General features: G+C 39.4%; 99 protein-coding genes, 1 tRNA gene and 1 pseudogene (2 of these 101 only partly in view). 49 read left to right on the top strand and 52 right to left on the bottom strand.

Going from position 1 to position 115,343, the window contains the following annotated elements; genetic code table 11:
- The 3 genes from ppk2 to A9970_RS06945 form a co-directional block, all read right to left on the bottom strand.
- Nucleotides 1-419, bottom strand: partial view of a polyphosphate kinase 2 gene (ppk2, locus tag A9970_RS06955; RefSeq protein WP_182981765.1) — the 5' portion only. 391 nt of this gene lie to the left of the window's left edge; the window shows 419 of its 810 coding nt (coding positions 1-419); the start codon lies at nt 417-419; its stop codon lies beyond the left edge, outside the window.
- A 1,145-nt stretch (nt 420-1,564) separates the two neighbouring features.
- A complete protein-coding gene (gene smc, locus A9970_RS06950) occupies nt 1,565-5,107 on the bottom strand; it encodes a chromosome segregation protein SMC (RefSeq protein WP_182981764.1) in 3,543 nt (1,180 codons plus the stop codon).
- Between the two features lie 69 nt (nt 5,108-5,176).
- Nucleotides 5,177-5,881 (bottom strand): DsbA family oxidoreductase, encoded by a 705-nt coding sequence (locus tag A9970_RS06945; RefSeq protein ID WP_182981763.1) that lies wholly within the window; start codon nt 5,879-5,881, stop codon nt 5,177-5,179.
- 110 nt (nt 5,882-5,991) lie between these two features.
- Here A9970_RS06945 and A9970_RS06940 point away from each other — a divergent pair, with 110 nt between their 5' ends.
- The gene (locus tag A9970_RS06940; RefSeq protein ID WP_153844672.1) at nt 5,992-6,807 is read left to right on the top strand and encodes a patatin-like phospholipase family protein; all 816 of its coding nucleotides are present in this window, start codon (nt 5,992-5,994) and stop codon (nt 6,805-6,807) included.
- A 105-nt stretch (nt 6,808-6,912) separates the two neighbouring features.
- On the opposite strand, the gene A9970_RS06935 is transcribed toward A9970_RS06940, so the two are convergent.
- Nucleotides 6,913-7,827, bottom strand: coding sequence for a glycerophosphodiester phosphodiesterase family protein (locus A9970_RS06935; protein WP_182981762.1), 915 nt, complete (start codon nt 7,825-7,827; stop codon nt 6,913-6,915).
- Nucleotides 7,828-8,205: 378 nt separating this feature from the next.
- Between A9970_RS06935 and topA the strand changes: the two genes are divergently transcribed.
- From topA to cmk, 3 genes are read left to right on the top strand one after another with little or no spacing between them, the layout of a single operon-like run.
- Nucleotides 8,206-10,605, top strand: a complete 2,400-nt coding sequence (topA, locus tag A9970_RS06930) for a type I DNA topoisomerase (RefSeq protein WP_182981761.1) — start codon at nt 8,206-8,208, stop codon at nt 10,603-10,605.
- Between the two features lie 2 nt (nt 10,606-10,607).
- Nucleotides 10,608-11,021 (top strand): hypothetical protein, encoded by a 414-nt coding sequence (locus A9970_RS06925; RefSeq protein WP_153844669.1) that lies wholly within the window; start codon nt 10,608-10,610, stop codon nt 11,019-11,021.
- Nucleotides 11,021-11,716 (top strand): (d)CMP kinase, encoded by a 696-nt coding sequence (gene cmk, locus A9970_RS06920; protein ID WP_182981760.1) that lies wholly within the window; start codon nt 11,021-11,023, stop codon nt 11,714-11,716. The genes A9970_RS06925 and cmk overlap by 1 nt, the downstream gene beginning before the upstream one ends.
- A gap of 42 nt (nt 11,717-11,758) precedes the next feature.
- Here cmk and A9970_RS06915 read toward each other — a convergent pair whose 3' ends face one another.
- The 4 genes from A9970_RS06915 to A9970_RS06900 form a co-directional block, all read right to left on the bottom strand.
- Nucleotides 11,759-12,052 (bottom strand): hypothetical protein, encoded by a 294-nt coding sequence (locus A9970_RS06915; RefSeq protein WP_075992843.1) that lies wholly within the window; start codon nt 12,050-12,052, stop codon nt 11,759-11,761.
- A 163-nt stretch (nt 12,053-12,215) separates the two neighbouring features.
- Nucleotides 12,216-13,415, bottom strand: a complete 1,200-nt coding sequence (locus A9970_RS06910) for a pyridoxal phosphate-dependent aminotransferase (protein ID WP_182981759.1) — start codon at nt 13,413-13,415, stop codon at nt 12,216-12,218.
- A gap of 97 nt (nt 13,416-13,512) precedes the next feature.
- Complete coding sequence (locus A9970_RS06905) at nt 13,513-13,887, bottom strand: DUF1573 domain-containing protein (protein ID WP_075992841.1); 375 nt, start codon at nt 13,885-13,887, stop codon at nt 13,513-13,515.
- 98 nt (nt 13,888-13,985) lie between these two features.
- The gene (locus A9970_RS06900; RefSeq protein WP_153844666.1) at nt 13,986-14,951 is read right to left on the bottom strand and encodes an SIS domain-containing protein; all 966 of its coding nucleotides are present in this window, start codon (nt 14,949-14,951) and stop codon (nt 13,986-13,988) included.
- A 101-nt stretch (nt 14,952-15,052) separates the two neighbouring features.
- On the opposite strand from A9970_RS06900, the gene recQ reads away from it, so the two are divergent.
- The 3 genes from recQ (at nt 15,053) to A9970_RS06885 (ending at nt 19,252) form a co-directional block, all read left to right on the top strand.
- Entirely contained in the window at nt 15,053-17,242 is a 2,190-nt protein-coding gene (gene recQ, locus A9970_RS06895; RefSeq protein ID WP_153844665.1) for a DNA helicase RecQ, read from the top strand.
- Between the two features lie 15 nt (nt 17,243-17,257).
- On the top strand, nt 17,258-18,073 hold the full coding sequence (kdsA, locus tag A9970_RS06890; protein ID WP_120334127.1) for a 3-deoxy-8-phosphooctulonate synthase: 816 nt from the start codon (nt 17,258-17,260) through the stop codon (nt 18,071-18,073).
- Between the two features lie 84 nt (nt 18,074-18,157).
- Nucleotides 18,158-19,252, top strand: a complete 1,095-nt coding sequence (locus tag A9970_RS06885; protein ID WP_182981758.1) for an SGNH/GDSL hydrolase family protein — start codon at nt 18,158-18,160, stop codon at nt 19,250-19,252.
- A 154-nt stretch (nt 19,253-19,406) separates the two neighbouring features.
- Here the strand turns inward: A9970_RS06885 and A9970_RS06880 are convergent, their stop codons facing one another.
- Nucleotides 19,407-20,708 carry a DEAD/DEAH box helicase gene (locus A9970_RS06880; protein ID WP_182981757.1) on the bottom strand — a complete coding sequence of 434 codons (1,302 nt, stop codon included), beginning with the start codon at nt 20,706-20,708 and terminating at the stop codon, nt 19,407-19,409.
- Between the two features lie 53 nt (nt 20,709-20,761).
- On the bottom strand, nt 20,762-21,091 hold the full coding sequence (locus A9970_RS06875) for a multidrug efflux SMR transporter (protein ID WP_182981756.1): 330 nt from the start codon (nt 21,089-21,091) through the stop codon (nt 20,762-20,764).
- 152 nt (nt 21,092-21,243) lie between these two features.
- Here A9970_RS06875 and A9970_RS06870 point away from each other — a divergent pair, with 152 nt between their 5' ends.
- The 6 genes from A9970_RS06870 (at nt 21,244) to A9970_RS06845 (ending at nt 28,737) form a co-directional block, all read left to right on the top strand.
- Nucleotides 21,244-23,490 (top strand): sensor histidine kinase, encoded by a 2,247-nt coding sequence (locus A9970_RS06870; RefSeq protein WP_182981755.1) that lies wholly within the window; start codon nt 21,244-21,246, stop codon nt 23,488-23,490.
- 12 nt (nt 23,491-23,502) lie between these two features.
- Complete coding sequence (locus A9970_RS06865; RefSeq protein WP_153844660.1) at nt 23,503-24,135, top strand: response regulator transcription factor; 633 nt, start codon at nt 23,503-23,505, stop codon at nt 24,133-24,135.
- 314 nt (nt 24,136-24,449) lie between these two features.
- Nucleotides 24,450-25,730: a hypothetical protein gene (locus tag A9970_RS06860; RefSeq protein WP_182981754.1), complete on the top strand. Its 1,281-nt coding sequence runs from the start codon at nt 24,450-24,452 to the stop codon at nt 25,728-25,730.
- A gap of 65 nt (nt 25,731-25,795) precedes the next feature.
- Entirely contained in the window at nt 25,796-26,800 is a 1,005-nt protein-coding gene (locus A9970_RS06855) for a YihY/virulence factor BrkB family protein (RefSeq protein WP_182331898.1), read from the top strand.
- Nucleotides 26,801-26,867: 67 nt separating this feature from the next.
- Nucleotides 26,868-27,407: a helix-turn-helix domain-containing protein gene (locus A9970_RS06850; RefSeq protein WP_182981753.1), complete on the top strand. Its 540-nt coding sequence runs from the start codon at nt 26,868-26,870 to the stop codon at nt 27,405-27,407.
- A 106-nt stretch (nt 27,408-27,513) separates the two neighbouring features.
- Complete coding sequence (locus A9970_RS06845; protein WP_182981752.1) at nt 27,514-28,737, top strand: retropepsin-like aspartic protease; 1,224 nt, start codon at nt 27,514-27,516, stop codon at nt 28,735-28,737.
- Between the two features lie 65 nt (nt 28,738-28,802).
- Here A9970_RS06845 and A9970_RS06840 read toward each other — a convergent pair whose 3' ends face one another.
- The gene (locus A9970_RS06840) at nt 28,803-29,960 is read right to left on the bottom strand and encodes a Gfo/Idh/MocA family protein (RefSeq protein ID WP_182981751.1); all 1,158 of its coding nucleotides are present in this window, start codon (nt 29,958-29,960) and stop codon (nt 28,803-28,805) included.
- 34 nt (nt 29,961-29,994) lie between these two features.
- Nucleotides 29,995-31,047, bottom strand: a complete 1,053-nt coding sequence (locus tag A9970_RS06835) for a sugar phosphate isomerase/epimerase (RefSeq protein WP_182981750.1) — start codon at nt 31,045-31,047, stop codon at nt 29,995-29,997.
- Between the two features lie 331 nt (nt 31,048-31,378).
- Between A9970_RS06835 and A9970_RS06830 the strand changes: the two genes are divergently transcribed.
- Both A9970_RS06830 and A9970_RS06825 read left to right on the top strand, forming a co-directional pair.
- Nucleotides 31,379-33,067, top strand: coding sequence for a GMC oxidoreductase (locus A9970_RS06830; protein ID WP_182981749.1), 1,689 nt, complete (start codon nt 31,379-31,381; stop codon nt 33,065-33,067).
- Nucleotides 33,068-33,087: 20 nt separating this feature from the next.
- Nucleotides 33,088-33,657, top strand: coding sequence for a gluconate 2-dehydrogenase subunit 3 family protein (locus A9970_RS06825; protein ID WP_182981748.1), 570 nt, complete (start codon nt 33,088-33,090; stop codon nt 33,655-33,657).
- A gap of 29 nt (nt 33,658-33,686) precedes the next feature.
- On the opposite strand, the gene A9970_RS06820 is transcribed toward A9970_RS06825, so the two are convergent.
- The 4 genes from A9970_RS06820 to A9970_RS06805 all read right to left on the bottom strand — a co-directional run bounded on the left by A9970_RS06820 (nt 33,687) and on the right by A9970_RS06805 (nt 38,713).
- Nucleotides 33,687-34,226 carry a hypothetical protein gene (locus A9970_RS06820; protein WP_182981747.1) on the bottom strand — a complete coding sequence of 180 codons (540 nt, stop codon included), beginning with the start codon at nt 34,224-34,226 and terminating at the stop codon, nt 33,687-33,689.
- Nucleotides 34,227-34,368: 142 nt separating this feature from the next.
- Nucleotides 34,369-35,079 carry a LytTR family DNA-binding domain-containing protein gene (locus A9970_RS06815; RefSeq protein WP_220801532.1) on the bottom strand — a complete coding sequence of 237 codons (711 nt, stop codon included), beginning with the start codon at nt 35,077-35,079 and terminating at the stop codon, nt 34,369-34,371.
- Nucleotides 35,072-36,247, bottom strand: coding sequence for a sensor histidine kinase (locus A9970_RS06810; RefSeq protein ID WP_182981746.1), 1,176 nt, complete (start codon nt 36,245-36,247; stop codon nt 35,072-35,074). Before A9970_RS06810 ends, A9970_RS06815 begins: the two co-directional genes overlap by 8 nt.
- A 63-nt stretch (nt 36,248-36,310) precedes the next feature.
- Entirely contained in the window at nt 36,311-38,713 is a 2,403-nt protein-coding gene (locus tag A9970_RS06805) for an outer membrane beta-barrel protein (protein WP_182981745.1), read from the bottom strand.
- 247 nt (nt 38,714-38,960) lie between these two features.
- Between A9970_RS06805 and A9970_RS06800 the strand changes: the two genes are divergently transcribed.
- Nucleotides 38,961-39,983: a bestrophin family protein gene (locus tag A9970_RS06800; RefSeq protein WP_153844648.1), complete on the top strand. Its 1,023-nt coding sequence runs from the start codon at nt 38,961-38,963 to the stop codon at nt 39,981-39,983.
- Nucleotides 39,984-39,989: 6 nt separating this feature from the next.
- Here the strand turns inward: A9970_RS06800 and A9970_RS06795 are convergent, their stop codons facing one another.
- Nucleotides 39,990-40,448, bottom strand: a complete 459-nt coding sequence (locus A9970_RS06795) for an Lrp/AsnC family transcriptional regulator (RefSeq protein WP_153844647.1) — start codon at nt 40,446-40,448, stop codon at nt 39,990-39,992.
- Nucleotides 40,449-40,592: 144 nt separating this feature from the next.
- On the opposite strand from A9970_RS06795, the gene A9970_RS06790 reads away from it, so the two are divergent.
- Both A9970_RS06790 and A9970_RS06785 read left to right on the top strand, forming a co-directional pair.
- Nucleotides 40,593-41,798 carry an aminotransferase class I/II-fold pyridoxal phosphate-dependent enzyme gene (locus tag A9970_RS06790; protein ID WP_182981744.1) on the top strand — a complete coding sequence of 402 codons (1,206 nt, stop codon included), beginning with the start codon at nt 40,593-40,595 and terminating at the stop codon, nt 41,796-41,798.
- 208 nt (nt 41,799-42,006) lie between these two features.
- Nucleotides 42,007-43,191, top strand: a complete 1,185-nt coding sequence (locus A9970_RS06785) for a metallophosphoesterase (RefSeq protein WP_182981743.1) — start codon at nt 42,007-42,009, stop codon at nt 43,189-43,191.
- 35 nt (nt 43,192-43,226) lie between these two features.
- On the opposite strand, the gene A9970_RS06780 is transcribed toward A9970_RS06785, so the two are convergent.
- Nucleotides 43,227-43,631, bottom strand: coding sequence for an NUDIX domain-containing protein (locus A9970_RS06780; protein WP_182981742.1), 405 nt, complete (start codon nt 43,629-43,631; stop codon nt 43,227-43,229).
- A gap of 99 nt (nt 43,632-43,730) precedes the next feature.
- Entirely contained in the window at nt 43,731-44,558 is an 828-nt protein-coding gene (locus A9970_RS06775) for an ankyrin repeat domain-containing protein (protein WP_259655338.1), read from the bottom strand.
- A 236-nt stretch (nt 44,559-44,794) separates the two neighbouring features.
- Between A9970_RS06775 and A9970_RS06770 the strand changes: the two genes are divergently transcribed.
- Together A9970_RS06770 and arr are read left to right on the top strand one after the other, a co-directional pair.
- Nucleotides 44,795-46,006, top strand: coding sequence for an amidohydrolase (locus tag A9970_RS06770; protein ID WP_182981741.1), 1,212 nt, complete (start codon nt 44,795-44,797; stop codon nt 46,004-46,006).
- Between the two features lie 225 nt (nt 46,007-46,231).
- Nucleotides 46,232-46,975 carry an NAD(+)--rifampin ADP-ribosyltransferase gene (gene arr, locus A9970_RS06765; protein ID WP_182981740.1) on the top strand — a complete coding sequence of 248 codons (744 nt, stop codon included), beginning with the start codon at nt 46,232-46,234 and terminating at the stop codon, nt 46,973-46,975.
- A gap of 32 nt (nt 46,976-47,007) precedes the next feature.
- On the opposite strand, the gene A9970_RS06760 is transcribed toward arr, so the two are convergent.
- Both A9970_RS06760 and A9970_RS06755 read right to left on the bottom strand, forming a co-directional pair.
- Nucleotides 47,008-47,592 (bottom strand): hypothetical protein, encoded by a 585-nt coding sequence (locus tag A9970_RS06760; protein ID WP_182331914.1) that lies wholly within the window; start codon nt 47,590-47,592, stop codon nt 47,008-47,010.
- 323 nt (nt 47,593-47,915) lie between these two features.
- Nucleotides 47,916-48,482 carry a YceI family protein gene (locus A9970_RS06755; protein ID WP_182981739.1) on the bottom strand — a complete coding sequence of 189 codons (567 nt, stop codon included), beginning with the start codon at nt 48,480-48,482 and terminating at the stop codon, nt 47,916-47,918.
- Between the two features lie 199 nt (nt 48,483-48,681).
- Between A9970_RS06755 and A9970_RS06750 the strand changes: the two genes are divergently transcribed.
- The gene (locus A9970_RS06750) at nt 48,682-49,737 is read left to right on the top strand and encodes an NAD(P)-dependent alcohol dehydrogenase (protein WP_075992814.1); all 1,056 of its coding nucleotides are present in this window, start codon (nt 48,682-48,684) and stop codon (nt 49,735-49,737) included.
- A gap of 38 nt (nt 49,738-49,775) precedes the next feature.
- Here A9970_RS06750 and A9970_RS06745 read toward each other — a convergent pair whose 3' ends face one another.
- Complete coding sequence (locus tag A9970_RS06745) at nt 49,776-50,222, bottom strand: N-acetyltransferase (protein ID WP_220801531.1); 447 nt, start codon at nt 50,220-50,222, stop codon at nt 49,776-49,778.
- A 323-nt stretch (nt 50,223-50,545) separates the two neighbouring features.
- Here A9970_RS06745 and A9970_RS06740 point away from each other — a divergent pair, with 323 nt between their 5' ends.
- Nucleotides 50,546-51,490 (top strand): aldo/keto reductase, encoded by a 945-nt coding sequence (locus A9970_RS06740; protein ID WP_182981738.1) that lies wholly within the window; start codon nt 50,546-50,548, stop codon nt 51,488-51,490.
- A 140-nt stretch (nt 51,491-51,630) separates the two neighbouring features.
- The gene (locus A9970_RS06735) at nt 51,631-53,346 is read left to right on the top strand and encodes a hypothetical protein (RefSeq protein WP_182981737.1); all 1,716 of its coding nucleotides are present in this window, start codon (nt 51,631-51,633) and stop codon (nt 53,344-53,346) included.
- A gap of 45 nt (nt 53,347-53,391) precedes the next feature.
- Here the strand turns inward: A9970_RS06735 and A9970_RS06730 are convergent, their stop codons facing one another.
- Nucleotides 53,392-54,123, bottom strand: coding sequence for a DUF3667 domain-containing protein (locus A9970_RS06730; RefSeq protein WP_220801530.1), 732 nt, complete (start codon nt 54,121-54,123; stop codon nt 53,392-53,394).
- An 85-nt stretch (nt 54,124-54,208) separates the two neighbouring features.
- Nucleotides 54,209-55,015 carry a DUF5694 domain-containing protein gene (locus tag A9970_RS06725; protein ID WP_220801529.1) on the bottom strand — a complete coding sequence of 269 codons (807 nt, stop codon included), beginning with the start codon at nt 55,013-55,015 and terminating at the stop codon, nt 54,209-54,211.
- A gap of 150 nt (nt 55,016-55,165) precedes the next feature.
- On the opposite strand from A9970_RS06725, the gene A9970_RS06720 reads away from it, so the two are divergent.
- Nucleotides 55,166-55,921, top strand: coding sequence for a response regulator transcription factor (locus tag A9970_RS06720; protein ID WP_153844638.1), 756 nt, complete (start codon nt 55,166-55,168; stop codon nt 55,919-55,921).
- A 59-nt stretch (nt 55,922-55,980) separates the two neighbouring features.
- Here the strand turns inward: A9970_RS06720 and msrB are convergent, their stop codons facing one another.
- The 3 genes and pseudogenes from msrB to dxs all read right to left on the bottom strand — a co-directional run bounded on the left by msrB (nt 55,981) and on the right by dxs (nt 59,332).
- The gene (msrB, locus tag A9970_RS29030) at nt 55,981-56,400 is read right to left on the bottom strand and encodes a peptide-methionine (R)-S-oxide reductase MsrB (protein WP_220801555.1); all 420 of its coding nucleotides are present in this window, start codon (nt 56,398-56,400) and stop codon (nt 55,981-55,983) included.
- A 108-nt stretch (nt 56,401-56,508) separates the two neighbouring features.
- Nucleotides 56,509-56,976 (bottom strand): annotated as a pseudogene (gene msrA / locus A9970_RS29025) (peptide-methionine (S)-S-oxide reductase MsrA); the annotation flags it as partial.
- Between the two features lie 403 nt (nt 56,977-57,379).
- Nucleotides 57,380-59,332 carry a 1-deoxy-D-xylulose-5-phosphate synthase gene (gene dxs / locus A9970_RS06710; protein WP_182981736.1) on the bottom strand — a complete coding sequence of 651 codons (1,953 nt, stop codon included), beginning with the start codon at nt 59,330-59,332 and terminating at the stop codon, nt 57,380-57,382.
- Nucleotides 59,333-59,405: 73 nt separating this feature from the next.
- Here dxs and A9970_RS06705 point away from each other — a divergent pair, with 73 nt between their 5' ends.
- From A9970_RS06705 to A9970_RS06695, 3 genes are all read left to right on the top strand, one after another.
- Nucleotides 59,406-60,824 (top strand): PLP-dependent aminotransferase family protein, encoded by a 1,419-nt coding sequence (locus A9970_RS06705; protein ID WP_182981735.1) that lies wholly within the window; start codon nt 59,406-59,408, stop codon nt 60,822-60,824.
- Nucleotides 60,825-60,900: 76 nt separating this feature from the next.
- Nucleotides 60,901-61,416: an N-acetyltransferase gene (locus A9970_RS06700; protein WP_145326837.1), complete on the top strand. Its 516-nt coding sequence runs from the start codon at nt 60,901-60,903 to the stop codon at nt 61,414-61,416.
- Nucleotides 61,417-61,627: 211 nt separating this feature from the next.
- Nucleotides 61,628-62,926 carry a hypothetical protein gene (locus A9970_RS06695; protein ID WP_182981734.1) on the top strand — a complete coding sequence of 433 codons (1,299 nt, stop codon included), beginning with the start codon at nt 61,628-61,630 and terminating at the stop codon, nt 62,924-62,926.
- Nucleotides 62,927-63,078: 152 nt separating this feature from the next.
- Here A9970_RS06695 and A9970_RS06690 read toward each other — a convergent pair whose 3' ends face one another.
- The gene (locus A9970_RS06690; protein WP_182331930.1) at nt 63,079-63,480 is read right to left on the bottom strand and encodes a helix-turn-helix domain-containing protein; all 402 of its coding nucleotides are present in this window, start codon (nt 63,478-63,480) and stop codon (nt 63,079-63,081) included.
- Nucleotides 63,481-64,410: 930 nt separating this feature from the next.
- Here A9970_RS06690 and A9970_RS06685 point away from each other — a divergent pair.
- The gene (locus tag A9970_RS06685; RefSeq protein ID WP_182981733.1) at nt 64,411-65,751 is read left to right on the top strand and encodes a M60 family metallopeptidase; all 1,341 of its coding nucleotides are present in this window, start codon (nt 64,411-64,413) and stop codon (nt 65,749-65,751) included.
- A gap of 172 nt (nt 65,752-65,923) precedes the next feature.
- Nucleotides 65,924-66,253, top strand: coding sequence for a YegP family protein (locus A9970_RS06680; protein WP_075992803.1), 330 nt, complete (start codon nt 65,924-65,926; stop codon nt 66,251-66,253).
- 108 nt (nt 66,254-66,361) lie between these two features.
- On the opposite strand, the gene A9970_RS06675 is transcribed toward A9970_RS06680, so the two are convergent.
- The 4 genes from A9970_RS06675 to A9970_RS06660 all read right to left on the bottom strand — a co-directional run bounded on the left by A9970_RS06675 (nt 66,362) and on the right by A9970_RS06660 (nt 71,820).
- Nucleotides 66,362-68,482, bottom strand: coding sequence for an ATP-binding protein (locus A9970_RS06675; RefSeq protein ID WP_182981732.1), 2,121 nt, complete (start codon nt 68,480-68,482; stop codon nt 66,362-66,364).
- 147 nt (nt 68,483-68,629) lie between these two features.
- A complete protein-coding gene (locus tag A9970_RS06670; RefSeq protein WP_182981731.1) occupies nt 68,630-69,148 on the bottom strand; it encodes a methylated-DNA--[protein]-cysteine S-methyltransferase in 519 nt (172 codons plus the stop codon).
- 119 nt (nt 69,149-69,267) lie between these two features.
- Nucleotides 69,268-70,581 (bottom strand): sensor histidine kinase KdpD, encoded by a 1,314-nt coding sequence (locus A9970_RS06665; RefSeq protein WP_182981730.1) that lies wholly within the window; start codon nt 70,579-70,581, stop codon nt 69,268-69,270.
- A 144-nt stretch (nt 70,582-70,725) separates the two neighbouring features.
- Nucleotides 70,726-71,820: a PAS domain-containing sensor histidine kinase gene (locus tag A9970_RS06660; protein WP_182981729.1), complete on the bottom strand. Its 1,095-nt coding sequence runs from the start codon at nt 71,818-71,820 to the stop codon at nt 70,726-70,728.
- 231 nt (nt 71,821-72,051) lie between these two features.
- Here A9970_RS06660 and A9970_RS06655 point away from each other — a divergent pair, with 231 nt between their 5' ends.
- Nucleotides 72,052-72,507 carry a GNAT family N-acetyltransferase gene (locus tag A9970_RS06655; RefSeq protein WP_182981728.1) on the top strand — a complete coding sequence of 152 codons (456 nt, stop codon included), beginning with the start codon at nt 72,052-72,054 and terminating at the stop codon, nt 72,505-72,507.
- A 50-nt stretch (nt 72,508-72,557) separates the two neighbouring features.
- On the opposite strand, the gene A9970_RS06650 is transcribed toward A9970_RS06655, so the two are convergent.
- Together A9970_RS06650 and A9970_RS06645 are read right to left on the bottom strand one after the other, a co-directional pair.
- Nucleotides 72,558-73,079, bottom strand: coding sequence for a DinB family protein (locus A9970_RS06650; RefSeq protein WP_182981727.1), 522 nt, complete (start codon nt 73,077-73,079; stop codon nt 72,558-72,560).
- A gap of 194 nt (nt 73,080-73,273) precedes the next feature.
- On the bottom strand, nt 73,274-74,854 hold the full coding sequence (locus tag A9970_RS06645) for a discoidin domain-containing protein (protein ID WP_220801528.1): 1,581 nt from the start codon (nt 74,852-74,854) through the stop codon (nt 73,274-73,276).
- Nucleotides 74,855-75,105: 251 nt separating this feature from the next.
- Between A9970_RS06645 and A9970_RS06640 the strand changes: the two genes are divergently transcribed.
- Nucleotides 75,106-75,597 (top strand): YdcF family protein, encoded by a 492-nt coding sequence (locus A9970_RS06640; RefSeq protein WP_182981726.1) that lies wholly within the window; start codon nt 75,106-75,108, stop codon nt 75,595-75,597.
- Nucleotides 75,598-75,662: 65 nt separating this feature from the next.
- On the opposite strand, the gene A9970_RS06635 is transcribed toward A9970_RS06640, so the two are convergent.
- On the bottom strand, nt 75,663-76,775 hold the full coding sequence (locus A9970_RS06635) for an acyltransferase (protein WP_182981725.1): 1,113 nt from the start codon (nt 76,773-76,775) through the stop codon (nt 75,663-75,665).
- Nucleotides 76,776-77,148: 373 nt separating this feature from the next.
- Here A9970_RS06635 and A9970_RS06630 point away from each other — a divergent pair, with 373 nt between their 5' ends.
- Nucleotides 77,149-77,454, top strand: coding sequence for a hypothetical protein (locus A9970_RS06630; protein WP_153844623.1), 306 nt, complete (start codon nt 77,149-77,151; stop codon nt 77,452-77,454).
- 35 nt (nt 77,455-77,489) lie between these two features.
- On the opposite strand, the gene A9970_RS06625 is transcribed toward A9970_RS06630, so the two are convergent.
- Nucleotides 77,490-77,789: a hypothetical protein gene (locus A9970_RS06625; protein ID WP_182981724.1), complete on the bottom strand. Its 300-nt coding sequence runs from the start codon at nt 77,787-77,789 to the stop codon at nt 77,490-77,492.
- A gap of 1 nt (nt 77,790) precedes the next feature.
- A complete protein-coding gene (locus tag A9970_RS06620; protein ID WP_182981723.1) occupies nt 77,791-78,303 on the bottom strand; it encodes an AAA family ATPase in 513 nt (170 codons plus the stop codon).
- A gap of 105 nt (nt 78,304-78,408) precedes the next feature.
- Between A9970_RS06620 and A9970_RS06615 the strand changes: the two genes are divergently transcribed.
- From A9970_RS06615 to A9970_RS06600, 4 genes are all read left to right on the top strand, one after another.
- Entirely contained in the window at nt 78,409-78,612 is a 204-nt protein-coding gene (locus A9970_RS06615) for a hypothetical protein (RefSeq protein ID WP_182981722.1), read from the top strand.
- 702 nt (nt 78,613-79,314) lie between these two features.
- Complete coding sequence (locus tag A9970_RS06610) at nt 79,315-80,112, top strand: hypothetical protein (RefSeq protein ID WP_182981721.1); 798 nt, start codon at nt 79,315-79,317, stop codon at nt 80,110-80,112.
- Nucleotides 80,113-80,125: 13 nt separating this feature from the next.
- Entirely contained in the window at nt 80,126-80,971 is an 846-nt protein-coding gene (locus A9970_RS06605) for a hypothetical protein (RefSeq protein WP_182981720.1), read from the top strand.
- Between the two features lie 36 nt (nt 80,972-81,007).
- The gene (locus A9970_RS06600) at nt 81,008-81,238 is read left to right on the top strand and encodes a hypothetical protein (RefSeq protein WP_182981719.1); all 231 of its coding nucleotides are present in this window, start codon (nt 81,008-81,010) and stop codon (nt 81,236-81,238) included.
- Between the two features lie 452 nt (nt 81,239-81,690).
- Here the strand turns inward: A9970_RS06600 and A9970_RS06595 are convergent, their stop codons facing one another.
- From A9970_RS06595 to A9970_RS06575, 5 genes are all read right to left on the bottom strand, one after another.
- Nucleotides 81,691-82,392 (bottom strand): hypothetical protein, encoded by a 702-nt coding sequence (locus A9970_RS06595; protein WP_182981718.1) that lies wholly within the window; start codon nt 82,390-82,392, stop codon nt 81,691-81,693.
- A 29-nt stretch (nt 82,393-82,421) separates the two neighbouring features.
- The gene (locus tag A9970_RS06590) at nt 82,422-82,595 is read right to left on the bottom strand and encodes a hypothetical protein (RefSeq protein ID WP_182981717.1); all 174 of its coding nucleotides are present in this window, start codon (nt 82,593-82,595) and stop codon (nt 82,422-82,424) included.
- Between the two features lie 10 nt (nt 82,596-82,605).
- Nucleotides 82,606-82,848, bottom strand: a complete 243-nt coding sequence (locus tag A9970_RS06585) for a winged helix-turn-helix domain-containing protein (protein WP_182981716.1) — start codon at nt 82,846-82,848, stop codon at nt 82,606-82,608.
- Nucleotides 82,849-83,283: 435 nt separating this feature from the next.
- Nucleotides 83,284-84,429: a hypothetical protein gene (locus tag A9970_RS06580; RefSeq protein WP_182981715.1), complete on the bottom strand. Its 1,146-nt coding sequence runs from the start codon at nt 84,427-84,429 to the stop codon at nt 83,284-83,286.
- 11 nt (nt 84,430-84,440) lie between these two features.
- Nucleotides 84,441-85,742 (bottom strand): hypothetical protein, encoded by a 1,302-nt coding sequence (locus tag A9970_RS06575; protein ID WP_182981714.1) that lies wholly within the window; start codon nt 85,740-85,742, stop codon nt 84,441-84,443.
- A gap of 66 nt (nt 85,743-85,808) precedes the next feature.
- Between A9970_RS06575 and A9970_RS06570 the strand changes: the two genes are divergently transcribed.
- Both A9970_RS06570 and A9970_RS06565 read left to right on the top strand, forming a co-directional pair.
- Nucleotides 85,809-86,369 (top strand): hypothetical protein, encoded by a 561-nt coding sequence (locus tag A9970_RS06570; protein WP_182981713.1) that lies wholly within the window; start codon nt 85,809-85,811, stop codon nt 86,367-86,369.
- Nucleotides 86,370-86,420: 51 nt separating this feature from the next.
- Nucleotides 86,421-89,669 (top strand): dsDNA nuclease domain-containing protein, encoded by a 3,249-nt coding sequence (locus A9970_RS06565; RefSeq protein ID WP_182981712.1) that lies wholly within the window; start codon nt 86,421-86,423, stop codon nt 89,667-89,669.
- A gap of 393 nt (nt 89,670-90,062) precedes the next feature.
- On the opposite strand, the gene A9970_RS06560 is transcribed toward A9970_RS06565, so the two are convergent.
- Nucleotides 90,063-90,422 carry a hypothetical protein gene (locus A9970_RS06560; RefSeq protein WP_182981711.1) on the bottom strand — a complete coding sequence of 120 codons (360 nt, stop codon included), beginning with the start codon at nt 90,420-90,422 and terminating at the stop codon, nt 90,063-90,065.
- A gap of 359 nt (nt 90,423-90,781) precedes the next feature.
- On the opposite strand from A9970_RS06560, the gene A9970_RS06555 reads away from it, so the two are divergent.
- From A9970_RS06555 to A9970_RS06540, 4 genes are all read left to right on the top strand, one after another.
- Entirely contained in the window at nt 90,782-93,139 is a 2,358-nt protein-coding gene (locus A9970_RS06555; protein WP_220801527.1) for a hypothetical protein, read from the top strand.
- Nucleotides 93,140-93,881: 742 nt separating this feature from the next.
- Nucleotides 93,882-94,643: a hypothetical protein gene (locus tag A9970_RS06550; protein WP_182981710.1), complete on the top strand. Its 762-nt coding sequence runs from the start codon at nt 93,882-93,884 to the stop codon at nt 94,641-94,643.
- Nucleotides 94,644-94,772: 129 nt separating this feature from the next.
- Nucleotides 94,773-95,045 carry a helix-turn-helix domain-containing protein gene (locus A9970_RS06545; protein ID WP_182981709.1) on the top strand — a complete coding sequence of 91 codons (273 nt, stop codon included), beginning with the start codon at nt 94,773-94,775 and terminating at the stop codon, nt 95,043-95,045.
- On the top strand, nt 95,042-95,347 hold the full coding sequence (locus tag A9970_RS06540; RefSeq protein WP_182981708.1) for a hypothetical protein: 306 nt from the start codon (nt 95,042-95,044) through the stop codon (nt 95,345-95,347). Before A9970_RS06545 ends, A9970_RS06540 begins: the two co-directional genes overlap by 4 nt.
- A gap of 710 nt (nt 95,348-96,057) precedes the next feature.
- On the opposite strand, the gene A9970_RS06535 is transcribed toward A9970_RS06540, so the two are convergent.
- A complete protein-coding gene (locus A9970_RS06535) occupies nt 96,058-96,333 on the bottom strand; it encodes a helix-turn-helix transcriptional regulator (RefSeq protein WP_182981707.1) in 276 nt (91 codons plus the stop codon).
- Between the two features lie 873 nt (nt 96,334-97,206).
- On the opposite strand from A9970_RS06535, the gene A9970_RS06530 reads away from it, so the two are divergent.
- From A9970_RS06530 to A9970_RS06510, 5 genes are all read left to right on the top strand, one after another.
- Nucleotides 97,207-97,842 carry a TlpA family protein disulfide reductase gene (locus A9970_RS06530; protein ID WP_182981706.1) on the top strand — a complete coding sequence of 212 codons (636 nt, stop codon included), beginning with the start codon at nt 97,207-97,209 and terminating at the stop codon, nt 97,840-97,842.
- Between the two features lie 22 nt (nt 97,843-97,864).
- Nucleotides 97,865-101,068 carry a SusC/RagA family TonB-linked outer membrane protein gene (locus tag A9970_RS06525; protein WP_182981705.1) on the top strand — a complete coding sequence of 1,068 codons (3,204 nt, stop codon included), beginning with the start codon at nt 97,865-97,867 and terminating at the stop codon, nt 101,066-101,068.
- 112 nt (nt 101,069-101,180) lie between these two features.
- Complete coding sequence (locus A9970_RS06520; RefSeq protein WP_182981704.1) at nt 101,181-102,509, top strand: RagB/SusD family nutrient uptake outer membrane protein; 1,329 nt, start codon at nt 101,181-101,183, stop codon at nt 102,507-102,509.
- 12 nt (nt 102,510-102,521) lie between these two features.
- The gene (locus A9970_RS06515) at nt 102,522-102,794 is read left to right on the top strand and encodes a hypothetical protein (protein WP_182981703.1); all 273 of its coding nucleotides are present in this window, start codon (nt 102,522-102,524) and stop codon (nt 102,792-102,794) included.
- 278 nt (nt 102,795-103,072) lie between these two features.
- Entirely contained in the window at nt 103,073-103,507 is a 435-nt protein-coding gene (locus tag A9970_RS06510) for a hypothetical protein (RefSeq protein ID WP_182981702.1), read from the top strand.
- A gap of 103 nt (nt 103,508-103,610) precedes the next feature.
- Here A9970_RS06510 and A9970_RS06505 read toward each other — a convergent pair whose 3' ends face one another.
- The 3 genes from A9970_RS06505 to A9970_RS06495 form a co-directional block, all read right to left on the bottom strand.
- On the bottom strand, nt 103,611-104,843 hold the full coding sequence (locus tag A9970_RS06505) for a site-specific integrase (RefSeq protein ID WP_182981701.1): 1,233 nt from the start codon (nt 104,841-104,843) through the stop codon (nt 103,611-103,613).
- Between the two features lie 251 nt (nt 104,844-105,094).
- Nucleotides 105,095-105,167: transfer RNA gene (locus A9970_RS06500), tRNA-Lys, on the bottom strand.
- Nucleotides 105,168-105,301: 134 nt separating this feature from the next.
- Nucleotides 105,302-107,221 carry an ABC-F family ATP-binding cassette domain-containing protein gene (locus A9970_RS06495; RefSeq protein WP_182981700.1) on the bottom strand — a complete coding sequence of 640 codons (1,920 nt, stop codon included), beginning with the start codon at nt 107,219-107,221 and terminating at the stop codon, nt 105,302-105,304.
- A gap of 60 nt (nt 107,222-107,281) precedes the next feature.
- On the opposite strand from A9970_RS06495, the gene A9970_RS06490 reads away from it, so the two are divergent.
- Nucleotides 107,282-108,316: a quinone-dependent dihydroorotate dehydrogenase gene (locus A9970_RS06490; protein WP_182981699.1), complete on the top strand. Its 1,035-nt coding sequence runs from the start codon at nt 107,282-107,284 to the stop codon at nt 108,314-108,316.
- An 8-nt stretch (nt 108,317-108,324) separates the two neighbouring features.
- On the top strand, nt 108,325-109,104 hold the full coding sequence (locus A9970_RS06485; RefSeq protein WP_182981698.1) for a TIGR02757 family protein: 780 nt from the start codon (nt 108,325-108,327) through the stop codon (nt 109,102-109,104).
- Nucleotides 109,105-109,206: 102 nt separating this feature from the next.
- Here the strand turns inward: A9970_RS06485 and gap are convergent, their stop codons facing one another.
- From gap to A9970_RS06460, 5 genes are all read right to left on the bottom strand, one after another.
- The gene (gene gap, locus A9970_RS06480; protein ID WP_153844618.1) at nt 109,207-110,214 is read right to left on the bottom strand and encodes a type I glyceraldehyde-3-phosphate dehydrogenase; all 1,008 of its coding nucleotides are present in this window, start codon (nt 110,212-110,214) and stop codon (nt 109,207-109,209) included.
- A gap of 6 nt (nt 110,215-110,220) precedes the next feature.
- Complete coding sequence (locus tag A9970_RS06475) at nt 110,221-110,838, bottom strand: redoxin domain-containing protein (RefSeq protein WP_153844617.1); 618 nt, start codon at nt 110,836-110,838, stop codon at nt 110,221-110,223.
- Between the two features lie 221 nt (nt 110,839-111,059).
- Nucleotides 111,060-112,154, bottom strand: coding sequence for an AI-2E family transporter (locus A9970_RS06470; protein ID WP_153844616.1), 1,095 nt, complete (start codon nt 112,152-112,154; stop codon nt 111,060-111,062).
- A 248-nt stretch (nt 112,155-112,402) separates the two neighbouring features.
- Nucleotides 112,403-112,600 carry a hypothetical protein gene (locus tag A9970_RS06465; protein WP_182981697.1) on the bottom strand — a complete coding sequence of 66 codons (198 nt, stop codon included), beginning with the start codon at nt 112,598-112,600 and terminating at the stop codon, nt 112,403-112,405.
- A gap of 79 nt (nt 112,601-112,679) precedes the next feature.
- Nucleotides 112,680-115,343: the 3' portion of an SbcC/MukB-like Walker B domain-containing protein gene (locus A9970_RS06460; protein WP_182981696.1), read on the bottom strand. 375 nt of this gene lie beyond the right edge of the window; only the last 2,664 of its 3,039 coding nucleotides appear in the window; its start codon lies beyond the right edge, outside the window — the gene reads right to left on this strand; it ends in the stop codon at nt 112,680-112,682.

Genomic DNA, 115,343 nt, shown 5'->3' with positions numbered 1-115,343 from the left:
AATACAGGTTCAACAACAGCTCTGTTATACCAGCTACGGTCAAAAATCACAATTTCGCCGGCATTAGGGAGCTGTTTGATATATCGTTGAAAATACCATTGCCCGGCTTCCTCTTCGGTTGGTTTGGGCAATGCAACAACGCGTACCTTTTTGGGATTTAGATATTGGGTTACACGGCCTATTGTACCACCTTTACCCGCAGCGTCCCTACCTTCAAAAATAATAAGGACCCGTTTTCCTTTTTCAATGATTTCATATTGAAGCTTTAAGAGTTTGACTTGGAGATCGTAAAGTTCTTTCTCATAATCGTAAACATCATTGAATTTTTTTATTTCCAGAATGCCATGTTGTTCCAGATAATTTAAAACATCTTTGTTTTCGTGGATCTTCTGAAGTTCATTTAAATCGTATTCTGCCATATGATATTTATTTATATGTTCGTTTTCCTAAAGTTACTTATTGAATTGTTAAAAAATGTCAAATTTCACATAAATCCGCAAGAGCTGTGTAATAATAAGCTCATGGCTTACGTTTAATATTCAAAACAGCGAAAGAGGCTGTTTGCATAAATTAGACTTTTCATAAATTTAGGTTAATAATTGGTTAGGTTAGCTCGGAGTTCCCCACTTCGAGCTTTTTTTGTGAACAGGATCGGAGGATCCCTGACAAGAACACGAAAAATTACGGTTTTGGCCACGCTCAAATAGAGTGTATCATTAATTCTTTCTAAATGTTAAAAAACGTTAAATACCTTTTATTGTTATAATGAATTCAAAAATGTAGCGTTTTCATTACAAATACTTTTCATAAAATAGGTTAATATATGGCTAACGAAAGCTCAGAGTTCCCCACTCTGGGCTTTTTATTTTTCAGGTTCCTTTTTTGACTTGCCGACTCTTTTTTTGACTTGAGTCAATGTTTAGCTTTTTGATCTGCGGCATATTTGCACTCGAAATATTTAAATAAAAAATATATGCGTGCATGATTAAAAAAAGGGCAAACAATTGGTTTTTACAATGCCATAATTCCCATTATTGTATCGGTATTTGGAGTCTATTTGACCATTGGAATTGCTTTTGCGCTATTATTGTCAATAATGAGCTGGCTTGCCACGGTAAAACTACCAGCGGTAGCCATTGATTAAGATCATATCCGTAGACCATTTTATAAGGTAATATGGGCGATTTTTGGACAAGGGTTGAGCCTGGCGTTTTCTTCCATGGCATTTGGCTGTATTGCGTCCATCATTGTCTTGTTCTTCAAGGGAATGAATTGGAGGGAGTCTTCACTGGCGTTTATGGTCTCTGCGACTGGAAGGACCACTGGCGGAAATGATCGCGGGCTCGTTTGGTTATCAGTCGGTCTATTTATTTGAGGGAATCGGCTGTCTGCTGTCCATCCTTATATTGATCTGCAACAGGAAATAAGCTTAGGGCAATTCACAGCATGTTGCAGCAAAGAATCTCATTAAAGGCAAGAGGAATTAAATTGATCTGTATAAATAAGACGGACCGGGTGTACATCCCCTGAGTCCGTCTTGTTTATTATATATTTTTGCTGCACACTAGGCAACTTCTCTTAGATCTACTGCAACTACACGGGATACACCTTGTTCAACCATGGTTACTCCATAGATGATGTCCGTACTCGCTATCGTTTTTTTATTGTGTGAGACCACGATAAATTGTGAATTCTTGGAAAAATCCCGGATAATATTATTGAATTTATCAATATTAGTATCATCCAACGGAGCGTCCACCTCATCGAATATACAAAAAGGTGCCGGTTTAGAAAGATAGAGTGAGAACAACAAGGCTGTTGAAGTCAAGGTCTTTTCACCACCCGAAAGCTGATTGATAGACAGCGGTCTTTTCCCTTTTGGCCTTGCAATAATGTCGATGTCTGAATCCAGCGGATTGCTCGGATCTGTGAGCACCAGGTCGCAGCTGTCTTCTTCGTTAAATAGCGAACGGAATACCTTGACGAAGTTATTCCTTACGGCATCGAATGTAAACATGAATTGAACTTGAGCGGTATCGTCAATTTCTTTTATTGTTGCCATCAATGAGCCTTTTGCTTCGATTAAATCAGCTTTCTCTTTGTTAATGAAATCATAGCGTTCGTTCATCTCGTCGAAAGCCTCTTTTGCCATCAGATTGATCGTTCCAAATTCATCAAGCTGTTTCTTGAGTTTGCTGCATTTCGTAGCCAATGTAACTTGATCTTCTGTGATCTCAGGCACATCTTCACGGTCAATCAGGTCTTTCAGTTCAATGTTGAATTCAACAGAAAGGCGTTCTTTCAAGGAATTGAGGTCGATCTGAAGGCCTGTTTTTTTGTCTTTGATCTCTGAAACAAGAAAGTCACTCTGTTCTTTTGAACGACGTTGCTGTGTCAGGGAATCTTCGAGGTTATTGATCTTCTGCTTATCTGCATAGTAGCCGTCTTCCAATTCTTTGAGACCATCTTCCAGGGCAATCTTCTGCTCATACATGGCAATAAGATCCTGATCTTCTTCATCTTCAAATGGAATGGTTGTTCTTAAAGCTTCTAGCACTTCAACTAATTCTGCACTGTTTCGCTCCACACGGATTTCGTGGTCATCTTTCTGCGTCTCTCTAAATTCGAGATCTTTTGTGATATTGGAAACTTTGTTTAACTGTTGATGGTAAGTGATATTCTCTTGATTGTATGCAGTCGATTTTTCGTTAAGTACTTCAGATATTTCATGGAACTGATCTTGTAAAGTCGATAGTTCGGCGATACTCTGTTCTTTTTCCAGGCGCAACTCCTGAAGCTGTGGCTCCGCAATTTTTAAATCCGATTCTATACCTTCAATTTTCTCCTGAATATCTTTTTTACGGGCCTGGGAGTTATTGATGAAGGCTTGATATTGCTCTTGCTTTGTTTTGACGGTAATTAATTCATTATTCAGTCTATTGAGCTGAAAGCGCAGCTCATCGATTAACTCTTTCTGTGAATTGCCACGCAGTGCATCCAGGCGAGCTGTTTCGGCCGTTATTTTATCTTCAAGTTTTGCTATTTCCTGATTTAAGGTTTTGATCTCTTGGGATAGCACTTCGAGGTTTTTCGCTCTTCCGATACGTTTTCCCTCAAATAATCCCACAGAACCACCAGAAAGGCCCAAATGATGTTTCGAATAACGTCCATTTTTTTGTAGAATCACCTGTCCCAGAGCAGGGAGCTTTTCATCCAGCTCCTTTTCATTTTCATGTTTAAGGATGAAGACCTGCTGGAGCAGCATCGTACATAAAGCCCTGTACTTTTCGTCTACGGTAATCACATCCAATGCAGACATCAAATTGTCATTTGGTGCAGGGGCAACGCTTGGGGAATCCGCTATGGCATCTAAAACAAAGAAATTAGCTCTCCCTTTTGCGGCATCGCTCAATAGCTGAATCGCCTGAACAGCATCTTGTTGTGTTTCGACAACATAATGGTTCATAATAGGCTCTAGGTAGTTCTCAATAGCCACACGGTAATCTTCCTGACAGAAAAGGACATCTGATAGGAGCGGAGGCTGCTTTTTCCATCCTGCATTTTTCTTGAGGAATCGAATGGAATCAGGGAAACCTTCTAAATTATCAACAAGGGATTTTGTGAGGTTGTATTCGTTTTGTTTGGCATCTACAAGACGGAGATCTTTGGCCAGCTGGGCCTTAAATTCCTCTAGGTTTGCCTGGCACTGATTAATCTGTCCTTGGAGCTCTTCTTCCTGCTGGTTTGCTGAATCGTACTGTAGCTGCTGTGCTTCCACACGGCCCTCCAATTCCATAACAGAGGAATTGAACTGCCGCAATTCGGCTTCTTTTGCTTCTGTATCTACACTATTGCGAACAGATTCTTGCAGAAGAGCTTCTTTCTGAATTGTGAATACTGCAAGATCTTTTTCTAATTTGTAAATTTTGGCCTGTAATTCAGCATTACTCTTATTAAAAATATCAAGTTTTCCCTTTGCAGACTGTTGCTGTCCTCTCAGTTCGTCGACTTCGGATTTATCCGATTCAAGATTCGTTTTTAACGAATCGAGTTTATTTTGCTCATCAAACAATTCTTCATTCAGTCGTTTGATGGTGTAGAGTACGTGATTAAGCTGTTGTTTATCGCTGTTGATATCGAGGTTCAGCCGGTTTTCCTTATCTTGAAGATTTTTAACTTTTTCGTTTTTGATCTTCTTTTCCGATTCATAACCTCGGATTTTATTGACAAATTCCTGTGTTGTTTTTTGCTGTACCGAAAGGTTTTTTTCCTGTTCCAAATTTGTCTGGCGGAGTGTTTGGAGTTCAGTTTCCGCGTTCAGGATATTTTGCTGTGCATTGACGGCATCTTTTTGAACCTTGGATTCTTGTGTCTGAAGTCTTTCTAATTCGGTCGAAAAATCAGCAATTCTATAATAAGCCAAATCTATACTGCTTTGGCGGTATTCTGCTTTAAGTGAGGTATATTTTTCAGCTTTTTTAGCTTGATTTTCTAATGATTTGAGATTCTTTGTGATTTCATAAAGCAAATCATCCACACGGCTAAGATCGGCCTCAGTATCTCTCAGCTTTGCTAAAGTTTGTTTTTTACGAACTTTATACTTAGAGATTCCCGATGCTTCTTCGAAGAGGTTGCGACGTGAATTATCTTTGTTGTTGATAATTTCATCAATCATTTTCAATTCGATAATCGAATAACTGTCGGCACCAACCCCGGTATCCAGGAACAGATCCGTAATATCTTTTAAACGACATTTGACATCATTCAATCGATATTCACTATCGCCGTTGCGAAACAGCTTACGGGTGACGGTCACTGTCGAGAATTCCGTTGGCAGAATATTATTGTTGTTGTTGAAGGTCAGCGAAACTTCTGCAAGGTTTGCCGGCTTTCTATTTTTCGTTCCATTGAAGATAATATTTTCCATTTTATCGGAGCGAAGCATCTTTGTGCTTTGTTCTCCCAGTACCCAGCGTATGGCGTCGACCACATTGGACTTCCCGCATCCATTGGGACCGACAATCGCTGTGACACCATCATTGAAGTTGATCGTGATCTTGTCTCCGAAACTCTTAAATCCTTTAATTTCTAGTTTGGTTAACTGCATTTATACCAAATTTGTTTGTCGTTATAAGCTTGCGAAAATAGTAAAATTAAACAATAATTTTTTCTTTCTTTATTCACATTTTCCTGTTTCAGGATCACATGAAGGGCCTTCTTCGCCTCTGCGTTCAAGAGGTGCAGGCTGACTGGCCAGGCATTCATTTATTGTATTGTGAAAGACTTCCATGGGCTGTGCTCCGGGGATAGCGTATTTTCTGTCAAATACAAAGAAAGGAACACCTCGGAGTCCTAAGCTGACACCTTCTTGGATATCCTGCGCAACATCATAAGCAAATTCATCTGATTCCAATAAGTTTTTTACCTCCTGAGCGGAAAGATGCTCTTCTGTTGCGATAGCGATGAGAACCTCGTTGTTATTTACATCGAGACCATTGGTGAAATGAGCCTTAAATAAGGCTTTTTTGAGCTGAGTGCCTTTTAGCTGTGCCTGGGCAAAATGGATCAGACGATGAGCTTTTTTTGTATTTACAACGATTGCTTTTTCAAAATTCAGGTCAATACCCAGCTCTTTTCCCTGCGCACTGAGTTGTGAAGTCATCGCAACCACATCGTCCATGCTCATGCCCTTCGTTTGAACGAGGTAGTCGTAGGTTGGCATTGCCGGAGCATCTTCGGGATAGTCGGGGTTAAGCTGATACGATTTCCAGATGATTTCAGCGGCTGGCTTACTTGCGGTTTGCTGAAGCGCCAATTCAAGCTTTGTCAAGCCAATATAACAAAATGGACAAATGATGTCCGACCAAATTTCTATTTTCATATTTCTTTTTTTACTGCGTATATTGTAATCAAAAATACATATAATAACGATGATTATCTGTTTACATTGTTGCTTGGATGTAAACAAGTGTTTCATGTACTTGTATACTTATGTTGGAGAAAGCTTTTTTGAATCGTAAAGTTACCCTTGTCCTGGGTGGAGGTGGTGCAAGAGGTCTTGTGCATATTGGTATTATTCGACGGCTTGAAGAGCTGGGCTTCGAAATCGATGAGGTGGTAGGTTGTTCAATAGGAGCACTTGTTGGTGGTATTTATGCGCAAGGGAAGATGGATGTTCTCGAAGATTGGATGCAGCGCCTGACGAAGAAATCGGTCTTTAATATGATGGATTTTAGCTGGAAGGGGCTAGGAATGATGAAGGGAATCAAGGTGTTTAACGCCTTGAAATCTGTGATCCCTGATGCTAATATAGAGACTTTTCCAATTTTGTTTAAAGCCATTGCGACAGACCTAAACTACGAAAAGGAGGTTGTGCTGGATTTTGGGAGTATGTATGATGCCATTCGTGCTTCGATTGCTATTCCAGCTGTATTTACAGCGGTGGAAGAGGAGAACCATGTGTACGTTGACGGTGGTGTGCTGAATCCATTGCCCATAAATCATGTAACCAAGAAAGAGAATTTAATCATTGCTGTTAATTTGGAATCTAAACCGGATAAACAATATTCTGTTATCAAAAAACTGGATCCGAAGACTTCGAATTCCTTGGATATTCTACAAGCCTCATACTATGTGATGCGCAGGAAAATGAGCCGTATGATTGTTGATTTATACCATCCCGATGTGGTGGTGGATATTCCCTATAATATATGTAACCTTTGGGATTACCACCGCTCTGAATTTTTGGTTCAAAAGGGACGTGAATATATTGACAAAGCATTAAAAAACAAAACCAAAACAAAGTAGTTTAGGGCGATTAACGAACTGCTTTGCTTTGGCTTGGTTTCTCCTGACATTAAGATGCACTGGAATTCATTTTTTTTATTCTTAACGAAACAAGCAAGGTGTTTGTTAAAACAAATTGGGGTAATCGCTAATAATTCCGTCAACCTTTACAGCCTTCAGCTGTTCTATCTCGTCTTTTGTATTGACTGTCCATGGAATAACCTTGATATCCGCTTTATGGCACTGTGAAATAAAATCGCGTGTAGCTATTTTATAGTGCGGACTTATAATAAAAGGTGTAAAGCCCAAAGCTGCAATTGTTTGCTCAACACTCTTGGTATAATTTGCATCAATAAGATAAGAAACTTTGATTTGAGGATATGCTTTGTGCAGATATTTAATAGCCCTGCTGTCAAATGATTGGATGACGGTTCGTGAAGCAATTTTCTTATCGGTGATCACCTGCACCATAAGGTCCACAAACTCTTCTACCTTTGGATGGAAAATACCATCTTTATCTTCCTTACTCTTCACTTCGATATTGTAAAACATCGGTGCTTTCCTTTTTAGACTTGCGTAGGCTTCAGTACTATCAATAAGGTCTGATAGCTTTGCTATACGTGTAACCTGTTTTTTCTGTTCTGGAAACTCTTTATAAAATTTCGATCCGATATCGTATTTAATCAGATCTTTATAAAGCATATCATAAATTCTCAGCGATTTGTCCTTGTCAGAAATTTCGGAGCCATTGGGTTTCAAGACAAATTTTGGGTTAAGATAATCGTCGTGAAAGACAACAACCTTACGGTCTTTGGTAATGTGGCAATCCATTTCCAGTGTGGTCACCTTTGCAAGATCTATTGCATTTTTCATAGCAGCGATAGACTCTTCAGGATATAGGCCGCGGCCGCCGCGATGTGCTTCCAGACTAAGTTTAGGGAAATTGCCTGAATTTGTTTTTGCTGAATCTTTCATAACTGAACAAGATACAAATGGTAATAACGTGCCCCAAAAGGCAATTCTGAGAAGACTTCTTTTCATTATTGAAATATTTAAACAAAATAGGGGAGTTGCTATATATTGCCCTTTTGAATAAGCGAATATACATATATATTTTACTTCTACGTATTTTAACTGTTTCGAATATTTGATTTAGCAACTTTATGAAGGTTGATTCGAAACCGAATAAAGTTAAATGAATTTATTTTTGTCTGAAATAGATGGAAAAAAGGTAGTTGGATCGGTGAATCTCCTTGATCTGACAGCGTTTCTGTGCCGACCTCAACTCCGTTACGCGGTCCTTTGTCCTTGGATAAATTTCTTAATTGTCGACATGAAATCTATTTTTTTTGTCTTTTTTGCAAGAAATTATTGTCATTCCTTTCAGAATTCCCTTTATTTGCACAAATCTCAAATTAGATGGCGAAAAATTTATTGATAGTTGAGTCTCCAGCGAAAGCGAAAACGATAGAAGGGTATTTAGGAAAGGATTTTTTGGTCAAGTCAAGTTATGGACATATTCGCGACTTGGTGAAAACCGATGATGCAATTGATACCGAAAAGAATTTTGAACAAAAGTATGAAGTTCCCTCCGACAAAAAGGCGGTTGTAAGTGAACTGAGGAAATTGGCTAAAGCTGCAGAAACCGTTTGGTTAGCGTCCGATGAGGACCGCGAAGGAGAGGCTATTTCATGGCACTTATTTGAGACTTTGGGATTAAAAGATGAAAATACAAAAAGGATTGTGTTTCATGAGATTACGAAGCCAGCTATCCTGAAGGCTATTGACAATCCGCGTAAAATAGATTATAACCTAGTAAATGCACAACAAGCGCGAAGGGTTCTAGATCGATTAGTCGGTTTTGAATTATCTCCGGTTCTATGGAAAAAGGTGAAGCCTTCTTTATCTGCTGGGCGGGTGCAGTCTGTTGCGGTTCGTCTGATTGTAGATCGTGAGCGTGAAATCAATAAATTTGAACCCGAAGCGGCTTTTAAGATCGTTGCTTTTTTTCATACGGGAAAAGTTAAAGATAGTTTTAAAGCCGAGCTTCCGCAGCGTTTTGCAACAGAAGCAGAGGCGACCAAATTTTTGGAAGATTGTAAAGCAGCGCTGTTTTCTGTAAAAAATCTAGAAACAAAACCTGCAAAGCGTTCACCATCGGCGCCATTTACAACATCAACATTACAGCAGGAAGCAAGTAGAAAACTTGGATTTTCGGTTGCCCGCACCATGCAGGTGGCTCAAAGGCTGTATGAATCAGGACGAATTACCTATATGCGTACCGATTCTGTTAATTTGAGTGATACGGCGATTGAGGCTGCTGAAAAGGAAATCAAATCGGCTTATGGTAACCAGTACCATAAGCTCAGAAAATATAAAACAAAAACATCGGGTGCACAAGAGGCACACGAAGCTATTCGTCCTACCTATTTCTCAGAGCACACCATTGATGGTGATGCATCCGAAAAAAGATTATATGAGCTTATTTGGAAAAGAGCAATTGCTTCCCAAATGAGTGAGGCGGAGTTTGAACGTACATTGGCAAAGATCGACGTCTCAACCCGTACTGAAGATTTGAATGCTTCAGGAGAGGTTATGAAATTTGATGGATTCTTGAAAGTTTACATGGAATCCTTGGACGACGAGCAAGACAGCGCGACGGACGAAGATAGTGACAATGCTATTCTTCCACCATTAGCCGTTGGTATGCCATTGACTTTGAAAAACATGTCGGCAACAGAGCGTTTTACACGACCTCCAGCACGTTATACGGAAGCTGCTTTGGTGAAAAAATTGGAGGAATTGGGAATCGGCCGTCCTTCAACCTACGCACCTACGATTTCAACGATTCAAAACCGCGGTTATGTTATAAAGGAAGAACGTGAAGGTAAATCGCGTGATTACCGTGTACTAACATTAAAGGATGCTGAATTAACAGCGATAACAAAAACTGAAATAACCGGTGCCGAAAAAGGAAAAATGTTTCCAACGGATATCGGTGTTGTGGTGAATGATTTTTTGGTTGAACACTTCAACGGTATTGTGGATTTTCATTTTACGGCCAACGTAGAAAAAGAATTTGACGATATTGCGCATGGACTGACCGAATGGACAAAAATGTTGCATGATTTCTATGGACCTTTTCATTCTGAGGTAGAAGATACTTTAGTAAATGCAGATCGTGCGAATAATGAGCGTGAGCTCGGTATCGATCCAGTGTCCGGTAAACCCGTTTCGGTTCGCATTGGTAAGTTCGGCCCACTGGTACAGATTGGTTCTCCTGACGATGAAGAAAAACCTCGTTTTGCTTCCTTGCGGAAGGGACAGATGATCGAAACCATTACTTTTGAGGATGCCATGGAATTATTCAAATTACCGAAAAAAGTCGGTTTATTTGAAGACAAGGAAATGACTGTCGCGGTGGGACGATTTGGACCTTATATACGTCACAATTCAGCGTTTTACTCGTTGCCTAAAGGCGTTGATCCTTTGGACGTAACAGAAGAAGAGGCGATACAGATTATCAAAGACAAACGTCAGAAAGATATCGAGAAAGTTATTCGGGTTTTTGAGGAAAATCCGGATGCTCAAATTGAGCAGGGACGCTGGGGACCATTTATTCGTTTTGGCAAGCAAAATCTGAAAATACCTAAAGGAACCGAGATTGAAAAAATCACGTATGCGGATGTGCTGAAATGGGCTGAGGCAGATGCTCCAAAAGGAAAAGCGACTAAAGCAAAAACAACAGAAAAGAAAACTGTAGCAAAAAAGGCTCCAGCAAAGAAGGCTCCAGCTAAAAAAACTACAAAGTCTAAATAAGGATGAAAGCAGATTTTCCTGAAAATATTGTCAAAGACATTATGATCGCCGTTGTTTTGGAAGGTGAGACGGTGGAGACAAAAAATTGGACTGTCTATGTTATCAACGACAAGAATATTGCCATTCAGAATGTGCTGATCAGCTCAAAAGGTTATGGCGAAAAGGATGGCCGACAAGTAACAACAACGACTTTGCGTCATTTTATTGGAAATATAGAAGCGAAATCTTTCGATCGTGTTGAAGCGATCGATGAACAGGTATTCGGGCTGACAAATGAATATTGGTTGAGTTTTTATATTGATAATATTATTTACGATAAAAAATATATCTTTTTACCCGAAAGCATTGTGGATGGTAACCTCACTAAGGTTCCTTTGGTCAATCGTCCAGGTGTAATCATAGGAGGAAACGAATAATGAGTGGACGTCACAATTTTATTATCGCCATAGATGGTTTTTCCTCCTGCGGTAAGAGTACCCTGGCAAAGGCTTTGGCAAAAAAACTGAAGTTCGCCTTTATTGACAGTGGAGCCATGTATAGGGCTGTCACACTCTATTTTATCCGGCATGAAATAGCGCTGGATGATCAAGAAGCGATAGAAAATGCACTGAACGATATCCATATTGATTTTATCCCAAACGCAATAAAGACGGAGATCCATCTAAACGATGAGGATATCTCTGAAGAGATCCGTCAGATGTATATTTCTGATAAAGTCAGCGATGTGAGTGCGATCAAAGCTGTTCGGGTTGCTATGGTTGCCCAGCAGCAAAAATTGGGTAGCAGGCGAAATATTATTATGGATGGCCGTGATATTGGTACTACCGTTTTTCCAGATGCTGATCTGAAGATTTTTATGACCGCAGATCCTAAAGTACGTGCTGCGAGGCGTTACCTAGAGTTAACGGAAAAAGGAGAGGATGTGACTTTAGAAGAAGTTGTGGAGAATCTTTCTACACGTGACCGTATCGACAGTACGCGTGCGGAAAGTCCATTACGACAAGCCGAAGATGCGATTGTTTTGGACAATTCAAATCTGACACCAGAACAACAGCTTCATTTTGTTGAAGAAGAATATTTAAAAGCTAAGGCTGCAAAAGCCCAGTCATAAAACAAAAAATAGGCCGATTATTTAATCGGCCTATTTTTTTAGCTATTTTACGCTATTGATCTGTTGTTGTTCCAATAGTTTTCCAACATTGTTTTTCTCCCCAAATTCTGCTGTCTGCTCTTGAAAAGATTCCAGAAGAGCTTTGATAGCATCTGAATTATCTGCTGTGCGCTGATAGATATCGGGAATTGTTTTTTCAATATTCTTATCGCCGAGTTCAATGTTATCAACTTCGATTTTGCCTATTTTTTCCAAAACAGCTTGTTGGCTATTTCTGACATCTTCTAATTCTCTTGCTATTTTTTCCATTAATTGGAATTTCTTCAATTTATCCATATGAAATCGCTTTGGTTACTATAATAAGAACAAGATGCTTCAAAAGTTTGTTTTGTTTTTTTTAAAATAGCAAATAGAAGAAGGGTTTATGAGGAGGGGCTATGAAAAAAGAAAAAGACGGAACATACATGTCCCGCCTTTCATAAGTGCTGTTATTTTGTTATTAATTTGTACGTCCCGGATACACTTGAAGAGCTTTCTCTAGGCAAACCAATGCTTTATTCAGATCATCTTGATTAAGCACATAGGCAAGGCGTACTTCATTTATACCGGCACCCTCCGTACTGTAAAAACCGGTAGCGGGAGCCATCATTACCGTTTCATTATTGTAAGAGAAATCTTCCAACATCCATTGACAGAATTTATCAGCATTGTCAATCGGTAGTTTGGCAACGACGTAAAATGCACCACCTGGGTTAGGAGAGTAAACTCCTTCAATGGCGTTAAGTCCTTTCACGAGGGTATCTCTTCTTGCTGTGTATTCTTTGGATACTGCTTCAAAGTAACTGTCTGGTGTATCAACAGCAGCCTCACCCGCAATTTGACCTTCCAACGAAGGGCTTAAGCGAGCTTGTGCAAATTTCAGTGCAGTCTGATATAGCTCTTTATTTTTGGTAATGATACATCCAATACGCGCACCACAAGCAGAGTAACGTTTTGATACTGTATCAAAAATAACCACATTATTTTCGAGACCTTCTAAATGCATTGGTGAGATAAACTCTCTACCATCGTAACAAAATTCACGATAGGCCTCATCTGAGAAAAGGTAAAGATCATATTTTAGACAAAGTTCACGAAGAGCTTCGAGTTCTTCTCTGGAATAAAGGTACCCTGTCGGGTTATTTGGATTACAGATGCAGATCGCTTTGGTTTTCGGGGTAATTACTTTTTCAAATTCAGCGATAGAAGGTAATGCAAATCCGCTTTCAATATAGGACATGATTGGTTTGATTACAACATCAGAGGAACAGGCAAAACCATTGTAATTTGCATAAAATGGCTCCGGAATGATAATCTCTTCTCCTTCATTTAAACAGGCTTGCATAGCGATCATAATCGCTTCCGAGCCGCCATTAGTTACTAATATATCAGTTGGCTCAATATTATAATTTAGCTTATTATAATATTCTGCTAACTTGTTCCGATAAGAGGCTGTACCTTCAGAAGCTGTGTAAGCCCACACTTTGAACTGTATATTTTTCAAAGCATTAAGCATCACTTCAGGTGTTTGGATATCAGGTTGTCCGATATTGAGGTGGTATATCTTTTTACCTTCTTTTTTTGCTTGATCAGCATATGGCGTCAACTTTCTAATAGGCGACGCAGGCATATTTAGCCCTTTTTCTGATATTACTGGCATTATAGTTTTTTTAAAATTAGTAGTGCAAAGCTAACCAAAATAAAACGAAAAAAGCCACATGATTACGTGGCTTTTTTCGTTTTATTTACAAGAATTGTTATTCTACAATACCCTTAATATATAGCGTTTTTACAGGAGTCTTGGTGTTCGACTGTACCGTGAAACTCTTTGTGAATGGAGCTTTTGCCGCCGCATTGTAAGTCACTTTGATCGTTCCGCTTTCGCCTGGCTTAATTGGCGTTTTCGTAAATTCTGCTACAGAACATCCGCAGGTAGGCACAACATTTGAAATGATAATTGGCTCACTGCCTGTGTTTGAAAACTTGAAATTATACGAAACGGGCGTACCGGCCGGAATTTTGCCAAAATCATGGGTTTCTTTTTCGAATTTAAATTCCCCTTGTCCTGTCTGCATCGAAGAAAAACCAATAAAGGAAATGATCACTGCTAAGATTGTTATATACTTTTTCATGCTTCTAAAATATTACTTTACGATTAAAATAGTACAACTGATATGCCAAATTTAATATTTATTGCCAATTTATTGTACATCTAACAACTTTATTACAGTTATATTATACCTTCTTTCAGTAAGTCCTGTATGTGGATAACACCAGCATAATTCCCTTTGTCGGAAACCAATAATTGTGTGATGTTATTTTCTCGCATAATATGGAGAGCATTGGCTGCCAATTCATTTTTGTCAATGATTTTTGGTGATTTCCCCATGATATCGGCGGCAGTAATTGTCGCTAAATCGGTGTGTTTCTCCAGCATACGACGGATATCACCGTCTGTGATGATGCCGAGTATGTGGTCAGCATCCAACACGGCTACAGCTCCTAGTCTAAACTGTGTTATGGTGATGATGATATCACTTACAGTGGCTTGCGGTTGGACACTGGGTTTGCCGTTCTGATCGGATAGATCGCCGACTCTTAAGTACAGTTTTTTGCCTAATGCTCCTCCTGGATGGTATTTTGCAAAATCTTTGTCCGTGAAATCGCGGCACTCTTGTAAAACGACAGCAAGCGCATCACCCATTGCTAACTGAGCAGTTGTACTTGAAGTCGGTGCAAGGTTGTTAGGACAAGCTTCTTTCTCAACGGTAGTATTTAAGATATAGTCTGCATTTTTAGCGAGGTAGGATTCGGTATTTCCAACCAAAGCAACCAATACATTCTTTGTCTGTTTTAAAAAGGGAACAAGCACTTTAATCTCAGGTGTATTACCACTTTTAGAGATCGCAATAATTAAATCATTTTGTTGGATAATACCAAGATCGCCGTGGATAGCATCAGCTGCATGCATAAAGATCGATGGTGTGCCTGTCGAATTTAGCGTTGCAACTATCTTTTGGGCGATAATAGCACTTTTTCCGATTCCAGTTACAATAACTCGGCCTTGCAAATTTAGAATACGATCGACAACGGTAACAAAATCATCATCAATATATTGAGCCAAAGCAGCTACTGCCTTGGCTTCTTCTTGAATAGCTTGAATAGCTATATTTTTTATTTCGTAGTTGTTTTTCACAAAAAATACTCTTACTTTTATGTATTAGAATAGATTGCAAAAATAGATTATTTTTCAAGATTATTTCTTCATTTATCTATCTTATTTTTGCCCAAGGCGCAATGGAAATAGAAAAATCACTTTTCGACAATTTACAAGATTTTTTTGGTTTTGATACTTTTAAAGGGGATCAAGAGGCAATTATAACTAGTATTCTTCAACGAAGAGATACTTTTGTAATTATGCCAACCGGAGGAGGGAAATCAATTTGCTATCAACTTCCTGCTCTCATGAGTGAGGGAACTGCAATTGTTATTTCTCCGCTGATTGCTTTAATGAAAAACCAGGTAGATCAGCTTCGTGCATTCGGTGGCGAAGATAGTATCGCTCATTTTTTAAATTCATCATTGAATAAGAGCGAAATTACAAAGGTTAAGGATGATGTACTCGCCGGGAAGACCAAATTGCTGTATGTAGCTCCAGAATCACTTGCCAAGCAAGATAATCTGGAATTCTTACATCAGATTACCGTGTCTTTCGTAGCGGTTGACGAAGCGCATTGTATTTCGGAATGGGGACACGATTTCAGACCAGAATATCGTAAAATACGCCAGGTAATTAACGAAATAGGTGCCAATATTCCTATTATAGCTCTTACTGCGACTGCGACTCCCAAAGTTCAGTCTGATATTCGTAAAAATTTGCAGATGACTGATGCTGTTTTATTTAAGTCATCATTTAATCGGAGCAATTTATATTACGAGGTAAGACCTAAAAAAGATGTTGTTAAAGAGATTGTTCGCTTTATCAAAACCAAACCGGGAAAGACTGGTATAGTTTATTGCTTAAGCCGTAAGAAAGTAGAAGAAATCAGTGAGGTTCTGAACCTAAATGGTATCAAAGCTCTACCTTATCATGCAGGTCTAGATGCGAAAACGAGAGCTGATACGCAGGATAAATTTCTGATGGAAGACGTCGAAGTTATTGTTGCTACCATCGCTTTTGGTATGGGAATAGACAAACCGGATGTTCGTTATGTCATTCACCATGATATTCCTAAATCCATGGAAGGTTACTATCAGGAAACAGGACGTGCTGGCCGTGATGGCGGAGATGGTTATTGTTTGGCTTTTTACTCGGAAAAAGATGTTGAAAAGCTGACCAAGTTTATGAAAGATAAACCTGTGGCCGAACGCGAAATCGGGACACAGATTTTAAAAGAAGTTATTGATTATTCCGAGTCTGCAGTATGTCGTCGCAAACAGATCCTCCACTATTTTGGGGAAAATTTTGACGAGCAGGGCTGCAGTAACATGTGCGATAACTGCCGCTCGGAGAAAGAATATTTTGAGGCAGAAGATTCCTTGAAAAATGTACTGGGCTTCATTCAGGAGCAGGGCGAGAAATTTGATGATCATCACGTGATCAACGTCATGATGGGTCAAAATAATCAACCAGTATCTTCCTATAAACATGATGAACACCGTCTTTTCGGAACGGGTAAAGAGAAAGGTGTTATCTATTGGAAATCTTTGCTTAGACAGGCTGTGCTTGATAACTTTATCCAAAAAGATATTGATCATTATGGCCTTTTAAAACTGACAGATATTGGCCGTCATTATTTGGATAATCCTTATCAACTAAAATTTGTTTTGAATCGTCCAATTGAAGGGGGAGATAACACAAATTCGGAAGATGCAGGGCACGGTACAGGGGCCTTAGATACCGTCTTACTGGGTATGCTTAAAGATCTACGCAAGAAAATTGCAAAAGGGAAGGCACTGCCACCGTTTGTTATCTTTCAAGATCCTTCGCTGGAAGAAATGTGTACACATTATCCAATCGCCATCGATGAGTTGAAACAGATTCAGGGAGTAGGGAATGGTAAAGCGATTAAATTTGGAGCACCATTTATTGCTTTGATCAAAGACTACGTTGAGGAAAATGAAATCGATAGACCTGTGGATCTTGTCATTAAAAGTACAGCTAATAAATCGGCATTAAAGGTATCTATTATCCAAAATATCGATCGTAAAATCGCATTGGATGATATTGCCTCAGCTAAGGGGATAACTTATGAGGAAATATTGAAGGAAATAGAGACGATTGTAAATGCGGGTACAAAAATCAATATCAATTATTTTATTGACGAGATTATTGATGAGGATCGCCAGGATGAGGTATACGACTATTTTAAGACAGCGGAGACTGATTCAATTAATGATGCGCTTAAAGAACTTGGAGGGGATGATTACAGTTATGAAGATCTCCAATTGATGCGAATCAAATTTTTATCGGAGCTTGGCAATTAATTTTTTTATAATTATATGATTAATAAATACATTCCCGAAATAAAGAATGGGACATCGCAGAATTTCTTTTTAATGGCGGGGCCCTGTGCAATTGAGGGAGAAGAAATCGCTTTGCGTATTGCTGAAAAGATTGTTACAATTACAGATAAACTTAATATTCCTTACATTTTCAAGGGATCCTACCGTAAGGCCAATAGATCCCGTCTAGATTCATTTATGGGAATAGGTGATGAAAAGGCGCTGAAGATTTTGGAAAAAGTTGGAAAAACTTTTGGTGTACCCACGGTGACAGATATCCATGAGAGCCACGAGGCAGAAATGGCAGCTGCATACGTTGACGTTCTTCAAATTCCAGCATTTTTGTGCAGACAGACTGATTTATTGGTTGCGGCGGCAAAAACGAATAAGGTGGTCAATGTAAAAAAAGGCCAGTTTTTGAGCGCTGGATCTATGAAATTTGCAGTAGATAAGATCGTGGAATCTGGAAATGAAAAGGTTTTTTTAACTGATCGTGGCAATACATTCGGCTATCAGGATCTCATTGTAGATTATCGAGGGATTCCCGAAATGCGTGCTTTTAACGTACCCACAGTGATGGACTGTACACATTCCTTGCAACAACCGAATCAGACTTCTGGCGTAACAGGAGGAAAACCAGCTTTAATTGAAACAATAGCAAAAGCTGCAATCGCCGTGGGAGCTGACGGTCTGTTTATAGAAACACATCCTGATCCGGCAAATGCGAAATCTGATGGCGCCAATATGTTACATTTGGATTTACTTGAAGGCTTGATGGAAAAACTTGTACGAGTTAGACAAGCTATTTTATAGTATAATAAATAAATCACAATAGAAAGGAGCCAATAGGCTCCTTTTTTATAATCAATTATATCAAACTTAAAGCCAAATTATTGTATGTTATCAAAAGTTGCGTTGACAGCGTTTTTTCTGTTGTCTTTTTCTGCCATCAAAGCGCAGGAGAATTATAGTTGGTTTTCTCCACTAGAAGATAAACATGTAGAAGGTCGGTTGGAGAATCAGAAGCTTTCAGCCTTCAACAGACTTCCGGATGAATTGGAAAGTCAGGTACGTAAACCTGTATGGGAGCTGGGGAAGAATAGCGCCGGATTCTATATTGACTTTCAAACTTCTTCACCTGAGATTACAGTTCAATACCAAGTTGCGGGAGGCTTAAATATGCCCCATATGCCCACGACAGGTGTTAGTGGGCTGGATCTTTATGCTTATGATACAGCAAAGAAGGAATGGAAATGGGCTTATGGTAGTTATGATTTTTCGGATACCATTTCTTATACGTGGAAGAATATTGGGCGCAATGAAAAATTTAATTACCGCTTATATCTTCCGCTCTACAATACAGTTAAGTGGTTAAAGATTGGTGTGTCAAATACGGCTAAATTAACGTATACTCATACCACAGCGGCAAAGCCTATTGTTGTCTATGGAACCTCGATTGGACAGGGGGCCTGTACAAGCCGTCCTGGTTTGGCTTGGACCAGTCAGGTAGGAAGGGCATTTAATCACGAGGTGATCAATTTATGTTTCTCTGGAAATGGTCGACTCGAACAACCTATTTTAAATATGATGAACCAAGAAGATGCCGCCTGCTATATTCTCGATTGTATTCCCAATCTGGCTATTTCGAAATCGTTAACAGAAACACAATTGGATTCTTTGTTGGTCCATGCAGTGACATTTTTAAGAAAAGAACATCCTACAACGCCTATTATTTTGACGCAGCATAGTTCGGGGAATATAGCCGAAGTCTTTAATGAAGATAAAAATGCAGAATATCAGCAAAGCAGCCGGGTACTGAAAGCGACGTTTGAAAAATTACAATCAAAAGGAATTCGTCAGCTTTTCCTATTGTCGAGCCAAGAGCTTAATCTGAATCTGAATTCAACTGTAGACTATGCCCATCCAAATGATCAAGGTATGGACAGAATCGCAAATGCGTATATTAAATTGTTGAAGAAAATTCTAAAGTAGGCTACCGCTAACGGCGCCTTCACGGTATCAGCGTCTGGAATTTACAGTATCGATAGGGCATCGTATATGAAACAGATTTATTGGATTAGCATACATCCGTCAGCACAAGAAATAAAAATAGAAAAGGGAAGTTTTAAGCTTCCCTTTTCTATTTTTATTTCTTTTTCATTTTCATCGTCATTTTTGCCTTTTCACCACCCCCATAATTAAAGGTCTTGGCATTGCTTTCTTTCTTTTGGTGAAAAGCACCGCCGCGGGAAAGATCTTCTTTATTATCTTCCTCCTTGCTGGACTTTTTCTTTTTGTCGGCGATGTGATTATAGATCGCAAGATCCTCAGGCAATTCCAAAACATCCATTCTTTTACCGACGGCCTGTTCTATTTTTTTGACCATTGGTAATTCCAGATCTGTTGTGAAAGTCAACACGACCGATTCTTCATTTTCGTCATTTTTAACAAGATGATTTAAGAATTCCTCCTTTTCATTCGGTAACTCAAATTGAAAAATAAATGGAATAGCGGAAAGGTCCACATCGTTTGTATTTTCCCGAGCAATAATCAAGACACGAGATTGACTATTTTCTTTGAAATCTTCCATGTTGTCATAGCCAAAATCATCGTAGAACAATGGATTGAGGATAGCAATTTCTTCTTTATTGCTACTGAACAAACTGCTGGCCAACTTTTGTGCAGTAAGCTTAGAGTTCACAAAGACGACTACTTTTTGAAATACTTCTTTATCCTGCAACAGAAGATTTAATAAATTGATCTTTGTTGTGAAATTAGGAACATGATATAATAGTAGATCTAGGGTATCGACAATGTCATTCTCAAGTTCATCTATTTCGACTGAGGCACAATTCTCATTCATGAAATTGTCGATCATGTCATAAAGTTTTTGGTGTTCAACAGTACTGAAAACCAAATGTTGTACTTTTCCGCAGCTTTCGGCTAATTCCCTTACTGTATTTTGCATTCCTTGCTTGATAATCTCCTCAGCATCATCAATAATTAATGTCTGAATACGGTTGAGATTCAAGGCCAATTTAAGATAGATAGCTCTTGCACGATTTGGAGTAGCTACAACGATGTCTTTTCCATCAACCAGTTCTTCGATTTCTTCTTCCATGCTGCCTGAAGACCGCAATCCAATGATGCGAAGACCTTTATTTTTGCTTAATTGGTAGAATCTCTCAACAATCTCGTCGATACGTTCTTCATTAGGCGCCAAGATCAAAAACTTCGGAGCTTCATCTGTTGTGAATTTCAACTTCATCAAGGTAGATAAAACATAAGTTGTGGTTTTGCCAGCACCTTCCGGAGCGATGGCAATCACATCCTGTCCACCAAGAATTCTGGAAATGCATCTACTTTGAATTTCCTTTGGAGCCAGATAACCGAGTTCAGTCATCGCAGCAGTCAATCTTTTGCTAAGTTTTAGTTTCTCTAACGACACGTATCCTTTTATTTATGTAAGTTACAAAAGTACAAATTTAGATCTTAGATCAGCTAATGTGTGCCCATTTTTGAAAATAGATTGATAATAATGACTCCAACGACAATCAAGACCATGCCAATAATGGCTGCTGTATCGGGGATCTGTTTGAATAAGAACATACCAATCAGTGTAATGGCTACAATACCAACGCCAGACCAAATTGCATAAGATATTCCGACGGGCAGGTATTTAAGTGTGATACTTAAAAAATAGAAGGCAATGATATAACCTGCAATACAGATAAGGGTAGGTTTTATAAGGGTAAAACCTGCAGATTTCTTTAAGAAAGTGGTTGCAAATATCTCAGCGGCTATGGCAAGAAAAAGATAGATGTACTTCATTGTTACAAAGGTACAATTTTTTGTTTGGTAAGGTTCGATTAATTAGGTCAATAACAGCGAGAAGTTAAGTTATTTTAGAGATAATGAATTGCGTATAAGGGTAAATTTATCTAAGTTTGGCCAATTCACATAGCTAGAGCAATTATTTTTTTATGGGGCATATTCAAAATTTTTGGAGATCGGTACTGATATTTTTTACCTTTTTATGTTTCTGTTGTACTGTTTTTGCCCAAGAACAACTGCAGGAGTTAAAAAAATCATATTACAGTCTTCCCTTAGGAAGCAAGGAACGTTTTGTATTAACAGGAAAATATGCACAGGCTTTATATTTTAATAATGAGAAAGCGCTGGCTAGTCAATTGCTTAATGATAATATTCAGTTGGCCAGAAATTATCCTGACAAACAATATTATGCCTACTTGAATTGTATTGCTGCCATGAATAGCTTCAACGATCATGCGTTTGAAAAATCACGCTATTATTTAGAACATGCTAAATCTGTGCTCCCCATAGTTAGCGATAATGGAATTAAGGGTTATGTCCATTATTGTGATGGATGGGTTATGACACGGCAGAATAAGGAAGATGAGGCTGTTTCCCAGTTCCATAAAGCAATTTCATTTTTGGAGAAGGCGCCACAGACTGAGGCAAATATCGCCCGAAAATTGGCGGTTTATAAGGAGCTTACAGCTATCTATGCCAATCAGCGTAACTATGATTTCCAGGAGAAGTATACATCGCTTTTGTTGGAAACGGCTAAGGAAGGGAAAAATATCAATAGTTTATTTGATGCCTACATGCAAGCTGGTTACTTATTTGAAGAGGAGTATAGATCAAATAATGCAGATCGCAATTTATTGAGAAAAGCTGAGCACCATTATCTTGAGGCATATAATTTGGTGAAAAATAATGAGAAGAATCTGGTTAATCCGACTGATCTAGCGTATGTTTCTGTTAATTTAGCGAATCTGTACCATGAGTTTTATCCTGATAATGGCGGTAAAAAAGCAATATCATATGCGAAACAGGCCTTAAATATCGCCGCCGAAACAGGCCAGTATGCGATTACAATACCTGCATATGGCGTCTTGGCAGATGAATCTTTTAAATTGGGACGTCGGGAGGAAGGTAAAAAATATTTACAGCAAGCACTGTATAATCTTCAACAAGAGCCTCATTATGACTACCAGGTAGGGTTAAGCCTGTTTAGCAGATTGGCCGAAGTAAGTGTGGAAGAGGGAAAATATGAAGAAGCTTTCAACTATCAAAAAAGCTACATTGACGTTTTTGAAAAGGCATTTAATTCGGACAAACTGGATAAGACGAAGCAGCTGGAGCTGAAGTATGAGCGCGAACTGCAAAACCAAAAATTAATGCGGCTTCGACTGGAAGGGGAGAAAAAGGAACAGCAGATCAAGTTGATGAAAGCATTGAATGATAGGCAGCATCAACTGGTGGAGAATCTGAAGTTAAATGAATTGAATCGAACCCAGCAACTTAAAGTATTACAGCTCGAACGCGATAAAAAGGAGCAGGATCTGCAATTAAGCCGACTGGAAAATGAACAGCGCTTACAAGAGCTTGATGTCTCCAAAAAACAGATTGCTTTCAAATCACGGATGAATTCGATCTATATCTGGTTATTTATCAGTTGTTTGATCGTGATCGTATTGTTATTTTACGCCCATTGGCAGCGATCAAAGGCATTGAAGCATAAGGAACATTTGCATGAACTTGAAATAGAAAAGAATAATCAGCAACATGCCATTAAAAATCTAACTGCGATGCTTGCAGGAGAGGAGAAGGAGCGGACCCGCCTTGCCCGAGATTTGCATGATGGCTTGGGTGGTTTACTTTCGAGCACCAAATTGGGATTATCAGCCATCAATAAAAATACTTTAGAACAGGAATCCATGAAAGAAGGGATCGACCGAAGTATTGATTTGCTGGACGGGGCTGTCGATGAACTTCGTCGGCTTGCACATAATCTTATGCCAGATTTAATTGTAAAATATGGTTTGAAAGAAACTTTAAGAGACTATGCGGGCCGAATGAGTCAATCTACATGTCAAGTTGAATGTGAATTTTTACAATTTGAATCAACCTTAAGTACGGAACAGGAGATTTTTTTGTATAGAATTATTCAAGAATTGGTGAATAACGCATTGAAGCATGCTAATGCGGCCAACATTTTAATACAGCTTTCTTCACATAATAAACGTTTACATATTACAATTGAAGATGATGGCAAGGGTTTTGATATGGAAAGTGTCGATTTGCAGCATTCTGCAGGAATGCACAATGTGAGATCAAGACTTTCATTTCTACAAGGAGAGATGAAGATTATGTCGGAGAATGGAGCGGGTACAACCATAGAATTGGAATTACCCATGATTTAACTTTTTGGAAAAATGATAAAAATAGCGATTACAGACGATCACCCTTTGCTACTTGAGGGATTGAAAAACATTATAAATGCGCATGAGGATTTTGAAGTAGTGGGCATGTATTCGAGTGCGACTGAACTGTTCCATCATATTGCTACTGATATGCCATTGGTATTGCTACTTGATATCAATCTACCAGATGCTAATGGTATCGATTTGGTTAAAGGCCTGAAGGAAAGCAATAAGGATTTAAAAATTATTGCGTTTAGTGTCCACAATGAATTTGCAGTGATCAACAGCATTTTAAATGAGGGTGCCAATGCCTATTTACAGAAAAATGCAAATGGTGATGAAATACTTGCTGCCATTTCCGCTGTTCTTGTTGGAAGAAGATATCTGTGTGAAAAAACTCAGACCATCTTGAACAAGAAGGTGGAAATGGGGCTTAAGCAGGTACCAAAATTGACACGTCGTGAGAAAGAAGTGCTTACTTTCGTAGCACAAGGAATGACAACAAATCAAATTGCAGATTCATTGTTTATCAGTTCACATACAGTAGAAAGCCATCGCAAAAATCTAATGGAGAAATTTCAAACCAAAAGTGTTACTGCTGCAGTAAAATCGGCTATAGAATACGGATTAATTCGGGAAACCTAATTAAATTCCCCAATTCCCTGATTTCAGGGATGAAAAGATCTCCAGGCATTTGATACTTTTGCTATCATTGATTTAAAATAGAAGGTATCAAGTGCATTGCTGAAAACCAGTATTTGATGCTATTTCAAGAGATAGCATCGTTTCAGTGTTCGATTCATTGATGTATTTTAAATAGAATATGTTTCAGAACAAAATTTCAAATCTAGGTTTTTCTTAGAGCGCCCAATATTGCGAAATCTATTTTTTTTAGCTTGAGCGATCTGTCAGACGAGCCTTTACGAGATAAACAACCAAAAATTACTGATTCAATTGATATGATTAAAAAAATAATACTTTGGACGATAGCTGTCCTCGTACTTTTGGCGATTGTCGCCTGGGGCGGATATATACTGCGACAGCAAGAATCCTACAAATCATTGGTTCATAAAAAAAGTAAGGCTTTGTTGACCGTATCTTTGGATGATATCCTTTTGAATCAGTTTTTTAATAAATGGCAGTCAGCGCCGAAAGAGGGGCAAGATTTTGGTAAAAAACTACGTAAACTCAAAGACAATGGAATTGATATCAAAGCGAATGTATTTCTTTTTGCTTTGGAGCCCCACCCCAAAAACTTTTATGCTTTTTTTCAGCTAAAGGATAAACAGCAGTTTTTGAACTTTCTAAAAGATGTGATACAGGTTGGTGCGGTGGAAAGTAATTTAGCCCCTGATGTGAGCTATGCCTATCATCAACCGAGCAAAATCGCATTTATCTGGAAAGGGGATGATCTGCTGCTAAGTCTAGGCTTTGATCTTGATACAAAGAAGGACGAAATGCTGCAGCTAATTCAATCAAAAGAAGACCGGGTTACCATTGAGCAATTTATTAGCCGTCCAAGTACATTGACAGGTAAATCACTGCGTTATAGCGATATTTCAACAGATAATTTTATTGAACTTGATTTGAAAGGAGACCATGTCGATGTATCTGGCGAATTTTTCTCAACAGATTGGAACTTTCCGAAGGAATATCTTGTTAGAGAACTCGTTTCCGCAAAATACATTGGTAAAGCTTGGATCAATATCCCCAATAGTCAACTTAAAAATCAGCTAAAACAACTATTTAGCGAACTTCCTATAGCCGCTGATTCTATTATGGCACATTTGGATGGAAATTACGTCGATATTGAAATTTTGAAAAATAAGGTCATTCAAACAGATACCATTGTTAATTATGCGGTTGACGAAAATTTCGAAACGATCGAAGAGAAAACACCCTACGAAACGAAAGTTCCCGAAGTAAGATTAGCCATGCGCGGAGATAGCGACATGCGCAGGTTCCTACCCAGTAAATTATTTTATCAATGGTTTCAAAAGCAAGATAATGGATTTAGTCTGTTGTCCACGTCAAAGGATATTGATAAACTTAATGTGGCTTACAATAAGACAGCTGAGCTATCCCATGTGGCAGTTCATTTGGCGGATTGGCCAAATGAAGCTAAAATATCACCGATTCTATTATTGAAAACTATCGCTTCAGATATTACGATGAGTCTGAAAGTTGTAGACCACAATCGCTTGGTTCTCCAGGGAACTATAGCGGACTACTCACATTAAAACACACTAATTACAAACTTTCTTCGCTTCTCAATGGTTTGTTCTTGAGTACAAAGTACAAGAACATGGATAAACGAACTAAAAGTAAAAGTATGGTGAAAACCTATTGGCGAATTTTAAAGAGTACGGTCTCGGGATTTTTGAATGAGGATTCGATGAAGTATAGTGCTTCATTATCCTATTATACTGTTTTCTCTATTGGCCCAATATTGGTTTTAATGATTGCCTTAGCCGGAATTTTTTATGGTGAGGATGCGATTGAAGGGAAAGTATTCTTGGAACTCCGTGGATTGGTGGGAAGCAGTGCTGCAAAACAGATTCAGGAAGTTATTCAGAATTTGCAACTTTCGGGAAAGTCAAACCTGGCATTGCTTGTCAGTGGTATTACATTGATTTTAGGAGCAACGACTGTTTTTGGGGATATACAGAATTCGATCAATAAGATTTGGCATGTAAGGGCGAAGCCGAAAAAAGGCTGGTTAAAATTGATTCAGGATAGATTATTGTCTTCATCTTTGGTGATTGGATTGGGGTTCTTGTTAGTTGTTACATTGATTGTAAATGGTGTAATATTAGCATTGACAGATCAGCTACAGCATTATTTCCCGGACATAACGGTGATGTTAATGGATGGGATTAACTTTGCATTGTCCTTCGGAATTATATTCTTGTTATTTAGTGTCATATTTAAAGCGCTTCCGGATGTCAATATACATTGGCGGACAGTAAGGGCGGGGGCCTTATTTACTTCAATTTTATTTGTATTGGGACGTTATTTAATTGGAGTCTATCTGGAGCATTCTGCAACCCAAGATACCTATGGAGCGGCAGGTTCATTTGTACTGATCTTACTTTGGGTCTACTACACAGCAGCCATTTTATATTTTGGTGCAATCTACACGAGGGAGTATGCTACTGTAATGGGAATCCCTATTGAACCCTCACAATATGCCGTGCATGTTGAAACGCAGGAAATTGAGCGTAATGTAACCGAAATACCTCCCGCCCCGTTAACACAAGAGGAACAGACAATTACCGAGCAGGACGCTAAGATTCCCAATAAACCATAAACCTTAGATTTACTGAATTCTTACCACCAAATTCTGTAAATTTGATGGTAAGATCGATCTATTGTTTATGAACAAATTACAATCATTACGTGAGAAACTCAATTTAACCCAAGAGGAACTAGCGCATAAATCAAGTATTTCAGTTAGAACAATTCAGCGGATTGAAGCGGGGCAGTCGCCAAAGGGCTACACCCTTCGTGCACTTGCTCAAGCGTTGAATGTGGACGAATCGGAGTTTTCTGCATATGATATGCCTCTTGAATCCGAAAATCTCACATGGATCAAGATTATCAACCTTTCTTCCTTACCCTTTTCTATATTGCCTCCATTAAATGTTTTGGTGCCCATTGCAATCATGCTGTTCAAAAAACAGCATTCGTATAAGGTCCGTCAGTTAATCTCCATTCAGATCGTATCTACCTTAATCGCGGTGTTACTGATGCTTGTTATTTTTATACTCAACGATTGGCTAGGTGTTAAAAGCAATGTGAAATTGCTTATTCCGCTATGTTGGATCCTTATGAATATAATCGTTATACTGCGAAATGCGATCGGATTAAATAAAGGTGATGATTCACGGATTTTGCCCGATATTAGTATTTTATAGCGACTATTATACAATTGTCGGGTAGCTGTCGGGACATTGTCGGGTAGCAAAAGGATGTTCATCTTTTAGTATTTTTTTTCTTTGATCTTGAAAAAAAAGCAAAATTATGAAAACACGCTATCAAAAAAGGAAAAGCCATATGGCCTTGGCTACCTTTGTTATTTTTCTTTCTCTTTTTACGATGACAAACGTCTTTCCACAAGATAAGATTCCTTTGATCAAAGCTTCATCTGAGAGAGCTGGTATTAAAGACGGCGCCTATTGCCATGTCGACTGGAAATTAGATCCTAAAGCAAACCCTGATGTCTATTTCGTGAATATTCCAACGAAAGAAAGCACAGTCGTTTTTAAAACAGATCAGGAGGAATTAACTGTTATGATTAAACCTGGAGCGATGTATGATTTCATAGTACTATTGAATGGCACGGATTCTTGTCACATTCGTATAAATGCTCAACTACCACCTGATCTACCTGTATTGGATCGAAACGAGGCGTTTCCTATGCGAATACCTTTTCGTCTTATTGGTTCACGGATTTTCCTGAATGGAACAATTAACAAGAAAAATGTTGCGATACAGTTTGATTTAGGAGCAGGGACAGGTGTTGTCAATAGAAATAACTCAAAGCAGCTAGATTTATCATTTTCATCGTTTACGACAGTTGCGAATACTGACGGGGTCAATAGCGAGCGGACAAGCCTAGGCAATCAATTGCGTATTGGGCCGATGGTTTGGAAAAATGTGTCAATGACAGAAGTCGGAAATATGAAGTCCTTTGAAGATCTTATTATTGGTAACAGTTTCTTTCGAAATCACATTATTGAAATCGATTATGACAAAATGGAATTGGTAATTCATCGCGATCTCCCCGGCAAAGCAAAGAAATATACAAAGCTTCCGGTATTCTATGAGCAAAATCGACCCAAGTTTAAAGCTGCTTTTAGACATAACCAACGACACTATGATTTTTGGTTCCTTTTTGATACAGGCCGTGATGGTACGATGCTGTTAGGGGAAGATTTTACGGGTATAGGTCATAATTGGACCGATCTAGAGCCGCTTACCATGATCAGTAACCGTAAGATTATCCGTTTGGATGCTTCAATAGCTGGTGTTGAATTTAAAGACATTGTGACGAATGCCGCTGATCCGGCCAAGCTTAATGGCAGACCAAGCTTGTTCGGAAATCAGATTCTGAACCATTTTAATGTTATTTTGGATAATCAGGAAGGATTTCTTTATCTGAAACCAAATGGTAGGATCAAGGAACCTTATTCAAACTATGAGGGATATTTGAAACAGATGTCTCAGTCAATGCAGAAAAATTAAAGTGAGCAGCCAATGTCGTTTGTTCAGGGAGCAAATGACATTGGCTACTTGTGGTAACTATATATCTAACGAATGAAATTGGTCCATTTTTGTGCTGATTTTCCCGAGGCAATCACAGTTTCTAGGAACTTCATGCCACGCAGACCATCAGCTACAGTAGGAAAATCAGTATCTTCTTCTCGCGGATCTATACCTTGCATAGATGCCAATAGTGTGGCTGCAAAATTTCTATAAATATTGGCAAATGCTTCTATATATCCTTCGGGGTGACCGGCCGGTAGACGGATGTTGTGTTTGGCGATTGGTGAAAGGTACTGTTGACCTGCACGAAATAGCTGGGTCGGCGCATCGAGCTGTTTAAAGATGAGTGTATTTGCATCCTGTTGGTTCCATTCCAATCCTCCAAGTTCACCATATACTCTAATTTTTAACGCATTTTCTTCTCCTGCAGCAACTTGGGATGCCGATAGCACACCCGTGGCTCCATTTTCAAATCCAAGTAATATGTTGCCGTCATCTTCAAGTTTTCTTCCGGTCACAAATGTTTGAAGGTCGGCACACATTTTAGTGATTTTTAAACCTGAAATATATTCTGCGAGGTGGGCAGCATGTGTTCCAATATCGCCCATACAACCACTTTTTCCACTCTTTTCGGGATCTGTACGCCAAAAGGCCAGAGAAAGACCATTTTCGATCATCTTACTGAGCCAACCCTGCGGATACTCGACCATAATCTTTCTAATCGAACCTAATTGGCCCTCTTTGACAAGATGACGAGCTTGTTTTACCATCGGATAGGCAGAGTAGGTGTATGTAACACAGAGTATTAATCCTGTTTCAGCTACTTTTTGTTGGAGCAATTCGGCCTGTTCTGTTGTCAGAGTCATCGGCTTTTCAAGCACGACATGGAAGCCATGTTCCAGAGCCATCATTGCTGGTTCAAAATGAGCAAAATTTGGCGTGACTATGCTGACAAAGTTCATGCGGTCATCCGCCGAACGTTTACTTTCCTCGACAATCATTTCCTGGTAACTTCCATAGCTCCTTTCCTTCGGAAGCCCTAAAAGCGCGGCGGATTCTTTTGCGACAAGGGGATCAGCGCTCAGTGCTCCGCAACATAATTCAATCTGACCGTCAATTCCAGCAGCCATACGATGTACCGCCCCTATGAATGCATTTTTTCCACCGCCGACCATGCCCATTTTTAGTTTTGTATTGCGCATAAAGTTGATTTTTTAATGACGATATCTTTTGTAATTACAAACCCAATAGTTTACGGTTAAGGCTATCATTGGTTTCGACGGCAGCAAAATTATCGAATGCCTTATCAGTAACACGGATAATATAGTCTTTAATATGCAGCGCGCCTTCCCGTGCACCATCTTCAGCATTTTTGAATGCACATTCCCATTCCAGTACTGCCCAGCCTTGATAATCATATTGTGTGAGTTTGGTAAATATGGCTTTGAAATCCACTTGTCCATCACCAATTGATCTGAAACGACCGGCTCTTGACTGCCAGCTTTGGAAGCCACCATAGACGCCCTGACGACCAGAAGGATTGAACTCAGCATCTTTAACATGAAACATTTTAATTCGCTCATGGTAAATGTCGATGAATTGAAGGTAGTCAAGACATTGAAGGACAAAATGGGAGGGATCATAGAGAATGTTTGCCCGCTTGTGGTAATTTACATTTTCGAGAAATAAGTCAAAAGTAGCACCGTCATGGAGATCTTCTCCGGGGTGTAATTCATAACATAGGTCGACATCGTACAAGTCACATTCATCGAGAATTGGTAACCATAATTTTGCAAGTTCAGCAAAACCTGTTTCGATCAGATTAGCTGGTCTTTGTGGCCAAGGGTATATAAATGGCCATAGAAAGGCTCCACTAAAGGTTGCTAGCGCTTTAAGTCCGAGGTTATGGGAAGCTTGTACGGCATATTTTAATTGCCGGATCGCCCACTGTTGTCGTGCTTGAGGATTACCATGTAAATGCTGTGGCGCAAAGGCATCAAATAGATCATCGAAACTTGGATTTACAGCCACTAATTGCCCTTGGAGATGGGTTGAAAGTTCGGTGATCTCCAATCCAAAAGATTGTACTTTAGCTTTTAGATCAAGTGCATAGCTTTTATCGAGCGCTGCTTTTTCTAGATCGATAAAACGGGCATCTAAGGTTGGTAGTTGTATTCCCTTATAGCCAAGCTCTGCAGCCCACTGGCAGATTGAGTCCAAGGAGTTAAATGGAGCTTCATCGCCGATAAACTGTGCGAGAAAGATAGCAGGACCTTTAATTGTTGTCATATGTATTGTGTTTTGAAAAAGACTATGTTATGTACAAAACAGATCAATATTCCAATTCGTTTGAAGAAATGGCTCAGTCTGTCGTTTATACTATTATAATTTGGTTATTCAAGCTACCTGCTTGTTTAATACAATATTACAAAAATTTGCAACCGGTTGCAATAAAATCAAAAAAAAACCTTAAACTTGTTTAGACGATCTATTCTTACGCTTTCGAAAATATAAGAATGGATCGTCTAAACAAGGTAAAACTGTCAGGCATCTTTGTGGCGCTTGATTTGAGAGGGAAATTTCCCTTCGAGTAATAACCAAATAAACCAATTATAAATAAATGGCAAATAATGTTTATGATGCAATTGTCATCGGGTCTGGGATCACAGGTGGCTGGGCAGCCAAGGAACTAACGGAGCGTGGACTTAAAACCATCATGTTAGAAAGAGGACGCAATATTGAGCATATCAAAGATTACCCATCACCAAACAAAGATCCTTGGGATTTTCCGCATCGGGGTCGGGTGCCCTTGGATCGTGCCCAGCACTACTTACCTTTTGGAATTAAAAATCAATGGATGAACGAAGGGAACATCGACTTTTGGACTAATGAGACAGAAAGTCCATATAAGGAAATAAAACCCTTTAATTGGTTCCGGGGCTATCACGTTGGTGGGCGCTCGCTTATGTGGGGGCGGCAAAGCTATCGGTGGTCGGATGTTGATTTTGAAGCAAATAGCAAAGACGGGCATGGGGTTGACTGGCCCGTACGTTATAAAGATATAGCACCTTGGTATAGTCACGTTGAAAAATTTGCGGGTATTTCGGGTAATAGAGACGGTATAGCGGTGCTGCCCGATGGCGAATTTATGCCACCAATGGACATGAATATTGTGGAGAAAGATCTTGCTGCGCGATTGAAATCGCATTATCAGGGAAAACGACACTTTATAATTGGCCGGGTAGCCAACATAACAGTGCCCCACCATGGCCGTGTTAATTGCCAATACCAGAACAAATGTTGGCTGGGTTGCAATTTCGGCGCTTATTTTAGCACACAGTCTGCAACATTGCCTGCAGCAGTGAAGACAGGGAAACTTACCCTACGACCATTTTCCATTGTAAAAAGCATTATTTACGATCGGGATACACAGAAAGCTAAAGGAGTAGAAATTGTTGATGCGGAGACGAATCAAACCTACGAGTATTTTGCTAAGATTGTTTTTGTATGTGCTTCGACTTTAAATTCTACCTGGGTGTTAATGAATTCAGCTACTGATGTATGGGAAGGTGGTCTTGGGAGCAGCAGTGGTGAATTGGGACATAATCTGATGGATCACATGTTAAATAGTGGGGCTGGGGGAAGAGTTGAAGGATTTGAGGATAAATATATTTTTGGACGACGCGCCAATGGATTATATGTACCCCGATTTGCTAATATTGCCGGCGATACCAAAAAGAGAGATTACATACGTGGTTTTGGCTATCAGGGCGGAGCTTCAAGGGGACAATGGTCAGGTAAGGTCGATAATAAGAGCGTAGGCGGGGCTTGGAAAGATGCTATCGCCGAGCCCGGAAGCTGGGGAGTAGGTTTTACTTCATTTGGCGAAATACTTCCATATCACGAAAATAAAGTCCTATTGGATTCATCTGTAAAAGATAAGTGGGGGCTTCCTGTATTGGCTATAGATGCAGAGATTAGGGATAATGAGCGGAAAATACGGCTTGATGCTAGCAATGAAATGAAGGAAATGTTGGAATCTATCGGTGTCAAAGACGTAACAACCTACGACAACGGGTTTAGTATGGGACAGGGAATTCATGAAATGGGAACAGCACGGATGGGCAATGATCCGAAAACCTCGGTATTAAACAAATTTAACCAAGTATGGGATGCTAAAAATGTTTTTGTGACAGACGGGGCCTTTATGACTTCTTCTTCCTGTGTGAATCCATCGCTTACCTATATGGCATTTACAGCAAGAGCAGTAGATTTTGCTGTAAATGAGTTAAAAAAAGGGAATCTTTAATATTTTATGATGCAATAGTTATGAATAGACGAGAAGCAATACAACGTGTAGCCATACTCATGGGAGGAACAGTTATTGGTGCTTCGTTATTTTTGGAAGGATGCCAAAGGTCTGCTTCGAAAAATATAAAAATGCTCTTTGATCCAAAATCAATCGATTTTTTGGGAGATCTCGCGGAGGCGATTCTTCCTAAAACTACTACCCCAGGGGCGAAAGAGGCTGGTGTAGGTTCTGAAATTCCCGTTATAGTGCGAGACTGCTATAAACTTGAAGAACAGCAGGTTTTTCTGACTGGAACAGCCGGAATTGACGAACGTACCAAGAAAGAATTCGGGCGTAATTTTCAGCAACTCGACAAAAAAGACCAAACTGCTTTTGTTGATATTTTGGACAAGGAAGCACAAGATTACGATGAAAAGAAAGCAGCTAATGAACTGCCCCATTTTTTCACACTCTTTAAACAGCTTACACTCCTTACATTCTTTAGCTCAAAATTAGGCGCCACGGAAGTGTTCCGTTATGTGAAAATCCCAGGGAAATATAACGGCGATTTCCCTTATCAAAAGGGTGATCATGCTTGGGCAACCTAGCTAATAAATTTTATATTGACCCCTTGTCTTTAATTGGCAGCGGGGTCAATTAAAGAGGTTGTCAAGCCTATGAACTTTAAAAGATTTTTGCTATCGAAAAGTAAAGTGGTAAAATGTGTTCCTGTTTTCATCGTCAGTCTGGTACCGCCCGGAAAAGAGCTTCCCGCATCAAGTTTTTCTTCTTTGACATTGTGTCGGCTGAATTTTGAGAGCGCCTCCTTGACTGTTGTTCTATTGATCGCTAGATCAAAAGGCAACCCTTCGACAACCAGAAACTTGTCATCAGGGATATCAAAAAATAGTTCATTGACGGATTTATCAGCCCCATAATTGCTATAGAGTTCCAAGCCGGATTTTGTGATCCATTTTGCATACTTTTCTTCGTTGGCATCTTCATAGAAGACTGTTTTTACGTTTAATGTAGCCGATATTTTATCTATTGTCTGCGGAAATACAAATTCACTGTTTTTATTTAACAGTGATTTTAACTCCGCTTTGTTCTGCGCGAAAGTCGTTGCAGCAAAAAGGAAAAGACCTATATTTAATGTAAATGCTTTTATCTTCATCATATCCTCGTTCTATGTTTGGCAGTTGTTTATGTCCGTTACATCAAAATTAATCAAACGAGTAAAAATATACAATAGTGCTTTATACTTGTTTTGATAGCGGGATCAACCGAAGTTTTCAGCATGCGTATCGTCTATAATCGATCTAGTTTAATCCTAAAAGCGCATATAAGAGATCTTTTTTATTGCTCGCAATGGGGATAGTTTTTCCATTTGAAAGCTGGACTATATTTCCATTTAGCGATTGTATGCTATCTGTATTGACAATGAATGCTCTATGAATTCGAAAGAAACTGGTGTTATGTAAAATTTCTTCCATCGCCTTAAGGGTAGATAGGGTTTGATGTGCACTGGTATGCGTGACAATATTCAAATAGTTTCCCTGAGCTTCAATATATAGAATATCACTAAGCATAATCTTTATAAATTTATTTTCACTTTTTATAAAAATTCGTTCTGTTTTTATTGGTTTGGTATTTAGCTTGTTAAGGGGGGATATTTGTTCTTTTACTCTATTTGCAGCTTTCAAAAAACGTTCAAATCGAATGGGTTTAATGAGGTAATCTACGGCACCTTTTTCAAATCCGTCAATGGCGAAATGTCGATGGGCAGTTATAAAAATAAAGTAAGGTTTTTGGGCCAGCGTTTCCAACAGATCTAAACCAGTTAAGCGGGGCATCTCAATATCGCTAAATACAATATCGATCGGATTTTCCTGCAGAAAAGCCATTGCCTCCAGTGGCTTACTGAAGGTCTTTTTTAATTCCAAAAAAGGTACTTGTTCGACGAAATCCGTAATAAGTTCAATGCCTAAAGGTTCATCATCGATGATGATGCAACTATATTTTTCAATCATGTTGTAATGCGATATTCAATGCAACGCTAAATTCATTGGAGCTATCTATGATGTGAAGGTCGCTTTGGTTTGGGTAAATTAATTGTAAACGCTTTTGTAAATTTTTAATACCGATACCCGTAAAGCTAGGCGTTTTCACGGTATTGAATACATCTTTGTCATTTTTTATTTTAAAGGTGACCTGATCTTTGCTGATGTGAATAGTAAGTATGACATAGGATGCTTCCTCGTTTTTCAGCCCATATTTAAATGCATTTTCGATAAGGGTGAAGGTCAATAACGGAGCAATCGTTAAAGCGTGAGCATGCGCTCGCCCCTCTATATTTAGTTCAATCTGATATGATTTTGGGTAACGCATTTTTTCCAATGAAAAGTAATTCTCTATAAAATCCAGCTCTTTAGCTAAGGAGACGTATTCTGCATCCGAATCGTATAGTGTATACCCCATAATTTCGGATAAATTTAATACGACCTCAGGCGCTGTGTCGTCTTTTTTTAGCGTCAAACGATAGAGGTTGTTAAGCGTGTTGAATAAAAAATGTGGATTGAGCTGTGCTTTTAAAAATGCCTTCTCTACGCTAATATTTTCCAATAATAATTTTGACTTCTGCTCTAGGATTCGCATTCGGTCTTTATTTATTCTTCTGATGTCGATTAATATTTTGGTAAAGAAAAAAGGTGACAATGAATAGATAACCGACAATGCATTTAATAGCACTGCTTTAAAGCTGAATACGGACCACAGGTTGGGAATGAAGTCCTTTTCCTTGCCCATTAATGGATACAAATTGGAAATATCAAAACCATATTTGTAAGCTAGCACATAAAACAAATTATTGATAAATAACCAAATAAAAATACATACTGGCGCAGTTAAGAGAGGTAATATCCATAAATTTAAGTTCCTCGCGTAAGGGATAACCAAGTAGAAAAATAGATAAAAGACAACAAGAGAAGACAATAAAACACGCGTTGACAAAAATAGTGACTGGTTTGAGGATATTCCAGTTACATAATAGTAGTTGCTGAACAGGAGCAGGGTAAATGTAAACCACATTCCAAAATGAAGTAGGATACGTACATTCGTTGTATAAAAAGTATCGAAATCCTGCTTCCTGAAAAATGTATCTGCTTTAGTGATGTATTGATTAAGTCGATATTGTTTCATAAATCCTTAGATAGTTCAGTTTTGCGGCTCATTGAGCCGCAAAGATAAAAAATAGTGGTACATTTATAACCTTCCTTTCTCCTCCACACTGCTTGATTCCATTCGTTTTGCTTTAAAGGTAGTGCCGGTTCTGAAGTTATATAGTAAAGAAATGGAGCATACACGCGATTGCTCCCTGTGCATTATCCAGATTTTAGTATTGTTAAAATAACTTGTCGCGCGATAATTATTGGTAAAAAAGATGTCGCTAATATTTGCCTTGGCAACCAATTGATCTTTGATTAGTTTTTTCTGGATCCCTAGATCAACGGAGCCGATGGCTTTAGTTACAATATTTCCAAGTAACATTTGGGGGGTGTAAAAAGCATTCAGATTTATACTATATCCTTTGCCAAAGGAAATTTCTTGTTCTGTCTGTAATAAAAAAGAAGCTTTCTTTAAATCAAAATAGGGGGAAGTTGAACGTGTATGAGTGAATAAAATCGTGTTCGTACTTGACCAGCAGGGTAGTAACGAAACGGGAGCGCTCAAGGTGGCTGTCCATACTCCTAGAGTTCCAACGTTGTCTTTAATAACTGTTAATAGTTCTTCTTCTGCCTGATTGCGTATAATTTGTGAGATCGCATTTCTGGTATGGGAATAGTTCAAAGCAGTATAATATTTTTCCTTCCACAATCCACTAATTTCGAGCGAATTTGTAAACTGCGGCTTCAGAAAGGGATTTCCCGTCTGTACGGAATAATTATCTATATAATATTTATAAGGATTTAAATCAAAATATGAGGGCCGTTTAATTCTTCTATTGTAGGTAAGTGATACATAATTGCTTCCCTGCGAGTTTAAATTCTTCTTTAAAAAAATACTTGGGAACAAATTGAAATAGTCCTGTGCGAGTTTGTCCCTTTGCTCGCTTAAAAGTTGTCCTTGAATATTGGATTTCTCGCCTCTTAATCCCAATTGATAATCTATTTGGGCCCATTTTCCCGTATAATTTGCATAGGTAGCATAAATTCGTTCTTCATAATCGAACTGGAAATCAAGGGCAGGCATTGGCATCCAGGCCTGATGAAAGACCTGGTATTGATTGGTATTCATGATATCCGTTGCGGTCGCTTTTACACCAATTGATAAATTGTTTCCAGATTTAGTTATCCAATTATACTTTGCATCGCCAGTAAAAATTTTTGCTTCGCTGGGATAATCCAATCTGAACAAAGTATCACTGCGTATGTTACCATTAGCATCGAAATCGGCACTATTGCTGATACTATTTCCGTTTCGTTGATTGTGTGTGTAATCGATAACAACGCTGAATTTCGAATGTAAACTGTCTGTTTCCACGACATAATTTAAACCCAGATTCTGGTAGTTGGATTTTGATTCGGACGGAAAGCTACCTTGCGAGTGGATGTTTTTTGCCGCATCGGGGTAGAAAATTGTCGAATGAGCCGTGGATGGTCCAAGGAAACTGCTGTATTGACCGGTGTAGGATAGTCCGAGAAATTGTTTTCCAGTGAAATCATATGTCGCACCAAGCCGTATACGGTCGTTTTTGTTGGTCTGAGTATTTTCCGTTTCTTGCTGATATAATCCCTGATTTGGAAAATCTCGTCGTTGTTTTAGTTCCTCGTATGACTTTGCACGGCTATGGGAATAACTTGCCATTAAACCAACTTTACCCATTCGATAATTCAAACCTGCATAAGGAGTGTACGTTACATATTTTCCAAGCCCAATTGCATAGTCATTGCCAATATAACCATTGAGGCCCTGTTTATCTTGCTTTTTTAGCACTATATTGATGATACCACCACTGCCTTCTGCGTCGAACTCTGCAGAGGGATGTGCGATAATTTCAATGGATTGGATATCGTTGGAACGCAAGGTTTGAAGGTAGTTCCTGAGATCATTTCCCGCGAGGTTAATACTTTTGCCATCGACAAGAATACGTGTTCCTACAACCCCATTAATGGAGATTTGACCATTGTTAACGAATACGCCGGGAGCCATTTTAAATAATTCCAAAGCCGATTTTCCAGAAGCATTGGCGGTTTGTGCTACATTCATAATGAGGCGGTCAATTTTTCGCTGTATTGTTGGTTTGCGCTTATTTACTGTTACTTCATCTAATTTGAGGTTGGATAGTAGTGATTTTGGGATAATGAATGTTAGCGGGATTTTAAGGTCGTTAATTTCAATTTTTTGCTGCGTTCTGAGTACATTTTCCACACGAATTGAAACGAGGTAAGTCTCTTTTTCGGTAAGCGTTAACTGAAAATTTCCATGTTCATCTGTTATTTTTTCAATGAGAGAATCTTTCTTTACATGTAAGGCGCGAAAGGATAATGAAGCATAGGGGATCGACGCGCCATATTGATCCGAGACTTTACCAACAATGGCGGTTTGGGCGAACAGGAAGTTGTTAAGGAGAAAGGTGATAAGACTGAAAGTAATTAATTTGATCATAAATTTTGAATAATTATTCAAAACTAGTTTCGCTGGTGGCTTATTTCAATTTTTTTGGATATAAGGGAACCTTTTAGGGATGGAACCAGTAAATTTAGGGATAAGCCATATAAAGCGACGAGGTTTATTGTTATAAAAATGAGCGGGATAAAATATCATCGTGCCGAAAACAATTTAGCGTATTGGACAGTTACAATTTAAATTGTACTTTCATAACGTTTTTAATAAAGGAAGATATTTAATTTTTATGATCACAACCAAGTATTTTAATCATCGACAAATATTTAATTTAGCGGGTGCACATTTAATATGGCTGACGCTTTGGTGCTCTCTGGTGGCGGTCATCTATTATTTTTTTAATTGGCAGTGGATGATAATTCCCTGGGTACCATTGGCTTTGATCGGAACCGCTGAGGCTTTTTATGTCGGGTTTAAGAATAATCAGGCCTATGATAGACTTTGGGAAGCCCGGAAAATCTGGGGTGGGATTGTCAATTCAAGTCGTTCTTTCACGGCAATGTTATATGCCTTTGATACCCAGGATGGTGATCATACCGATTTGGAGGAGCGGAGGAAAAGGATTGCCTATCGCCATATCGCTTGGCTATACACTTTTCGTGAGCAGTTGTTGATCCCGACAGAATGGGAGCACATCAGTTTGAAAAAACACTTTGGTTCAATGAATGTTAAACGGAACAGGCTGATAAAGGCTGGCTTTCCTGATTACAGTAGAACATCGATTTTTTTACGCAAATACCTTTCTACAGATGAGTTTAAGCTGCAGAGCACATATAAAAATTTTGCAACTTATTTGATTTCTAAACAAGCAAAGGAAGTTAATGCATTGAAAAATGATCAAATCATTTCGGATTTTAACCAAACGCAACTGCAGAATTGCCTGAATCAATTTTACGACTATCAAGGTCAGGCAGAAAGAATCAAAAAATTTCCTTCACCGAGACAGTTTGCCAGTACAGCATTTGTCTTTAATGTCATTCTCATCATTCTGCTCCCATTGGGCCTAGTAAATGAATTTGCGAAATTGGGCGACTGGGGGATATGGACGAGTATTCCTTTTTGTGTGGTAATTGGATGGATTTATATTGTGATGGAATTGGTCGGCGATTATACCGAAAATCCTTTTGGAGGACTCATGTTTGATGTGCCTATGCTTTCGATTTGTCGAACCATAGAAATTGATGTGTTGCAAATGGTGGGAGATGAGGATCTTCCGGAGGCAATTGCATCGAAAAATGGTGTTTTGGTTTAAATTTTCTTACAGATCTATTGCTATTGTATTTTTCACCTCAGCGATCATAAATGAGCTATGGGTGCTTGCGATATGCTGTAGGCTCGTTAACTTCGTTAACATAAAACTGCGATAGTCTGCCATATCCTGGACACAAATCTTTAGGATATAGTCGTAGTCGCCACTCACGTGGAAACACTCGGTTACCTCCTGAAGGTTCATGACCTCTTTTTCAAATTGTAAGATATACTCCTTTTTGTGCTGTGTTAATTTTACGTGGCATAATACGAGGAAATCTTTTGCTATTTTCTTTTTATCAAGTATGGCGACATAGCCTGCGATAATTCCAGTATTTTCGAGTTTACGGACTCTTTCATAGACCGCAGTTACGGACAAGCTCAGTTTGTAGGAGAGTTCTTTGGTCGTTTGTTTGGCATCTTCCTGTAGAAAACGCAATAGCTTACGGTCAATCTCGTCGAAGTGCATAGATTTTTTTTTGGTTTTTACTAGCTCGTTTTAAATCAGCTAGATGTTTTAACTAATTATTGTTTGTATAATAGATTTATATTCTAAGATAAGTAAAATTACTTGTAATATAATTTGAAATATCTCAATTTTAAAGATAAAAACATGGAAAATTTTAATGCAGCAAATGAAATTCAAGATTTGCAATACTTTGGTGAGTTTGGAGGAGTGAACCCGTCAATTTCAGATAGCTCCACCTATACTTTTCTTTCCGCTAAAAAGATGTTCGACACATTTGAAGGGAATGCGGAAGGCTGTTATCTCTATTCAAGGCATTCGTCGCCGATGAATTTGTATTTGGCACAAGCCTTAGCTAAAATGGAGGATACCGCTGCGGCCAATGTAACATCTTCTGGGATGGGAGCGATTACAACAGTTCTTTTACAACTATGTAAAAGTGGTGACCATATCATTTCCAGTAGGACAATCTACGGTGGAACTTATGCCTTTCTTAAGAATTTTCTCCCGCCTTTCCAGATTGAGACGACATTTTTGGATATTAATGATGCCGAAGAACTCGAAAGATCGATAAGACCTAATACAAAAGTGCTGTATTGTGAAAGTGTGAGCAACCCTTTATTGCATGTGGCAGATTTAAGAAAACTTTCGGCCATCTGTAAAAAATACAAGCTAAAACTGATTGTCGACAATACGTTTTCTCCATTGTCCATCTCGCCAACACTTTTGGGAGCAGACATTGTCATTCATAGTTTAACGAAATTTATCAATGGCAGCAGTGACACTGTCGGTGGGGTTTATTGTGGAAGTCAGGAGTTTATTAATGAAACAAAAAATGTGAACACAGGGGCCTGTATGTTATTGGGGCCAACGATGGACAGTTTACGTTCGGCGAGTATATTGAAAAATTTAAGAACACTTCATATACGGATGAAACAGCACAGCTATAATGCGATGTATCTTGCCGAACGGTTTGAGAAAGATGGACTAAAGGTATCTTATCCGGGCTTGCAGTCGCATCGAGGTCATGAATTAATGAAAAACATGATGCATGAGACCTATGGTTTTGGGGGCTTAATGACAGTTGATGTGGAAACAACCGAAAAAGCCAATGAATTAATGGAACTGATGCAGGCTGAAAATTTAGGGTATTTAGCCGTCAGCCTAGGATTCTATAAGACGCTATTCTCCTGTTCAGGTAGTTCTACGTCGTCAGAAATTCCTGAAGAAGATCGTTTAAAGATGGGCATTTCAGATGGATTGATCAGGTTTTCCATTGGCCTAGATCAAGATATTGAGCGTACTTATCAAAAAATGAGAGCATGCATGCAAAAGACTGGAATTTTGGAGTAATGAGCAGCATTTCGGTTGGATCATTTATGGGATAATCAGACATCTTGACATGTTTTGGAGGAAACTATGCGAGGTTTTCTGATTGATTGGAGTGCAAAAAGTTTCAATTGTCATATAGACATCACTATTTACGATGATAGGGGCTTTAACAGTCGAAAAATCTCTTTTGGCATATCATTAGCAATTTAAAATCAATATTTTAGTTAATATGGCAAAGAGACTTTTACTGATATTATTCCTATTTGTTTTGGGGGATATCTATTTTTTTCAGGCGTTCAGTACGGTTATTCATGGTTCAATTTGGCACAACATGTATTGGGGCATTGATATCCTGTTGTTTTTTGGTGTTTTTAGTTTAATTTTTTTACGGAGAGCGGGTTATGATGTCCAGGAGACAGCGACAAGTTTGATCACGGCATTTTTAATTGTTTTCATACCGAAATTGCTTGCTGTTCCCTTTTTATTTGTTGAAGATCTGATGCGTATTTTTCGTTCCTTCCCTCCACGTAGTATATTTTTGAGTGAGGTTGTATTGTTTTTGGCGGGGGCCATGTTATTGGTTATTTTTTTCGGTTTAACGAAAGGTCGTTATTTCTATAAAGTGCGGGAGGAAGTATTGAGTTTTCCTGATCTACCTATGGCGTTTGACGGTTTTAAAATTACGCAGCTGTCGGATATTCACTCTGGTAGTTTATCTGATATCAAAAGGGTACGTAAAGGTATCGAATTAGCCAATGCACAAAACAGTGATCTGGTATTGTTTACGGGTGATCTAGTCAATAATAAGGCTTCCGAAATGGAACCCTGGGTTTCGGACTTCAATCGATTAGAAGCTCCTTCGGGCAAGTTTTCAGTCCTTGGAAATCACGATTATGGAGATTATGTGCAATGGGAAAGTGTTGAATCAAAAGCCTTAAATTTGAATAGGCTCAAGGAAATTCATCATGAAATGGGATTTAAATTGTTGCTAAATGAATCGATAGCGATAGAAAAGCAAGGTGAGCATATTTCGTTAATTGGTGTTGAAAATTGGGGAAAAGGAGGGTTCCATCAATATGGTGATCTCGCTAAAGCAACCCTTGGATTGGACGGGGATACCTTCAAAATTTTGATGTCTCATGATCCTTCACATTGGGATCATGTTACTTTGGACTATAACCAACATGTCCATCTGACGCTGGCGGGACATACGCATGGTATGCAGTTTGGGATAGAATTATTTGGGTTAAAATGGAGTCCAATTCAATATTTTTATAAACAGTGGGCTGGACTCTATCAAAAACAAGGAAAATATCTTTATGTCAACCGTGGTTTTGGTTTTCACGGCCTAAAAGGTCGGATAGGTGTTTGGCCTGAAATTACGGTTATTACATTACGGAAAAGCGTTGTCTGATATTTTGGTATGAGAAACAACGCTCATCTGTTCTATCAATCGATAAGGTTCATTTCCTTTAATCGGTGAAAGATAATCTGATCTACGGCAGAAGTCCTATGTTTGTCCTTATAGGTTAACCATTCAAATGTCTCGATTTCATTCGCTGGATGCAATACTCCTTCGAAATCAGAAAAGTAGCAGATCATTCTTACGAGCGTATCTTGATTTCGTCCATCGGCGATTGCTTCAAAGGTGCCCAAAAGGCGCATTGATTCTTCGACGATGTGCACAGAAAGCTCCTCCAGTATTTCTCTTTTTAAACAGGTAATATCGGATTCATTATTCTCTCGTTTACCACCAGGAAAGTAAAATTTTGTTTTAGTCTTGGAACGTGTGCTCAGGATTTTCCTATCTTTAATGCTAATTAAAGCAACTTTGTCTATTATTTTATGCTGCATATTGCAAAACTAGCCATTGAGAATGAAAAATCAGATAGCATAGTGAGATACTGCTTGAAATTTTATTCAAATTTAAGTTATTTAAAGGAAGATGAACCTTTATATTTCTGATGTTAGTATCTTAACAATTTCTTTGAAGCCTCTTTGTTTTGCGTGTTGCAAAGGGCTTGTGCCATTGAAGTCAGGAATATCCAATTTTGCCCCAGCATCTTTTAGAATCTGAATAATTTCCTGATATTTTTTACTTCCGTCACCGAGTACAACTGCTTCCATCAAAGCAGTCCATCCTAAACGATTGACATGGTCCAAAGGGAAATTTTTGGTATTGGCCAATAATCTTACCGTTTCTACATATCCACGTTCACAAGCCGGGATTAAAGCTGTGCCATTATATCGATTAAATAAATCAAAGCGAGCGCCGTGATCTAAGAAAAGTTTGACGAGTTCAATTTGCCCACTTGCTCCTGCGTATAAAAATGGGCTATCCATATTGTCGGCCTGAAGGTTGACATCGGCACCATATTCTACCAATAACTTAGCCATTTCAATATTTCCGTTGTTTGTCGCGATAAGTAGAATAGAACGTTTATTCGTATCTTCACTATTCACGTTGGCATTATTTTCTAGCGCTTTTTTCACTCCCTGTAAGTCATTTTTGGTGACCAATTTAATAATCTCTTCCTTGGACGGATTTTCAGTATATGAGTTTTCGGTTAATGCCGATCGGCACGAATTTGTTATGCTCATCATTATCAGGAGTATTAAAGTTGTTTTCATCATTTTATTGTGCTGTAATTTTTTCGATAAAGCCGAAGAAGCTTCGCTGTTTAATACAAAAATAGTAGCTAAGGCTGTTTTTACAATGTGGTTTTCATTCCATCTGTTGGACAATTTATTACTACAGTGTATTTTAAGTGTCGTTCTCATTGGTCTCATGCTGGCTGAAAGCACATTCGTTGTAGTTTCACCTTATGCATACTGTTGAGCAAAAGTCGGCGCTGTGATAAATTGTTCAAGTATCGAGATGTATTCTGCAAAAGATCTGGGAGAATCATTGCGACCTTTGTTTTGGTGATACTGAATAATAAAAGTGGAAAAATAATACCGTTTCTATTGTCCGGTAATTTTTAGAGAAAAAGAAAAAGAATATTATCAAAATAAATATGAAAGCTAAAACATATATTTTAAAAAACGTACGGCTTGAGACAGGATTCGAGTTTGATGGAAAGGAAGTTATAAGCACAAATACGGCTTTATTCTGTGTAGAAGTTGAAGAGGGTAAGATCAAAGGAATCAAACCAAATACCGCAAATGCTAATGCGATCGATGCAAAAGGACATTTGATGTTGCCGGCTTTTAAGGATATGCATGCCCATTTGGATAAAATGTTGTTTGGTCTGCCATGGGAAGCTGTATCGCCAACACGGCATACCGTAAAAGATATGATCGCGTATGAGCAGAAGATGATCCCAGAATGGTTAAGCACCTCAGTCGAAAGAACGGGCAAAATGCTGAATTTTCTGCAGGCATACGGAACTGATTTTATTCGTTCACATTTCAATGTTGATCCAACATCTGGACTAAAATCGTTAACAAATTTGGAAAAGGCACTTGCATCGAAAAAAGACACGGTAGAAGCGGAGCTGGTTGCTTTTCCACAGCATGGCCTCTATTATACGGATACTTTACCCATTTTGAAGGATGTTGCAAAACTGGATGCTGTTAGTTTCATAGGTGGAGTAGATCCGTACTCTTTGGACGGAAGTATCGAAAAAAGTATGGAGCAGATTACACAGTTGGCGCTTGATAACAATAAGGGAATTGACATACACCTCCATGAAATGGGAGAAAGTGGTATGAAGACAATCGAGTTTTTGATCGAGCGTACATTGGAAAACCCCCAATTAAAAGGGAAAGCTTTTGTTAGCCATGCTTTTGCACTTAGTCGTCTCACAAATGTAGAAGCTGAAAAAATTGCGGCACGTCTCGCAGAGGCGGGTGTAGGAATTGTGTCCTCTGTGCCCTTTGGCAATATGATTATGCCTATTCCGACACTTCGGAAATATGGGGTGGAGGTTTTGATTGGAAATGACAATATTCAGGATCACTGGAATACGTTTGGCTCGGGAAACATGCTGCAGAAAGCGAATCTTATTGCTGAACTTTATGGTTATGGAACAGAATTCGGCTTATCTAGAACACTCGCTTTCGCGACACGTTACAAATTGCCTTTGGACAATACTGGAAATCAACAATGGCCGAAAGTGGGTGATGAAGCAAGTATGGTTTTTGTTGATGCAAGTTGTTCCGCTGAAGCAGTTTCTCGTATTTCACCGGTGACTTCCTTGATACACAAAGGCAATATTGCATTCTAAAGAGATCGACTATTGGATAATTTAGCTGCTCTCTGGAGGTCAACTGTTCTCAGGATTCCAGCGAGAAATATTGAAAATAAGAGAACAATTTTGTTGAAGAGCCGGTTATTCTTAATAACTGGCTTTTTACATACAGAGCCTTGCTTAAGTCCTGATGTTACTAAGGGTGTTCACTTATAACTACAGCGAGGATAATATTCGGTTGAATAGATAATAATTTATACGATGGAATTTTCACCATTTAACGGGGTTGTCAAACTTTGCCTAAAAGGCATACAATTGGAAGAAAACGGTAGACACGATGAAGCGCTGTTCTTTTTTGCAGAGGGTTATCGGGAGGCAAGCGATGACCATGAGAAGTTTATTGCAGCCTATTTTGTATCCCGGCAGCAGAAAACGGTGTCGGATCGTTTGAAATGGCTGCACATAGCCTTAGATCACGCATTGGTAATCGGTGATGATCGAGCTACCAGTGCGTTGCCCGGAATGTATTTGAAGATTTGTGCCTGTTACACAAGTTTAGGAGAAGAAGCAATGGCAAGTGAATATGCTAGATTGGCCTCTTCTTATAAGAACATTCCCTTTGATAAGGGACCTTTTTATCACGGTACAAAAGCAGATGCACAAATCGGCGACTTATTGGTTCCAGGCTTCAATTCTAACTATCAAGCCGACTTCAAAATGAATCATATTTATTTTACAAGTATGATGAATGGGGCCGGACTTGCAGCGGCCCTGGCAAAAGGTGAGCGCAGCGAGCGGGTATTTATTGTTGAACCTACCGGTGATTATGAGCATGACCCTAATCTGACGGACCAGAAGTTTCCCGGAAATCCGACACGTTCCTATAGATCTGAATTTCCATTAAAAATTATAGGTGAGGTTGCTGAATGGGCAAAACCAGGTGTTCAGGAACTTGAAAAATTTCGTGATAAACTAGATCAGAATGATGGCGAGATTATCAATTAAGAAACCAAGAGCGGTTGCTCCGGCAATCGGAATTATGTCTTACTGATAACAATCTTACTGATGACTTCAAAATCTGAAATTCGATAATCGTCGTCAAAAAATAACCCGTTGATATAACGTTGTATAGGATAGAACAGATCGGCCGGTGTATCACCGAAAAACGTTTTGAAATCGTTCGGAATAGAATACAGATAATTGTATTGCCCTTTACCCAAACTGATACCGCCGATCTTTTTGAGATAACCCGTTATCTTATGTTTATTTTTGTTGGAGAATGCTTCTTTCGTCTCTATAAAATAATCTTCAATGTAAAAATTACGGATATCCTGAAGATTAAGTATGCTGTTTGGAGCAGGTTTGATACGTCTTGAATAGGATACATCAACCAAAATACAACTGGCTTTATGCGCTTTCGCGAGATCAATAAAGTAGCCTTCATCGACCATAAGGTGTTTACTGTCTTTATATACACCGAGCAGCATTTCATTGATCTCCCGATCCGAATAATCGGATATATTAGAAGATCTTCCCAACTTTTCAAATGCGAGGTCACTTTCACTCCAATTTTTTCTAATTCTATTAAGCTCGTGCTGTTGAAAAGTTTTTATTTTCTCCATATATAATTTGTCTACCCTTACTTTAGCGAGTTTAAAGATAATTTTAAAACTTTACTTTTATCAATCTTATCGCTTGCTAAGTGCAATTTGAATCAAATCTAATTTAACAGAGTCTTTGTTTAATGTTGTAGTACAGCGCTAATGCGCTATTTCTGAGGAAGAATAAGTGCCGCACTGTTGGATTTTCCATGCCGGTATGAGGTGACATCACAGCCTTAAGTAGTCTGTGTGTAAAAGCAGCTCGAGTAAATTATGTCGATTCTCGGTGCGATTATTCAATGAAGGAAGAGCCGCCTGTATTAACAGAGGCTCCTACGAAGTTTTTACTTTACAGCCTTAAGCACGATATCTAAGGTGAATTCATCATCGATGGCGCGATTGCCTAGGTCGGAGAAAAAGCTTGCTGAACGATACTGTATATCAAAGTCCAGCCGATTTACCTTAACTCCTATAGCTTCAGCAGAAAGTCCATCTGCAGTTGTGGTGACTTTTGCTGGAAAGGAGATCGATTTTGTTTTATTCTTAATCGTCAGATTACCGGTTATGATTGGAGTGCCTTTGCTATTATCAACTTTACTGATGACAAATTTGCTGCTAGGGTAGGTAGGCACATTGAAGAAATCTTCATTTTTTAGGTGCCCGGTCAATTTAGATGCGTCAGTACAAGCCATGGAATTCATATCTATGGTAAAACCTCCGCCGGTAATTTTTCCTTTTTCTGTCTGTACCGTGCCTTCTTGTATATTGATTGTTCCCACATGTCCCCCGACAACTTTTTTCGCATTCCATTTGATCGTCGAATTTTGCGTGTTCACTTTGTAGCTTATCTTTTGGGCGAAGGCCATTGATGTTAAGCAAATAATTGCTAGCGTTAGACTGGTTCTTTTCATTGAAGTGATTTATATGAACTCAAATATACATGGTCTTGTGCGGATACTTCTATGTTTAAACTTGTTTTTTTGTTTGCGCAGTGTCAAGATTGTGCTTGCCTTTCTTTATTCGTCATCGATACCCGCTAACTTAGTACAACGTAAATAGGGGATCGAAGATATCTTCGTATCCAAATTGTGGTCTATAAAAAAAGATAATATGATTAAGTCGAAAGGTTATGCGGCGAAAGACAGTAGTTCTCCACTTGAATATTGGGAGTTTGAAAGGAGGGAGCTTGGTGCAAACGATGTTTTAATAGATATCTTGTACAGCGGGATCTGTCACTCCGATATTCATCAAGTACATGATGAGTGGGGTGGAACACAATACCCAATTGTTCCCGGGCACGAAATTGTTGGTCGGATAAGTGCAGTTGGTCCTGGAGTGACTAAGTTCAAAAAAGGTGACCTGGCAGGTGTCGGTTGTATGGTTGCTTCCTGTGGCGAATGCGATAACTGTAAGTCAGACCAACAACAGTTCTGTTCAGAAAAAAAGACCGTCTGGACGTACAACAGCAAAGATGTGATGCATGATCACAGCTTTACTTTTGGTGGTTATAGCAATAATATTGTTGCGGATGCAGATTTTGTGCTGCATGTGCCGGAATCTTTGGACATTAAAAAGGTGGCACCGCTACTCTGTGCTGGAATCACCACCTATTCGCCATTAAAAAGATGGAATATTAGCAAGGGGCATAAAGTTGGTGTGTTGGGCTTAGGCGGATTGGGACATATGGCTGTTAAAATTGCAGTGGCAATGGGGGCAGAAGTCACAATGATAAGCCATTCACCACGCAAAAAGGACGATGCCGCTCTACTTGGAGCACACAAATTCTTAAATACCCATGAGGCCGATGAAATAAAGGAATTCTCCTCGTATTTTGATTTTATTATTGATACCGTATCGGCACCACATGACTATAACCTCTATCTTGCATTATTGAAAACAAAAGGAGTTTATATTTGCGTGGGGATTCCAGCTGCACCCATGGAAATTAATGGACGCTCAATCATGGGGGGAAATAAGATCCTAACGGCTTCCAGCATCGGGGGAATACAGGAAACTCAGGATATGCTTGATTTTTGTGCTGAACATAATATTCTACCCGAAACAGAAATGATTGATATCGACTATGTAAATGAGGCGTATCAAAGAGTATTGGATAGTGATGTGAAATATCGTTTTGTAATCGATATGTCGTCTATTGAAAAGTAATGAAAAAAACAGGTCGGTTAAAGAGCCGGCCTGTTTTTTTAAATCTTATCCTTGTCTGAGTACTTCATATGATATGAATGCTCGTCTTCTCCGATAATTTCGAAACCCAGACTGAAGTAGAGCTTTTGCGCTTTATTGGTTTTTAACACATGTAATGAAATCGACTTCCTCTCGTAAATTGCCTCATTTATAAGATCTTTTAATATCTTTTTTCCCAGCCCTTTCCCTTGATATCGGGGGGCGATCTGTATTTGAATCAACTCGATATGATCCCGTCCTTTCTCGATTTTCAAAAGCCCGATAGGGATATGGTCATATTCAATGATAGCAGCATGTTCGAATTTGTATTTAATTCTTTGTAGATGTAAATCCATAGCAGTGGGTAAAGCGGCGGCTATTAAATGTGGGGTCATGGTTTTTGCTCTTAGATCTAAAAGAAAAGTCAAATCACTTTCCATTGCTGGTCTATATACTATTGGGATCATGGAAGATTGGGTTTTGTCAATTTAATCTGTTCAATCTATTGAAGGCTTTATCGGACATGTTCAGGACCCGTCATATTGATGTCGGCCATGAGCACTAAGATGACATTTTAGGCTATGAGCACAATCATCCGGCCGAAAGCCTGTTGCAATTTAGTATAATAAATAGTAACTGCGTACTAAATTGCAGTAAAGTACTTTACTCTTTTTGACAATTAGATGTGAAGAATGCTGGCGTGGCTCAAGATGAATACCGTAACTTTAGCTTTATAGCTGTACTTGCATAGCGATTTTTTATTTAAAGGAACAATAAACAGATAATTTCAATGAAAAAGGTAGAAATACAACACACAGATTTGCAGATAGCTCCAATTAATTTTGGCGGGAATGTTTTTGGCTGGACATTAGATGAGCAAAAATCGTTTGAAATGCTAGATAAATTTGTAGGAGCAGGATTTAATTTTATCGATACGGCAGATACCTATTCGTGGTGGGTGAATGGAACCGGCGGGCAGTCCGAAGAAATTATTGGGAAATGGTTAAAAAGCCGTGGTAACCGTCAAAATATAGTAATCGCAACAAAAGTTGGATCCGAGACTAAGGAGCATGGATATGATATCTCAAGGAAACATATTTTGAAATCTGCTGATGAATCATTGCGACGATTGGGAGTAGATCATATTGATTTATACTATACTCACTTCGACGATAACGTAACACCTGTGGAGGAGACATTGTCGGCTTATGCTGACTTAATAGAAGCGGGCAAGGTACGTTATATTGCCGCTTCTAATCTATCGCCGGCGCGGTTAACGGAAAGCTTTGATGTTGCGGAGAAAAATGGTTTTCCTAAATATGTTGCTTTGCAACCGCATTATAATTTGGTAGAGCGTACAGGTTTTGAAACAGATTATGCGGGATTGGTCGAGAAGTACGGCTTGAGTGTATTTCCATATTGGTCACTTGCTGCAGGTTTCTTGACCGGTAAATACCGTACTGAAGCTGACTTTGATAAAACGGCTAGGGGCGGTGGGATCAAAAAATATTTTGATGCTAAAGGTAAAGCTGTCCTGGAAGCGCTCGATGTTATCTCCGAGAAACATGGAACAAAACAGGCTACTGTAGCATTAGCATGGTTGTTGGCTAAACCGCTAATTACCGCTCCCATTGTGAGTGCTACAAGTGAGCGTCAATTGGATACGTTATGTGCGGCGCCGGCTCTTAAATTAGATACGGAAGATATTGAATTATTAAACGAGGTCAGCAAATAAGATCGCGATAAAGAGTAAAAACAAAATCCCCTACATTTCTTAGGGATTTTGTTTTTATCGGGAAGCCGTTCTTAATAGAAGGGCGAGATTGCTTACGTATTTTAACAAGTTTATCGTAAATTGGAGCCTAAATTGATCTTATGAAACAGTTCCTGATATTATTTTCTTTCATGCTTTTTGGTAGAAGTTATGCCCAAATACTTACACCTTATGAACGGGGTAATGGCAATCAATCGGCAACTTTTGAAGAAATGCGGGCATATTATCAGGAATTGGCACAGAAATATACAACAATTCACTATGAAACACGGGGAGAAGACGATAACAATAAACCAATAGATGTTGTTGTATTTAATCCGTTTGGAAAGACTCTGGAAGTGGCTAGGGAAGAGAGGTGCGTTTTATTGGTCAACAATGGTATTCATCCTGGAGAGCCAGACGGTATTGATGCGACTATGATGCTCATGCGCGATTTGGCGACAGGAAAGATAAAGGCACCTCAAAATGTTATTGTTGTTGCGCTGGCGAGTTACAATGTGAGTGGGATGTTAAATCGTGGGAGCTTTTCCAGAGCTAATCAAAATGGTCCTGAAGAGTATGGCTTTCGTGGAAATGCAAGACACTATGACTTAAATAGGGATTTTATCAAGACAGATACTAAAAACTCGCGGAGTTTTCAGCGGATTTTCCAATGGGTCAAACCAGATGTTTTTATAGATAATCATGTCAGCAATGGGGCCGATTATCAGTACACCTTCTCCTATATCTCAACAAACAAAGAACGTCTTGGAAACCTTTTGGGAAATTATTTTAACAGCCACATGCAAAAAAACTTACTCAAGGATCTCCAAAAGAAAGGATTTATGTCTGTTCCCTATGTTAACATCCACAACGATGTGCCCGATGGTGGTTTTCCAACCTTTATGGATTCGCCAAGATACGCAACAGGCTACACGAGTCTATTTAATGTAATCGGAACTGTTGTGGAAACACATATGTTGAAACCTTATCAAGAACGTGTCAAAGCGACTTATGACTATATGCGTTGTAACCTGGATTTTATCGAACAGAATTATAAGGTGATTAAACAAAAAAGAGCTGAAAACCTAAAGCAATATCAAATAGGGAATAAATATGCCATAGCATGGAAGCTTGATTCATCAAAATATGAATCGCTGGAATTTAAGGGCTTCGAGGCAAAATATAAACCAAGTGACGTTTCTTCGAAAGATAGGTTGTGGTATGATAGAAACGCTAAGTTTTCAAAACAAGTTAAGTTATATAATACATATGTTCCGACAAAAGAAGTGACGATTCCATCGTATTATGTCATTCCGCAGTCTGAATGGAAAGTTATTGAATTGTTGACACTCAATCAAATCAAGATGATTCCGCTTAAACAAGATTCTGTTATTGCGGTGGAACAGTATAGGATTAAGGATTTCAAGACAACTTCAAGTCCATATGAGGGGCATTATTTACATTTTGACACCAGTCTCCTTCGGGAGTCCAACAAGGTAAACTTCAATGCCGGTGATTTTTTGGTCCCTTTGAACCAGGACGGTGTGAAGTTTCTGCTGGAAACCTTGGAACCTGAAGCAATAGACTCTTATTTTAATTGGAATTTCTTTGATGCGATCTTAGGACAAAAAGAATACTATTCAGCTTATGTTTTTGAAGATACAGCAGCCAAGCTTCTAAAGGAGAATAAAGATTTAAGATCTGCCTTTGAACGCGAAAAGATGAACAACCCTAAACTAGCCGCAAGTAGTAGCGCGCAGCTGGATTGGATATACAAACATTCACCTTATTATGAAGAGTCACATCTTCTTTATCCCATTTATCGCATCAATTGATGATGGTGGCTTCTTAGATACATGTCTGCATCAGTCACAAAATTGCTATTTTATAAGTATATCCAATGTAATACCAATGAAAAGTATGACGACCAAATAGGAGAAAAAGCCTATTATTGAAGCGGCAAATGCTTTGAAATAGTTGATCTTTTTAGCTTTATCAAAAAACTGTGCCATGGCCCAGGAGTAATATATAAAAGTTACTAAAGTTGCATATAGGATTAAACTTTGGTGCGTGATACCGTCAATTATTGCAAAAAGTGCATAAATTAACATTGTCATCCCCATAATAAAACATAATAAGATGATGATTTCAAAAAGATTATAACCGTATTTTTTAAAGAATAATTTAGTCCAAAGGGCGATAAAGAACCCCATAATAATGTTAGCATAACCATAATGATCTCGTAGCCATCGAAAGATGTTGCTTGTGATGACGAGTTTACTTTCAATACCATGGCTGTCGATTGATTGCATATAGCGCTCTTCAGTATGGAAAAAGTGGGCAATAATAGAATACACTAAAGATGTGACAATAACGAAAATAATAGGTTTGACCAGCCGGCTGCGATTTTCAGAAATGTAGTTTTGCACATTCTTCCCCGGAGCTGTCACCAATTCTCGAATGGTATAGAGGATGCCGCGTTCAAAGTGAAGCACATGTTGTATTTCGTGGGTGATATAATGAGCGTCTATTCTTTTTAGCATTGCAGGTTGGCCACAATCGGGACAGAATTTTGACGTAATGCCTGTGCCACAGTTTTTACAAGTTATCATTTTGAAGTGTTTATTTAAGTAATTAAGGTTTGTTAATCTGTTTCATTCGAAAGTCGACCAAAAGAGTCTTTTCTTACCGATGGTTTTATTGAAGGTATTCGGCAACTTCTACGAGTTTGTATTTGGGGCTCCGTTGCAAAAGTTCACCAAGGAAAGCTGCGTGAGTCGCGCCCGTGATTAGCAAAATTCGATCCTGCCCAGTGACCGGGATCTGATTTAAATTGGAGAATATCCGTAGATTTCTTCGGTAGAATTTACTGGCTTCGTCTGCTCCTTCAAAATTACCTTTTGTACTGCTGTAGGTTAAGATATCAGCGTTTACATTGATAAACTTTTGCAAGGTCTCTTTTTGATTAAATACCTTTAATTTTTCTAAAATGGAGAGTTTATCAATATGGGCGAATTCCTGCATAATTTTTCCCATGTAGCTTTTATAGGTTATACTGTCTACCTGATTCTCCAACTCATTTGCAATGTTGTAATTATAAGCAGCAGTTTGCTGTTCATCAATTCCATAAATTTTTTTTACCCCTGCAAGTTTGCCAACTTCATATGCAATTATGGCTATTTCACCACCGAACTTAGCTTTATGTCCTTTATCTTTAATAAAAGAGCTGTAGTCGCCGTTCAATTCTTCGTTTTTTTCAGGAATGATTTCCACGCAGATGATAGTTGGTTTAAAGTCTGCCAACAGTTTGGCTACTTGATATGTTTCTTTTCTGTTTTTTTGATCTTTTTCGTCAAATTCTACTTTATGTGCATCAGGCGTATAGCTCATGTGAAATGTCCCAAAATTTAGAACCTCAATTTTCTGCTGTGCATAGCTGTTTCCAAAAAATAAGATCCCAATGGCGATTCCAATATTTCGAATTTGAATAGTGTTAATAAGCATTTGTTTAAGAAATGGTTTTATGTTTTTTCCGGCTTTTCGTTCAGTTAGCTATATTTTTTTAGCTGTTTTGTCCAAAAGTATTACAGTTTGTCCAAATAAAAGCTACACTTGAGTGTAGTTTTATTTAACTTCGACATTTAGAATTTCGTTATGGATTTTAACGCGCTATTTTCACAAAAAAATACTGTTGATCGTCTTTCAGAAAGGGACATCCTGCAGACCCATGGCTATATTGAGCTCGTCAAAGCTTTCTCACGGATTACCTATCAGAGTATTTATCTAATCGATTACCAGGCTAAAAGTTTTGAGTTTGTTTCAGACAACCCGCTGTTTCTCGCTGGTTTAACAGCCAAAGAGGTACTGGAAATGGGCTATGGCTTTTATCAAAAACATGTTCCATCCGATGATTTCCAGATGCTCATTACGATTAATGAAGCGGGGTTCAGCTTTTATGAAAAAATACCCATCGAGGAACGGAAGCTTTATGTTATATCGTATGATTTTCAGATACAAAATGCACACAACAAGTTTATTTTAATTAATCATAAACTGACACCTGTTTTTTTGACAGAAGAGGGGAAAATATGGAAAGCAATTTGTATCGTGTCTTTATCCACTAACGTATCTTCAGGTAACGTGACTATCGAAAAGCTGCACTCCAATCTAGTATGGGAATTGGATCTGTTGACTGGGAAATGGAACTCCCAAAAAAAGATTAATCTTACCGAACGTGAAATAGAGATTTTACGTTTTTATCATCGAGGTCTGACCATTCATGAAACTTCGGAGAAAATTTTCGTTTCCATTGATACGGTGAAATTTCATCGACGAAAATTATTTGAAAAGCTAGGGGTAAGCAACATGAATGAAGCATTGGTTTTTGCATTGAATAATAGGTTATTATAAGGGTAGCCTGAAAGATTCTGAAATGTTCAGAGCAAGCGCCTCGTTGGAGGCGCTGCAGACTATTTTTTCACCAATAACGGCAGGTACTTTTCGTAGCCCTGTGCTTTCATCTTGTCTTTTGGAATAAATCGAAGTGAAGCACTGTTTATACAATAGCGTAGACCACCTTTATCTGCCGGTCCATCGTTAAAAACGTGGCCGAGGTGTGCATCACCAGTTTTGCTGCGCACTTCCGTTCTGCGCATCCCGTACGAATTGTCGGAGTGTTCTTGAATCAGGCTATCGCTAATTGGTTTGGAAAAACTTGGCCATCCGCATCCCGATTCAAATTTATCTGTGGAAACAAATAAGGGTTCTCCGGTTGTGATATCGACATAAATACCTTCCCTAAATTCATCATTATAAGTATTGTCAAATGCGCGCTCCGTTGCACTGTTTTGTGTAACATCGTATTGCAATGGGGTCAACTCCTTTTTCAAGGTCTCCTTGTCTGCTTTTTTATACGTGTTTTTAACATCCGCTTTCTCTTTTTCGGGGTTTGCATTTCGCGCAAGCTTAAATAAATCAGGGCTTATATGGCAATAACCACCGGGGTTTTTGTCCAAGTATTTTTGATGATAAGCTTCAGCATTATAGTAATTTTGTAAAGGTTCTATTTCTACCACTATTTTGCTGTTGTATTGACTTGCTAAAGAAGCTATTTGTTCTTTGATAACGGCGGCATCATCTGCATTGGTATAATAGATGCCTGTACGATATTGCGTGCCGATATCGTTGCCTTGTTTATTCAACGAAGTTGGATCAATTGTTTTGAAGAAAAGATCTATGAGCAGCTTTAGATCGACAAGCTCTGGGTCGAAGTTTACCTTTACGGTTTCGGCAAAACCTGACGTTCCTGTCGAAACTTGTGCGTATGAAGGGTGCTGAAGGTTTCCATTGGCATAGCCAACTTCGGTTGCGGTGACCCCGCGGACTTGTTTAAAGAAGTGCTCAGTTCCCCAGAAGCATCCTCCGGCAAAATAGACAACATGATCTTTTTGATTTATAGTATTCATAGTATTTTGTATTGACGGTTTTGAATCTTTCCCTTTTTGTGAAAAGCAAACCTTGCTGATCAGAAATAAGCCAGTCGCTATAGCAAGGAGGACGAATAAGTGTTTCATGGTATGAATTGCTACATGAAAGAAACAACATTGTTTCTTTCATGTAAGCCACAAACACCGTACCTTTCTGGATGTTTGTCTTAGAAGATATAAGCAGTTTTGGCTCTTATAGATTCTTTTTACAATTGAAAGACGAAGTAAGTCTATGAAAGGCATGTCCTGACAAAAAGACCTTTTAGGAAAGCTTCGCAAGCTGAATGTCTGACAGGGTTGGTCCTATGCTGTTTACATCCTATGATCAGACCAAATGATAGTTTAATCTATATTGTTTTTAAGCACTACTATTGTGACTAAGTTAACTGTTTGGGGAAGACTCGTTCGGCTTAAGGCTACACCCTGAGCCTGCCGATTCGAGCGGACCCGTGTATAGCTGTCTCACCGTGGCGATAATAGCCTGCTTGTCGTAGTGATAAAGTTGGTGAAGCTGTTGCTGTGTACCCTGTACTGCAAAAGTATCGGGCAAGCCAAGTCGCTTCAAGGTCGCTGAGTAGCCATGTTCGGCCATAAATTCCAGCACTGCAGTTCCTACTCCACCAGCTATACATCCATCTTCAACAGTGATGATATAGGAATATGATTGGAATACTTCATGTAATAACGCTTCGTCGAGCGGTTTAAAGAACCGTAGATCATAGTGCCCAACCTGCATGCCTTCCCGGAGCAGTTCGTTGCAGGCGTCCTGTGCATATTGACCAACGGGCCCAAGAGAGAGTATGGCAATGTCTTGCCCTGAACAAAGCCTTCTTCCTTTTCCAATTTCAAGTCTTATAAATTTGTCTGATTGCTTCTCTCGACTACCTGGGCCTTTTGGGTATCGGATTGCAAGCGGTCCGTCAAGAGTGATATCCTGAGCCATGAACAACAAATTTTTAAAGTCTGTGAGCGTCATGGGCGAAGCGCATGCGATGTTGGGTATACAGCGAAGAAAAGCAATGTCGAATGCCCCCTGATGGGTGGGGCCATCGGGACCGACAACGCCGGCCCTGTCGATACAGAACACGACCGGTAATTTCTGTAAAGCGACGTCGTGGATTAGTTGATCATAGGCGCGTTGTAAGAATGTCGAATAAATCACACAGAAAGGAAGTAGCCCATCAGCAGCAAGGCCTGCGGAAAAAGTAATGGCATGCTGCTCGCAGATACCAACATCAAAAACGCGGTTAGGCATCAGCTGTTTCATTGCCGTCAGCCTGCTGCCGGAAAGCATAGCTGGGCTTATAGCGATAATACGGCTATTATGTTGGGCGAGCTGTATCAGCGTGTCGCCGAGCACTTGCTGAAAAGTCTCCTTGTAGAGTTGCGGTAGCTGGTTTTCTAACCGTATACCTGTCAGTTTGTCGAATTTCCCTGTGGCATGCCATTCCGCCTTGTTTAACATGGCTGGTGTAAAACCTTTTCCTTTTTGTGTTACACAATGCACTATTTTGGGCCCGGGGACATGCTTCAACTGCTCAAATATTTTGATAAGCTTGTGGAGGTTATGACCATCCACTGGTCCAAAATAACGTATTCCCAATGCCTCGAAAATATTGCTCGATGCAAATAGCCCTGTTTTTATCAATTTCTCTATTTTTCTAATCGCAGCAATTGACCATTGTGTCCGATCTTTATGGGGTGACAGCAGCTTTTTGATCTGTGATTTGAACTGATTATAGGCTTGCCCCGAGGTCAGGTCGGTCAGATAGTTTTGTAGGGCTCCCGTACCGGCATCAATAGACATATCGTTGTCATTTAATATAATCAATAGGTTAGGCTGTTCGAAACCTATATTATTTAAAGCTTCGAATGCCAGGCCGGCAGTCATGGCGCCGTCACCGATAACAGCGATGTGTTGACGGCTGTTATCACCCTTATACCTGGCTGCGCAGGCCATACCCAGAATTGCTGATAGGGATGTGGAAGAATGACCTGTACCAAAGGCGTCAAAGTTATTTTCTTCCATAACAGGAAATCCGCTTATACCGCCTAGAAGTCTGTTCGAATGGAAGCGAGCCGCTCTCCCCGTGAGTAATTTATGGACATAAGCCTGATGACCAACGTCCCAGATCAATTTATCCTTAGGGGTGTTAAATACATAATGAACTGCTATAGTAAGTTCTACAACTCCAAGGCTTGAACTAAAATGACCGCCATGTGTAGCAATATGGTCAATGAGGAAGTTTCTTAGTTCCTGACTTAACTCGGGTAATACTTCCTGTGGAAGAGCACGTAATTCGCTGGGGCTGTTGATTTGATAATTACCTGTCATTTCTTTTTTAGACAAATTTAGTTTGATTAGATTTGCGATACAGGTACAGTATAGGTAAAAGTGATCAATACAGATGAAGAGCTATAAATTTGAAATATTTACACAAGCAATTGAGAAAAATATAAAATCAGGGATCTATAAACCGGGGCAAAAGCTGCCTTCAGTACGCGAGTTTAAAGATTACTATGGTTTAAGTATGAGTACTGTTCAGTCAGGTTATGAGTACCTTATGATTATTGGTTTGGTGGAGAGTGTTCCGAAATCTGGCTACTATGTCAGTGCGAAGAATGAAATGCTGGCAGAACCGGAAGGGCGTCGACGTCCACCGGTAGTAAGGGATGCTGTCTTTGAACAAGGGCTTGGTCTGACAACAGCGTCACCTGTGGGGCGGGGTTTTTCGGAATTTAATGTTGCTGCCCCGGGGGATCTTCTTGTTCCGCAAAAACTTTTACTTCGGACCATGCAGCAGGTCATTCGGGAACAAGGGGCAGGGTTACTGCGCTATTATCCATCTAATGGTTCGGTACAATTGAAGGATAATATTATCAGGCGTGCGGCCTCCTATCAGACCTTGCTGCATGCAGATGAATTGCTGATCACAGATGGTGCCTTACAGGCTTTGTATATCGCTTTGGCTGCTGTATGTGAAGCCGGAGATATTGTTGCTGTGGAAAGTCCATGCGTATTTTCTGCGTTAGAGGTCATTCGGGTGCTCAAACTGCGCGTCATTGAAATTCCTGTTCTTACTAAAGATGGTTTTGATATAGACTTTTTTAAACAAGCATGTCAAGGAAGTGCTGTAAAAGCTGTCGTCCTAACACCGAATTTTCATAATCCAACAGGTATTTTGCTCTCAGATGAACAGAAAATTGCTTTATTGGCGATTGCTCATAAATATCATGTTGCTGTAATCGAGAACGATATCTATGGAGACCTGAACTTTCAGGGGAGCAGACCATCCACACTAAAACAATTTGATGAAAGCGGATTGGTCATGACGTATTCATCGTATTCAAAAACCCTGGCACCTGGAATTCGGCTGGGTTGGTTAAGCACAGGGCGATTTCTGAAAGATGCTGAACAGATCAAGTTTGCATTGGGCAGTACAGTTTCTCCTCTGAATCAGGAGACCGTAAACCGTTTGATCGGTAGCAGCAGTTACGATCGGCATATTCGTTCACTGAAGATGCAACTGGCAAAAAATGCCTATCTGGCCACCAACCTAATCGCTTCCAGTTTTCCTGAAAAAACCAAAGTGATCACACCTGCAGGCGGGTATAATCTTTGGGTTAAAATGCCTGAAAGTACAGATATGGCGGATTTTTACGCGCAGTGTGAAAAAATTGGTGCAAGATTTACGCCGGGCTATACGTTCTCTTTTGCGAATACTTTTGAACATTATTTTAGGTTGGTCATCGCGGATAAATTTTCTGATAAACGAATAGAAGCGATCCAGCATATAGGTCGTTATTTATGTGGGAGCCTGTACTGATGCTAAATGAACAATGTGTATCGAATAATAGCAAGTGATAGCATGTACATTTGTGTATTTAATAGTAGATGCACATATGAATATAGTCACAAAATTTACGGTAGCAACAGAGCAGGGAATTGAAGCGTTGTCAATGCTCACCAAAACTCTAGCCCTAGAAAAATTCGGCAGCTTAGTGGAGCCAGCTGAACTAGACAATTACATTGTTGATAGTTTTAATTCCAAAACACTTGTCAACGAAATAAACAGTATGTCAAATCAATGGCTGGTAGTATATGCTAACGATCAGCCGATGGGTTATGCCAGAATAACCTCGAAAGGGCAGAAGCCGGATGGCTTGGCAGGTAAACGTGTGATTCGAATCGCGGATTTCGGTGTCTGCCAGCATGAGGCTTTGCAGCAAATGGAGGTATCATTAATGGACAAATGTCTTGCCGTCTGCAGTACCTACGACGTGATTTGGATCAATGAACCCTTAAGAAGTTCGTTGATCGGACTTTTTGAACAGAATGGATTTGTAAAACAACCAGGTATTAGCAGACTCGATGGATTGAACTTGGAATCAGTAGTATATCTCAAGGAGACTTTGTAGTTCAAAGAGTCTTTATATTGATGTATAAACACAAGATAGTCGATATTGAGCAAAAAAGTACACAGATTAAGTGTGCTTTTTTTTGTTTAATGATAGATATTTTAGTGATATAATGTGTATTTTTAGCAATTGGAAAGAAGATGTTTGTCAAATTCTAAAAATCTCTTTTTAACCGAAGAGTATCATTTATAACCGTTTTCACAAGTGTTTAATGAAGAAAATATCTATAACGTTTCTATATCTTTTGCTCAGTGCATTAGCGCTTGGACAAGAATCTAAGGAGACAAAGCCAGACAGTATCGTTCAATATTTTAGTGAAATTAAAACTGCAACTAAAATTGGTTATTCGTTATGGAATAGAGATTTATATGGTGATATTATTTTGGTGGAGCCTCAGACACGACAGCTATTTAGTAATAACTTTGGTACCGATAGTTCGTTTGTGCAATATAAAAATAGCTATATTGGTAAATTGCCCGACAGTGTAAATATTGCTAATACGTCTTTAACGTGGAATGGTCGCACTTGGGCGATGATTATGTTGCCTTTATCTAAAAATTATTATGCACGGATCAATTTGTTGGCTCATGAATTGTATCATTCCGCACAATCGGCTTTGGGCTTCGTTCAAAATAACAGCGAAAGTACCCATCTCGATCAAGAGAATGGACGGATATACTTACGTTTAGAATTGGAGGCGCTTAAAAAGGCGGTTTGTTCAGACGCGCAAGATGAACAACGAATGCACTTGAAGGATGCTTTAATTTTTCGGAAGTATCGAAATTCACTTTTTCCAGGCTCTGCCCATATTGAAAATCAATTGGAACTTAATGAAGGGATTGCAGAGTATACCGGAGTAATGATCAGTGGGAGAGATAAAGAAAAAACAAAAAAACATTTCATTGATGTAATAGACAGATTTTTCAAGAACCCCACTTATGTAAGGTCTTTTGCCTACAATACCACGCCCATCTATGGATATATAATGAGTTTAAAGGATCCGCTTTGGAATCAAAAGATTTCAGTAAATACAGATTTAACTGTATTCTTTATGCGCGAATTGAAAATTGAACTTCCGAAAGATCTTGCAGCAACAGTAAAAGCCATTACAGCGGAGTATAATGGAAAACAGATATTCACAGAAGAACAATTACGAGCGGAAAAAATAAAGAAGCAAATTGCATTATATCGTTCCTTGTTTGTGGATCAGCCTCATATGACCATTAAATTTGAGAAAATGAATGTGTCTTTTGATCCGAGAAATATCCTCCCAATCACAGATTTGGGAACTGTTTATCCAACCATAAGGATCACCGATAACTGGGGGATTCTAGATGTCAAAAGTGGGGCGCTCATGGCGCCCAATTGGGATAAAATAACCGTTAGTAGGCCTACTAAAATCGAAGGACAGCGAATAGAGGGTGAGGGTTGGGTGATGCAACTCAAAGATCAGTATACTGTTCAAAAGGACGAATCGCTGAATAATTACAAGCTTATCAAAAAGCAGTAGCTGCACTATCTTGATTTTTATTCACTGTGCAGCCTTATTGAATCAATATTAAATGTTGGTAAATGCATGAGTATCATGAAACATCGTAAAAAGGTTTACCTAAAGATATTCAATTTTTAACTATCGAAATGAGAGATAGTCGCTGGACAAGTCTAAACATAATCCAATGCGTTTAATGCTCTAAATTTTCGCGGACTAAGACCAGTATGCTTTTTTATAAACCGTGTTAATGATGCTGATGAACTAAAACCATAATACGAAGTCAACTCTTTAATCGGAATCTCCGTAGAAGCTAGTTTTTTGGCAATCTCACTTGCAACAATTTCCTTGACGATCGTGCTGGGTGAAGTTTCATTACTTGAAAGCGTCAATCGATGTAACGCTATTCTTGATATATTGAGCTTTTTCAAGTAGAATTGGAGGTCCCAGTGATTCTGAGGATACTGGTGAATAAGGTTTTTAAATTCTACTAGAATGGGGTGTTCTGCTAGCAATGCTGAATTTTGATCCAATTGATTTAACGTTTCGTTTTGTTCCTTTATGTTGTTTTTCATGTTTTAAGATAATCGCTCGTTATTGCCGAACTATAGTGTCTAGGGCTATAGTTTAGGTTAAGTGTTCCATCAATCTTATTTGAATGCAAGCAAAATTAGCGTATTAATTTCATAGTGTACTTTTCGAATTTAACGATTCGCTTTTTAAAATTATAATTTTTTATCACCGATTGTGGTAAAACTAACCTGCAGCAGACTATCACTGGAAAGATAGACGGATGAATAAAAACCTGATTCCAATAACAGAGAAATCGCCTTTTTTACTCTAATTTTTGACTGCTATTTTTTATGTTTTTTGTTTTTCATTATTCTTTGTATTATAGGTATTTATGTTTGTTATCTGTATTAAAAGTTAAATATAGAAACAGATGTGTTATAACTTTTGGTTATACTGTTTTTTTGGAGTTTTTCGACTTCACGTAATGATTAATCTACGTCAAGAGAATGATATATAATTTTATTGATGGTAACAGATGTGATGATTATGTGCTGCCATGTTAGTCCTTTATGATGTGGTGTTCGAGGGAATAGCGTTGGGGTTGTGTAGTTAGTTTGAATAACATCTAGCTTCTATAGCAGTAGAGAATAGGGGTGTTACTCGTTTCTTGTCATTTTTTTAAAACAGATTTTCTTTATAATTATTTGAAATTCATCAAAGCGAAAAGGTTTTCGTTGATTATGCAAACGTTTGATGTGGAGTGGTTGATTATTTTTCTGTACAATATATTATATCTTGCTTTTAGATTATGAACTAAAATACTTTGCCTAAGGTTAAGTGAATTCTTTGCATGGATCGTCTGGTTTTCGAGTTTCGATGAACCATAAATCGATCAGAAAAATAAAAACTTCGAAACAGCCGCTGAGGCTTTGAAGGATGATCGAAAAGAAGTGCGGACAATTAATACAATTTATAAACTTTATTTAAAAATTATGAGAAAGACCGTGTTTTCTTTAATCGCGATTTTAGTGATCGCTATGACCACTTCCTGTCGGAAGGATGGGAGCTTAATGTACACTTTGCTGAACGGCTCCAGTGGAGAATCCTTAGCAATAGCGGATTCGGTCCAACTATTTAAAGTAAGTCCTTCGGCTGCAACTGAGGTTGATAGACTTCAGTTTCGAGCAAATCATAATGAGATGCAAATAACCGGATTTTATGTGGCACCAAACAGTTCCATAACGATAAAAGTAAAAGTCAACTCGGGGACTACAGCGGCACGCTTAGCGATCGGGACGCCTTTTAGAGACAATATTCGACCAGTACGGCAGTATTTTAATCTCCAGGCAGGTACGCAAACGTTCACAGTGGATCAATACGGGGGTTTGGTTTATGTGATTTATACAGCTGATAACTACACAACAACTGGAGAAATAGAGCTTTCTTTTGGCAATGGCTTTATCTCGGTACCTTACTTTCAAAAGGGAATTACCACCCATGAGCAATGGGTAGCTACATTGGATTCGTTGAAAAATACAGTGCCGGATGTCGTCTTCTCGTCAGATCACACCATTATGGTAACCAAAATTGCTGATGCGCTGCTGTATAAGAACGAAGATCAACAGCTTATTGTAGATAGACTGGATTCAATTATTGGTTTTTCCAATCGGATCAGTGGTTTGAATGGTACGAGTGGAGTCCATGCCATACCATATAATAAACACCTGATTACCGTGAGAGATTCGAGTGCAGGTGGTTATATGGCTGCCGGTATTTCTATTTATTTTACCGATGCTTTATCTTATCGTATGTTGCAGCCAAAATACCTGTCCAATACAAATGGATGGGGAATATGGCATGAAGTAGGGCATACCTATCAACAAAAAGCTTGGACCTGGGGCAATCTGACAGAAACAACCGTGAATGTCTATTCTCTAGCCAGTGAAAGGGGATTTGGATTGCCGGTAAGCCGGGTGACTGCCAATAATTCCTGGCCTAAATTGACGACTTACTTTCAGAAAAACATCGCGGACCGCAACTTTAATTCAGGGGATAATGATTTGAAAATGATTATGTTTCATCAGATTTGGCTAGGATTTGGTGATGATTTCTACATCAAACTTAGCAAAATTACCCGCGAGAACAGACCTGCAGTTTCAACAGACGCAGAGAAAATGCGCTATTTTATGCTATCGGCATGTCAGATTGTACAAAAAGATCTTTCGGATTTTTTTAGAAAATGGGGTTTTAAAGTCGATGAATCTGTCTATACGGCGATAAGTAATCTGAATTTGCCGGCTCCTACACAAGATTTAACCGCTTTAAGAGATTAAACAGTCTTGCGTACTGTGACGTTGAATCTGTTAGAACAGATGTATAGGAAGTATGTGCCTTATTGATGATAAAAAAATTAATCGTTGTTTTACAATAAAAACATTGAAAAGTATTATCTTTAGTATGGAAGTTAATTCCAATAACCACATATTTATTTAATTAATTGAGAAAATGGGTAAATTTGAAGTAAAAACACGGAAAAATGGAGAATTTCAGTTTAATCTAAAAGCTGGAAACGGACAGGTGATTTTAAGCAGTGAAGGTTATACAACTAAAGCCAACTGTTTAAATGGCGTTGAATCTGTAAAAAAGAACGCTCAGGACGATAACAAATTTGATCGTAAAACTTCTACGAACGGTAAGCACTACTTTAACCTCAAAGCTACCAATGGCCAAATTATTGGAACCAGCGAGATGTATGAAAGTGCAAGTGGTATGGAAAATGGTATTGAGTCTGTCAAGAAGAATGCGCCTGATGCGACGGTTGAGGAGATAGCCTAAGTCTATTTTCAAATGCCTGACTACTACACGTAAGTGTAAGCAGTCTGTCAATAATAAGCACGTAGGATTTGATAGTAAAGAGCCGGGTAAAAACCGGCTCTTTTGCGTTTATTTTTCTGCTGTCGGGAGTGGGATGGAAAACCAGAAACTACTGCCCAAACCCACGGTGCTATCAACTCCTATCTGGCCCCCGTGTTTTTTGATTATTTCAGCGGAAATATAGAGCCCTAGTCCAAGCCCCGAGTAAGATTTACCTTCGTGATTAGCTCTATAATATCGATCAAAAATAAAAGGCTGTACTGCCGGATTAATACCTTCACCTTGATCTTTGACGGTTATTTTGATACGATCTTGAAGCTGTTCAACCGTAATATTGATTTCTCTCGATTCTGGGGCATATTTAACGGCATTGTTGACAAAATTTACAAGGACTTGTTCAAGACGTTGTTCATCGGCAAAGATATCTGCATCGAGATCGCCGGTAATATTAACTTGATGGTTGCCTTGGGATATGATATTGTGACAACTGGAGGTAAGTATCTTTGATGCCTTGAAGGTTGTTTTTTCGAGATGAAGCTGCCCTTCACTTATTCGATGCATATTAAGAAGGTCGTCAACGAGTGTAACGATCTTTTTGATATTGACAGCAGACTGATCAATAAGTCTTGAAATGATGTCACTTCCGGTTTTGTCCTTGAATCGTTCCAGCAGTTGAATCGTTCCCTTTAATCCCGTGACGGGCGTCTTTAGTTCATGGCTGGCAATGCCCAGGAAATCATCTTTTTGTGACTCATAATTTTTCCGTTTTGTGATATCCGCCACTACACCAATGAGGTGAGTCGCATTGCCTTCTGCATCGTATTTGGGAAGACCCGACGCATTGATCCAATGCAACGATCCATCAGGCCAACGGATGAGATATTCAGCGTGATAAGTGGTCTTGTTCTGGATAGCATCCTGAACTTTTTGATAGACCATTTCGCGGTGCTCAGGGACGATGCTTTGCATGAGGACATCATAATCAAAGCGATCGTTTTTAGTGAGGCCAAAATTGAGTTTACAGGTTTCCGAGCAGTCCATTTTACCTGTTCTTATATCGCGATTGTAAGAACCAAGTTCACCAGCTTTTAGTGCAATTTCCAACTGATAGTTGAGGGCTTCAAGGTGTTCGTTTCTTTTGATACGATCCGTAACCTCATTGGCGATGACAATAATAGACTCCGTTTCGCCTTCATCATTTTTCAACGGCTCATAGGTGAAATCAAAATAATGATCGCCCAATTCCCCCATAGACTCAAGTCTTGCGTAGGCAGTGTCTCCAATATAGTTTTGGCCAGTAGTAAAGACATCATCCAATATCCCCAAATAAGGCTGTCCCTGTAATTCCGGAAGTGCTTGTGCTAGTGGTTTGCCGAGAATAACTTCTGTTTTGCGCCAGAGTTTGAGCATCATATCGTTGGCAACTTCAATGACTAATTCACGGCCTGTTAAAATCGCAAAGGCTATTGGGGCTTTATCTATAAAGGATCTGAATCGACGTTCACTTTTTTTGAGGTTTTTGTTGAGCAGCACTGTCAAATCATAGGATTTGTTGAGCTGGCTATTGGTACGATAAAGTTCATCGTTGGCAAGCTCCATCTCGTCATTAAGCTCGAGCAGCCGTTGTTGCATGGTTGCCATAGTAATATTGACACCCTCAAGCTCATCAATTTTATCTATGGAAGAACTTCGAAGCTCGATTTGATCCATTGCGGTCCGAGCAAGACCTTCTAATATCTGTCGATCAGCCGCAGTGAAAGCGCGCGGATGTTTGTCGATGACGCACAGTGAACCGATCATAAAACCATCATGGGTAATAAGTGGTGCACCTGCGTAAAACCGTAGTCCAAAATCACCAATTACATTTGGATTGGTCAGTAAGATATCTTCTTTCAGTGTATCTTCAAAGACCGTTACTTTCTTGTCCAGAATAGCTAGACTACACAAGCTTTGCCCTCGATTCGTTTCCTTTGTGGTGCCCATGCCAATATTTGCTTTGAAATAGACAGATTCTGCATCCACCAGTGAGAGCAATGCAATAGGGGCATTGAAGATTTGTGTGGCTAATTTTGCAATTCCATCAAAGCTGGCTTCAGAAGGGGTTCCAGTTATTTTATAGCGTCTGAGGGCATTCAGTCTGTCATGTTCATTTTCAGGCATTATATCCATTCCAAACGTATTCTCTATCATAGTGACCGTGTAATTCTTTTCATAAAGATATAGTTTTAATTACAAAAGCGGAGATGCAATTTTTTTTCTCTTCATCGGCAATTCAAAGATTCCCTGAAATGATTGGAATGCCGCAGGAATGATATGCTCCAAGGCTAATAATCAGCTTTAAAGATCGAATAGTGTTGGGGTCTGATAGTGTTGTTCAAGGTCAAGCAGGATAGACTTATTGCGAATGCCCCCGGCAAAGCCCACAAGCTTGCCCGAGGTGCCAACTATCCTATGACAGGGGGCAATGATGGCTATAGGATTTTTATTCAACGCGCCACCAACGGCACGGACAGCTTTGCTGTCGCCAAGTTGCTGCGCCAGCTGACCGTAAGTCCTGGTTGTACCATAGGGAACACCTAAAAGCACTTCCCAGACCCTGATCTGAAAGGCTGTTCCCTGAAAATCAAGCGGAATATCAAATATCTTTCTTTTTTTTGCAAAGTACTCATTCAGCTGCAGTTCTGTCTGTATTAAAACTGGAGCCTGTTCATTGTAGGTTGCTGTAGGAAGTTTTGTGCGGATATAATCCTTGTCCGCCCAAACTAAACCTGAAAGTCCCTTTTCGGTAGCGATTAAGTGTATAGGACCAACTGGTGTGTCGATGATTTTATATTCATAATTGGCTTTTACTTCCATATTTCCTTTGCGTCAATGTGCGTTAGGGGTAAATCTACAAAAATGAACATATATTGAAGCACATAAAGTTTCTCGACCGGAAATAATCTTACAAAAAAAATTCTAAACCTATATTTGAGTTAACAGCATGTAGGCACTTCGACATTGGTTTGCGGCTTATGGCTGGGGCAGGATGGCAATCCCACTGTAAAAACCGATCCCTTATTGGGGGTACTTTGGATGTTCACAACACCTTTGTTTCGTTCAATAAGATCCTTGCATAAGACAAGACCCACACCCGATCCGGGCTCGTCTTCTGTGCCAAAGGACTTTTGCTGAATCTCATTAAAAAGCGCAGCAGACTTCGAGGGGTTAATCCCTATTCCTTCATCCTGAATATGAATATGTGTATAGGTTTCATCCATGCTGGTGTAAATGTTGATATTCCCATTCACATAGCTGAATTTGATCGCATTGCTAATCAAGTTGCGTAAAATAATGATGGTATGATCCCGATTGGCAATTATCTGCGTGTTGTTAGGTATATCGATATTGATTTTTAGTTGTTTAGATTGTGTGTTCTCACTAAAAACTTTAATAATTTGTTGTATCATAGGTTTGATTAATTGGGGTGATGCTTTGGTATTCATACCCTGCATACTGCTGCTGCCCCATTGTAGTAAATCATCCAGAGCTTGATTCTGCTGCGTAATCTGCTGATAGATCTGTTGGATATATTCCTGGGAGGCCGTACTATCGAGCATCTGATTACGAAACATAAATACCAGTGCTTCCAAGTTGGCAAAAGGACTTTTGATGTCGTGCGCGATAATAGAAAAAATTTTTTCTTTGTCTCGATTCATGGATTCTAAGTTGAGGCGTTGCTGCTCAATTTTTTTCATATTCTTATAGATGATATCAAGAAAGAAGTTGACCGCAACGACCATGAAAGCAAGTGCATTGATAATATTGAAAACAGATCTGGATCGTGGAACTTGCTGGCTCAAGGGAAGTATATCAGGAAGCAGATATAGCAGTAAAATCAAGAAAGCTACTGTAATACAAAGGGCTATATGGATCTTCCGATTGTCATACATCAACATCGAGACAATCAATGTGCACAATAAAAAATATTCGCCGCCATTTTTATAAAGTAGTGCCCCAGCGAAGAAAAACACAGAATTACTTGTCAATAGTGTTGCTTTAGCGATATTGTGTTTCCCATAATATTGAAGCAGAAGGACCGTAAACGAACATATTGAATTGGAGAAATTAATCGCCGATAAAACATAGCGGTGGTCGATAAGATTGAGGATCGAAAAGAAAATTGTCGGAAATAAACATAACAATGCAATCAAATTTATCATGTGTACGCGTTTGAAATCGATGTATGACATGCCCGGATGTGCACCAATATGGGAAAATAGTTTCCAATATTTACGAAAATGATTCATAGAGACGTGTCTGATTTTGCTTACAATTTCTAAACACTCAAAATTAGCCATAAATCAGCAGTCCAACAATGATTTTTCTTGAAAGCAGGTTAAGATTGGCAAAATCTACCATGAAAGGGAAGATAAAAGGGCTACGTCGCTTTATTAATTTGGGAAAAATAAACGGATTTCGGTTCCTTGGTTTTCCTTACTGAAGATGGCCATCTGCGCTTTGAGTCTTTCAAGAATTTCCTGAACGATAAACAATCCGATGCCTTTTCCCTGGTAATCCGTTGAATTTGAACCACGGAGTCTTTCCATGCGGATATTTTCGAGTTCATGCTGCGGAATACCGATACCATTGTCTTTGATGATATATAACACACCGTTCGTTACTTTTTCACTATAAATATGTACCGCTGCTTTCTTATTGGCCGAAGAGTATTTGACGGCATTGTTGATCAAGTTTGTAAAGATTTGGTAGATTCCATTTTGATCACTGTTTACTGGAAAAAGGTCACCAAAGATAAGTTCGGTATGCGAGCTACGATATAATAATTTGGCTTCTCGGCACCAATTGGGCAATGTAAGATCTAAACGAACAGATTGTTTCCGTAGTCTATTGATTGGGGCAAGACTCAGTTCTACCGTTTTGTCGATAATATCAGCAATGTTTTCAAGTGATTGATCAATGACATCGTACAATTCGAGCCGTCTATTGGACTGCATATCCAAATGTTCTTTTAGTACACCTATACCCAATTTAGCAAGAGCCAAAGGATTTTTAGCATCATGTGATAGCGTATAGGATATCATGCGCAGGTTGGTTGCCGGATTGATTGTTATATTTTCTTGATCTTCAGGTTTCTCTTCGTGTATCTTATGCGTGACATCTGTGGCTGTGTGGAGGATGGAATAAGTTCGGCCACGCTTATCAAAGAGGGGTCTATATTCAAAATCAAAATAACGTTTGATCTTGAAATCACGGTCAATGATCGTTGCAGGGGTTTCAAATGCCTTGTAGGTGACACCGCTTTCCCAGACATTACGGAGTATATCTGTAAATCCTTCTTGGGTAAAAACCGGAAAAACCTCTCCAAAGGAATGTCCAAATATTTCGTTTTCTGTACGCCACATATTTAGCATTCGCGAGTTGGCGAATGCGATATTGAGGTTCGAATTATCATAAATGGCAGTTGCAATCGGCATCTGATTTAATGCTTCAAAAAAAATCGGAATATCCTTTTGAGGTTTTTGCATATTGGGTATTTAATGATCATCTGCTTACCGCAGTGCGACCGTAAAATTAATCAAAAAATTAATCAAAAATCAAGCCAATAGCGATGGTTTTTAATGTTTCTTGGGAAAAATACGGCCAATCGGTGGGCCTGGAAATAGCGCAATAAAAACACACTAAATTATTATTATATTTAATAAACTTCAAAGGAAATGTAAGTTAACAATAGACAGGGATTTGTAATCATACCAATTATGGATAAGTATTTGGAAATTAGGAAATATGATGTTCAGGATAGAAATAAGCTGATCGATATTCTTCATATGAATATACCGAAGTACTTTGCACAGAGCGAGGTTGCCGATTTCACAGAATATCTTGACCAGGAAATGGAGACGTATTTTGTTGCACTGGTTAACGGGCAAATTATTGGTGGCGGTGGAGTAGGTTTTTCTGATGATGAGCGCACAGGATTTTTGAGCTGGAGTTTTTTAAATCCAAAATATCACGGATTTGGTTTTGGAAAAAACCTTTTGCATTACCGTATTGACTTTCTGTACACCCATCATCAGGTTGAAAAGATCGAAGTCGGTACCTCTCAATTCACGTTCGGATTTTATAAGAAAAATGGTTTTATACTAAGGGAAATTCATAAAGACTATTGGGCTGAAGGCTTTGATTTATATGATATGGTCCATGCAAGAGAATAGACAATACCATTAACACTGATTCGATGAAAAGCTGATGAATAAAGTGTGGCTCATTGATTGAATGAGACCAAGTTTTCTTTGATTTGATTCAGGTGGTGTAGGGGATGATAGCTCATCAGAAAAAACATTTCGCGTATACTGAGTTTGCCGAGCAGAGGATGTGGTAAAACCAGGCTATCGAGCTCCTCTTCATTGTACAGTACAAATAGCTGATTGATTGTAGCTAATACTTCTTCCAGTTGCGCAATCAGACCCTCTTTCTGTGCGGGCAGGATTTCTTCAGGCAAAAATTGACTTGGGGCTTGCCGGCTTGTTTTGAGATAATTGTTACGTACCGTGTCGTAGTCCCAGGTTACGCGTTGCAGGGATCCAAATTTTTGGGCTATGTAATCTTTTGACTGAAGTACCTTTGGAAAGGGTAGAAGCGTTAATAGAATATGTTTTAGTTGCTGACCAGCCGTCCATTTTTCATGATTACGATATGAAAAATGAGGCTCAGGTAATGCCTGGATATAGGCAATAACTGTATAGTGGTTGTCAGAAAAAGTTTTGATCAGTTCTTGTCTATTCATCCTAATTTTAATGATAAGTGATTATTTCGATCGTTTTTTCTAGCTTATTGATAAGTCAAAGTCAGCATGATCTACTAAAAATATAAAATTATTTGCTAACCTCAATTATGAATCTCACTTATTCGGTGTTGATCAAAGCTAGAAAAGGCCGATATTATTTGCGATATCGGCCCTATATTCTATCGATCTAAATTTTAATATGCACCAAAATCTGCAAGATGAGAATAGAAGAAATCACCCCAAGAACTTGTCGATTCTATTTTAAGGTATTGGGTGCTAATGGATGTATTAAGATCGACATTGATCCAGGAGCCAGCAACTTTGCTCAACTGCGTCGTTTTGATCAACGTCCAGCTTATACCATTTGTACTTGAGTAAATATTGACATCTTTCATCGCTCCATTTAAATTGTCGCGGTTACGGAAAGCAACTCCTTTTACGGTACGTATTGCGCCCATATTGATGGAGAAGAAATGTGGCTGCGGAGTTTGAGTGGACGACCAGGGAGTATGCCAGACTGTACTTCTATTCATATCCAATACATTGCTTGCCGGTGATCCAGGCTCATTACTATCGCTAGCTACAATTGACCAACCTGTGGTCGGTAACAATTTATAGGTCACAACCTTGGATAAATCGGGGATATTGTTAACGAAGTTATAAGCGTATCCTAAGGTAGTACGGCTTCCATTGACATGGAGAAATCCTATTCTCATTTCGTAATTTCCTGTCAGATCATAAAAATCAGCTAATGGGCACTCAAATCGAAAACTATCCTGGCCGATTATTTTTGTAGCCCATTGTACGGCATCATAATCGTTATTCACTCCAAAAGGCTCCCTATCGTGCCAAACAACAATGTCATTGACCGGTTTTGTTGTTGTAAATTTCCCGGAAACGATAATCTTATTGTTCACAAAGCTTGATGACAGGGATGTTATTTCTGCAGATGCGGAAGCATACCAGTCACTTCTTGCCACGGTGCTGAATACTTGGCTATTGTTAAATGTTGCTGCTGTGGTACTGGTCAAAGAAGTTGTAGAGATTCCGTAGGTTGAATTGCCTGAACCCATTAATGCCGTACCTAAAGTTGGCGCTAACGTTTTGTTCATTCTGTTGTGGCTGGCATTTAATCCATGGCCCAGTTCGTGAATCATTCCACCTATCCATACAGTTGCTTTCCATCCAATATCACCGCCTATTCCTAAGTTTTTAGCGTCCAGATTTACATAATCTAACGCATAGCAGCTGGTACCAGTGCCATAGAATGGAGGGCCTCCCGGATTAGCTGGATCTGTATTGTAGGTTGGAATAATGATTAGATTGTGCTCGCTTTTTTTTCCTGACGGATTTTGATTAAAATAGCTGTCCACTTCCGCCTTCACAGCGCCGCTACCCCCTGAGTATGGATAAGTAGCTTTACCATATTTTCCAGCGATGTAATGGATGTTAATTAGGCTGTCATTGAGCAGATCTAATCCGAAGGATTTTCTACCGAAGCCTTCGCGATTCATATTATTTGCAAACATGTTTTGGGCGTCTAAAAGGATCTTGCTAAGACGCTTTCTGAAATTGGGAATGGAATCAACATCATTTGGAACAAAATAGATGACGTTCAGCTTGTAGGGATTACTGTTCCATTCATTTGTTACCGAGCTAGTTGATGTTTTTGCTTTTAGAGTTTCGACACTTTCTTCGGTGTTTACCAAGGTCTTGTTACAGGATGCAGCCCCTAAAGCGAGGGTTGCAAGCATTAGATTTAAAAGTTTTCTCATAATGGTTTATATTGTGTATCAATAAATATAAATAAGGCATTTTTTATTGGTGTGTAAAAAAATAAACTTTTATCATAATTAGTTTAGTCAATCGATTGATTAATCAACTTTGAAAAATGTTTTGTAACATTTTAATTTATTTGAGCATGAAATGATTAAGAATTAATAGTAACTGGATAAAATTTAACCGACTTCTTACTTGGTTTTCATCTAGGTCTTATTACATTTGATTGTATGAATAATTAAATCGTATGGAAAAAATTAAAAACCTGATATTATTGTTGGGCGCACCCAATGATGAGCAGGGGAATCTCAGCGTTATGGCATTAGATAGAAATGAATGTGCCTATAATTTCTATTGTCATAATGAGGGGACTGCAATTTTATGCACCGGAGGCATGGGTGAACATTTCAATCGGACAGAAAAGCCGCATGGCACTTATGCTCAAGCTTATCTTATGGAAAGAGGTGTCGCAGAGAAAGATTTACTTCCATTTGTACTATCCACAAATACCTACGAAGATTTTATGCTATCAAAGGAGATTATCAAAAAGATCTCTCCAGATCTCTTCATCGTGATCACCTCTGATTTTCACATGGAGCGAGCGAAATTATTGCAAGAAAAACTCATTGACTACCCAAATGTGCTGTTCATTGCTGCAAAGTCGACTGTTAGTCCCGAGAAATTCAATTTGTTGTCACTGCATGAAAAACAGGCTATCCGGAGAATACTGGAACGTTAAACAGGAGTATTGGAATAGCACTATTTTTAGCGATTGACCCCTTATGCCGGCAGTTTTTTTATGCATTAGCCCAATTTCTTTCTGAGCCATTTGCGGACAGGTTCGTCATACCATTTCAAGCTGATATAGGCCAGTGCAATACTCGCCGCCAAAATCAATAGGGCATAAGGCAAAGCTTTTATAAGCGTCACATCCTTATTGTTGCTGATCCAGGCAACATAAAAATAGACGAAAGGGTAGTGTACGAGGTATAACGGGTAGGAGATGTCACCCAAAAATTTACAGAGCTTATTTTCTATTCTGTTGCCTGATATGCTGCCTGTCCCCAGGTAAACAATCAAGGGGAATACAATGATAATGCATACCGACTCATATATCCCGTTCATCCAGAGCTGTTCTGCTCCGCCTATACGAGGCATATACAACACAATAGCGATTAAAATACTACAGTACAAAAATGCATGTCGGATACGACTTGGGCTTGTTATTCTGGAGAGCAGGAGGCCCGCAAAAAAAGGATACATGGTACGGGTGATTCCTATCCGCACTTGTTCAGCATTTAATGTCCAGCCACCGCTAACATCTCCAGTAGGACTTGTGATCGCCAAATGGGCTAGTGCCACAGCTGCAATAAAGACCAAAATGCTTAAAGCTGTTTTGGATAGTTTGCGAATACCGATGGCATATAGAATATTGGCAATATATTCAAAAAACAATGACCAGCCGACACTATTGAGCGGGTGCATTTCCTGCCAGCCACGAATATCCAAAGAGAGGGGAACGGGGAGAATCGTATAACCAATGAACATTACCAAAAGCATTTTCCAGAGCGGAACGGTGTGAATAAGTGGCCAGATTGTAGAATCTGTAAAGTAAAAGCCTATTGCGCCAAGAGTCATACCTAATATAACCATCGGCTGAAGGCGTTCAATACGGCGTTTAAAGAAGGTGCCAATAGACATTTTATGCCAGCGATCATCATAGGCATAACCGATCACAAAGCCAGATAAAAGAAAGAAAAAGTCAACCGCCAAATAGCCATGGTTGACCAAGATATCGAGATGTCCTGTTCCCAATGGCTCCGTGAGATGAAAGGTTACAACGATAATCGCTGCGACTCCTCGTAGTCCGTCTAAAATGGGATAGTGTGGCTTTGTAGAAAGGTTTTTATTGTTCATGGCTTCTGATAGTATTTCGAAGATGTCTATGGACTTGCTAACTGTTTATAAATGTTATTGAATGGGTGAAAATAATGAAATAACAGGTTTAAATTTGATCAAATCGTATCAAAATCCCGATGGTTAGTCTCATTTTTTGTGTTGTACCGAATCGTTTATGTGGATTCACAAGTTTTATTGCTGGTACACACAGCTGCCAGTATTTATATTCTTATAGATCGTGCATTCCGAGATCCAATGACCCAAATTTTTCATATCTTGCTGTCCAATTCACAAAGGCTTTCTTCGACCGTCAGTTTACGTGAAATCGAGAATCTCCCTTTGCGCATTGAAAATCCCGCTGTGCATTTATAAACATAAATTAATAAAAGAAATGATTGTTGTTAAAGTAACCTATAGTGTTCGCGATGACTATGTACATGCGAATAAAAAAATGATTGAAAGCTTTCTCAAAGATTTCAGGAAGTTAGATGGAACACAATTCCTGTATACTATTTTGCAGGGTGGTGAAAGCAATACTTTCGTACATATTTCCCAATATAAGAATAATGAGATACAGGATCAATTACTGAGAATACCGAGCTTTGTCGATTTTCAGGAACAAAGAGATAAAAACCTTGCTGTTGAGCCCAAAATTGAGTTTATGAACTTTATAGGGAGCTCAAACGATCCGTTTTAGTGAAGGAGAGACCGCGCTTCATGCAAAAGATATGTTTAATCGCTATATGCAATTAAACCACTTTGTTTGTTACTTGCAATGTCAAGGATTTGAGTGAAGCTTTTTATGTCAGTATCCATTTGGAATCCCTTGTCTAATATAATTTGCTGAATTTGTTTAATCAGAGCAGTATTCAGCCTGAAATCCGTATAATAGTCAAATTGTGTAGCGATTATGCCTTTTTGCTGAAGACTGCTGAAAGTCTTTTCGTCAAGTTGTCCAGCGAAAACCAATCCTGCCTTTTCAGGAAAATCTGGTTTTACTTGTTTATCATCGATAATATAAAAATCTAACATCTTAGGATTTAATTTTAGCAAGTATCTGGTCACTACGACTCGATAATGTGCCGTTTACTTCAATAGCTTGTATACCGAAGTCGTCAATCCAATCGAGGAGTAAATCATTAACTTTAGATCTAAGTTTGGGTAGATCCGACTTGTGGCAAGGTATCAAATCGGGTTCTTCAATGGGGACAAACACCAAAAGATCAATTTCGGCCAATACAGCAAAGGCTTTTTCAAAAAGGAACTGAATATTTTTCTTTGGATCAAGAATATGCAGATAAGCTAAGATGTCGAGTACACATCTATCGAATATTACATTGTCTCCACTTTGTGAAATTAACTGGGCAGAGTAGTTAAATTGTTCAACGAAATCTTCAGCGCTGGGATCTTCAAGGAATTCATGGCCCAATGATTCCAGTTGATAGTAGGGTTCTACTTCCAGCGCGTATCCGGGAAGTTTTTCCAGAAGCTCTTCTGCTAAGGAGGTTTTACCTACTTTGTGCGTGCCAAATAGGGTAATTCTCATTTTTCAAATTTATTTTATGAACTACGTTGTCAACATCCAAGGTAATGTTGTTAAACAAAAATAGCTAATTAAATATCCGATATTCTAATCGCCTTCATATGTTTTATGCTGTATCTAACGCTTTCCAAAAAATTACATGTAATAGCCGAATCAAATATCCGCAAACAGAATATAGTTGTTATTGATGGACAGGAAAAAGGCAAAGTAAGTGCCATTAATAATTTGCTCAGGAGAGATCAGATCAAAAACATGACTCCTGACGCTGAGAAAAAAACCGTAATTAACATCACGACTTTTAAAAACCTTTAAATATAGAACAGAATCTATTATCTCTATTAGTATTCTTTGGATTGGTCTACGCGCATATACCTCAGCTTCCAAAAGCAGAAAACAGATTAGACGTTCTTTCGAATCCTACTCTGTTAAAACAAAAAAAGCTAATCTTGCGATTAGCTTTTTTCTGTGATCCCGCTGGGATCATATTTTAAGCCTAAAATCAATGTCTATCTGTATTCAAAGCCATATTTTGAAAAGTGACTCACCGAAAAGCTCACCTTGTTTTTTAGCTGCAAATGCTACCTCATAAAGATAGGTATGAAAAAGTAGAAATGGAAATAAATGCGTTTGTATAAATGTAGATTTCGAACCTCTTACAATTGTAAAAATCTGTATTTCTACACTGATAAAGTTATGATTAATGTAGATTTGAAAATTGGGATCAAGCTCTCCCTAATTTAGGTATAAAGGTAGGTAGCCTTACCTATACTGCAGTGAGAATCGATGATTGCCATTTTGAGAGAATTATAATTGGATCTTTATCTGCTGATAAACTTTCAAGACTGACTTCATAATCAAATCTTCCATATATCTATTGATAAAATCAGGTTAGGCTAATATCTGAGAATGGTAAAGAATTTAATCCCTTAGATTCTTTTTGGTTGGGCTTCTTGGTGAAGGAATATGTATGATAAGGCTTATCTTTGAAGAATTATTAATCTTAGTGGGAATTTTATGACCTTGCAAAAATTATTAAGTTTTTGGCTAATACCAACTATAATAATTCTAACAGCATTATTAATGCCATTCTTTGGCTTAGCATTGTATGATTACTGGAAAAAATTTATAGGTGATTCAAGTGGGTACAATAGTATTAATGCTGTCGTGGGTGTTTGTGTAGGTATTCTTCACATCTTGACACTAATTTTTCTCTATATAAACTTTATTCAGCAGAGAAATCAAATAGAAGATCAGAAGGAGGAGTTGAGAGATAACAAACGAGACTTGGAATTTAATAGAAGTATAGAGGTAATATACAAGCAACTTGAGTATTGCAGACCGCGTTTCGAAGAATCCCGTTTTAGAGATATAATAGTCGGGATTGGTCAAGATAGAATAAATTTTAGACAATTTTTCAATGATATTTCCGCTCCATTAAGGAATCGAGACCGTTCATTTAACTTTGAACCTACGTTCTTTACTAACAATTTTGTAGAGAGTGTCGATATTCTACTGAATTTTCTTCAGAGTGAACTATCTGTATTTGATAAACAGATTAGCAAAACTGTATTTAGTGATGAAACTGAATTAGAGTTAGTCGAAATTGTAACGCGTAATATCGATGAAAATTTGGTAGACGGACTTACTAACCTACAAGCCGTTTATCGAGATTTCAAATCTAGTGAGCATTTTGATTTACTATTTAATCAATTCAGTAGCAGGTTTAACAATATAGAATTTAATCTTTTGCTAGTGCTTTCATATCTAAAAATTCCTGTAATGGTAGATCTCACTGGAGAAGATAATGAGTAATAGTAACGATATCATGGGTAAAGAAGAGAAGGATTTTTTATCGGGGTTTGTTGGTGGAGTTTTAGTTATTGGAGTTATCCTCGGCTTGTATGTAAATTCCTTTGCACCAGAAAACACAGCAGAAAATATTACAGCTGTTGTAAGTGTATTGGCATTGATAGTTTCAAGTGTTGCCTTATTCTATTTATATCGGACATATCAAACACAAAGAGAGGAAATAGCAGAGCAAAAAAAAGAACTGCTCCGAAATAAAAAGGATGTTGAATATAATAGAGCTTTGGATATAATCTATAAGCACATTGATTATACATTACCTTTGTTAGATAAGCTACAGACATTAAAAAAGGATATTGAGGGTAACTCACAAGCAATATGGGCGGATTTCAACAGGATGGGGTTCAATAATCAGCTCATACCATACAATTTTCAGACGTCCCATGAGAAAAAGGTTTTTGTTGAAACGGTATTGAGTTTTGAATCGATGGTTTACGATTATTCCGAGGAGGTAAATATGATTTTAAATTTATACATTTCTATAGTTTATAATAGCTCATTCAATGAATCCGAGGTGAAAAGTTTGAGTCTGATAGTTAGACAGACTTTTTTCGATAAATTAAGAAAAGATGTAAAATCAGTTCATAGTTCTCTTAATAGAATCATGAATCTAACTAAAGGTGTTACTCTTGATTTTTCGATTGACACGGTTGCATCCAATACAGAAAGAATAGAGCGAGAGAAAAAAATAGAACCATTGCTTAGAGATTTACTAAATGCTTCACGAAAGTTTCAGGTTATGCACAATCATAATAAGTTTGAAGAGTATGTATCCACAATACGTGCAAATTACGATGTCAATTAACAATCGTTGATTTTCAGGAATTATGAACAAAGCATAATGAGTAAGGAATCAAAACCAAAATTAGATTTTCGGGATAAGGAATTTTTACGAACTGTAATTTTAAAAAAAAATATTTGTGATGTGTTTTTGCAAAGAATAGATCACTCAACAGTGTTAAATTTAGTATTAAACTCCAACGCCAATTGTTTTATTCAAAAAAGAATACCTTTTGAAAGAACCTTTTTTATAGGAGTTCTTGTAAAATCTGGTGAAAAAAGGTCAACCTAGTATTCTTAAAATCGACAATTTGAATTTGAATAGCCTTTTATGGAAGGCTAGATTACGGAAGGTGAGGAATTTGTATTTTGAGATTAACTATCTCAATAATAGGTAATTAAACTAAATTAATAATTTCTCGCACCGAAAAATGCATCAAATAAATATTGATTTACAATTCTAAAATCCTATGGATTAAAGGTACATTATTTCAGTTTGAATTCACTAGTCAGCAGCTCTATTCCAGCTTCTTGTAGAATCTATTTATGTCAAAAAGTATTATGAATACTTTTACAAAGTAAATATTATTTAGCTGGATTTAAAAGACACAGGTCCTTTACAATAATAGAATATATATTTTGGTAAGTAACGTTAAAATCTAACGATTAAATCATTGGAGACTGGGAGATATGAAGTTACTAAAATCAAATAAGCTAGTATGTTTCGGTAAAATAAAATCGCGCTTAAGTGCGAGCACGTTTTTTTTTGTTTGCCAGGTCAGTGATCTTCCAGAGCTGATAGTTAATAGAGTAGAGCATCTTAAAGGCACTGCACGACTCTTTGAGCAAAGTTTCCCAATCCGTCTTCAGATCCCATTTAACTTTAAAGCTACCCATTTCCATATAGGATGGCTGTTGAGGATTATCAGCATTTAGCTTTTCAATTTGATTTATGGTATATTTTCGGATCATTTGAAAGACCGTGCTCGTTTTGTTTTCTAAATATGGTCGTTTTTTTACATCGACCCTGCCCACTCCATCGAATTCAAATTCTCCATATTTCTTTAATTCCAATACCATGCTCCAAAAATCGTCTGTCATGAACCTCAGGTTTTCAGCATAAGGGATACTGGAATCGAGATAAAAACATTCCCGATCTATTCCCCATAGAAAGGTCATATCCATTTTTTCTGATTTGAGTATCAGATTTTGACCGAAAAAGTTCATGTAGCATTTTGAAGTGTCCCACTTATCCTTGAATTTCCCGTAAATTAAAAAGTTGTTGGCAATATCCATCAACAACTCGTTAGTCTGGAAAAACCTGCGTTCGTTTTCTTCATTATCTAAATTGTGGGCTTCAAATTGCGCTTCAATGAAATCATCAAATTGTGCATCCCATTTATCAAATTTAGGTTCATTGGCTGAAATGATTTTGTTCAAGTCCATCACTTTATATTTTTAGTATCTAAGCACCATTATTCTGGAACAATGACCACTAATACTTGCATTTTAGTTGTTGAGTGCTTTACTAAGTCAGCTACAAAACCCCTCTTATTGACGGCTAAGGTGCCGTCCTCTAATTTGTAAACCAAAATTGGTGTATCTCCATAGTGCATGATACCTTGTGCTAAAACTTTTAAAAATTTCATTTTTGTGGTGTTAGATTTGCTTTTCAGCGGCATTGATTTTTTTAAGCATACTCCATACCGTTTTTTGATTGATGCCTACCTGCCTTGATATCTCAGCACTGCTTAGCTCAGGATGTTGCCAGTTCAACCATATTACTTGAAACCAGTGCAGCAACTTCACCTTACTATTGGCAAAGATAGTTCCAGTCAGCGAGGAAAATGAACGTCCAGTATCCAAACATACATAAGTATCGTAAAAGCCGATTTGTTTCACATTCTTTAAACCGGTATACGGAGAGAAGAGTCCATCCTTCCAGCGTAGTGATTCTATTTATTCTCTGCAATCCCATCCGTAATTGAAATGACGTTCAATGTCCGCAAGACTTTTAAAGTGTTTAATCATCCGGTTAATATCTACTAATTTTTACTGAAATCCAAACTATCTAGTGTCCTTTAGAAGTCAATGCCCTTAGACGATCATTGCAGTGGGAAAACAAAAAGATCCTGAAACTGAAATGAAAACAGAAAAAATAATCACCACTTGGATGACTGACTCATTGATGCTATTCAACGTTGTACATCAAATCCAGTATGAAACCATAAAAACAGCCGTAATTTGTATAACCAGCATTTTTACGATCATCATATTCATCTGGCTCATCTGCAAGAAAAATAAAAGAGATGAAACTCAAAACTAATCAAACCGAGATCAAAGCAAGCCTTTGGTGGTAAACAGATGGCGCAGATATTCGTAAGAGCAAAAGAACTCTCGATCGTCTCCAATTACGCTCTGCATGTGCTTAAGCTCCGAAAGTAGCTCGGGGTCATCCTTATAGGTTTCGATAAAATAATCGATCCCAAAGATTGGGTGTTTATCACGGAGTTTCGAAAATTGATATCTGATATTACGCTCTATCTGTTTGCTTTCTATAATTTTATCAGAGCCTTTTGTAAAAACAATTTTAGTCTTTACCTGATGAACGCTTTTCAAATTCTCCATTGGCAGTTCACCGGCCCTGAATTGTTTAAGATCCATTTCTACCTGCAACAAATCCCGCTTTAGGTCACGGATAAAGCAGTTTATACAATGGGAATACCGTTGATGTAAGTCACACCGCTGGAAAAAATAGCGCAAATTTGAGTCAGAATACAAACTCGAATGTTCGAAAAAAACCTCCATCAAGTGCTCCGTTTTACTAACCAGGCCATCAAACGAAATTCTGGGAAAGGATTTCAGAAACTGGCTAAGCTGATTTTGGTAATGTTTAAGCTTATCCTTGATCGTAGCCAGTATTTCTTTTAAGTTGCCTAGCAGATAGGTCTCATGTACTTTGACCACTTCAGACCACTCATATCGGATAACTTCAGATTTATAATCCTTTTCCTTGTGATAACGCAGATATTCAATAACTTTTCCATGGGAATTGCGGGTAAAAAACACCGAGGAGATAAAATTGTTCTTTTTATCCCTGCTGATGGGATGACCTGTAAGTTCATTTCGCAGCGTCCTGATGAGTAATTTGTCTGCACCACTACTTTGAGGCATCTTAAATACAAACCGGAGTTCATCGATCAGATCCTGTCCAATGTATATCAGTTGAAGCACCGAAACCGTGTCATATAGAGCGAGCTGGTAATTTGGCTTTAAGGGAATCTGCTCCAAAAGTTCGATGGTATCATCAAAATAGTTCAGCAGGTCACCCATATGATTCGTTCGCTCTTCAGGGCCGAAATTGATCTGCTGCTGACAATACCTCGATTCCAAAAAATAATCATTCCATGCTTCCCTGATCTTCTCAGAAAGCCTAATGATCTTATCTTTATCTATCCCTTTTATAAATTCCGGTTGCGACATTACTTAGCAAGTTATTTTTCATCAGGGTATTCCTTGTGATTAACCATAAAAACCTCAAAATTGGTGAACCACTTTAAATCATCTAGATTCAGCCTGGTGATCTCTTCGCGTTCGGCTGAAAACGGCTCGGCGTTCAACAACCCAAATATAAAACCTACACCATCCTGTGAAAAGCCAATAATAGCAATTTTCTTATCCTGATACCTGTTCCAATAGGCATATCCCTCCGCAGCGATCTGAGAAAGTAAGGTCATCATTTCCCGAGGAATATCCCTGCTATAGAGTACAAAAGCAATAACCAGATCACCGGTCTTACCATACCTCCTGACGATATTTTCTTTAGCCAAATTCTTGTACTGGGAAAGCATGGATAGGAATTGTGAGCCAACAATGCGCCTTTCGAACCGACTGAGCGATAATAATTCCACTGCCAATTCCAGATTAGAGGAGTCCTGTTTATATAAAACCTCGTTCTTCAAAAATTCGTCTACAAAATAACTCGCAAAATCAGCGGATTTCTTGCGCTGAACCTCTTTTTGTGACAAATAATCCTGCCACTTTCCATCCAACTGAAAGCTACCGCCATTGTAGCTACTGTCATAAAAATACTTATTGAACTTGCGGTCATGCCAGAGGTAATCAGCCAGCAAATCATTTTCAGTGCCGGAGATCAATAAAAAATTAGGGCCAGAATCAAGTTGCGCAGTATTGTAATCATAAAAAGAACGCTGAACTTCTGAATCCCAAGCTTCTTCAGTGCCATTCATAATAGTTGTTTTTTTGTCTTTAAAAACCAGTTCCCGTTCTTGAAGGTATTGGATGAAATCAGGAATAGTATCCAGTTCCTTCACTATACCAAGAAAGGCATCCCAGTTAAAAATATGAACATATTTCCCAGTGGAAGTCAGCCTACCTCCAGGGTAGAAAAGTGGGGCTGTATTGTGATTGACGATGATGCGGTGAATTTTTTGGTATTTGCCAAATTCGAACTTCATTTCACCTAGATCAGCATGGCGGATATACAGTTCCCTGCTGCCGTCGGCAAGCCTCCTTTCCGCACCGGCAATCTGTGAAACGGCCTTATCTAAAGTAGATCTGAAATATCGATCGTAATTACCCTTAAAACCATAGTTTTTGACCGAAAGAATGATCATGGTATCCCGGAATAGGATCAAAAGATCACAGATTTCCTTCATCGAACCCTTTTCATCTTTTGGACCCGGATAACACCAGTACTTCAAATAGGTGTCAAAGGCAAGGGTATTTACTACTTCTTCACCTAAATCTCCTTTGAGTTTTTCTTCACTGATCATGGAATGAAATTATGAAATTTAAATACATCTTAAAGTTCGTTATTTTAGCGGTTATAAATTAACAAAATGTTTAGAAACCAGATTTTAACAGCCGCGCTAGCGCAGAATTTAGACCAGAACCAGGTTCAAAGTTTCTTGTCCTACCATTTGACAGAAGACGATATGGCTTTCATACAGGCAGCGGTCAAGGACGTGCTTATGAATATGCCGCAAAAGGCTTTTAATTGCACACAAATTTCAGCAATGTGGGCAGCGATCATCACCGATCAATCCAACATTCCTGTAAGCGTAATCTGTGGTGATCTGCATTACAATAGCAAAAAAATATTTGTCTGTAAGGAACCTTTCCCAGACGCAGAGGATGGAACAGAGATCGTTGGTGAATGGGATGGTCATTGTTGGCTTGAGTTTGCAGGTCTCATTGCAGATGCATCTTTTTTCAGGACGATCTACTATGGAAATGTTCCACAATCCTTAAGAGAAATGGTCGTAACCCAGTTTGGTAAAGGCAGAGGCTCAATCATCGCTTCTCCTGAGCAGATGCAGCAAAATGGCTTTCAGTTCATACCAAGATACAGCCTTAGCCAGCGGCAAATCAACGGGATCATTCAGGGAATAGCATCGTAGAATGATTACAGGACATAAAAGAAATTTAAAATAATTCACAATACATAGATCATGAGTTTAGATAAGTTATTTATTTTTTCAAAAGATACCGATGCCGCTGAAGCGCTAAGGGGTTATGAATTCCAGAAGCTCCGGGCATTGGAAAACTGGCTGGAAAATTACAACAGTAAAAATAACGAAATTATATATTGTGATTATGAGGACGATATTTTTCAGCGCGATCTGGATCAGTGGAGTTCAAAATTTACCCAGCTAAAACTCTACTCCAGTAAAAATTTTTCCTTCAGTAGCATAGAAGTGACCAAAGCGATCAGTCATTTTTTCATGCTGTTCGTTAAGGGAGAATATAAGTTCGATGAACAGCAATTTATTTTTGAAACGAATGCTGACATCACTCGCAAGTACAAGGACAATGATGCTGAACTATTGAAACAATGGCAAACCCACCAGGAAAACCTTGATCCAAAGCTATTAAAACAATGTGCTGAAAAGGTGAAATCAATTGTATTGAAATATGCTGATTCAGCGAATGAAGGTGTCAAAGACCTTGCTTTACTGGAAAAAATCAAAGCTGCAAAATTAATCCTGGCTGAATTATCGGAAGAGGTATGGGAGAGGTTTGCTCAGACCATAAAATGGAATTTCAGCGATATTACAGCAGAAAAGGCCGTGGAAGAGGTCATAGAACGAATACATGTTCAGATATCAAAATTAGAAAACCCTATCGCCCAGCAAAATAAAGAAATTGTTTTTGCCCGGTTATATTATGCCGTAAGTGAAAGGTCTATTCAGACAGAAGGAGAAGATCGCAAACTGGATGCGCCACTTTTGGATAAACTATTGCTCGATAGCGGAGATGAAGGAGACAAGGGCTACAATGAGGATTATCAGGTTTGGAGTAATGTCGACAAAATAGCGAAATTCCGGCAAGCAGAATTTCTTAAAGTTTTGAATTCTTCATACTACTGCCGTTATGCAGGATATTTAAAACACCATTGGAATACCTGGGCGACACTCCTAAAGCTCTACATAGATCTGCCCGATATTCCTAAATTTTACAGGCAAAAAGCAATTTATGAACTAATTTGGACAACAATTAGGCCTAATATGTTAGCCGCACCAGACGGCACTATGGAGGGAATGGAAGCTGAAATCAGAGCTTATTTTACAGAATTTGAAAATTTCGGGGATGTGGAATCTTTAGAAGATGCCTCTGCCTTAGTCGGGCTGATAGAGGGTTCTATACATTTCGGCAAAGTAGATATCAAGGCCGAAGAAATAGCATATTGGAGAGAACGTATATTGCATATGGCCAATGGTGAATTAAAGAAAGCAAAAGATCCGAACCAGGTTTGCTATTTCCATGCTATCGCCGCGCTTTTGACCTTGCACCATACCATAAATCCTGATAGCGAAACCATTATGGATGACACTTTTGTGCATCTGGATAAAATTCTTAATCTACTGGATTCTGCCACACAATATGACGTCAAAGAACTGACTAACCGATTAACCAACTTCATTAAAATATTAATTACACAAGACCACGATATTGATGAGATTGAATGCCTGGAAGAGTTTACAGATAAATTGATGCCCTTTGTCGCAAAAAAAAGCTCAGATCACGACCTGGCCAAGGTATATCTAGAAAGGGGCGTAAAATACCTCCATACGACAGAACCTAAATCAGTACTCAGGGCGATCAATTATTTTCACAAAGCCAAAACTCTTTGGCGCCATGATCATACCAGGGATGGACATATTTTAGCACTGCTTAATATTTCGCAGCTTTACTCTCTGATCGGCTGTCATCTTGCCGCGAAATACTACGCGCTATCAGCTGCACGCCACGCCACATCAGAAGCCGCACTCAATCATAGGATTTCAGACGCGTTTGCGATGATCCTGAACGCTGATTTTAAAGAAGGTGCCTGGATCAGCTCCCTTGAAGATTTCAGACTATTTATTTTATACAGGGGAGAATTCAAAAGCAGGGAATATGATCCTGAGGATAATTTGCTCATGTATTCTTTAAGAGATATCGCAATTGTCATTGCGCTTGGGTCCCGGCTTAGTCCGGAAATTGCTGCTGCAATCGCATCAGAAGTAAAAGAAATGGGGAAATTCTACAGTGACATTTTACAGCCCATGGTGGACGAAATGAACAGTTCGGTCAAGGATGAGGAATTGGGTTCGTTGCTACAGAGAAAATTGGATGACATTCCATTGAATGATGCAGGAGAACACCGAACGATTTCCTGGAATGCTTTAGGAAGTAACTGGAAATTCAGTTTCGAAAATGACTGGATGACCAATTCGGTCGCAGAGGAATTTATTGCAGTATTCCAAATCATTGTATCAGATCTGGGACTGAGCAAAACTGACCTGCATCTTTTAGAAAGCAAAATCGAGATAGAGATTCTCATTGGCGAAACTTGGGAGGCGCCCATTAGACAAGCTTCAAACGATATCCATAAATGGGTAGTTAAAGTGCCTGCCGTGATTCAGGAAGATTATCAGGCCATCCAAATGCACTGTGCTTTTATGGCTGTATGTATTAAGAAAATACTGGACGAACTCAGTTTACTTCCTTCTAAGGAACTTGAAAACGAAATACAACAAAGGCTGGAAAAAGAAGATCTTGCAGGGAAAACCATGGCAGATTTTCTCTACCAACGGCTTTACAGATACTTTCTTAAGCAGAAATATTTTGATGAACCGAACCGGACATCACTTGAAAAACCAAATACGGGTTTTACCGGAACAACATTTCCTGGGCTCCAATGGGAAGAAAGTATCAGCGGTAAATATTCGCAGACAAAATCTCTGGAGATGATCAGGGAGAGATACCTGGCCTGTATGATTCCCATGCGCCTGACCCTCTTGCGTCTGAAAAAAGATCCACGCTATCCCGATTTTATCAAGAAACTACGGGGAAACGGCTGGTTGGATTGGCAAATCCTTTTAGCATTATTCAACCATACAGTGAGTTATAAGGTGAGTATTGAAATGCAGAAAAAGACTTTCCATACCGCTGAGCAAGAGTACGATCTGGTGCAGGAAACTTTCGGAAAGTTATTTAAGACAGATGAAGAAGAAAATTATATAGAAATCCCACTGGATTATTATTTCAATGGAGACTTTGAATTACAGTTACGACAAGCTGCTTTGCTAACGTTAAAAAACTGGGGACTGAACGGACATAAATCCGAATTTCCGGATTTCAATGCAGTAAAGAATTTGATGGTCAAACGCTTTAATTTTAGCATCGACGATGATCCTGGTTTGTCCCCTTTGTAACCATTAAGAAATTTTACCAAACTGTTCTCCTAGTCGATAATCTGAGCTCAATTATAGAATGAACCCATCTCAGTCCTTAAGGCTGTTTTATTTGGTTTGCCTCAAACCTAACATGGCTTTTTTTACTTCGTTTAGTTGGTATTTTTCTTCATTTATCTTTCTAATCACATAATTTAGCAAAACGTCTATGTAGTGTACCTTTTCTATGCACTGTTCATCTGTAAATTCGTGGATTCCACCTGATAACTGTTCATATAGTAATCTAATCGGATTGCCCCCCAGTTCTTTTAGGAACCTGGAAGATATTTATTTACAACATCGATCAGTTTCGACATCTGAAAATCTACCTTAAAAGCTTCATAGGCCGTCCTGACATATTCTGCACCATCAAAGTCAAGGCCTTGCAATATCCTGTATTATTCTCTTGATCTCGGTTTCTATGACCCTTCGTAAATAAGCGTATGCGCCAATGCCGTAACTTGTGGACAGGCAAACCCAAGCCTTTTTATAGTTTGACTGGTCTTCTTCATTCAAATATTTCTTTAGGGTGGTATTTAGTCCAATTTCATAGGATGGAAATTGTCCGACTTTCTGTATGGTAATGGTCATACCATCCTGACGCTTATCCCAATCTTTGTCGGAAGTACTTCTGATTAGAAAGTCAATTTTCGTTTTGCAGGATTGGCAGACTCCCTGTACATGAACCTTAAAATCGAGTTTCCTTGTTTTGTTATCAAGTAACCAAGTAAGCAAGTAAGCAAGTAAGCAAGCGGAAGTTGGGCAGAGCCTCACTTTAATAGCTTGATGCGTTGCAATCGAGCTTTTAAGTATCCTCCGGGGATACTTCTGCCGTATTAAGTCGATCTAGGGACCGTTTTACGTATACTTACCAGTATACGGTCGTTTTGTGCGACAAAAATAATAGAATCATTAATGGTCTATATCGCATATCATATACTGTATCAAAATGTTGTTTCACAAATCTATCTTTCATTACTTATCGCATTAAACGTTTTTATGAAATTCGGATATCTAAGCGTAAGTAGCCAAAATCAGACATAATCAATCTCGAAATTCTATTTTTTCTCAAACATTTTTAAAGTTGAGGAAATGTGTCACAAAAGCAAACCCACTGTTTTGTATCTTTACTGGATTTGTGCAAATGGATTTTATCCTTTATTATTCTTATGATTACTTATGACCTGCATCTATTAGGCTGGCATGCCTTCCAACAACTCTGTCACACGATCTGCCGGGACATCCTCGGTCAGACGGTGGTTTCATTTTTAGATACCAACGACGCCGGCAAGGACGGCGCTTTTACGGGCACCTGGCAGCAAAAAGGTGCAGAAGACCTTTCCGGTCAATTCGTGATCCAGTGCAAATTCACCAACCGGGCCGGTCACAAGCTGCAGCTAAGTGAAGTGGAAGAAGAATTTGATAAAATTAGCAAACTCGTGGATGCCGGTCAATGCGATTGTTACGTGCTTATCACAAATGCCGGCATCACGGGGCGCTTCGAGACAGCCTTCAAGAAACGGCTGGTTGGGCTGGGCGTGCGGCAAAGCCTGATACTGGGCAGCACCTGGATCTTCGCGCAGATCTCCGAGAACAAACATTTGCGCATGTCGGTTCCGCGGGTCTATGGCCTGGGCGACCTCAGCCAGATCCTGGATGAACGGGCTTATGCGCAGTCCCGGCAGCTATTGGCCTCCATGCGCGAAGATCTGGCCAAGATCGTCATGACCACTGCTTATCATAAAGCAGCTAAAGCGCTGAGCGATCATGGCTTTGTGCTCATTATCGGTGAAGCTGCTGCGGGGAAAACGACCATCGCTTCTATGCTAGCGATGGCAGCCGTAGACCAATGGGCGCTTTCCACTATTAAACTGGATAGTCCTGAACAATTGAATATGCATTGGAACCCGGAAGACCCGACGCAGTTCTTTTGGATCGACGATGCCTTTGGTATGACGCAATATGAATCTATCCTTGTGAGCAACTGGAACCACAAACTTGTCCAAGTGCGCTCCATGCTCCAGCAGGGGATCAAGATCGTCATGACTTCCCGCGATTATATTTACCGCCGAGCCAGGGCAGACCTGAAGGAAGGTGCCTTCCCGCTTTTTAATGAAAGCCAAGTCGTGATCGATGTGCAAGAGCTGCTAAGCGGTGAAAAAGAACAGATCCTGTATAATCACCTCAAGCTGGGTACCCAGCCGCTGGCATTTATCCGCGACGTGAAACCGTTCTTACAGGCTGTCGCCGCTCACGAGCGCTTCATCCCGGAAACGGCGCGCCGGCTCGCTGACCCTGCTTTTACGAACGGTTTACAGCTGTGGGAACCACTAGTACTGGACTTCGTGGATAAACAGGAAGGCCATCTTAAAGATGTGATCCGGAACCTGGATAAAGACAGTCAGGCGGCCTTGGCGCTGATCTATATGAATAACGGGCAGCTGAACAGCCCGCTCGTATTAGCGGCTGACGAGGCAGCCGCAATCGTGCGTTTAGGGAGCACGACAGGCGGCTGTATCGAGGCGTTGGAGGCCATGCGCAACAGCCTGGTGCAATTCACGGTAATCGACGATGCTGCGATCTGGCGGTTTAAACATCCGACCATCAGCGATGCCTACGCTGCCATCATTGCCGATAGCCCTGAACAATTAGAGACCTATCTACAAGGTACCGATCTGGCCAAAGTGCTCGAGCAGGTCACTTGCGGGGATGTTGCCCTGGAAAAGGCTCTGATCGTTCCCAAATCGATGTTCCCAGTAATGCTGGAACGGCTGGCTGCTTTCCGCCGTTCGGCCGTCTATAAAAGCAGGGTGCTCACACAATGGGATGCTCAGCGACGGGTGCTGATCTTTTTGACACGCCGCTCCTCGCGGGAATTTATCCGCCAGTACCTGGAACGGAACCCGGAACTATTCGACGTGATCCTTAAGCCCTCGATGAGCTTTTATTACTCTGCCGAGATCGAAATGGTGATCAAGCTGCACACAGAAGGTTTGCTGCCAGAAGAACAGCGCAAGGCTTTCGCGGACTATATCATTTCTTTCACTGAGAGCGGCGAGGATCTGTACCTGTTAAAGGATGAGGATCTGCAAACCGTATTCACGGAGGCCGAGCTGGCTGCCGTCCGCGAGCAGGTAAGGGAAAACTTGTTACCGCAACTAGATCAACTGCGGCGCAAAAGGGAAGGTGAATTCCGGGAATACAATCGCGATACCTCAGAAGATCATATGGAAGAATTTTTTGACCGGATGAATATCCTGCTGGAAGTTTTCGGTGAAGAGCCGGCGCTAAGCAAAAAGGTAGAAGCGGAGATCTCTCGGGCCAAGGACTGGGTCGAGGAAAATAATTTCGACGATCGCGCGGTACGGCCGGAAAGGGTGTTGTCCAGCGCCGAAGCGCCGCTGACGACGACCACAACCCGCAACATTTTCGACGATATCGATGCAAAATAACACGTTCCTTCGTTAGATATCGGCGGTTGCTGCCCAAACGCTTCTTATGAAACCTGTACTCGACGATCTGAAACCGGGCTCAGCGGCACTGAATGCTTTGCAGTTCCGAACAAATACCTGCCGGCATACCGCGGATCAGACCGTACTCCGCGCCGCCGTGGCGGAAGCCCGTTGCGATAAGGTCATCCACAACGGACAGTTCTGCTTTGACAGATATAAGCATCTGTAGAACCCATTTATCGCACATATAGAATCATCTAATACTTTTGAAGACTTGTCTCACAAAATGAACGTTTAATATTACGGCATATTGAGCTACCTTATTTGATAGTTAGCCATTAAAACGTGTTTTCGTGATATCCCTTACTGATTCGATTTTGTATTATCTTTCCAAAATGTTGGTAGGAATGATTCGAGTAAAGAGTTTTCTCCATTAGTAATACATTCGGAGTGGCATGCCGAAAAATCACTTGCTTGTTATCCGTGAGCTTATAGGTTTGTCTATTGGCATGTCCAAATATCTGTAGATCTGGATATCTATCCATCTCCTTATCTGAGCATTTCGATATATGTATGCCCAGTCATATAGAAATCACTAAGATCGACTGTTCGTTACCATATTTTTATGTCATTTAAATAAATATCCTCCTATCAAATGGCGGTTTACCCTATGTAAATAGCGTTATACACGATTTGGATCTCTCAAATCACTTTTTAGCAATGAACTTCTTAAATTTGATATATGCCGATTAGATATTTTAAATGCAGAAAGCCTTTCCAAATAAATGCTCATCCTTATGAGCTTGGCAATATATTGGGATTGAAAAAAGGTTATGATGATAATCACTTTTTATTGAAACTTTATAGCATTGACCACTCTGATTTCAAGAGCTATTATAGTTTTCATCTGGAATACTTTTCAAACCGAAATCCTTCCACAAGGGAGAAGATTTTCTTTTCGCATGTCTGGTCTATTGTCAATGTTCGTATTGGCTACTTTGAAACCAAAGATCCCTTTTCGGCGAAGCATCCACGTTATGTCTCCAATATCCAAAAACTAAAAGAGTTTAGAGACTTCTTGTCTAATTACGATTATAACAATATGCTTCCACAGGGAGAATTGATCAAGAAAAAGGATTCAATCATAGCTGAACTTAATAGGAAGCTTGAGCAGAGAGATAGACGCCTAAAAAAACTAGAAGAGTACGAGGTCTCGCTTAAAATTATGATTCAGGATGATCACTTGCCAACGCTTATAGACCTGATTCACCAGATCAAAGAATTGACATTACCGAGGTCTAGCAGAAAACTTTTGAAATCAGATTATGATAGTCCTTACTATAAACTTATTTCCAAATACTTCTCGCATCAGGGTAAGGATATTCCTATTAATACAGCACGGAACTATTTTGTGCAAAAGTCTGCAAAAGATGCTACTAAAGGCTCTAAAGTACCAGAAGATAAAAAGTTGTTTTCCATTATTCCAAGAATGATAAAGGATTGATTCAATCTATATTCGTTTGGTGACCAACGGTGTCAGGTGGTCATCCGCTGATGGATCGTATTTGCGAGTTTTGCTCGCAATGCGTAGGAGAGTCCTATTGCAATTGTACGTTTAACTATTCAATTCATTATGCAAGTAAACATCTTGACTAAAGAAGATCTAAACCAATTCAAAACAGAACTAATTCAGGAAATTAAACAACTACTTTCGAGCAGTGACAAACCAGTTTCAAACAAACCGCGCTGGCTACGTAGCTCGGAAGTTAGAAAGCTTATGAATATCTCGTCAGGCACACTCCAAAACCTCCGAATTAACGGGGTTTTGCCCTACCGCAAAGTTGGCGGAATCATATTCTATGCCATGGAAGATATTCAGAAAATGATGGAAGGAGGTAAATCATGAGAATAGTCAGTCTTCAAATCAAAATGGCAGAGTACGGCAAATGGCTCGGAAAGATAGGGTCAGATAGTCGGATGATGTCCACGCATGTAAGTTTATTTGCTGCACTTTTTGTCTGCTGGCAGCATGGAGGTTTTAACAGCCCCTTTGCTGTCACTCGCAGAAAGCTTATGGCACACAGCCGGATTGCATCCATTGCAACCTATCACAAATGTATACGCGAACTGGATGAATTTGGCTATATCCATTACAAGCCGTCTTACCATCCCAAGTTGGGAAGCCTAGTTTATTGGACGGCCGAATGAGTAAGACAATACACCTGTATAATAGTGCAGGAAAATCCCGATCAGATCATCATACCTAAAACTTTTTTTAAGAAACGGTTTGGTCGTGTAAACGGCACAAATATTAGCTAAGAATTTAGAAAGCTAAACTTATGCTGTCTGTAGGAAGCAAGTTTGTGTTTTTGTTACACAAAAAAACCTTTAAGCTTGCAGCACAAAGGCACTTTCTTTCAGATCCCGACGGTCGCATGAAGTAGCAAAGGGAAATAGAAATTAGATATATATATATCTAGACATCAGGATGTGAATATATCTGGCTATATAGAGATCGCTGGATAGTTCTTCAGCGTACTTCTATTCAACTTATAATAAGTGTATTTCTATAAAGTGTATTTGCCAAACATACAAAAGTGAGTTGCGAACTTTTTATTTCCCCTTAATTATTTGCGAGATAAGATCTTGCAAATAATTAAGGCAAGTTCGTTTTTGTATGGTAGGTTTGACGCAGCAAAACTGTACGTACAAAGACACAACTTGCAGGCTGCAAAACAAAATAAGTAGGTTATCCCAAAACCGTTTTAAAAGCCTTAGCCAGTATATTGCAATACTCAGATATATGTATTTTTAAGAAACATCTTTAGACAATTGATCGCTCAAAAAGTCAAACTCTAATACAGTAATTTTAGATTAAGTTGGACAAGCATATCGATGTTTTTTTCTTAATCATATACCTATACCTTTAATGACGAATATTTTTCAAATTTTTCAAAAAGATCTTTTGGTGTAATGTCTTCGAATTTACAAAGTTTATATATTGTAGAAAGCGGTACATCATAACCTGCCCCTTCATTTAACCTAGAAAGTGTGCCTCTTGAAATACCACTTTTTTCAGCATATTCATTTCTGCTAACTTTGTTTCCGTCAACTTTATATGGGGAACAAAATGTTTGTTTAAGATATTTAATAAAATCTTCTTTGAAGATTTCCAATTCTTGATTGTTGTCCATTTAAACTTTCCTACGAGATTATTTAAAATAAATGGACGAGTAGTCGTCCATTTGAATATTTATTTCTATATTTGTTTAGATAATTGAAATAGCGACAGTTAACTAGTAGGCTTTGCCTATTAAACGATGTCACTCGTGAACGAAACCGTCAAATTCCACATGAGTAGATCGTGAGCTCGTTTTCTATTGGTTTTTCTATCTTTGTAAGGTATTATTCCAATAGAGCGATGCTCATGTAAGTCTTCTGTGGAAACATAATTTAGGTTATGGGGCTCTTGACGGTGCCAGTTCGGAAGCTTTGAGTATCGCTCTATTGATTTTTGTCAAATCGCAATACGTAAGCTTTTGCAGTGTCTCGTTATCATAAACCAGAAAATGATTATGACAACGAACCGTAAGTGCAATACCCTAATCATAAGCTTGATCTTAGATCAGCAGCTATGGTTTTCACGCAAACATCAAACAAAGAACGTCATTCGCGCTCCTGAGTAGGATAGTTTTTGGAATAGATGGCAAAGTGTGTCGAAATAGCGTCTCCGTAAAATTTACATAGACCTATGACATATATCTTATGATTCGATATCATATATATCAAGTCAGAAAACACATTGAAAGTTAGGATGTAGAATATCCTCCAAACTTCACCTATGCTATTTATTCCTTAATCACCGTCTACGTTTCTAAGATTTGCCGGTTCTTTAAGTCCACCAGCCAAAAATAGAAGATAGACTCCATTTCTTAAGCAATCTAAAATTAGCCTTTCTTTTCCAGTAACACAAGGTGATTTTCTGTAAAGCCACTTTTGACAGGTGTTTGGTATAAAGATCAGTGACAGCTAATCAAGACATACAGTCTTATTAACATCAAAAAATTATGACATTTTCCGATGCCTTGGCCGCGCTTTGGCCAAAACCCAAACATATCATCATAGCAGTAGTAGGGCTATTTACCCTCTTTGTTCTCAGTTCATACGTGTTTGTTAATAGCGCCTTTGCCCAGTCTCGCCCAGGTCGCGAGGCTGGAGTAAAGGTTAAAGAAGTGAACCCCACTTTTATGGGGGAGCAGGTGCCAGATGAATTCTGGACTCAGCAGCATCTATTTTATACCGCTGGTGACACCGTTCGCGGAACACTGGAGCAGTTTAAAGGTAAGTTGTTGGTACTAGACTTTTGGGCTACTTGGTGCGGGGCGTGCCGATCGGGCTTTGCCAAACTAGATAAGCTCACCCAGCAGTATCCCGATGATGTAGTCTTTGTGCTGGTCAACCCCTTGAAGTACAAAGACACTTTTGAAAAAATCGATCGGTGTTATAAGGACGTATTACCCGATATTGGCGGCACGAATCTGCCCTCGATTATTTTTGATGAAACGCTCATTGCGCAGTTTCCTCATCGCTTAATACCGAATTACGTCTGGATATCTAGAAACGGCTTTATCCGCGCATTCACTAGTGGGGGCGGAGTGGTGCAGGATATCATCGAATATCACCTTGATAAACAAAACCTTTAAAACAGGATAACCGAAATCTATTATGAAAGCAATATACCTACTAGCATTAACCCTAGCCTTATCTTATCATGCTGCCCGCGCCCAGCAGCTTCGCGGCAGGGTTATCTCGAAACAAGATGGTCTGCCCATCAGAGGAGCAACAATCCGCCAGTCGGGTTTAGATAATTCTACGCTTAGCGATCTTCGCGGCCGCTTTGTACTTGGAATACATCCATCAGCTGACAAACAATTTGTGATTGAACATCAGGGCTACCGCTTATTTACAACATCAATCATGGATGCGGATATCGATACGTTAACGGTGCGACTGGAGCCCGAGGTGCGCTCGGTTGACTCAGTTACAGTGGTCTCCACGGGCTATCAACAGCTACCGCGCGAACGGGCAACAGGTTCTTTCTCATCAGTAGATAGAGAACTTTTCAATCAGCAGGTAGGTCCAGATATCATCTCTCGGCTACCCGCGATTGCTAGTAGCATCACGACCGATAACAGCTTAAACACACCCCGACTAATGGTTCGAGGGTTATCCACCATCCAAGGACCTCGTGATCCGTTAATTGTAGTGGACAACTTTCCCTATGAAGGTGATATCAATAACATTAATCCTAATATCGTCGAGAGTATCACGATTTTAAAAGATGCCGCAGCATCCAGCATCTGGGGTGCAAGAGCAGCTAATGGGGTTATAGTAATTACCACAAAAAAAGGATTATTTGATAGGCCGATATCTGTCGAGTTCAATAGCCATGTGACCATTACTACCAAACCAGATCTAGGTTACATCCGCCAAATGTCTAGTGCGGACTATATCGATATGGAAGTAGCGCTTTTTAATCGGGGATTTTACAATAGCCGGATTTCCTCGGCTTCACGCCTTGTGATCTCTCCAGTGGTGGATATGCTCAGCAAATTGCGCGAGGGATCTCTAGAGGCCAGTGGGGTAGATGCCGAGTTACAGCGGCTACGAGGCATCGATGCACGGGATCAACTAAACCAGCATATGTACCGCGCTGGGGTAAATCAGCAGTACTATTTAGGATTGCAAGGAGGATCAGAAAAGCTGTCCTGGTCATCGGCTGCAGGCTATGATCGTAATCGAGATAACTTAGGGGAAGGATATAGAAGGCTGAATCTACGCTTTGAAAACACTTATAAGCCTCTAGAGTCACTCTCGATACGTACGGGCATCTATTATACCGAGTCGGGTACACGTTCAGGCAGGCTGGGTTATGGCGGTATTTTTATGAACGGTGGCGTGTTTGTTCCATACATGGAACTTGCCGATCAGGATGGTCAGCCAAAGGTTGTATTTAATGCTTGGAACAATAGCTATATCAATTCAGTTGGGCAGGGGGTACTACAAGACTGGAACTACTATCCACTAACCGACTGGCAGCATAATACTAGTTCTAGCCGCTCATCAAATATGCTGGCTACTGCTGCGCTTGATTATAAGATACTGCCTGGGCTTAACGCGTCGGTTAATTATCAGTTCGAACGGCAGTATGATCAGGGCACTACGCTAGCTGATCCACAGAGCTACATGGCGCGTGACTTTGTCAACCGCTATACGCAAATCAATAATCAAGGGCAGGCCAGCTATGCCGTGCCTAGAGGTGGCATAAAAGACCTTTCTGGCAGTATGCTCCGCAGCAACAATGTGCGCGGTCAGATGGCCTATGATCGTGATTTTGGAGATGAACATCATATCAGCGGAATAATTGGTTTAGAAATGCGTTCAGTTGTTCGCGAGTCCGATCAGCATCGGCTGTATGGATATAATCCTGATAATATGACCAGCGGTCTGGTGGACTTTACCCGCAGTTACCCTAGTTTTATCTCAGGTAGTAGCTTTATCCCTAACAATCAGTTTGTCTCAGCTACCCAGACACGCTTTTTATCGCAGTATGGTAATGCGGCGTATACCTATCGCGGTAAATATACGCTCTCGGGTAGCGTGCGAAGGGATGCCAGTAACCTGTTCGGACTAAACACCAATGATCAATGGAACCCGTTTTGGTCCGTGGGTGGTGCATGGAAAATCTCCGAGGAATCTTTTTTTAGCTCGAATTTAATAGACTACCTGAATCTTCGAGCTACTTATGGCTTTAGCGGTAATATTGACCCAGCGATGGCGGCAGTGAATACCATTCGCTATTTGCCTGGCAATTCTAACTACACGGGTAGGCCCGTAGCTGTAGTCAATAACTATTACAATCCCTCATTGCGCTGGGAGACATCCAACATGATCAATCTAGCTGCTGATGTGCGGATGCTGGATAACAGGATCGTGGCTAGCGTAGAATACTTCCGTAAAAAAGGGACTGATTTGTTTGGCGCCGCACCGCTGGACTACACGACTGGCATTCCGCCCTATACGCTACGTAATGTCGCCAGCATGTCGGGAAATGGGGTAGATTTGGAATTAAAAACAATCAATATCCAAAGCGGTGGACTGGAGTGGACAAGTATAGTAAACTACAGCTTTTTTAAAGACCAGATCGAGCAGTATCTGATCAACCGCACGCTAGCCAATCAGTATGTCAATCCGAGCAATGTCCCCATATCTGGCGTGGCGGGCAAACCAGTCTATTCGGTATTTGCCTACCCTTGGGCGAGTCTGGATTCACAGACAGGAGCGGCGCAAGGATACTTAGATGGAGAAATCAGCACAGACTATCGTACGATTATCGGGGCAGGAACTACGCTGGAAGAGCTAGAGTTCTTTGGTTCTTCGATACCGACCAGTTTTGGCTCATTTATTAACTCCTTTGGCTATAAAAGGATCAGTTTGCAGGTGGGGATATCTTTTAAGTTCGGCTACTGGTTTCGCAGGGGATCGATTCACTACACTAATTTATTTAATAGCTGGCGCGGCCATAGTGATTATGCGAGCCGCTGGCAGCAGCCTGGTGATGAGCTAAACACCGACATTCCAGCAAATATGTACAGCACAGACTCCCAGCGAGATAACTTTTATGCTGGATCCAGCGCGCTGGTAGAAAAAGGGGATCACATCCGCTTGCAGTATATCAATCTGAACTACCGTTTGCCCCTACAGATTGCTGGCAGGCAGCATCAGGTACAGCTTTATGTGAATGCCAATAATTTGGGGATACTCTGGCGAGCGAATATGCATGGGATTGATCCAGATTTTAATAATACGGCTGGCACAAGGCTCATTCGTCCAGCAGGCTACACCATAGGAATGCGCGCAAACTTTTAAAATCAATATAGCGATGGAATTACAAAACATAAAAGGTACAAACTGGCGAGCCAGACTTTTAGCCATGCCATCAAAACAAACCCTGTATGTGGGAGTCCTGATGGCCATAGGTATGATCCAATTATCAAGCTGCAATAGCTTTCTAGAACAAAAGGCAGATCAGCGTTTATCTGTCCCCGCTACGGTAGGGGACTTTCAAGCGATGCTAGACAATTTTGGAAATATCAACAATGACTACGCCGCCGCAGTAGAGGTAAGTGCAGCAGATTTCTATCTCAGTGATGCCGACGTGCGAGGATTAGGATATGAGAGTGATCGCAGACTGTACACATGGCAACCAGACTTTGTGGCTCGTCCGCAAAGTTCGGGTGGTGACGAGTGGTACAACTGCTACTATGCAGTTAACATTTGCAATCTGGTTCTTCAGGGTATGGATGAGCAAAACCTGACGGGAGTGCAAGCCGATCAGATCCGCGGGCATGCACTATTTATGCGGGCGAGCCGCTTTTTGGATGCTGCGCAAACTTGGTGTGTCGCTTATAATACCCAGTCCTCCCAGCAGGATCTAGGTATCGTGCTAAAACTTGATCCAGATCCCAATATGCCTTCGGTACGTGCGACGCTAGAACAAACCTACCAGCAGATCATTAGCGATTTTCATCTTGCTATCGCGCTCTTGCCTGAGCGTCAACCGGGAAAAACAGCACCGACCAGAACCGTGGCGCTAGCGATGCTAGCCAGAACATATTTATATATGGGAGACTATAGCGGGTCACTACAAAGTCTGAACGAAATAGATCGTTCAAGCTTGAGCCTTATTGATTTCAACACACTCAGCGAGACGCCACTATATCCGATTCCAGTCACGAGCAATAGTAGCGAAGAGCTGCTGCTATGGAGTAACACACTTTATGGCGGGCCGCTGAGCACAAGCATTGCTAAGATAGTCCCCGAGCTACTTGATATGTATACAGCACATGACCTGCGCAAGCGAATCTATTATCGGGCAAACCCAGATGGCACCTATTTTTTTCGGGGTGGTCATACTGCAGCGATGAGTGTAACCAATGGGATAAGTTCGGCAGAAATACTACTGATGGTAGCAGAGTGCAAGGCGCAGCTGGGAGACCTTGATGGCGCAGCCGATGTGCTGAATCAGCTTTTGGTTACTCGCTACCAGGTATCCAATTTCACAGATTACACATTCACGGATAAAGATACCGCTGTAGCCATTATTAGAGATGAGCGGCGTAAAGAGCTGGTGATGCGTGCGCTGAGATGGGCAGATATAAAAAGATACAATAGGGATGGAGTAGGTATCACGCTGGAAAGGGTTTCTGGTGGTCAGCGGTATCAGCTACCGCCAAATGATCCACGTTACGCAATTGCTATTCCAGAGGAAGTGATTGCGCTATCAAATATTCAGCAGAACCCACGATAAGAAGATCCAAATATGTTATTCATTAAAAAGGAGAATGTTATTATATATTATCTCAGTAATAAAGCAGAGATGAAAGGCTGGAAACCTGAGCATATCATGCTGCTGGAGCGGTTACTTCTGCAACAGCTTGATGTAGTAAATGAATACTTTGTTGTTAGAGCGAGTGTATTATTTGCCAACATTGGTGAAGCGCTCAACAGCAATGGAGATCTTCTGGATGTGATACGGGCTATTAGTAAAGTCGAACTTGAAGGTAGGTATGATGCGCCAAAACCCAAAAAGTAAGAATATGTTAGCGTTTATGATAACCCATGATTTATGAGGATTAGGATTGTAGAAGGATAATGAAGAGATCCGTGGTTAGTGCAGCATCCAGTAGCTTGGACTTATGGAATTCTTAAATGAAGACAGCTGATAGAAAGAATGGGTTTCCAGCTAGGAGATATTAAATTAGGCGGTCAACAACATTTTGTTGACCGCCATTTCTATAACTCAAATCATGTGGAGAAAATCTGAGGTAAAGTTATTAGCAAACCAATTACCTTAGCATTAAATACGCCATTATGAAAAACTTAGACTTAACGCAGCTTAAGGTCACTATTACTCAAGTGTCTGTAGCGAATAAAAAACTTACTAAGTCGATTTTTAACCAAATTGAATATGACGATTGTTTTGATCAAGAGATGAACTTCATTGGCGATCCAATATATGGATATGTAAAGGGCACAGACAGCCGATATCTCCTTTGGACTATTGATGGTAGACTCAGGCGCACTAGGCTAAGGAAGTATTACAATTTAAAATCTGACATTGAATATGCTTCGATTGAAGATACTGAGTGGTTTCTCAGAAAGGTTGGATTGGCATATGAAATAGATGATAGTCACAGAGTGCATCGTCTTTCTGTAAGTATTGAGGATCATAAAACCTACACAGAATTGGTTGATAATGCTAAAGAATTTTTAAACGGACTAATCGATAAGCAAATCTACCTCTAAAGAACTCCCGAAGATTGTTTGTGCATATTAAAAAGTATTGTCCAATCTATATGAATTGAACAATACTTTGTTCCTTATTTCGCTATCAGATGCTTAGGATAATTTAATCGTCATAGTGCGCCGCGAACTTTTTCATCAATGGCGCCATGTCCTCACTGACTTTTTTATCGAGTACTTTTGCATAGAGCTGCGTAGTGCGAATGTTGGTATGGCCAAGCATTTTAGATACACTTTCAATAGGTACGCCATTCATGAGTGTTACGGTGGTTGCAAAGGTTCTTTTGGCCACACGATTGCCGAGCGTCTTATTGATACCGCATATAGCAGCAATCTCCACCAGATATTCATTCATCTTCTGATTGCTGGAAACAGGTAATGCGCGATTGTTATGAACGCACCACGGATTTTCAGCATACTTTGCTAAGATGTTTGACGCTACAGGAAGTAAAGGAATGGAAACTCGTGTATCTGTTTTCTGACGATATGTGAAAATCCATTTTCCGCCATCTACGCCCACGCCAATATCTGTCAACTGTAGTTTGTGTACGTCGGCATAGGAAAGACCCGTATAGCAGCTAAACAGGAAGAAGTCGCGCACCTGTTCCAACCTTTGTGTAGTCAGTTCCTTTTCGTCGATGCGACGTAATTCATCTGCTGTTAAAAAAGTTCTGTTCACAGGTTTTGATTGAAGCTTGCGACCATCGAAAGGATCACCATCTATCCATTTATAACGTACGCAGATCAGGATGATCTTTTTGAGATTCTTCAGGTGTTTATTAGATGTGTTGATGTCATTAAGCTTAATAGATCTAAGGTAGAATTCAAAGTCATCAATAAACGTTTGATCTAGATCTTTCAGATCAATATCGGCTTTCTGGTATGTAACTTCGATGAAACTTTCAATGTGCCTAAAGAGCACCTGAAATCTTTTAAGTGTACCGATTGCATACTCGCCGCATTCTACCAAAGTCTGCATTTTAGTATTGTGTAGCCGTATGGCATCACACAAAGTGTAGCCAGCATCTGTAATACCTAGGTATCGATTTTTAAACGTGGTGATGTCAAAATCGATTCCGTCCATTCGAAGATCGTGGTACAGGGAATAGAACTTAGCTTTTAAATTGTCTAGGAAAGCATTTGTTGTTTTAATCTGTTGAGACTTACCATGCAGTTTCCCAGCTTCTGGATTCCACTGATTGCTAGCGGTTTTCTTTCCCGTTGCACCTTCCCAGCGTCTACCATTTAAGGTTATGCGATGGTAGATGAAATAATCACTGTCAATTTTTTGGTTTCTTGGCTTCTTTAAAAAAAAGAGTACGCTAAAATTAGTCTTCATAACTAATGTGTTTAAAAGTGAAACAAAATTAGCATTGCAGTACTATTTTAACAAGATGTATTTCGGTTGAACCTGTTTATTATCAATAAGTTAAGATCTAATTCGGTGCGTCATTTAAAATCAGCAATGACGCACCGAATGACGCACCTCAAGTATGCTATTTCGTGCATATTTTGGCACTTTTTCCTAAATAAAAAACCCTGCAATCTGTTGATTTGCAGGGTTTTAATGATTTTTAGTGTTACTCTCTGTGATCCCGCTGGGATTCGAACCCAGGACCCATACATTAAAAGTGTATTGCTCTACCAGCTGAGCTACGGAATCTTACTTCTTTATTTTTGAACTACCGTTCCTTGTTTGAAGTGATGCAAAAGTAGGGCTTTAATCCTATTCCTGCAAATAATTTTGACTTAAAATCACGCTCTAATGCTTAATAAGCTGATTTTAAGCCAAAAAAATTAATCATTTTCCAATTCCATGATTTCTTCCGCCAATTGCTCCCAACTCTCTTGGAATTGCGTCAATAATGCCTTTGCTGAGTTGTAAGAACGTGTAGTTTCCTGTAACTTAGTGGCATCCGAATACACCGCTTCGTCGGCAAGCTTCGATTCTAAGTTTTTGACTAAAATTTCCTGCTCCTCAATTTTTTGTTCAAAAGAAGTTAGCTCCTTATTTTTTTTGCTCAACAAACGTGTCTTATCTTCCGTAAGTGGTTGCTTTTCTTTCTTTACTTTGGGTTCTTCCTTGACTTTTTTCTCGGTTTTTACCTCCGTCTTCACGATGCGTTTTGCAGCCCATTCTTCATACTCCTGGTAAGTACCTGGGTACTCCTTGATCTGTTTGTCCTCAATGTACCAGATTTTGTTCGCCACATTGTCCAAGAAATACCGGTCGTGGGATACAACGATAAATGTACCTTCGTATTGCTGCAAAGCCTGGATCAGAATGTTGACAGACTGCATATCCAAGTGGTTGGTAGGTTCATCGAGCGCTAAGAAGTTCGCGTCTGCGGTTAATGCTTTTGCAAGAGCCACACGTGATTTCTCGCCTCCGGAAAGTACTTTGATCTTTTTGAAAGCATCGTCTCCGGTGAATAGAAAACATCCAAGAATGGAGCGCAATTCGGTCTCTGTATGCTTCGGTGCAAAAGTTTGTAACTCGGCAAGGATGGAATTTTCCAGATGTAAGGCTTCCAGCTGATGTTGTGCAAAAAATGTTTGCGAAACGTTGTGTCCCTGTTCTGCCTTTCCTTCAAACTCGTGATCCGCGTTAGCCACGATACGTAAGAGGGTAGATTTACCTTTACCATTGGCACCAATTAGTGCAATCTTATCACCCTTTTCTATAATAGCCGAGGTATTTTTTAAGATCTCTAGATTAGGGTATGACTTGGAAATATTTTCCAATGTCACGACGTGGCGACCTGAAGGTTTTGAAAATTTAAAGCTGAAGTTTACCGTCGGATTGTCATCGTCAACATCGTCAATTCTCTCCAGGCGATCCAACGCCTTGATCCGCGACTGCGCCATTTTGGCTTTGGAAGCCTTAGCGCGGAAACGCTCAATTAGACGTTCTTCCTGTTTTATCTTGGCTTGCTGGTTTTTGAACTGATTGGCCTGCAATTCATTCCGTAATTCCTTCTCTTCAAGATAAAAACTGTAATTACCTGCATAAAGTGTTAATTTTCCTTTACGTGATTCTACCGTTTTCTTGATGATGCGGTCAAGGAAATATCGATCGTGGGAAACAATCACAATGGCGCCATCAAATGCTTGCAGATAGTTCTCCAGCCATTTGATGGAAGGTAAGTCCATGTGGTTGGTCGGCTCATCCAGTAACAGAATATCCGGAGTTTGCAATAAGATACGGGCAAGCATAACCCGCATACGCCATCCTCCGGAGAAAGTTGCTAATGGTCTTTTTTGTTCTTCTTCAGAAAAACCTAGACCGGCAAGGATTTCATGGGCCTTAAATTCGATGTTATAACCATCTAAGGCCTCAAATTCTACTTGTTTATCGCTTAGCTTATTCAGGATGTCATCCGAATAATCTGTTTCTAGTTTGTGAAGTAAGTTCTCGATTTCGGCATGTAATTGATTTTGGCGCTCAAAAGCTTCCATGGCAACATGCAAAATGCTTTTGTCAGAATGGTACGACAATAAGTCCTGGTTTAAATAACCAATCTTAAGGTCCTTCGCCATGGAAATCGTTCCTGACGTAGGCGTATACTGACCGACAATAAGGCGAAGTAAAGTCGATTTACCTGTACCATTGGCACCGATCAAGCCAACTTTATCTCCTGGTTTGATATGCCAGTTTGCTTCGTCATATAAAGCGCGAGATCCTATTTCAAATGTTAAATTATTTATTGATATCATTTCAACTGCAAAAGTACAAAAGTAATGAATATTTCTTCTTCTTTGAGTAACTTTGCGATTATGTATAAATTAGTCAAACCTATATTCTTTACAATGAATCCGGAGTCGGCTCACCATAAAGTGACCGGTGGATTGAATGTTTTCTCAAAAATTTGGGGCGCCAAACAATTATTGAATGCTTTTTTTACCGTGGAAGATCCACGTTTGGAACGCGAAGTCTTTGGATTGAAATTTAAAAATCCTGTGGGTCTCGCTGCTGGCTTTGATAAAAATGCGGAATATATTGCAGATATGACTAATTTGGGATTTGGTTTTATCGAAATCGGAACGGTAACTCCCAAGCCGCAACCGGGCAACGATAAACCTAGGATGTTCCGACTTGTTTCCGATGAAGCTTTGATCAATAGAATGGGATTTAATAATCAAGGCGCAGACGTTGCCGCCACAAGATTGAAAAATCTAAAGGATCGAAAAGGATTGTTAATAGGCGGGAATATCGGTAAGAATAAGGTGACGCCTAATGAAGAAGCTGTCAATGACTACATTTATTGCTTCAATGCATTGTTTGACTACGTGGATTATTTTGTTGTCAATGTGAGCTCCCCGAATACACCGGGCTTACGCGATTTGCAAGAAAAGGAACCTTTAAAACATCTATTAAATACTTTACAAAGCCTCAATGTCGCTAAAACAGCTCCGAAGCCAATCCTGCTTAAAATAGCACCTGATTTGACGGATAGTCAATTGGATGATATCGTCGAGATCGTATTGGAGACACAAATTGCAGGTGTCATCGCAACGAATACAACAATTTCAAGAGAAGGCTTAAAGAGTCAACAGGAACTGATTAATGAAGCGGGCGGGGTAAGTGGACGTCCTTTAACCAAGCGTTCAACAGAAGTTATTCGCTACTTAAGTGAAAAGTCCAACAAGGCATTTCCTATCATTGGTGTAGGGGGGATTCATTCGGCGAAAGATGCCATTGAGAAGTTAGATGCTGGAGCCAGTCTCATTCAAGTTTATACCGGTTTTATCTATGAAGGCCCAGGCTTGATTGCAAAGATTTGTAAAGGCATATTGCAGACAGGAAGATAAGGATTAGCATGGCAGTTGATTTTGATCTGAAAGATTTCTTGGATAAGAAAGTTGATGAATATAATCAACCTGGTTTTATTCCAAATGATCCCATATCGATTCCGCATCAATTTTCAGCGAAGCAGGACATTGAGATTATGGGATTCTTGGCTTCCATTATGGCTTGGGGGCAAAGAAAGACGATTATCAATAAATGCAACGAGCTAGTGGCTCGAATGGATGGTTCGCCATACGATTATATGATAAATCATCAAGAGCAGGATTTAAAAACCTTACTGGGATTTAAACACCGCACGTTCAATGATACCGATATTCTTTATTTTGTTTCTTTTTTTAAGCATCACTATCAGCATTTCGAATCTTTGGAAGATGCTTTTCTCGTAGGGCAGGAGAACAGGGAAGAGGTCGACTTAGAAATGGCACTGAATGCCTTTAAAACCTATTTCTTTTCGTTGCCTGATTATCCTGTTCGCACACGGAAACACATTAGTAGTCCAGCACAGAAGTCAACCGTCAAGCGGATCAATATGTTTTTACGCTGGATGGTCAGAAAAGATACAAAAGGGGTAGACTTTGGGCTTTGGCACCGCCTGTCCCCAAAAGATCTAATCTGCCCGTGCGATGTCCATGTTGAGCGTGTTGCCCGTAAATTTGGTCTAATAACATTGGATAAAGTGAATTGGAAAACAGCCCAGGAATTAACGGCCAATCTACGCCTACTAGATCCGTTGGATCCGGTCAAATATGATTTTGCGTTGTTTGGTTTGGGCGTAGAAGGGGAAATGTAAAATTAAGGCGTGAAGAAAAAAGCGTCCTTGTCAACTATAGCTGGCAAGGACGCTTTTTTTTAATACCGGAACCTATCGTAAGATGCTGCAGGGGTAGCTAGATTATACAAGCTTGTCGATCTTGACCAGGAGGTCAACCAAACGATTAGAATAACCAAATTCATTGTCATACCAGCCCACTACCTTGACCAGACCGCCCACTACCGAGGTTAACTGGGCATCAAATACACATGAATAGGGGTTATTGATGATATCTACCGAAACTATGGGGTCTTCTGTATAAAATAATACATTTTTTAAGTCGTTTTCTGCTGCAGCTTTGAACGCTTTATTGATTTCCTCTACCGTGGTTTCTTTCTCAAGTGTACAGGTAAAGTCCGTCAATGAGCCATTGAGTACAGGTACACGTATGCCTGCGCCTCCTAATTTATGCTGCAAATGTGGAAAGACATTGGTTATGGCCTTAGCAGCACCAGTAGTTGTTGGAATGATCGCCGACGATGCTGCCCGCGCTCTCCTTAAATCTTTATGTGGTGCGTCGTGAAGATTCTGGTCTCCAGTCATGGAGTGAACCGTGGTAATATAGCCATCTTTGATGCCCCAATTTTCATCCAATATTTTAACTAGGGGAGCAACATTGTTTGTTGTACAGGAGGCATTGGATAAAATCGAAGCAGATAGATCAATGACACGATCATTAATGCCCAATACCACTGTTGGAATGTCTTTATCTTGTGCCGGTGCGGAGATAATCACTTTTTTTGCACCAGCTTCCAAGTGCAACGACGCTTTGTCACGACTGGTAAAGTACCCCGTAGATTCTATGACGACATCAATCTGAAGCTCCTTCCAAGGCAGTTCCGCAGGATCTTTTTCATTGGTGACCAAGATGGAAAGACCATTGACAATAATATGTTGGTCATCGTGGGTCACGGTACCAGGAAAAGGTCCATGTACAGAATCATATTTAAATAGATGGGCCAACGTCTTGGTGTCTGTCAGATCATTGATAGCGATGACCTGCAGTTCATCGAAAGCCCCTCTTAAAAAGATATTACGTAGTGTATTTCTACCGATACGTCCGAATCCATTGATTGCTATGTTTAGCATTTCAGATTATTTATGAAATTGGCTTATTGCTTCGTTAATATTTTTTTCACCTTCCCAATGTGCTTTTAGCTTTCCATCCGCACCATACACATAATTTGCCGGAAATTGTGAAGGCACATGGATTGTTTGTATAAACGTTTGGTCTTTATCAATCAATACCTCTACGTTAGATGCTTTGGATAGTTTAGGAGCGAATGTGTCAAAAAAACCTAATACTAATGCCGGGTCATTCATGGAAATATAATAGATATTGACATCTTTTATACGATCAATATTCTTTTCTAGCTCCGTAGCTTCATGTTGACAATGACTACATCCTGGATCAAATAGGATAAAAACCGTATTCTTGTCTTTGGCAACGTTTTCCTGCGTAACACGGATGCCCGAACGAAGCTGATAAAATGTGAAATTAGGGAGAATGGCTGCAGGGTCGGAAGATTGCGTTGGTGCAGCTTGACTATGGTCATGGCCTGCATGATCGTGACCTGCATGGTCATGGCTTTCAGCGCTGGCTTCCTGGGACGTATTTGCAGTATGATCTGTTTTCGGTTTGTTGTTGTTACATGAGGAAAGAATTCCGGCAGCCAATGCCACTGTCACTCCTAAGATTATCTTTTTATTCATAGAATACGTTTGCTTTTAAATCAGTTTTAGTGATTTTATCGTTTTAATATTTATGCTTAACAGATCGTCAAATTCTGCGTAGAAAGCATTGAACAATCTATTGTATTAATGATTCAAAACTATAAAAAAAAAGGGATTATCAATCGTTGAATCTTATTTATGACAGTTTACTGGATATTGATGCATTTGTGATCAAATCAACTTAACCTATTGAAGTGCCCTTATTCTATAATGTCAGGGCTGTCATGAGTAGACTTTGTATCTGTCAATGAGGTAGATTGAATGATTTCAGGCGTACTTCGTCCAAATTCAATACTGTAGACTTTCAGGAGTACGCTAACGCAGGATAAAATGAGCGGACCGAAGATCAATCCCAGCATACCAAATAGATTTAATCCTAACAATACACCGAACACGGTTATTAATGGATGTACATCACCCAACTTTTTCAATATGGTAAACCGAAGTACATTATCAATACTCCCGATGATAATGATCCCGTATAAGGCAAGACCTATTGCATTTCCGGACTGCCCATTCGCAAGTAGAAAAAGCGCTGCCGGTAGATATACCACCATCGTTCCTAAAATAGGAATTATGGTGGAAACAGCGGTGAGTATCCCCAGAAAGATAGGGCTCTCCAAGCCAAAGAACCAATAGCCAAGACCGGCTACAATACCTTGGCACATGGCCAAAATGGGGATGCCGATTGCATTGGATTTTACCATCATGTCAAACTCTTTCCACAATTCGGCTTTACTGGCTTTGGTGAAAGGGATCGCTTGATAGATGGTTTGTTCTAATTTTTTGCTGCTAACCAGCATGAAATACAAAACAAATAGAGCAACCAATATATTGACACCAACTTCTGCAACGGAATTCAGAATATTGGGTATGAATTTAGCTGCTTTTTGAAGCGCTCCCATTAAGGCAGTATCTGAAAGATCGATATTGCTTAAATAAGGGCTGTCTTTAAAGTAGATTTTGATCGAGTCAAACTTGTGCATCAGATCGTCTTTGTTGCTAATGACTTCTGTTACCTGAGGTACCATATAGTTGATTAACAGATAGAGTGGTCCTACCAAGAATATGATGGTCAATAATATCAATAAAATACTGGCGAAAGATTTATTCCATTTTTTTTCTTCAGTTAGCTTAAAGTTGATTTTTCTAAAAAGAACATATAAGGTAACTGCTCCCAGAAAACCGGGTAGGTAGTAGAATAGGCTTGTAAAGATCAATATACATATCGCCAGAATGATGACGATTAGCATGATTTGATTGATGGAATTGTTGTTGATTTGTTTGTACTTCATATAGCTGACAAATATACTGTCTATCGATTGTTATTTATCGTATGACAATATTTTTTTAGAAAAGTTTTATCTTGTTAAATTAAACTTCCTTTTTTATAATTTCAATGATTTTTTGAATTTCTTTTTTTGTCCCCGGAGCAGTTTGGATGGGATGGCTCCATGAGAATGGCAATGACGCTATTTTGCATCCAGTAACTCCAAACCAATTGTTCACTTTTGGATAGAAAGATAAGCCTTTTTATTCGAATTTAGTTTTGATTCTGCGGCATTAAAATCTCCCTCAAGATCGTTAGGATATCATATTGTTTGACAAAAAGCATGGGTTGTGTTGTCCTTAATGGACTGGAATCTTTAGCTGAAAAGGTCGTATTGACTACTGCTTTGGTCGCTTTATGAAAAAAAGGATGAGACCCTTTTCCTTTTTTGTTGTTTGAAAATAAGCCCATAATCTTTTGTTTTTGTTGGTTATAGCGATCAGGCTTGTTCAGCGGGACCGCTATAACTAATATACAAAATAAAACGGAATTAATTGATAAAAATTTGGCTACCCTGTTCTTCATCCTTTTCTATCGAAAGGGACACTGGAATACGTTCTTTGAGTTCTTCAACATGTGAAATAATTCCGACGATCCGGTTTTCCTTATGTAAATCCAATAGCGTTTCGAAAACAATATTAACAGAAGTGATATCTTGTGTTCCAAAACCTTCATCGATAAAAAAGAAGTTTTTGGCCGCACGTGAATTTGACTGTACACTTTCTGCCAAAGCCAAAGCCAAACTTAGGGATACCTGAAATGCCTGTCCACCGGATAGTGTTTTTACGCTGCGACTTTTTCCTTCATTCAAATAATCTATAATTTCAAATTCATTGTTGTCGTTCAGCTGTAGGCTAAGCTGATTTCGGGTCATGCGATGGAAACGAATATTCGCATGATCACACAGCTGCCGTAGGTAAATCGAAGAAACATATTGTACAAAGCCCGCACCTTTAAAGAGATTAAAAAGTTGCTTCAAATTGTCATGGCGTAAATTTAGTTTTACCTGTTGTTGCAGGAGATTTTCCTTTTTTGCATAGGCGATTTTTAGCTGATCGCGCTCCTGCTGAAGTCGGGCAACAGCTTCAGTGCTCGCTTTCAATTGTTGGGCGCTCTCATCCAGGATTTTTTCCTGTGCGAGAAATTGGTTTTCGTCATATACCTGGTCGACGAGTTTCTTTTCCAACTGACTGATCTGTGCCTTCACAGTTTCAAACTGGATTTGAAACTGTTCAAGCTCTTGTCGGATCTGTATGACAGACAAATTCTCAGCAAGAATTTGCCGAATCTCTGCCAAAGTTTCAAAGGGTGAAGCCACAAGTAGCTGCTGGATTGTAGCATCGGTTTCTTGACTTTCACGACGGATATCTGCAAGCTGTTCAACAATCGTCTGTACCAAACTGTATTGTGCTGAAAATTGACTGTTTAACTCATTTAATCGTTCGCTTAAAGTAACGTAGTCGCGCTCAATCTCTAGATTTGATCTTTTCAGTGCAGTATATTCCTTTTCAACTGCTTCGGATTCCCACATTTCATAATCAGACCAGCGCAGCGCTTTCAGGTTCCCGATATTTTGATTAATCTGGGCCTGTTTGCTTGCTTCATCACGTTCAAACTGATGCAGTGCTTTATTGTATTTCTCCAGCTTTTCTTCAACGGAAGTGAGTGTAGCCTGATGCTCACCAAGCTGTTGCTCCACTGTTGTTATCTGTGTTTCGATCCGAGCGAGTTCCTGCTTATTTGATGTGTAGCTGGATTCATCCGTAGCGCTATAACCAATCCATGTAAATTGCTGAGCATGCGCAATTTTGTTATTGGCATTCAGCTGAATTTTCGTGTTTAGATCTTGTTGCTGATCATTTAATGACTGCAAGCGCAGCTGGAGTTTTTCGACTTGGAATTGCTGGTCCTGTTGATGCTTAAGACTTTCATTTGTCTCGGCAATCAATTTTTCATTGGCAGCAACTTCCTGGGAAATATCCTGTCCTTGGTTGATAGCAGGATGTTCCAATGCTCCACATAGTGGGCATGGGGATCCTGCTTTAAGGTTTTCTGCATATTGGATCAACCTTTGCTGCAGGAGAAGATGTGATTTTTCATTTTGGAGAGTCTGAAGCTTTTGCTCAAGGGCACTGACTACAAGGAGGTGATTTGATCGGAATTTTTCGAGGTCCGGATGAATGGCCTGGAGTTCCTGCTTCAGCACAGCTATACTTGTTTCTAAATCAATGGCCTGCTTGTTTAGATCGTCTTCCTGTTGTTGGATGCCCTGCTGTTTGGTGTACCACTGGCCCAGCTCCATGAGTTCATGGGCCGAAGGCTTTGATTGCTTTAGGCTAGCGATCTGAATTTCTGTCTCTTGGATTCTGGCTTTAAAATGTCGTTGTTGCTCTCTTGTTTCCTGCACAAAATTGCGTCCCTTCTGTGCCCGATCCTGTAAACTCTTAATTTCATTTGAAAACGTAATCAATTGGCTTATCAATTCAAGATCCAGTTCCTGAACACGACGTTGTGGCAGCAGTTCGTATTGTGATTTCAACAGATTGAGATTTGAGGAATGCTCCTGCATAAGCTGCTGAATTTCGGCCTGTCTCTGTTTTTCGGTTTCTACTCTTTTATGTGCAATTAGGCCTTCTTGTGCTAATTTTTCCTTGGATTTAAGAATATGTAGAAAGTTAGTTTGCGCTTCCTCAAAGCGGTTTAACTTTAATCGTAAGGTCTCTTTTTCACCTTTTTGTTCTAGCAATTGCTGAAAGAGCGCCTTCACCGTACGAAGCTCTAAGACATCCTCTTTGAGTTTTTTGAGCCTTAAGAACTTTTCATGATGCGACTTGTACGACGATTCAATGGCGACAAAGGACTCGACTGCCAGTTGGAGATTTGTTTCGGTCGTTTCTATCTGTTCGCCTGTGACATCGTCAAATCCTATTAATTGACCGTTGAGGTGATCCAGTTCGGACTGATTTTTTTTATAGAGGTTGGAAACTTTATCCTGCAGGTCAAATCGATGCAGCTGAAAAATCTCTTTCATCATATCCGTCCGTTCCTTGGCGCCAAGTTCTATAAACTCTTTGAACTGCCCTTGGGGAATGATGATTGTTCTTTTGAAGTTCTCGTAGCTTAATCCAATGATATGCTGTGTATTGCTGCTTTC

The sequence above is a fragment of the Sphingobacterium sp. UME9 genome, assembly GCF_014170215.1.
In the GTDB taxonomy this organism is placed as follows: domain Bacteria; phylum Bacteroidota; class Bacteroidia; order Sphingobacteriales; family Sphingobacteriaceae; genus Sphingobacterium; species Sphingobacterium paramultivorum.
This window is presented reverse-complemented; position numbering and strand designations above follow the sequence as displayed.

Coding starts and splice junctions, on each gene's coding strand:
- A9970_RS06505 (WP_182981701.1), bottom strand. CDS start 104,843: ATGAAGACTAATTTTAGCGTACTCTTTTTTTTAAAGAAGCCAAGAAAC.
- A9970_RS06775 (WP_259655338.1), bottom strand. CDS start 44,558: ATGAGAACGACACTTAAAATACACTGTAGTAATAAATTGTCCAACAGA.
- smc (WP_182981764.1), bottom strand. CDS start 5,107: ATGCAGTTAACCAAACTAGAAATTAAAGGATTTAAGAGTTTCGGAGAC.
- A9970_RS06855 (WP_182331898.1), top strand. CDS start 25,796: ATGGATAAACGAACTAAAAGTAAAAGTATGGTGAAAACCTATTGGCGA.
- recQ (WP_153844665.1), top strand. CDS start 15,053: ATGGAAATAGAAAAATCACTTTTCGACAATTTACAAGATTTTTTTGGT.
- A9970_RS06485 (WP_182981698.1), top strand. CDS start 108,325: ATGGCAGTTGATTTTGATCTGAAAGATTTCTTGGATAAGAAAGTTGAT.
- A9970_RS06535 (WP_182981707.1), bottom strand. CDS start 96,333: ATGGACAACAATCAAGAATTGGAAATCTTCAAAGAAGATTTTATTAAA.
- A9970_RS06520 (WP_182981704.1), top strand. CDS start 101,181: ATGATCCAATTATCAAGCTGCAATAGCTTTCTAGAACAAAAGGCAGAT.
- A9970_RS06630 (WP_153844623.1), top strand. CDS start 77,149: ATGATTGTTGTTAAAGTAACCTATAGTGTTCGCGATGACTATGTACAT.
- A9970_RS06785 (WP_182981743.1), top strand. CDS start 42,007: ATGGCAAAGAGACTTTTACTGATATTATTCCTATTTGTTTTGGGGGAT.
- A9970_RS06760 (WP_182331914.1), bottom strand. CDS start 47,592: ATGGAGAAAATAAAAACTTTTCAACAGCACGAGCTTAATAGAATTAGA.
- A9970_RS06790 (WP_182981744.1), top strand. CDS start 40,593: ATGGAAAATTTTAATGCAGCAAATGAAATTCAAGATTTGCAATACTTT.
- A9970_RS06935 (WP_182981762.1), bottom strand. CDS start 7,827: ATGAAAAGAAGTCTTCTCAGAATTGCCTTTTGGGGCACGTTATTACCA.
- A9970_RS06575 (WP_182981714.1), bottom strand. CDS start 85,742: ATGATCAGTGAAGAAAAACTCAAAGGAGATTTAGGTGAAGAAGTAGTA.
- topA (WP_182981761.1), top strand. CDS start 8,206: ATGGCGAAAAATTTATTGATAGTTGAGTCTCCAGCGAAAGCGAAAACG.
- A9970_RS06580 (WP_182981715.1), bottom strand. CDS start 84,429: ATGTCGCAACCGGAATTTATAAAAGGGATAGATAAAGATAAGATCATT.
- A9970_RS06945 (WP_182981763.1), bottom strand. CDS start 5,881: ATGAAAATAGAAATTTGGTCGGACATCATTTGTCCATTTTGTTATATT.
- A9970_RS06845 (WP_182981752.1), top strand. CDS start 27,514: ATGAAAACACGCTATCAAAAAAGGAAAAGCCATATGGCCTTGGCTACC.
- A9970_RS06810 (WP_182981746.1), bottom strand. CDS start 36,247: ATGAAACAATATCGACTTAATCAATACATCACTAAAGCAGATACATTT.
- A9970_RS06705 (WP_182981735.1), top strand. CDS start 59,406: ATGAAGAGCTATAAATTTGAAATATTTACACAAGCAATTGAGAAAAAT.
- A9970_RS06825 (WP_182981748.1), top strand. CDS start 33,088: ATGAATAGACGAGAAGCAATACAACGTGTAGCCATACTCATGGGAGGA.
- A9970_RS06835 (WP_182981750.1), bottom strand. CDS start 31,047: ATGACAACAATTAAAGGTCCTGCTATCTTTCTCGCACAGTTTATCGGC.
- A9970_RS06850 (WP_182981753.1), top strand. CDS start 26,868: ATGAACAAATTACAATCATTACGTGAGAAACTCAATTTAACCCAAGAG.
- A9970_RS06780 (WP_182981742.1), bottom strand. CDS start 43,631: ATGCAGCATAAAATAATAGACAAAGTTGCTTTAATTAGCATTAAAGAT.
- A9970_RS06510 (WP_182981702.1), top strand. CDS start 103,073: ATGAAAAACTTAGACTTAACGCAGCTTAAGGTCACTATTACTCAAGTG.
- A9970_RS06795 (WP_153844647.1), bottom strand. CDS start 40,448: ATGCACTTCGACGAGATTGACCGTAAGCTATTGCGTTTTCTACAGGAA.
- A9970_RS06870 (WP_182981755.1), top strand. CDS start 21,244: ATGGGGCATATTCAAAATTTTTGGAGATCGGTACTGATATTTTTTACC.
- A9970_RS06635 (WP_182981725.1), bottom strand. CDS start 76,775: ATGAACAATAAAAACCTTTCTACAAAGCCACACTATCCCATTTTAGAC.
- A9970_RS06695 (WP_182981734.1), top strand. CDS start 61,628: ATGAAGAAAATATCTATAACGTTTCTATATCTTTTGCTCAGTGCATTA.
- A9970_RS06815 (WP_220801532.1), bottom strand. CDS start 35,079: ATGATTGAAAAATATAGTTGCATCATCATCGATGATGAACCTTTAGGC.
- A9970_RS06690 (WP_182331930.1), bottom strand. CDS start 63,480: ATGAAAAACAACATAAAGGAACAAAACGAAACGTTAAATCAATTGGAT.
- A9970_RS06730 (WP_220801530.1), bottom strand. CDS start 54,123: ATGATAACTTGTAAAAACTGTGGCACAGGCATTACGTCAAAATTCTGT.
- A9970_RS06595 (WP_182981718.1), bottom strand. CDS start 82,392: ATGGACTTGAACAAAATCATTTCAGCCAATGAACCTAAATTTGATAAA.
- A9970_RS06610 (WP_182981721.1), top strand. CDS start 79,315: ATGACCTTGCAAAAATTATTAAGTTTTTGGCTAATACCAACTATAATA.
- A9970_RS06830 (WP_182981749.1), top strand. CDS start 31,379: ATGGCAAATAATGTTTATGATGCAATTGTCATCGGGTCTGGGATCACA.
- A9970_RS06590 (WP_182981717.1), bottom strand. CDS start 82,595: ATGAAATTTTTAAAAGTTTTAGCACAAGGTATCATGCACTATGGAGAT.
- A9970_RS06600 (WP_182981719.1), top strand. CDS start 81,008: ATGAGTAAGGAATCAAAACCAAAATTAGATTTTCGGGATAAGGAATTT.
- A9970_RS06680 (WP_075992803.1), top strand. CDS start 65,924: ATGGGTAAATTTGAAGTAAAAACACGGAAAAATGGAGAATTTCAGTTT.
- A9970_RS06605 (WP_182981720.1), top strand. CDS start 80,126: ATGGGTAAAGAAGAGAAGGATTTTTTATCGGGGTTTGTTGGTGGAGTT.
- A9970_RS06470 (WP_153844616.1), bottom strand. CDS start 112,154: ATGAAGTACAAACAAATCAACAACAATTCCATCAATCAAATCATGCTA.
- A9970_RS06865 (WP_153844660.1), top strand. CDS start 23,503: ATGATAAAAATAGCGATTACAGACGATCACCCTTTGCTACTTGAGGGA.
- A9970_RS06565 (WP_182981712.1), top strand. CDS start 86,421: ATGAGTTTAGATAAGTTATTTATTTTTTCAAAAGATACCGATGCCGCT.
- A9970_RS06840 (WP_182981751.1), bottom strand. CDS start 29,960: ATGCGCAATACAAAACTAAAAATGGGCATGGTCGGCGGTGGAAAAAAT.
- A9970_RS06525 (WP_182981705.1), top strand. CDS start 97,865: ATGAAAGCAATATACCTACTAGCATTAACCCTAGCCTTATCTTATCAT.
- A9970_RS06475 (WP_153844617.1), bottom strand. CDS start 110,838: ATGAATAAAAAGATAATCTTAGGAGTGACAGTGGCATTGGCTGCCGGA.
- A9970_RS06875 (WP_182981756.1), bottom strand. CDS start 21,091: ATGAAGTACATCTATCTTTTTCTTGCCATAGCCGCTGAGATATTTGCA.
- A9970_RS06735 (WP_182981737.1), top strand. CDS start 51,631: ATGAAACAGTTCCTGATATTATTTTCTTTCATGCTTTTTGGTAGAAGT.
- A9970_RS06640 (WP_182981726.1), top strand. CDS start 75,106: ATGGAAAAAATTAAAAACCTGATATTATTGTTGGGCGCACCCAATGAT.
- A9970_RS06805 (WP_182981745.1), bottom strand. CDS start 38,713: ATGATCAAATTAATTACTTTCAGTCTTATCACCTTTCTCCTTAACAAC.
- A9970_RS06915 (WP_075992843.1), bottom strand. CDS start 12,052: ATGGATAAATTGAAGAAATTCCAATTAATGGAAAAAATAGCAAGAGAA.
- kdsA (WP_120334127.1), top strand. CDS start 17,258: ATGATTAATAAATACATTCCCGAAATAAAGAATGGGACATCGCAGAAT.
- A9970_RS06495 (WP_182981700.1), bottom strand. CDS start 107,221: ATGATATCAATAAATAATTTAACATTTGAAATAGGATCTCGCGCTTTA.
- A9970_RS06885 (WP_182981758.1), top strand. CDS start 18,158: ATGTTATCAAAAGTTGCGTTGACAGCGTTTTTTCTGTTGTCTTTTTCT.
- A9970_RS06650 (WP_182981727.1), bottom strand. CDS start 73,079: ATGAATAGACAAGAACTGATCAAAACTTTTTCTGACAACCACTATACA.
- A9970_RS06660 (WP_182981729.1), bottom strand. CDS start 71,820: ATGCAAAAACCTCAAAAGGATATTCCGATTTTTTTTGAAGCATTAAAT.
- A9970_RS06905 (WP_075992841.1), bottom strand. CDS start 13,887: ATGAAAAAGTATATAACAATCTTAGCAGTGATCATTTCCTTTATTGGT.
- gap (WP_153844618.1), bottom strand. CDS start 110,214: ATGCTAAACATAGCAATCAATGGATTCGGACGTATCGGTAGAAATACA.
- A9970_RS06550 (WP_182981710.1), top strand. CDS start 93,882: ATGCCGATTAGATATTTTAAATGCAGAAAGCCTTTCCAAATAAATGCT.
- A9970_RS06720 (WP_153844638.1), top strand. CDS start 55,166: ATGGATTTTAACGCGCTATTTTCACAAAAAAATACTGTTGATCGTCTT.
- A9970_RS06745 (WP_220801531.1), bottom strand. CDS start 50,222: ATGATCCCAATAGTATATAGACCAGCAATGGAAAGTGATTTGACTTTT.
- dxs (WP_182981736.1), bottom strand. CDS start 59,332: ATGACAGGTAATTATCAAATCAACAGCCCCAGCGAATTACGTGCTCTT.
- A9970_RS06615 (WP_182981722.1), top strand. CDS start 78,409: ATGCTGTATCTAACGCTTTCCAAAAAATTACATGTAATAGCCGAATCA.
- A9970_RS06800 (WP_153844648.1), top strand. CDS start 38,961: ATGATCACAACCAAGTATTTTAATCATCGACAAATATTTAATTTAGCG.
- A9970_RS06910 (WP_182981759.1), bottom strand. CDS start 13,415: ATGCCAGTAATATCAGAAAAAGGGCTAAATATGCCTGCGTCGCCTATT.
- A9970_RS06740 (WP_182981738.1), top strand. CDS start 50,546: ATGAAAAAGGTAGAAATACAACACACAGATTTGCAGATAGCTCCAATT.
- A9970_RS06665 (WP_182981730.1), bottom strand. CDS start 70,581: ATGAATCATTTTCGTAAATATTGGAAACTATTTTCCCATATTGGTGCA.
- A9970_RS06755 (WP_182981739.1), bottom strand. CDS start 48,482: ATGAAAAGAACCAGTCTAACGCTAGCAATTATTTGCTTAACATCAATG.
- A9970_RS06925 (WP_153844669.1), top strand. CDS start 10,608: ATGAAAGCAGATTTTCCTGAAAATATTGTCAAAGACATTATGATCGCC.
- A9970_RS06750 (WP_075992814.1), top strand. CDS start 48,682: ATGATTAAGTCGAAAGGTTATGCGGCGAAAGACAGTAGTTCTCCACTT.
- A9970_RS06465 (WP_182981697.1), bottom strand. CDS start 112,600: ATGGGCTTATTTTCAAACAACAAAAAAGGAAAAGGGTCTCATCCTTTT.
- A9970_RS06725 (WP_220801529.1), bottom strand. CDS start 55,015: ATGCTTATTAACACTATTCAAATTCGAAATATTGGAATCGCCATTGGG.
- A9970_RS06540 (WP_182981708.1), top strand. CDS start 95,042: ATGAGAATAGTCAGTCTTCAAATCAAAATGGCAGAGTACGGCAAATGG.
- A9970_RS06700 (WP_145326837.1), top strand. CDS start 60,901: ATGAATATAGTCACAAAATTTACGGTAGCAACAGAGCAGGGAATTGAA.
- A9970_RS06545 (WP_182981709.1), top strand. CDS start 94,773: ATGCAAGTAAACATCTTGACTAAAGAAGATCTAAACCAATTCAAAACA.
- A9970_RS06515 (WP_182981703.1), top strand. CDS start 102,522: ATGTTATTCATTAAAAAGGAGAATGTTATTATATATTATCTCAGTAAT.
- A9970_RS06860 (WP_182981754.1), top strand. CDS start 24,450: ATGATTAAAAAAATAATACTTTGGACGATAGCTGTCCTCGTACTTTTG.
- A9970_RS06820 (WP_182981747.1), bottom strand. CDS start 34,226: ATGATGAAGATAAAAGCATTTACATTAAATATAGGTCTTTTCCTTTTT.
- arr (WP_182981740.1), top strand. CDS start 46,232: ATGGAATTTTCACCATTTAACGGGGTTGTCAAACTTTGCCTAAAAGGC.
- A9970_RS06770 (WP_182981741.1), top strand. CDS start 44,795: ATGAAAGCTAAAACATATATTTTAAAAAACGTACGGCTTGAGACAGGA.
- A9970_RS06670 (WP_182981731.1), bottom strand. CDS start 69,148: ATGGAAGTAAAAGCCAATTATGAATATAAAATCATCGACACACCAGTT.
- A9970_RS06675 (WP_182981732.1), bottom strand. CDS start 68,482: ATGATAGAGAATACGTTTGGAATGGATATAATGCCTGAAAATGAACAT.
- cmk (WP_182981760.1), top strand. CDS start 11,021: ATGAGTGGACGTCACAATTTTATTATCGCCATAGATGGTTTTTCCTCC.
- A9970_RS06685 (WP_182981733.1), top strand. CDS start 64,411: ATGAGAAAGACCGTGTTTTCTTTAATCGCGATTTTAGTGATCGCTATG.
- A9970_RS06570 (WP_182981713.1), top strand. CDS start 85,809: ATGTTTAGAAACCAGATTTTAACAGCCGCGCTAGCGCAGAATTTAGAC.
- A9970_RS06620 (WP_182981723.1), bottom strand. CDS start 78,303: ATGAGAATTACCCTATTTGGCACGCACAAAGTAGGTAAAACCTCCTTA.
- A9970_RS06530 (WP_182981706.1), top strand. CDS start 97,207: ATGACATTTTCCGATGCCTTGGCCGCGCTTTGGCCAAAACCCAAACAT.
- A9970_RS06940 (WP_153844672.1), top strand. CDS start 5,992: ATGTTGGAGAAAGCTTTTTTGAATCGTAAAGTTACCCTTGTCCTGGGT.
- A9970_RS06645 (WP_220801528.1), bottom strand. CDS start 74,854: ATGAGAAAACTTTTAAATCTAATGCTTGCAACCCTCGCTTTAGGGGCT.
- A9970_RS06625 (WP_182981724.1), bottom strand. CDS start 77,789: ATGTTAGATTTTTATATTATCGATGATAAACAAGTAAAACCAGATTTT.
- A9970_RS06490 (WP_182981699.1), top strand. CDS start 107,282: ATGTATAAATTAGTCAAACCTATATTCTTTACAATGAATCCGGAGTCG.
- A9970_RS06655 (WP_182981728.1), top strand. CDS start 72,052: ATGGATAAGTATTTGGAAATTAGGAAATATGATGTTCAGGATAGAAAT.